This window comes from Protofrankia sp. BMG5.30 (assembly GCF_001983005.1).
Lineage (GTDB): Bacteria > Actinomycetota > Actinomycetes > Frankiales > Frankiaceae > Protofrankia > Protofrankia coriariae.
The window spans coordinates 1-115,343 of record NZ_MOME01000004.1; the positions used below are offsets into that span (position 1 = coordinate 1).

Below are 115,343 nucleotides of genomic sequence, written 5' to 3' on the forward strand. Positions count from 1 at the left end.
GTTTCTATGCCCTCATGATCGGGCTGGGGTTAGCGAGGTCGCGATATTCGTGCTCATGCTCGTCGTAGAAAGCGGTTTCTATGCCCTCATGATCGGGCCGGGGTTAGCGAGGGCACCCCCTCTGGGACCCCCGCTGAGCTGGGACGATGGTACCCGGTTGCGAGGACCTATCATAAACGATCTTTGTGAAGATCGACAAACAGTCGTCTCCATAGATCGACATGTGCTCTGAACTGCACAAACGAAGCCGTCGAGGATCATGGCAAAAATGGGGCCCGGCGAAACGATCTGTACCGGTCACGATCAAGCCGATCGGTTCCGCCATGCAGGCATCCAGATACGGAGGCAGAAGCCTCCACGAGCGCGACGCATCCGGCACGAACCACCTCCGAGCTCGCCGGCTACCGTACGCACCGTCGGCAGACGGGGGGAGAGCAACGGATGGGTGTGCTGTACGCGCGGGCGTTCACTTCGCAGGCTCTGCTGGACGCCTGGGCAGAGGTCCGCGACGCCGCTCTCGCCGACGGACAGCCCGACAGCGAGGTCGATGCGTTCGAGGCCAACGCCGCCCGTAACCTCGACGAACTCGGAACGGTACTCGCCGCCGGCGAATGGCAGGCATCCCCGGTACGAAGGGTGGACCTCCCGAAACCGTCCGGTGGCGTGCGGGTGCTGGGCGTGCCGCGGCTGGTGGACAGAATCGTCGAGCGGGCGCTGCTGCGTGTGCTGGATCCGGTGATCGACCCGCTGTTGCTGCCGTGGAGCTTCGCCTACCGCCGTGGGCTCGGCGCCCGGGACGCGCTCGCCGCGCTTGCGGAAGCCCGGGACAGCGGGATGACCTGGGTCGCCCGGTCGGATATCAGGGACTGCTTTCCCTCCATCCCCCAGTGGGAAGTGCTACGCCGGCTACGCGAGGTCGTCGACGACGAACGGATCATCCATCTGGTGGGTGTTCTCCTCGACCGCCCGGTGGCCGGCGGCAGGACCGATCCGAAAAACCGCGGGCTGGGCCTGCACCAGGGCAGCGCTCTTTCACCACTCCTGAGCAACCTGTATCTGAACGCCTTCGACCGGGCTATGCTGCGGGCCGGCTTCCGGGTCATCCGCTATTCTGACGACTTCGCGATCCCCACGACAGGTCGGGTGGCGGCGGAACAGGCGCTGGTATCGGCGTCCACCGAACTCGAGGATCTACGCCTGGAAATCAACTCGGGAAAATCACACGTCGTCTCGTTCGACGAGGGCGTCCGGTTTCTCGGTGAAGTGACGACCGCATCGACGATCAACAGTGGCGAAACCTTGTCACACCCGATGGAAACGGTTGTCTACGTGGACCGGCAGGGTTCACTGGTTCGCTCTCGTGGTGACAAGCTGGTCGTCACCGACGGCGAGGAGTCGCTGCTTCGGCTGAACCTGCGCCGGGTACGGCAGGTTGTCTGCTACGGCCGGGTGGGACTCACCACCGCCTTTCTGCACCAGGCCGCGGAACGCGGCATCGAGGTCGTGCTCCTCACCGAACAGGGCGTTCTGGGCGCCCGGTTGACAGCACCCACCGCCTCTGACCCGCAGATCCGCCGTGTCCAGTACAAAGCGGCGGACGACGAGCAGCGCGGCCGTACCCTCGCCGCGGCCTTTGTCGAGGGAAAGGTTGGCAACCTACGGGTGGCAGTGCTGCGTTCCGCCCGCCGGGAGGACGACGCGGAAGCTTTCGTGGCGGCCGAGCTGATGCGCGAGCTCGCCGGGCGACTACCCGAATGCGCCACCCTCGACGAAATTCTGGGCATCGAGGGGGCGGCATCCCGCGAGTATTTTCAGACACTGCGGCGCATGCTCGACCCGATCTGGGGTTTCGAGGGCCGTAACCGCCGCCCGCCGCCGGACCCGGTCAACGCGATGCTGTCCTACGGATACACGATTCTCACCCATGAGGCGATCGCCGCCGCCGAGGCCGCCGGGCTCGACCCCATGGTCGGCTTCCTGCATCAGCACCGCTGGGGACGCCCTGCCCTCGCTCTCGACCTGATGGAGGAGTTCCGCCCGATCACGGTGGACGTGGCCATGTGGCGGGCGATCAGCTCGGGGCAGATCCGCCCGGAGCAGTTCGAGAACGACCCGAACCAGGGCTGCCGGATGGCTGCCGACGCCCGCCACGCGTTCGTCACCGCCTACGAGAAACGAATGCTCACCCTCACCACCCACCAGCCCAGCGGACGGAGGGTCTCCTACCGGGTCGCCCTGTCGCTACAGGCCAAGGCCCTTGCCCGCGCCCTGCGCGATCCTGGGGAGCCGTACGTCCCACTACGATGGAAATAGTCGGCGTGGACAAATGACCAGCGTGGATATGGAGCTCCGATGATCGTGGTGGTCTGCTACGACATCGTCAGCGACCGACGCCGCGAAGACGTCGCGGTTTTCCTCTCCGGTTATGGTCCACGGGTGCAGTTGTCCGTGTTCGAATGCGAAGTCCGCTCCACCGACGAGCTGCGGACGCTGAAGGCGGGGCTGCGGGAGCGCATCGACACTCTCACCGACCAGATCCGGATCTACCCGACCACCGATGCGACCATCAGCGAACGCCACGTCATCGGTGCCCGCACCGTAGAGGAACGCTCCGACTTCTGGATCGTCCGCTAACCGCGCAACACGGCGGCTGAACCGCAGCCTCGGCAACGCCACCTGCCAGCGATCCGCCGACGATCACCTTCTCGTATATGGGGCACCTGCGGATGCCTTCCGCCGTGCCTACAGCGAGATCCGGGCGATGATGCCCTCATGATCGGGCTGGTGTTAGCGAGGGCACCCCCTTTGGGACTGCCGCCGAGCTGGAACGATGCTACCCGGTTGCGAGGACCTGCCACAAACGATCTCCATAAAGATCGACGAATAGTCATCGCTATAGATCGACATGTGTTCCGACCTGCGTAAACGAAGCTGTCGAGGATCATGGCAAAAACGGGGTCCGGCGAAACGCTCCGTACCGGTTGGGATCAGGCCGATCGGTACCGCCACGCAGTCAACCAGCCATGGGGGCAGGCCCCTCCACGAGCACGACACGGCCGGCGCGGCCTCTCACCGCAACGCGCCCGCGACCATCCGCGCAAAACACGATCGGCAGGACAGCGGGGCGGTGGCGTCAGGGTGTTTGTGTTTTCGTGAACGCGAGATACCCCAACGTATACGGCGAATCGTACGTACGTGATATGATCAGCGTACGTACGAGGAGGTGTGGCTGCGATGGCTGTCACCGCATCAGAACTGCGTCAGAACGTGTACCGGCTGCTCGACGAAGTGCTGGCCAGTGGGGTGCCGCTGGAGGTCGAGCGTGGCGGGCGGCGGCTGCGGATCGTGCCCGTCGACGCGTCCGACAAGCTGTCGCGCCTGTCCGCGCATCCTGGCACGATCATCGGCGATCCGGAAGATCTTGTCCATCTCGACTGGTCCGGTGAGTGGCGTCCGTGATCATGCTGGACACGCACGTCATGGTGTGGCTTTACGACGATCCCGAGCGGCTGGTGCCGCCCGCGGTGCGTGAGCGGCTCAACGCCGAGCCGCTCGCCCTGTCGCCATTCGTCAGGCTGGAGCTGCAGTACCTCCACGAGGTGGGGAGGATTTCCGTGCCGGCGTCGACCATTGTGGACGATCTTGTGTCGAAGCTGGAGATGCTGCTGACCGATCCACCGGCGGCGCAGATCTGCCAGGCCGCCATCGCGTTGGACTGGACCCGTGACCCGTTCGACCGGCTGATCTCGGCACAGGCCCTCACCTCCGCTGCCACCCTCGTGACCAAGGACCGCGTCATCCGCAGCCACCTCCCGTCGGCGTGGTGGCCGGTCTGAACGCCCTCCTCCGGCAACCTGYCGACACAGCCGGCCACCCCACCCGCCGATACCATCAGCGACCGCCCACGCGAATCATGATCGGTGCAATTTTGTCATTGTGCACGCTTTTCAGCCGCATGAGCGTACACAACGACAAACTCGCACCGATCTTCTCTGGTAGATGACGCCCATCAACGGATCRCCATCGTCCGCGCGGCTACGCATAGTCATATCACCGATATCCGGCCAACTACACATACGAATTCAGCGACGCTTCCGCCTTCTCACGATCGAGCCGAGGTTGGCGAGAAACAGGTGATGTACAGGACCGGCCCCGGTCGGGTTTCCATGCCCTCGCGATCGGGCTGGGAGCAGCGGGGCCAGGCCCACTACGACGTGGGCAACGAGTACTACGAGTTTCTATACCCACATGATCGGGCTGGGACCAGCGGGCGCGCTCCCTTCGGGCCCCCCGCTGAGCTGGGATGATGCTACTCGGTTACGAGGAGTGGACGCGGTCCGCCGTAGTGGTCACGGTCGGATCATCCCCACACGGCCTGGGCCACGCCCATGCCGAGGACGGCGGCGCCGACGGCGGCGAGCACGCTGCCCAGCACGTTCGCGGCGGCGAGCAGGCGGGCGCCGTCCTCGGCCAGCCGCAGCGTCTCGTAGGAGAACGTCGAATACGTGCTCAGCGCCCCGCACAGCCCGGTCCCGACCCCCAGCCCCACCCGCGACGACGCGGCCCCCGCCAGCACCGCCCCGCTGACCAGGCCGAGGACTGCGCTGGCGACCACGTTGACGGTGAACGTGCCCCAGGGGAACACCGTATCGTGACGGGCCTGCACCGCACGGTCGGTCAGATAGCGCAGCGGCGCGCCGACGGCAGCCCCGACGATCACCAGCAGCCAGTTCACCGGCCCGCCGCCCGGCCGACGTAGCGGATCACCTCGACCTCGTCGAGGATCACCAGCCCCTCGGTGACGAGCTCGTCGAGCTGTGGCAGGAACGCGCGTATCCGCGGCTCGTCGTCAACGATGATCACCGCCACTGGCAGGTCCTGGCTCATCGACAGCAGCCGGGTGGTGTGCACGACCGAGGAGGCGCCGAACCCCTCCACTCCGTGGAACACGCTCGCGCCGGCCAGCCCGGCGCGGTGCRCCCGGTGCACGATCTCGGTGGCCAGCGGCCGGTGGTGCCACAGGTCRCTTTCCCCCACGAACACCGTCAGCCGCAGGGCCCGGCCGGTCAGCCTCACCGCGTCCGCCTCCCCATCACTCGCCGTGTCGCCACGGCCGCCGCCCACACCGCGCCCAGCGCCAGCGTCACGGTCAGCGCCAGGTACGCCAGCGCCAGCCCGGCCCGGCCGGTGTCCAGCAGCCGTTCGGCGTCGACCGCGTAGGTGGAGAACGTGGTGAACCCGCCCAGCACGCCGGTGCCCAGGAACGGCCGCACCAGCGAGTGCACCGCCCGCGCTTCGGTGATCACCACCATGAGCAGCCCGATCGCCGCGCATCCCGCCGTGTTCACCGCCAGTGTGGTCCACGGGAAGGAACCGGGCGGGGTCGGCCAGAGCAGCGACGCCCCGTAACGGGCGCATGCCCCGATCGCCCCACCAACCGCGATCGCCGCCAGCAGCGGTACCGGCCAGCGGCGCAACTCCCGACGCTGCGCCAGAACATGCAGATCCACATCCGGATCGGTGGGCCGCACGGTCTCCTGCGAGCGGGTGCCGTCCACGCGTACCTCCCTACCTGCGCGTCACCCGGCGTCGGCCGGGCACGACTCGTCACAGGTAGGGACTGCTGGCGACACCAGGTGTCACGGTTCGGATACGGCGAGCCCCACCGCCGCGCGGCGACAACAGCCGCCACCGACAGCCAACATACCGGGTCCGACGCTCTCGCGGCCCATCCCCCGACGCACGATCGTCGACCCGACGATCAGTACCTGGGCGCCCTGACCATTGCCTCCCCCACGGCGGCCCGGTACCCCGGCAGCGGCCCTCTTCGCCCCTGACCTCGAACCATTTTCCAGATTCGCCCACGGCACCATCGATGGCTCACCGACAACGACACCCRGGCCGTCGCCCATATTCCACCAGAGAAATCCGCTCGATTTCCCCGCCAATCCGCCCAGTAAACCCGCATCCCCTGAGAAGACCGAGACGAAAGATGCATATTTACATTCGCCGTACCAGCTCTACAGCAGGGCAGGAAATTCCTATCTGTACTGATCGTGATCAGGCCGATCCGAGTGGTACGGATGGAGCATGGCGCCGGTGACGGCGGTACCGCGGGGGACGGCTGTTCTCGGCGGTGTGCCGGGTGGACGAGGTGCCGGCGGATGGCGGCGGCTACTCTGAGCGTCCGGATTCCGGGTCCACAGGGGGGATACGATGCCGGCATCGTTGATATTGAAGTTTCCAGCTCCACCGCGTACGCCGTCGCCGCGCCAGTTACTCGGCGCCGCGGCGCGGCTCTTCGAGACCGTCGACAGCGATCATCACGCGGAGAGCAAGCCGTTCGCGGTCGGGCCTGTCACGCCTTCGCCCGGCTCGGGCGCGCCGGCAGCAGGGGGTGCTGCCGCAGGCTCGGCGGGTTCTACGGGTCCCGCCAGCTCCACGGGCTCCACGTCGTCCACCGGTGCGGCGGGTGCCGCGGGTGCGGCGGGCTGTCCGGGGATGACGCTCTGGCGGCTGGGCTGGCTCAGGGATGGCGAGCTGCCCGAGGGCTGGCCGCCGCGGACGGTTCGTTTCGGGCCGTGCGAGCAGCAGGTCACCGGGTTCGACGTGGACCCGTGGCCGTTCGCGCGGCYGGCGTCGGCCGGGCCGGCGCGGCGCGTCCGGCTACGGATGATCACACCGCTGTTCTTCTCCCGTAGCGGCCGGGACCTGCCGCTGCCCGAACCGGTACTGATCGTGCGCTCGCTGTGGACCCGGTGGAACGCCTACGCTCCGGCTGCCCTGGAGATCGATGAAGGCATCGCGCGTGAGCTGGCCGACGCGGTGTTCCTGGACTCCGTCTCCGGGGCGAGCCGGCAGGTCCCGCTCACCGAACAGATCCGGCAGGTCGGGTTCGTGGGCAGCGCCGAGCTGCGCCTGCTGAAGACGGCGTCGGTGACCGTGGCGGACGTCTTCGGCGCGCTGAGCCGGTTCGCGGCCATCGCCGGGATCGGCGCACTGACCACCCACGGTTTCGGCGCCGTCGAGGTGGGACCGACCGTGTGACGCCAGGTGGTCTGGCCCGGCCCCGCCTCGGCGGAGCCGGGCCAGACCGGGTCGGGTCGGGTCGGAACGGGCCAGGCCAGGCCGGCTACGGATCCGGGCGGGTCACAGGTCGAGGCCGGTGAGGACGAGGACCCGTTCGACGGTGAGGTCCTCCATGGCCGCGTGTACGCCCTCCCGTCCCACGCCGGAGTCCTTGGCGCCGCCGTAGGGCATCTGGTCCGCCCGGTAGGACGGGACGTCCCCGACGATCACACCGCCGACATCGAGCTGGCGGTGGGCGCGGAAGGCCGTCGCCACGTCGTGGGTGAAGATCCCGGCCTGTAGGCCGTAGGGGCTGTCGTTGATCCGGGCCAGGCCGTCGTCGAGCCCGTCGACCGGTTCGATGACCAGCACCGGCCCGAACACCTCCTCTCGTACCACCTTCGCCTCGGGTGGCACGCCGCGCAGCACGGTCGGGGTGATGGACGTGCCGTCCCGCTTGCCGCCGGTGACAACCGTCGCGCCGGCGTCGACAGCCTCGGCGATCCAGCGTTCGACCCGTTCCGCGGCGGTCAGGTCGATCAACGGCCCGACCTCGGTCGCCTCGTCGGCGGGGTCGCCGGTGTGTAGCCGCTCGACCGCGGCCGTCACCTCGCTCAGCAACGTCTCGTACACGCTACGTTCGGCGTACACCCGTTGGACGGCGATGCAGGACTGGCCGGCCTGGTAGTTGGCGAACGTCGCGATCCGCTGCGCGGCCTGGCGCAGGTCCGCCGGCGACGACCAGTCGGCGGCGACGAGCACCGCCGCGTTGCCGCCGAGCTCGAGGACGACGTGCTTGCGGGGCACGGCGTCCCGGATCGACCAGCCGACCGCCGCGGAGCCGGTGAACGACACCACCGGCAGCCGCGGGTCCGCGACCAGGCCCGGCATGGCCTCGTTCGGCACGGTCAGCACCGACCACGACCCTTCGGGCAGGTCGGTCTCGGCGAGCAGTTCGGCGAGCAGCAGGGACGACAGCGGCGTCTTCGGCGCCGGCTTGACGATGATCGGCGCGCCGACGGCCAGCGCCGGCGCGACCTTGTGCGCGACCAGGTTCAGCGGGAAGTTGAACGGCGTGATCCCCAGCACCGGGCCGCGGGGGACGCGCCGGACCACGGCCAGCCGCCCCGCCCCCGCCGGGTCGGTGTCGAGCCGCTGCAGGTCCCCGGACCAGCGCCGGGCCTCCTCCGCGCCCCAGCGGAAGGTCGACGTCGCTCTGGCGACCTCGGCCCGCGCCCAGGTCAGCGGTTTGCCGCTCTCGGCGGTGATGAGCGCGGCGATCTCCTCACCGCGCTCGGCGATCCGGCCGCTGACGTGGGTGAGGGCGGCGGCCCGGCCGTGCGCCGAGACGGCCGCCAGCTCCCGCGCGGCCCGGGCGGCGGCGGCCACCGCCACGTCCACCTGGCCGGCGTCCGGCTGCGAGACCGTGGCGATCGGACGGCCGTCCCACGGGTGACGCACCTCGAATGCCGTCGAACCCGTCGCCGGCCGGCCCGCCACCCAGAACGGTTCGACCTTGCCCATGGATGCCACCACTCCACCTTCGTGCACAGGACGCTCGGAAGGGCGGCGCCACGCGGGACGGGACAACGTCGGGATACCGAACAACCGGCAACAACCGTCAACCAGCGGCGATGCCCGGACGACCGGACGACCGAGTGGACACGCGCGTACATGTACGCGCCGTGCCGACGCCGGGATCCCGGACGCCGGAGCCGAGCGCACAGTCACACCAGCCACACGGACCACGCCGGACGGCCGAGCACAACACCCGTTGTGACGTCCACTGATGCCACCCGGTCAGGCAATACCCGGCCCGGGCGAGATGAAGCACCCTCTCGGGCAGGGCAAAACATCCACGGCGACTCCAACGGCGGCTCCGCAGTGGCTCCGCGGCGGTCCCACGGTGACTTTCCACAGTGGCCTCTCACCGGCCTCTCACCGGGCTTCCCACTGTGGCCTCTCACAGTGGTTCCGCAGCGGCTTCACGGTGACGGACGAAGGCTGCGGGGCGAGGCGTCCGTGGTCCGCCCGCGACGGGTTTGACGAACGAAAGCCAAGGGAAGTGACCACGGCTATGAAAGCGTCGTCGAATGGTGCGTATCGCCTGGAGGTCCGCCGGGGAGCCCACCGGTGACGACCCCTCCTGCCTGTCCCCGGTGCCTGGGGGCACTGCGTCCACCTGATCTGTGGAACGACCAGTGGCGCTGCGAGGAGCACGGGGAGGTCGCACCGTACCGGGTCGCGACGTCGTCCCGCGAGCAGGCGCTGCTCTTCCTGGCGCGCGCGGCCACGGCGCCGGTCTGGGTGCCCTGGCCGATGCCGGTGCACTGGTTCGGCAGCGGGGTCGCCTGGGCCGGTGACGAGCGCACCGGGCCGCGGGCCACCGCGTTCGCCGCCGGCGGGCCGTCCCCGCTCGGTGGGCCGGCCGAGCTGGTCCTCGTCGCCGAGGAGCCCGGGACGGGTCTCGGGGCGCGGCTGGCGGGGCTGTCCGGCACCGATCCGGAGCGCATCGGCGGCAAGCCCGAGGAGAAGATCGAGGCGGCCGGGCATCCGACCGCCCTGTGGCCGGTGCTCTGCCCACCCGACCGGGCGGTGTTCGTCGGGGAGGCCCACGGGGTGTGGCTGTGGGTCGCGCTCTGGCCGTCCGACGCGGCCACGCTCCTGCTCGAGCACCTCGTCCTGTGGGATCTGCGCAGCACCGAGATGCTCGCCACCTGCCTGCTGTTCGGCGCTGACAGCACCCATCTGTAGCCTCTCAGCCCGCACCGTAGCCGCCATCCCCGCCCCAGGGGCCTCATCGTGACAGGCCAGCGGTACGGCCCCGCCACCTCCGGGCCATACCGCTGGCCTGTCACAGTTCGCCACCGACGAAGAAAACGCCACCTCAATCCTGCGAGCCAGGCGTTCCCCACCGCACGGCCGATCAACTGACCAGTCACCATCACGTCAACCAGGCTGCGTAAGATCGTTGATGCCGACACGTGTAAGGGATTTCGCACCGCGACACGGCGTGTGTCGTAGGCTCCGGCCGGAACAGACCACTGAATCCCTGGCGGTTGACGGCGGTGGTGGCCAGCCAACCATCAAAGATCACTGAACCGTCTTTTCCGGGGCTCGTAGGCTCATCGACGGCCGGGCCGTGCCCGGCAGCGGATGATCCTGCCGGCGAACGTGCGTGCGCGAGGCCGGGAAACAGGGCCAGGAACGAGAAGGGCTGGCGGGGATGACAGAACCTGGGACGGCGGCCGCCCCGCCGGTGGCGGAGGTGGACCGGCGGCGGCTGCTGCTCATCGTCAACCCGCACGCCGGTGGCGGACGGGCCGCACGGGCGCTGCCGGACGTGTCCGCCGCGCTGCGGCGCTGGGCGGCGGACGTGCGCGTCGAGCGGACCCGCGACATCGACCATGCCGCCGATCTCGCCGAGCAGGCCGTGGCCGACGGCCGGGTGGCGGTCGCCCTCGGCGGGGACGGTCTCGCCGGCCGGGTCGCCGAGACCGTGGCCCGGTTGGGTGGGCTGCTCGCCGTGCTGCCCGGGGGGCGCGGCAACGACTTCCTGCGCACCGTCGGCGTCAGCCGGGATCCGGTGATCGCCGCCACCGCCCTGGCCAGCGGCGTCGAGCGTCGCATCGACCTGGCCGAGGCCAACGGGCGGGCCTACCTCGGCATCGCCAGCGTCGGCTTCGACTCGGACGTTCAGGTGATCGCCAATCGGGCCCGGTTCGTCCGTGGCCAGCAGGTCTACACCTACGGCGCGTTACGGGCGGCGGCGGCGTGGAAGCCGGCCCGGTTCACCGTGGAGATCGACGACGGTGCCCCGCGCGAGCTCGTCGGCTGGACGGTGGCGGTGGCGAACTCCGCCTGCTACGGCGGCGGGATGCGCCTGGCGCCCGAGGCGGAGCTCGACGACGGGCTGCTTGACGTCGTGCTGCTGGCGCACTGCGGCAAGATCACCTTCCTGTCGACGTTCCCGAAGGTGTTCTCCGGGCGGCATGTGGACTCCGCGCACGTCGAGGTGCTGCGGGCACGCAGTGTCCGGGTGGACGCCGACCGGCCGTTCCAGCTCTACGCCGACGGCGACCCGGTCGCGGACCTGCCCGCCCGGATCGTCCTGCGGCCGGGCCTGCTCCGCTTCCTCGCGCCGCCGGCCTGACCCGCTCCGGCTCGGCCCCGCCCGCGGCCAGTCCGGGCGCGGCCCCCGTGCCAGGGGCGGCGGCGCTCAGGCCAGTTGGGCGCCGGGACGGCTGTCCTCGACCACCCAGGTGGCGTCGGTGGTGACCGGCGCGTCCCGGCGCTCGATCGTCTCGGCCACCCGCATCTCGGCCCGCCACTCCCCGGGGGTGACGCGCACGCGGGTGTAGCCGCGCCGGTCCCCGCGGAAGTAGCGCACATGCGGGTTGAGCAGCCGGTTGTTCATCCGGACGAGGTCGTCGCTGACCATGAGGAACCCCGAGCTGACGGACGTGCAGACGAACTCGGTGCCGATCACGGGCGTCTCCGGCCGGTTGAAGTCGACCCGCAGGTCGTTCACCCATGCGGAGTGGATGTCGCCGGAGAGCACCACGGGGTTGCGCGCCCGGCTGTCGCGGACGGCGGACAGCAGCCTGGTGCGATACGGTACGTAGCCGTCGTTCTGGTCGAGATTGGTGAGGACGTCACCGAGACCGGGTGCGATCCGCGCGTGCAGCTGCGCCATCATCGTCTGCTGGGCGATCACGTTCCACCGGGTGGACGACGCCCGCAGGCCGTCGATGAGCCAGGCCTCCTGCTCGGCGCCGCTCATCGTCCCGGCGGTGTTGTTCTCCCCGAGCGACGCGTCACCGATGTCCTGGGACACCCGGCCGGGCTGCGGGGTGCGGTACTGCCGGGTGTCCATCATGTTGAGGGTGAGCAGGTCACCGAAGGTGAACCGACGGTAGATCCTCAGGTCCGGTGAGTCGGGGACGTAGCCGACCCGGATTGGCATGTGCTCGTAGTACGCCTGGTAGGCGGCGGCCCGCTGCCGGGCGAACGCGGCCGGGTCCTGGTGCTTGTCCCCGGTGTCGCCGGACTCGTCGGTGAGGCCCGCGTAGCCGTTCTCGGTCTCGTGGTCGTCCCAGACGACCACCCAGGGCGCGGCGGTGTGCGCGGCCTGCAGAGCGGGATCGGATTTGTACTGTGTGTAACGATTCCGGTAGTCGTCGAGGGTCCGGAGCTGGTTGAGACCGGGGGTGGCCGGGGCGGTGTGACGGCGGTCCGGGAACCGGCTGTTCGGGTCGTACTCGTAGATGTAGTCACCGACGTGGACGACAAGATCAAGATTGTCGGTGRCGATCGCGTTGTACGCCGGCCAGTAGCCGTTCTGGAAGTCCTGGCAGCTCGCCAGCGCGAAACTCAGGCTCGACACCGCAGCCGAGGCGGCCGGCGCGGTGCGGGTCCGGCCGACCGGGCTCAGCACGGTGCCGGCGCGGAACCGGTAGAAGTACGCCCGGCCCGGCTGCAGGCCACGGACGTCGACATGCACCGAGTGCGCCAGCCCCGGCGTGGCGGCCTGCGTCCCGGCCGCGACGACGTCGGCGAACTTCTCGTCCGTGGCGACCTGCCAGTCGACCGGGATGTCGCCGCTGGGCAGCGGCGTGCCACCCGAGGGCGGCGCCACCAGCCGCGTCCACAGGATCACCCCGTCGGGCAGCGGATCGCCGCTGGCCACACCGAGGGAGAACACCCCGTCACCGACGCCGGGGATCGGGGTCGCCGGCCGCAGGGTCGCCCGCCCGGTCGGGCGCGGCGGTGCGGGCGTACCGCCTCCGGACGGCCCGCCGTCCGAGCAGCCCACGGCCGCCAGCAGCAGCGCCCCGCCCGCGAGAAAACCTCGCCGGGACGCGACGCCGGCCAGGCTCCGCCGGTGCAGGCCGGCGTCCGTACCGTCCGAGCCGCCAGCCACGGGGCCGGTATCCGCGGCGCTCCCGCCCGCCGGAGTACCGCTGCCCGCCGGAGTGCCCCTGCCTGCCGAAGTCCTGTTCACAACATCCCGCCCAGAATCCCGCCCGGAGCATCCAGGAGCCACGAGGCCCGCCGTTGTCACGGGGCCGACCGTCACAGTACCGGGACGTTAGCGGCGACCCGGTCACAGCGGAAAGTGATCCAGGGAAAACCACAGGCGAACGCTGTGGGTCACCAAGGCGGACGCCGGCAAAGCGGATACGGATACGGCAGGTGGGCACCGTCGATCGGATGCCGAACGGATATTGTGAGCGGGTGGCCGGGCGGAAACCGGTGTTCCGCGCCCGCCCCCACATATGTGATTCCACATATGTGATCCCGCGCATGTGCTCCTGCTCCGGGCATGCCCCGCGGGCGGGAAAGGCCCGTGGGAGGGGCAGGCCCGCGGACGGGAAGGGAGGGCGGGCTGAACACGCATCCGGCGATCCCGGCGGACGCAGCCGACCTGCACACCCATTCGACGGCGTCGGACGGCCTGCTGCCGCCCGCCGACGTTGTCCGCCTCGCGGCCGCGTCAGGCCTGGCCGCCATCGCGCTCACCGATCATGACACCACCGCGGGCCTGGCCGAGGCCGCGGCGGCGCTGCCCGCCGGCCTCACCCTGCTGCCGGGGGCGGAGATCTCCTGCCGGGTGCGGGTCGGCCGCGACCGCTGGGTGAGCCTGCACCTGCTCGCCTACCTGTTCGACCCGGTCGAGCCGGTGTTCGCCGAGGTCCGGGCCCGGCTGCGCGCCGAACGGGTCACCCGCGCCCAGCGCATGGTGGAGAAGCTGGCCGCCGACGGCCATCCGGTGGCCTGGGAGCGGGTCCGTGCCCTGGCCGACGGCGTGGTCGGACGCCCACACGTGGCCGAGGCGCTTGTCGAGGCCGGTCTGGTGGGCAGCGTCCAGGATGCCTTCACCCCCGCCTGGATCGGCGCCGGCGGCCGCTACTGGGTGGACAAGGACGAACCGGACGTGGCCGAGGCGATCCGTCTCGTCCGCGACGCCGGCGGGGTCAGCGTGCTGGCGCACGCGTTCGCCAGCCGGCGGGGCGCGACCATCGGCCCGGACGTGATCGCGCGGCTGGCCCGCGACGGCCTCGGCGGCCTGGAGGTGGACCATCCCGACCACACCCCGGACGCGCGCGCCCGGCTACGCCAGCTGGCCACGGACCTGGATCTGATCGTCACCGGCGCGAGCGACTTCCACGGCGCAAGCAAACCCCAGTCGCTCGGCGCGGAGACGACCACCCGGCGGGCGCTGGACGCGCTGGTCGCCGCGGGCCGCGGCACCGAACCGCTGACCGGCCAGGACCAGCCAGCGACCGGCCCGGCGCCGAACCGCTAACCGGCTACGCGCCCTGGCCGCAGCCGCCGCCCGGTGGCTGCCGCGCGGGTGGGTAATGGTCGAGCCGGCCCAGCAGGTCTGCGAGTGTGTCCAGTTCGTCAGGGCTGAAATGGCTGGTCACGTGTTTGGACACCCCGGCGAGATGGGTCCGGGACGYGACCCGCAGCCGCTGGCGGCCTTCCGGGGTGAGGGTGGCCAGCGTCCCCCGCGCGTCCGACGGACACGAGCGGCGCTCGACCAGGCTCTCACGTTCCAGCCGGTCGACCAACCGGGTCAGTCCGCTGCGTGACAGCAGCACCGCCTCCGCGAGCTCGTTCATCCGCAGCGCGCCTTCCGGCGCCTYGGAAAGCTGCACCAGCACGTCGTAGGAGGCCAGCGGCAAATGGTGCTCGGCTTCGAGGTCGCTTTCCAGCTTGCGGGTAACGTAGGAATGAGCTCGCAGGAACTGACGCCATGCGCGCATCGATCGCGGGTCGACCAGCGGTTCCTGTTCCACTCTTTGCTCGTCCACCGTCACGTGGATCAGAGTACGTCGGCGGTATGGGAGCGGGCTCGGACTCGCCAGGGATGTCAGATGATCGACAATTTGACCGACCCTGACGGGTTGACAGCCAGCACATCACCTCTCGACAGCCGTGCACGGCCCGCGGAAGATCATGGACGGCCCGGCTGGGCCAGGGCGCTGGTCGGCGCACCGCCGGCAGCCGCTCGTCCTGTCCCCGCCCCGCCCGCACCGGAAGCGGCCGGGTTCGGACCTTGTCGGACGCGTCCGGGCTGGACCTACGGCTATGGTGGACGTGCAGGCGTGTAGGCAGGAGCCGCACGCACCATCACACAGACCGGTCGAGGTTCTCTTGTCTGCTTCCCGGCCTAGCGCGGACGCGATCCAGGCAGCTCTCGCAACGGTGCTCGACCCTGAGATCGGGCGTCCGATCACCGAACTGGACATGGTCGAGTCGGTACGCGTCACCGATGACAACACCGTGGAAGTCGTGGTGTTGCTGACGGTCGCGGGTTGCCCGATGCGTGAGGAGATCGTCGCTCGGGTCGAGCGGGCGGTCACCGCGGTACCGGGCGTGTGGGGTACGCGGGTCCGTCTTGAGGTGATGACGGCCGAGCAGCGCACCGCCCTGCACACGAAGCTGCGCGGGGGGACCGCCACCCGGGCGATCCCGTTCGCCCAGCCCGGCTCGCTGACCCGGGTGTACGGGGTGGCCAGCGGCAAGGGCGGCGTCGGCAAGTCGTCGGTGACGGTCAACCTGGCCGCGTCGATGGCTCGCTCCGGGCTGTCGGTCGGCGTCCTCGACGCCGACATCTACGGGCACTCGATCCCCCGGATGCTGGGCGTGAACCGTCCGCCCACCCAGGTCGAAAAGATGATCATGCCGCCGCAGGCACATGGCGTCAAGGTCATTTCCACCGGCATGTTCACACGAGGAAATCAGCCTGTTACTTGGCGTGGCCCAATGCTGCACCGCGCGCTGGAGCAGTTCCTCTCGGACGTGTTCTGGGGCGACCTCGACGTCCTACTGCTCGACCTGCCCCCGGGCACCGGTGACATCGCGATCTCGCTGGCTCAGCTCGTGCCGTCCTCCGAACTTCTTGTGGTCACCACTCCACAGCTTGCCGCGACCGAGGTCGCGGAGCGGGCCGGCACCGTGGCGGTCCAGACCCGGCAGAACGTCGTCGGCGTGATCGAGAACATGGCCTGGCTGCCCTGCCCGCACTGTGACGGGCGGGTGGACGTCTTCGGCTCCGGCGGCGGCATGGCCGTGGCCGAGCGTCTCAGCCGGGTCCTCGGGCACGAGGTGCCCCTGCTCGCCCAGGTGCCGATCGACGTCCGGCTGCGGGAAGGCGGGGACAACGGCGTTCCGCTGGCGATCTCCGATCCGGACTCCGAAGCGGGGAAGATCCTCCGGGGGGTGGCCGAACGCCTGTCGTCCCGCTCCCGCGGACTGGCCGGCCGTTCCCTCGGCCTCACCCCGACCCGGCAGCGCTGACCCACCCGAGTCCGGCCAAGATCTAGTGGATCCAGCAGATCTTCATCGGTGATCTGCAAGGTGCGGCCGTGGTTCGCGGCGGAAACGCTGGAACGCGGCTGTCTTCTGAACGGGCCTCTTGGGCCGCCGGTCAAACGCCCTGCTGGACGGGTCGGGAGCTCAGGTCGCGTCGGTATCGAACGGCGCGGCCGGCGGCTGGCCGGCCGCGGTGCCGCCACCGGTCGCGGGGGCGTCACCGCCCGCCCCGGAGGACACCTCCAGGCCCGACCGGCCCGGGCTGCCGGAGGTGGTCTTCGTCAGGGAGGTGGAGGACGCGGAGCCGGACGACGATGTGGTCAACGACGGCTTGGTCAACGACGGCTTCGCCAGGGACGTTTCGTTCGACGACGCCTTGGTCAGCGACAGGGTGGGCTTCACCTGGATGGCGGCGTCCTCATAGGAGCCTGAGTCGTAGGAAAGCCGTGGACGAGGCGGCTCCGCCGCCCCGGGAAGAGCATCGGAGTCGTCGTCGAAGAGCATCTTGTCGAAGGACGTCCGCTTGGACAGGTACGGCGGRAGCAACGGATCGTCGTCCTCGAGCAGATGCTTGCGGACGAAGGTCTTGGGGTGCAGAGTCCGCAGATCGAGGTCGGCGAACTCCGGGCCGAGCTCGGAGCGCAGCTCATCGCGCATCCCGGTGGCGGCCTGGCGGATCTGGCGCAGCAGCCGGCCCGCGTCACGGGCGACCTTGGGCAACCGCTCCGGGCCGAACACGAAGAGGCCGATCACCATCAGGACAGCGATCTCGCCCCATCCGACGCCGTTGAACACAGCCTCACACTACCCTGCCATCACGATCAACGAAACACGCTTCCCAACACCCACCGGCCAACCACTGCCCAGAACGTGCCCGATCGAGCTTCAGCCKGACGGGCAACACCTGGACGACCGCCCACCATGTCGCCGTCGTCACAATGCCACCATTGCCACAACGCCGTCATCGCTACAGCCATCGTTACAACAGCTCCAGGGCTGAAGTTTCAAGGCAGAAGTTCCGGGGCCGTTCCCGAAGCTCCGAGCATCGGCCATGTTTCACCCACCATACCCGCACCAACCATCAACTACCGGACACGGGTATCTGGCCACGACCGGTCAGGGCCGCACGGTCAGCCGGACTGCTCCTGCAGGGTCACCTGGGCGGCCTGCGCCCGGCCGTCCCGCTCGAACGTCACAGTGATCCGTTCGCCGACCCGGTGCGCCCGGCTCGCCGTGATCAGATCGTTGATGTTGCCGACGGCGATGTCTCCGATCCTGGTGATGAGATCGCCGGGACGCAGCCCGGCCAGCGCCGCCGGCCCCCCTGCCTCGACGCCACGGACCAGGGCGCCGGAAGACGCCCCGGCCGCGGCGGCGTTCGCCGTAACCGTGACCGCGGACACCCCGATGTGCGGATGGGTGGCCCGCCCGGTCCGGATGATCTCATCGGCCACCGACTTCGCGTAGTCGATCGGGATGGCGAAACCAACACCGATGTTCCCGGACATGCCGCGCTCACCGTAACCACCGGGCACGGTCGCGATCGCGGTGTTGATCCCGATGACCTGGCCGTTCCCGTCCAGCAACGGGCCGCCCGAGTTGCCGGGGTTGATGGCCGCGTCGGTCTGGATCGCGCCGATGAGCAGCGACTCCCCGCCGGATTCCACCGGTACGGTCGGGTCACGGTCCAGTGCGCTGACGATGCCCGTGGTCACGGTCCCGGCCAGCCCCAGGGGCGCGCCGATGGCGATCAGGGGCGCGCCGACCACGAGCGATCCGGAACGTCCCAGCGTCGCCGCGGGTAGCGGGTCGGCCGTCCGGATCCGGATGACGGCGAGGTCGGTCCGGGGATCACGACCGACGATCTCCACCGGAATCGGCTGCAGGTTCTGGTAGCGGGTCACCGAGACGCGCGCTCTCGCGGTGACATTGGCCAGCACGTGGTTGTTGGTCAGGATGTAGCCGTCCGGCCTGATGATCACACCGGAACCGGTCGCGGTCGCGGCCTGGGTGACCACGCTGATCGTGACCACGGACGGCAGCACCCGCGCGGCAATGACGGAGACGGGGACGCTGCGTTCACCCGGGGCTGACGTGCCGCCTGCCGTGTCCGGCGAGGCGGACGCGGACGATGCCGTCTGGCCGTGGTCGCTACCGGACGCGCCGTAGGCGCCGATCACGCCGCCGACCACCCCACCGAGCAGCCCCGCGAGCAGCATCGCCGTCACCGGGAGCGACGAAAGGCGGCGGAATCTTACTGGCGCGACCCCCCGCGTCCTACCCGTCCGGCCCGGATACCCGACGTCGGCCAGCACAGCAGCAGCAGCGGTGTGATCACCCGCCCACACGCTGCCGCCGGCAGGACCGACAGCGGCTGCTGCATCGCCGCCCGCGGCGCCCTCGGCAGTCGTGACGTCGGCGGCCACCGGGCCGGCGCTGACGCTCGTACGCGCGGTAGCGCCCCACCACTGGGCACCGGCCGGCCGCCGGAATCCGGTCTGCGGCGCGGCAGCGCCGGGCCTCCCGGCACCGGCAACCGACATCGGCGCCGACGCCGGGCGGGCCCACCACGGATTGGTCGGCGGGTCGGACGGCCCACCAACAACGCCACCGAGTCGGCTCACATCACGTTGTGTACCTGAATATGTCATTCCGGTGATATGACCTGGCTCCGGCAATTCCTGCTTCGCCCCGCCCGACCCCAGGCCAGCGGACACGTTCGCGGTGGATCCCGCCTGCGGCGGATACCCCGTGACGGGTCCGGAGTGCGAGGGGATGGCGACATTCTCGCTGCCGCTACTCATGACCGCTTCGCCTCCCGACCGCCACTGGGGCCTGCCCTCCGGATCGTCGCCTGGCTCCGGACCCGCCGCGAGTCGCTCCTCGCGACGCGTTGGAAAGCCCGGCATAGCCACCGATATTCAGCAGACCGGCTCCGGAACGTGTTCGGAGACGAGCTGAGCGCCGTCAACCGCCGTGACACCCGCAGGCGGATGACCATAGCGCACCGCTCACGCGCCTACCACCGTACGGCCTGCGGCACGGCTCCCGGACTGCCGGAGCAGCGTAGGTGACGTCCGTCATACGGACAGAGGTTCTTCCCAGCCACGGCGCCTTCGGCTGTCAGGGCGTGTCTGATGGATGTTGGTCGATGCGGGCGGTGATCCAGGCGGCCTCCCGCAAGGCGGAGACAGCGGGGTCCCCGTGCAGCGCGTAGCGGTGGATGGGGGCGTTTCATAGCGGAGCCATGGGCGACGACGACAACGCGGCGGGTGGTCGTCTGGGCGCCGTCCGCGCGATCGAACATCCGTCAGACACGCCCTAAGTGGCTTTCGCCGCGTGGGTGCCGGTTTCCGCCTACGGCTTKCTGGCGAGAGGGCGTCGCACGCTGACTGGCACGGACACCACGGCGGCCGCCGGCAACAGGCGGCTGACCCTGATCTCGGTGACGCCGGTGGCAAGGCTCGGCTGCACCACCGGCACCACAACCGGACGGGTCGACGACGCGGGCAGCCCGCCGGGGGCACGCGCCTCCCCGAACGCGGCTCCCGCGACGGCGAAGAGCAGCACGGCCGCCGAGCCCACCAGGGTGCGCCTGGCGCGGCTACGGCGGTGCGCCGCGCGTACACGCGGGTCCACCGGCCCGGACGGCGGACGCCGGCCACCGGTGACCGGCATGGTCACGCGCGGCGTCATCCGTGGGTGGGCCGGCCATCCGGCCGTCCTCCGGCCGTCCTTTGCCGACGTCCCCGACAGGGCCGCGGGCGAGACCGCGACGGCCTGCCCGATCGCGAACGTCCGCCTCCCGGTGGGCACATGTGTCTGTGGCGTCGACCACGTCGAGCCAGCGGCGCGGGCGTCTCCCCAGCGGTGGGAGTGATCAGAACGGAACGTTCCAAGGGGGTCGGCGGGCAGTTGTGCGACCGGGCAGCCGACGGGAACCGCCGGATCAGCCGGAAGCCCCGGACCGGCTGGCAGCGCCGGGCCAGCCGGATGCGCCCGGCCGTTGTCCGGGGCGAAGGGGGCACCCGTGTCCGTGACGAAGGGGGTGCTTGCCACGGAGGGAGTGCCCGCGGCGAACCGGGTGGGGATGGCGGCCACGGCCATCCGCAGCAGCCGGTCCGCCACACAACCCGGCAGCACAGGGCCGCCGAGCGCTGCCAACCGCGCCTTGAGACGACGCAGTTCGGCTACCTCCCACTGGCAGGCGGGACAGCGGGCGAGGTGYGCCAGGGCACGGTCCCGGTCGTCGTGGTCGAGTTGCTCGTCGACCAGCTGAGCGATCCGCTCACCAAGGTGGTGTCCGCTCACGCCTGCCGCTCCGGCGTGGACGTTGCACCGCCCACATTCGCCGTGGTCGGCTGTGCGTTCGGAGCCACCGTCCGGCGAGCGATCCGGTGCGATCGGTGTGACCGGCGCGCCCCGTCATCAGCCAGGGCGTGGGTATCGGCGGCGAGCGAGGCCTGCGGCCCGGTCAGTACCGTCGGGGAAACGGCCGCGTCCCCGGCCGGCTCATCGACCGCAGCCAGCAGCGCCACTTCTCCGGCCGTGGCCGAGGAGACCGCGGAGCGCGGCGCCCGGTCGGCGAGTGCCTGCCGCAGCATCGCGCGTCCCCGGGAGATCCGGCTGCGGACCGTGCCGAGCTTCACTCCCAGGGTCTGCGCGATCTCCTCGTAGGAGAGCTGTTCGATGTCGCAGAGAACGACCGCGGCCCGGAAGTCCGGCGGAAGCGCGGCAAGCGCGCCTTCGATGTCGGCGTCGAAGTGCGACTCCGCGTAGACAGCCTCAGGGCTCGCCTCGCGGCCGGCCAGCCGCTCGGGGTCGTCCGGCAACGCGTCGAAACGAATCTTCTGCTGGCGCCGCATCCGGTCCAGGAAGAGGTTCGTGGTGATCCGGTGGAGCCAGCCCTCGAAGGTGCCGGGTGTGTAGTCCGCCAACGACCGGAACACACGCACGAAGACGTCCTGGGTGAGGTCTTCGGCATCGTGGGCATTACCCGTAAGACGGTAAGCAAGACGGTACACCCTGTTACCGTGGTCCCGTACGACCTCTTCCCACGTGGGCGGCACCCACGCGGCCGGATCGCTACCGACCGCGCCAGCGACATCGGCCGCGACAGACCCGGTGGCCTCCTCGTCCGAGGCCGGACGCGGTGGAGCCGGCCGGCCAGACGTGAACGTGGCCAGGCGCGCGTCCTGTCCGTTCACAGCCGCCTCTCGATCGGTTCGAGACGAACGTACCCGACGCGCCGGCCATGGCGCGGCAAAACCCGCAGCGGACACCGGCTGTTCTCCCCTCGATCCATCCCCGACACGAGGCGCGTTGCCAAGACGAACGCGCCATCAGCACCCGGCGTTCCCGTAGGCTGCCTATGTCATGCCCGACACAGTCACCGGGGCCGTCGATTCGACCGCCGCATACACGGAGGGCTTCCTGCTGGAAGACCCTCCCCTGCGGGCTGCCCGAGCCCGCGCCGAGGAGGTCGGTATCGTCCCGGTCGCCCCGGGCACCGGTTCCATCCTGCGCTTCCTTGCCGCCTCTGTGGCAGCCCGCACAGTTGTCGAAATTGGGACAGGTACCGGCGTGTCCGGTACCTGGCTGCTGCGCGGGATGCGTCCGGACGGGACCCTGACCACCATCGACGTCGAAGCGGAGCACCTGCGGCTGGCCCGCCGTACGTACGCGGACGCCGGCATGGCGCCCAACCGCAGTCGGCTGATCACCGGACGCGCGCTCGACGTCCTGCCCAGGCTCACTGACAGCGCCTACGACCTGGTCTTCTGCGACGGGGACCAGCGTGAGGCCACCGACTACCTCAACCAGGCCCTCCGGCTGCTACGGGCGGGCGGCATCGTGGTCTTCACCGGCGCGCTCGCCGGCGGACGGGTTGCCGACCCCGACGCCCGCGACGCCGAGACCACCGCGGCCCGGGAGCTGGTCACCGCCGTCCGTGACGACAGCCGGCTGACCCCCATGCTCCTGACCACGGGCAACGGCGGCCTCCTGGTCGCCGTGGTCGCCAAGTCCTCACCGGTCGGTTAGACCGGGCCGGTCGTTCGGCCAGGCTGTTTCTGCCGCTCGCGCAGCCAGGCCGGCTTCAGGCCGGTTTTTCGTCCTTACGTGTTTTCCGCACCTTCGCGCGACCGGGCCGTTCCGGACGGATGCCGGTTTACCCGGCCAGTGATCCAGATGGCTTCCCGCGTGATGGGACATCCGTCGGACACGACCCGCGCCGGACCTGACCTATGCCGTATCGGCATAGGTCACCGGGCTGCCGGCAACGCCATGGCAGGGCTCAGGAGGCCAGCCAGGCCAGGAGAGTACGTACGCCCCAGCCCGTTCCGCCCTTGCTGATCTCACCGTCGTCGGAGTCGGACCGGGCGGTGCCGGCGATGTCCAGGTGTGCCCAGGGCAGGCCACCAGTGAACTCCCGCAGGAAGAGCGCGGCCGTGATCGACCCGCCGGAGACGTTCAGCGCGGTACCGGTGTTCGCCAGGTCGGCCACGGTGGACTCCAGCGCCGGCCGGTAGTCCTCGACCAGCGGGAGACGCCACACCCGTTCGCCCGCGTCCGCCGCCGCGGACGAGAGCTGATCGRCCAGGACCTCGTCCGAGGCGAACAGGCCGGCCGTCCGGCGGCCCAGGGCGATCGCGATCGCGCCGGTGAGGGTCGCCAGGTCGACGATCGCGTCCGGTGCCAGGGTGGCTGCGTAGGCGAGCCCGTCGGCGAGCACCAGACGCCCCTCGGCATCGGTGTTGAGCACCTCGACGGTGGTACCGCCCCAGCAGGAGATGACGTCCCCAGGCCGCAGCGCACCCCCGTCGATCATGTTCTCGGCGAGGCAGAGCAGCGCGGTGACGCGTCCGGGAGCCCGCAGGGCAGGCAGCGTCACCACGGTCGCGAGGATGGCCGCCGCGCCGGACATGTCGGTCTTCATGGCGGTCATGGACGTCGCGGGCTTCAGCGACAGGCCACCGGAGTCGAAGGTGATCCCCTTGCCCACCAGCACCACGTGCCGGGCGTCCACCGGCGTCCGCTGCCCGGCCGTCGCGGGGCCGTCGGTCGAGGAGCCATCGGTCGAGGGGGCGTTGTACGTCAGCCGCACCAGCCGCGGTGAGCGCGTCGAGCCCGCGCCCACCGCGACCAGCCCACCGAAGCCCTCGTCAGCCAGCTCGTCGGGGCCAAGTACCTCGACGTCGAGGCCRGCGGCCCGGGCGAGCTCGACCGCGCGGTCGGCGAACCAGGCCGGTGACTTCAGCAGGCTCGGCGTATTGATCAGATCACGGGCGAGGTGGACGGCACGAGCGGTCGCGTCGGCGGCGGCGAGCGACGCTCGCAGATCGGCGTCCCGCGGATCCGCGACGATGAGGGTCACCTCACGCAGGATCTTCGACGGCTCGTCGGCGACGTCGGACCCGGCACCAGCGGCAGCCTCGGTGCCGGCAGCGACCGGCTCGACAGTGGCAGGCTCGACAGTGGCAGGCCTGGCAGCGGCTGGCTCGACGGTGGCGCTGCCGGCGCCGAGGCCATCGACGTGCCCCGCTGTGCCGCGCGGGGCGTTCGCCTCACCCACCGCGGCGGTCGGGCGCCCGGAAGCGGCAAGCGGTCGGTAGGAGGCCAACGCCAGACCCTCGGCAAAGGCCCGCGCGGCGGCGGCGTCGACACCGGCGTGGGCGTCCGCGAGCACGGCGGCCCGGTCGGCCGGCCCGGCCCGGCGAGCCAGCGCGGCACCAGCGGCCCGCCACGCCGCCGCGTCCCGTCTGCCGGCTCCCACCAGCAGCAACTTACGTGGGCCGGCAGCACGCCCCAACGGGATAGCGATCACCTCGGCCTGGTCGCCACTGGCGCGTTCCCCGGCAAGCAGAAGATCAAGATCTATGCCGAGCGACTCGCCGACCGCGCGTCCGGCCGGGGTGACGACCGCGAACGCACCCGCGTCCTCCCGCGGGAGGGTCAGCAAAGCCAGGACCGGCGCACCGGCGTCCAGCGGGGCACCGGCCCACGGCCTCACAATCGGTGGGCGGGCAGCAGCCCAACCGCTGTCCACAACGTCAGACACGCTGGCTGCGCATGCTTAGCCGGCCGCCGACTTCAACGCGTCCCCAAGATCTTTCGCTTCGTCAGGCAACAGCTCCACCACGAGACGGCCACCCCCTTCGAGCGGGACGCGCATGATTATGCTGCGCCCCTCTTTGGTGACCTCGAGCGGACCGTCACCCGTCCGCGGCTTCATGGCCGCCATCGGTGCACCTCTTCCTGCCGTCGGACCTGCTACCACCAGCGATTATCCCGGAGAACAGGCCGGGAACCGAAACACGTCACCCCGCAGCGCCACAACAGACACAGGCTGACAGGTCCGCAAACCACCAAAGACACCCCCGGACCGCCAACACGAACACGATTCAAACCAACACCCACGATAAGGACACCGCGGACGACGGGAAAGCCACCACAGTGTCGCCCGCACGCCACCCACGGCGGTGCGACACGACAGCAGCCCCACRAACAGCCCCACGAACAGCCCCACGCCTCACGCCGCATCCAGGGCCTGGCAAGCGGGCGACCCGGCGCGGGCAGGGAGCCAGTAACCCTCCAGCGTACGGCCGCTGGTGGGCGTCAGCCCGATGGCGGCGCGGGCAGGGAACTGTGCGGGCTGTCCGGGGTGTTCGACGGACGCCGTGTGCCGGCGGTGTCGGTCGGYTGGTGGGTGTCCGCGGTGTCCGGGCCCTCGGCCTGGCCTCTCCAGCCGCCCTGGCCCGTGCCCCGGGCGGACCAGGGGTAGCGATCGAGTCGGGCGAAGGAGGCCAGCCGGACCATCTCCTCGTCCCGTCGCGCGAGTTCGGCGTCGCGCCAGGCGAGCTCGTCGGCAAGGCGCGCGAGCACAGCGTCCACGTCAGCCATTCGGTATCCCCGCAACGCCATCTCGAACCGGATACCGGCCACATCGTCCGCGGACACCGTCGGTGACGGCAGGCGCTGGTCAGCCGCGTCGCGCGGAGCAGGCGACAATCGGTCGAACCTGCCCACCGCCAGGGCCGCGACGGCGAAGACGATGGCGGCGACAACCACGATCTCGACAGCGAGCAACACCCAACGATCGTTACACGGTCGGCAGAGTTCCGCCGCATGTGCCACCCCGTCCGCATGCGTACACGGTTGCCAGGCTGCTCGGAGAGGTCCGTGATGCGCGCCGGCCCCTGCTCACAGCCGTGCGGCGGCCAGGCCGTGGCGTTGGCCCAACGACCGGGGCGCGGGCTCCCGCCCACGGTCGCGTGGCGGTCCGTGGGCGGGTGACCGGTTAAGCTGGACTGGATGTCCACCGACGTCGAAACCGCCGCTGCTCCCGGAGCACCGAACGCTTCCGGAGCACCGGCCGGCCCCCTCCCGGTGCTCCCCGCGGGCTGTGGCGGTGACCTGCGGCTCGGTTCGTTGACGTTCCACCCGGCCGACCTGGTGATCATGGCGATCGTCAACCGGACACCGGACTCCTTCTTCGACCGGGGCGCCACCTACGGCGAGCGCGAGGCGYTGGCCGCCGTCGACCGCGCGGTCGCGGAAGGCGCCCGGATCGTCGACATAGGCGGGGTCAAGGCCGGCCCTGGTGAGCATGTCGACGCGGCCGAGGAGCTGCGCCGGGTCGGCGGGTTCGTCGCGCTGGTCCGCGCCAGGCACCCCGACATCGTGATCAGCGTTGACACCTGGCGCGCCGAGGTCGGCCGGATCGTGGCGGCCGAGGGCGCCGACCTGCTCAACGACGCGTGGGGCGGCGTCGATCCCCAGCTCGCCGAGGTCGCCGCCGAACACGGGCTGGGCCTGGTCTGCACCCACTCCGGGCACCAGCCGCCGCGTACCCGCCCGCACCGGGTCACCTACGACGACGTGGTCGCCGACATCGTCGCCACGACGACCGGGCTCGCCGAACGCGCCAGAGCGCTCGGTGTGCGACCCGAGGCCATCATCGTCGACCCCGGGCACGACTTCGGCAAGAACAGCCGCCACTCTCTGGAGGCGACCCGCCGGCTGCCCGAACTGGTCGCCACCGGATGGCCGGTGCTCGTTGCGCTGTCGAACAAGGACTTCATCGGCGAGGTCCTCGACAGCCCTGTGACGGAGCGGCTGGAAGGCACCCTGGCCGCGACCGCGGTGAGCGCGTGGCTCGGCGCCAGGATCTTCCGGGCCCACCAGGTGGCACCGACCCGGAAGATCCTGGAGACGGTGGCGGCGATCCGCGGCACCCGCGATCTCGCCGTCTCGCGCCGGGCTCTCGCGTAGCGCCGGGCCGAACGYGACGCGGTCCGCCGTCCGTCCGTGTCCTCGCGTTACGGCAGGCCCGTTCCGGGGCCATCCCGGATGCCCGTCACGAGGACCGGACTGTCCGATTCCCGACACACCTCCTCGGACGTTACGATGCCGCCGCTTCGCCACCTATTCTTGGCCTGATTATTACGGAATGGTTGTGGATGTGAATCCCGTATGTCACCACGAGCCGGATCCGCTCTGATTACCGGGTGCCGGGATGCCGCCAGCCCGCGGCCACGCGCAGCCCGGAGTCGGGCTCGACTTCGGGCCGGCGCCAGGTACGGCGCGGAGTTCCAGCATCCGGCACGAAGGCAACGAGTGGCGGACGGTCGTTCTCCGGCGCCGTCGGGTCATGGCATATTCCAGACCACGCGCCCACGTCCACCACTTGTTGTCGGATGTCATTTCAACGGACACCTCGCGGGCCCCGGCCCTGGGGTAGGATTCACTTCTGCCACCGGACGTCAAGATCTTTTCATACATGTCGAGGGGGCTGACCAGTGTCCTTCGAGTTCGACAGCCTGTTCAACTTCCGGGATCTTGGTGGACTGGCGCTGGACGACGATCAGGCTACCCGGCACGGGCTCGTGTTCAGGTCGGACGCGCTGCACGGCCTGTCGACGAGTGATCGCGGCTACCTCCTGGACGAAGCGGGAATCGGTGTAATCATCGACCTGCGAACAGCCGAGGAGGCCGACGGCGACGGACTCCAGGACCAGCGCATCTTCCCGGAACTCGAGACATACCATCTCTCCGTGATGCCGGAGGGCCGGATCGGCCGCGAGCCGTTTCCCGACGGTCGCGATCCCGTGGCACTCGCCGAGGGCTACTACAAGAACCTCGTTGAAGGCGCACCCACCATCGGGAAGGTTTTCGGCATCATCGCCGACTCCCTGGACAGGAACATCCCCGTCCTTTTTCACTGTGCCGCCGGCCGGGACCGGACCGGTCTCATAGCGGCCATTCTCCTGAGCCTGGTCGGGGTCAGGAACGACGAGATCGCACGGGACTTCCTGCGCAGCAATCACCATGCGCACCACATCGCCGCCCGGCTGGAGCAGAATCCACTGTACGGCGCGTCGAGCACGACCGGGCTCGGCCCGGCGCTGCTACAGGCCCAGACCATGGACATATTCCTCGACCTGCTGCGGTCACGAAACGGCGGTGCCCTGACCTGGGCGACTTCGACCGGCATACCCACGCCGATCATCGACGCGCTGCGCGTCGGCCTCGCCCCGGGTATTACGGGCATGACCGGCTGATTCGTACGGCCGATCCTTCGTACAACCGATTCGCGTCATGACGCTGACGCGAATCGGCCATCGGATGTCCGGACCGGGCTTCGAGACGCGCCGGCGCGCTCACGGCCGGCCGGGGCCGGCGGCCGGCCCGGTCAGGTAGCGGCGTAGCACGTCCTCGGCAGTGTCGATCAGCTCCAGTTCGACGCGTTCGTCCCGGGTGTGAGCCAGATTGGGATCACCCGGGCCATAGTTGAGCGCCGGGATGCCGAGGGCCGCGAACCGGGCCACGTCCGTCCAGCCGTACTTGGCGACGGGCGTGCGCCCCACCGCCCGGACGAACGCGGCCGCGGCCGGCGCGGTCAGCCCGGGCAGYGCACCGGCCGCGCTGTCGGTCAGCTCCACAGGGAACCCGTCCAGGGTCTCCCGAACGTGGTCGAGCGCCTGGGCAACGTCACGGTCCGGAGCGAACCTGTAGTTGACCAGAACCTCGCACACGTCCGGAACGATGTTGCCGGCCACGCCGCCGGTGATCCGCACGGCGTTGAGGCCCTCCCGGTAGACACAGCCGTCGATCGTCACCGTCCGCGGCTGGTAGCTGGCGAGCCGTTCCAGCAGCGGCGCGGCCCGGTGGATCGCGTTCTCCCCGAGCCATGACCGGGCCGAGTGCGCCCGGCGTCCCGGCACCGTGACGGCCACCCGCAGGGTGCCCTGGCAGCCGGCCTCGATCTCGCCCGACGTCGGCTCCAGGAGCAGCGCAAGGTCGGCGTCCAGCCAGTCCCGATGGTTCGCGGCCAGGCGGCGCAGGCCGTTGCGGACGGCGTCGACCTCTTCGTTGTCGTAGAAGACCCAGGTCACGTCGTGCGCGGGAACGAAGCCCACGGACGGCGTGGACGCGGCGGTACCGACAGACCCCACGGAGCCCGCGAGGACRGCCGCCAGCCGCAGCATCACAGCCACCCCGGCTTTCATGTCCGAGGTCCCGCATCCGTACAGGTGCCCGTCCGCCAGCCGGCTGGGCAGGTTGTCCGCGATCGGAACGGTGTCCAGATGCCCGGCGAGCAGCACCCGGGTCTGCCGGCCCAGCTCGGTCCGGGCCACGACCGCGTCGCCGTCACGGTCCACCCGCAGCCCGCCGAGGCCGGTCAGGGCCTCCTCGACCGCGTCCGCGAGCGTACTCTCGGCCCCGCTCGGCGAGGGGATGTCGACGACAGCGCGGGTCAGCTCCGTCGCTGACAGGCTCAGATCAAGGCGCATGCCCGGGCCCACGTCGCTTCGTCTCCCCGGCTCAGGGGGCGACACCGTGCTCCCGCAGGACGTCGTTGAGCGCGAGCTTGTCGTGGATCTCCCCTTCGGCGAGTGTCCGCAGCACAAGGACGCACGGCAGCGCGTAGTCCCCGCCGGGGAACGACTTCACCCGGCTGGACCCGACCGCGACCGCCCGCTCGGGGATCTCGCCCCGGGGGTACTCCTCGCCGGTGTTCGCGTCGAAGACATGGGTGGACGCGGTCAGGATCGCGCCCGCGCCGAGCTTCGCGCCGCGACGCACCCGCGCACCCTCCACGACCATGCACCGGCTGCCGATGAACGCGTCGTCCTCGATCACCACCGGCTTCGCGTTCGGCGGCTCCAGCACCCCGCCGATGCCGACGCCGCCGGACAGGTGCACCCGACGGCCGATCTGCGCGCAGGAGCCGACCGTCGCCCAGGTGTCGACCAGGGTGCCGGCTCCGACGTATCCGCCGATGTTGGTGTAGCTCGGCATGAGCACCGCGCCCGGTTCGACATACGCGCCCCAGCGGACGATCGCGCCCGGTACCACCCGTACCCCGTCGAAGGACGTCTTCAACGGCACACGATCGTGGTAACGGAAGTCGCCGGCGGCGGACTCGGCCATCGGCAGTACCCGGAAGGCGAGCAGGATGGCGCGTTTGGCCCGCTCGTCCACGACGACCTCACCGGTGTCGGTGACGTGGGCGACCCTCGCCTTCCCCGTGTCCAACAGATTGACCGCTTCGACCACGACGTCATACACGGGACGGCCGTCCGGTGCCTCGGACGCGTCGGGATTCTCCCACAACGTGTCGATGGCGGGGTCGATGGCGGTGTCAGAAACCGTAACCGAGGTGCTCACGGTCACGACCTTAACGAGGCGGCCAGCGGCTGCCCAACCGGTTGACTCCCCGGCTGGCTCCTCCGGCCCCTCCCAGGCCGGCCTGGGAGCACGGTCGGCCCATCCGACGGAGATCCCCACATCGCGGCCCGGAGACACACCAGAAGCTCCTCGGAAGATGACCAGAAGACCGCCAGCAGACCGCTGACACGACGYCGGCGTCCACCGGCCACCCGCTTGCCATCTGCTGCTATGGTCACCGCGATCACAATTCGGGACGTCCCCGACGAGACTCGTGACGAACTCGCCGCCCGGGCCGCGCTCAGCGGCCGTTCCCTGCAGGAGTACCTGCGGTCCCAGCTGTACGAGCCGTTCGCCACCCGGGTGTGGGAACTACGGGAGAACATCACCGCGTACGACGGATGGTGCGTGGCACTCGCCGAGTCACTGGGCGCCAGGCTCGCCACCCCGGACCTCCGGCCGGCCAGGACCATTGGCCCCCGCTGCGCCTTCACAACCCCGTGAACCACCCACCACGACCAGYCCAGAAGGCCCAGCGCCGCGTCCCGGCCCCACAAACCATCCCAAAAGACACAGAAGGATGTGAATCCACCGCTGTCATCACAGCACCGGATTCACATCCATACTCAGCTACCGGCCGGCCCGGGCCGGATTAGCAACCCCCGCCCTCGCTGCATACCGAAGACATAACACAGTCCGTTACACCCCCTCGCGGATCGTCAACAGGCGATCCGCGAGCCACCCACCACGACCAACCAAAGAGGCAGGGGTCCCCAAATTGTGCCAAAGGCACAATTTGGGGGTTACCGGATGTCCGGTGGTTCTGCTGTGACCTGGACGCCGTGCCCGCCGTTGCCGTCGTAACCGGCATCGTTGTAGGCAGCCCTGTCGTAGGCGGCCTTGTCGTAGGCAGGATTGTCATGGCCGGAGGTGCTGTAGCCGGGGGCGTCGTAAGTGGGCCAGGTCGCGACGGGAAGCGCTCCCGTGCCGGTGGAGCGGGGCTGCGGGCCCCGTACCGGCTGGCCCGCGGGCGGACGAGGTGCGGACGGCTGATGGGCCGCCGACGGAGGCGCCGAGGAAGGAGCCGTCACCGGGTGTGCCCCGGTCGTACGGGCGTCGGGGTGGTATCCCCCCACGGACGGCGCGGGAGCCTGCGGCGGCGGCAGCACTGCCATCCGCTCCGGAACGGTGGCGATCTGCGCGTCCGGCCCGGTCAGGGCGATCCGCACGTGCCGGCGGCCGACCTCACCGTAGAACACCCCGGGGGCGACGAGCACACCCACCGTGGCCAGCGCGTCCACGGTGGCCCACGCGTCCTCGCCGCGGGTCGCCCACAGGTAGAGCCCGGCCTCGCTGTGCTCGATCGTGAAGCCGGCGACCGCCAGTGCCGCCGCGAGCACGGCCCGGCGGTTGGCGTATCGCGCCCGCTGCTCGGCAACGTGCATGTCGTCGGCCAGGGCGGCCGTCATCGCGGCCTGGACCGGCGTGGGCAGCATCGCGCCCGCGTGCCGGCGGACCTCCAGCAGGCCCGCCACCAGCCGGGGATCTCCGGTGACGAATCCGGCCCGGTAGCCGGCGAGGTTCGACCGTTTCGACAGCGAGTGGACGGCAAGCAGCCCCTCGTGCGAGCCGCCGCAGACGTCCGGATGCAGCACCGAGACGGGACGGGCCTCCCAGCCCAGCTCGATGTAGCACTCGTCGCTGGCGACGACGATGCCGTGCTCCCGGGCCCAGCCGACGACGGCGCGCATCTCGTCCACGGTCAGTACCCGCCCGGACGGGTTGGCCGGGGTGTTCAGCCACACCAGCCCCACGCCGTCCGCCGGGCCCAGGACAGGTTCGCAGCGGGCCAGCAGGGCGCCGACCTCGTACGTCGGATAGGCCGGGGTCGGGATCCAGACCCGGTCTCCCGGGCCGAGCCCGAGCTGGCCGGGCAGCTGCGCGACCAGTTCCTTCGTCCCGATCACCGGCAGCACGGCGGACGGGTCTACGATCACGCCCAGCCGGCGCGCCAGCCAGCCGGCGGCGGCATCCCGCAGCTCGGGCGTGCCCGCGGTCGTCGGATAGCCCGGCGCGTTGGCCGCCGCGGCCAGGGCATGCTGAACGACCAGCGGTGTCGCGTCCACTGGTGTGCCGACGGAGAGGTCGACCAGCCCGTACGGATGGGCACGGGCCTTCTCCGCGAACGGGGTCAGCGCGTCCCAGGGGAAGTCAGGCAGCCGCACACGGCGGTGACGGGCCTGCCGAAGCCCGGTGGCCGCGGCAGGCCCCACGGGCCCGGTCAGGACTCGGCCTGCGGCGCCAACGTGGCGACGCTGGGCGGGTCGAAGTCGAGCGCCCCCACCTTCGACGCCCCGCCCGGCGAGCCGAGCTCCTCGAAGAACAGGGCGTTCGAGTCCGCGAAGCCCTTCCACTGGTCAGGCACGTCGTCCTCGTAGTAAATGGCCTCCACCGGGCAGACGGGCTCGCACGCTCCGCAGTCGACGCACTCGTCAGGCTGGATGTAAAGCATCCGTCCGCCCTCGTAGATGCAGTCGACCGGGCACTCCTCAATGCAGGCCTTGTCCTTCACATCGACGCAAGGCTCCGCGATGACGTAGGTCACCGGTTGTTCCTCCTCGGCTCACGGGCGACTGATTCCTTAGTATCSACCTGAACGGTTCCGTGTCGACACCAAGGGCGTTCGCTTGTCGTGTATGTCGTCCGTATCACTCCTGCTGACGCCGGCGCCAGGGTATCGATCCGCCAACGGGTCGCCGGGCCCCTGCCACTGACCGACGTCGTGGGGGAGCTGCTGTCCTGGACCGATCACTGCCTGACGATACGCACCAGGGACGGTTCTATCGTGAGAGTCGCCGAAACAGATCTGGTCGCCGGGCGGCGGGTCCCGCCACAGCCGGTACGCCGGTCCAGCTCGGAGCAGGCCGCGGGGCAGACGGAGGCGAACCCGCAATGACCGTACGGACACGACGCCAGTTTGCCGAAGCCGTCCGACAGGAGCCCGTCGATCTCGGCCTGGCCTGCCTGCTGATCGCGGCCGAGGCCGAGCCGGGCCTCGACCCGGTGCGGGAGCTCGCCCAACTGGATGCGCTGGCCGCGCAGACCGGCCGTCTCGCCGATGTCACCGTGCGGGATCCCGACAGCGTCGGCGGTCCTGGCGGCCCGGCCGGCGGCACGGCTGGTGGTGTGGCCGGCGGCGCTGGTGGCGCGGCCGGCACGGCGGAAGGGCCGACCGCCGGCCAGACACTCGCCGGCCTGGACGTGCGCACCGCCGCCGAGATCCTGCGGCAGTCGCTCGGCGTACAGGGCAGATTCCACGGTGATCCCACGGACTACGACAGCCTGTACGCCTCCTTGCTGAGCTCGGTGCTCCGCCGCCGGCGCGGTCTGCCGATCATGCTGTCCGTGGTCTGGGTGGAGGTCGCCCGCCGCCTCGGCATCCCGGCCTATCCCGTCGGGCTGCCCGGGCACGTCATCGTCGGTATCGGTTCGCCCAGCCGGAACGTCCTGGTCGACCCGTTCTGTGGCGGCCGGCTGATCACGGTGCACGAGGCCGCGGAACGGGTCCGCTCCACCGGGGTGCCGTTCACCCGCGCGTACCTCGCGCCGATGAGCCCGGTGGATCTGCTGATGCGGGTGCTGGGCAACATTCGGGTCTGGGCTGCCCGGACGGAGGCCACCACGACGCGGCTGTGGGCCGTCGAACTGTCCCTGCTGCTGCCCCATCACCCGGTGCACCTGCGCCGGGAGCGCGGGGAACTGCTCGTCCGTCTCGGCGACTTCCTGGGCGGCGCCGAGGATCTCACGGCGTTCGCCGACGCGGTCGGGCCGTTGGAGCCGGCCGCCGCGGCGGCCGCCCGCGAGGCCGCGCACGCCGCCCGGGCGCGCCTGAACTAGCCCGCTCCGAACCCAGCCCTGAAACTGCTCGGGGCTGGCTCGGCCAGCCCCGCGGCGAGTCGGAAGGGCAGAAAGGCCGGAAAGCCGGGAAGACCGGCCGTGTCCGAACCGGCCAGGCCCGGCCCGCGGCGGTCACTGGTTGCGCGGACCGGGCAGCGGCACGGCGGACAGGCCGCGCGGCGGCAGCCCGATCATCGCCACGACCACCGGCGCGAGTGCGCCGAGAACCATGAACAGGTATCCAGCGGCCTTGGCCTGCAGCAACAGGTCCCCCTCGGGGCGCGCGGCAGCCAGCCACAGCACGATCGGCACCCAGCCGGCCAGCGGGATCACGGCGCCGAGCCGGGTACCGGTCAGCCAGCGCGCCAGCACCGCCAGGCCAGTGTTTCCGATCATGGCGACGGCGACGCCGACCGACAGCAGCACCCCACCGGGACGCGGGCCCGCGGGGACGAGGAACACCCCGTAGAGGCCGAGCGCGAGCCCTCCGAAGGCACCGAACGTGTAGGCCGACCCCAGGAATAAGCGGGACATTTCAAGATCTTCACCGGCCATGTACCCCCCGCCCGCACGGCCGCCCTGGCCATGTCCCACTCCACTCGCCCGGCCGGCTCGGCGCTCAGTCACGGACATCGAGATCCACCCCCGCGAACAGGTCGGTCTCCCGCCCGTACGGCCCGGCACCCGGCCCTCGCCTGCCCCTGGTGAGGACATAGTGMTCGGTACCCCATGCGCGATGGCCGATACCGTCCGCCAGCGCGAAGAAGAAACCATCCGTTGTCATCTGGGTGGCGTGCGCCCGCATCGCCGCGACCTTCGCCTCATAGTAGGGATTCGCCTCGATCTCGGTGGTGACGGCCTCGTCCGGCACCGTGGTCGGCACGTCCTCGGCCGACTCCACTCCCGGGAGCAGTTCCTGGCCGGTGCCCGACGACCGGAAGTAGTCGATCCCGGCCTGGAGCACCGACCGCGACAGGGCTGTCTCATACAGTTTCAGCGGCTGCCACGGTGAGCCGGCCTCGGGCGCGAAGTCCGGGTCGGCCGCCGCGTCGAACGCACGCACGGTGATCTGATGGGCGCGGATGTGGTCGGGATGCCCGTAGCCGCCGTTCGCGTCGTAGCTGACGAGCACCTGCGGACGGACCTCCCGGACGATACCGACGAGCGCGGCGGTGACGACGTCGAGGTCGGCCCGCCACAGGCAGCGTGGGTCGTCGTTGCCCGGGGTCCCCATCATGCCGCTGTCCCGCCAGCGGCCAGCCCCGCCGAGGAAGCGCTGGTCGCTGACACCGAGCGCCGCGCAGGCCGCGGCCAGCTCCCCCATCCGGTATCCGCCGAGCTGGTCGCCGAGATCCGACCGCAGGTTGACCAGCTCCGGGACGAGCACCTCGCCCATCTCCCCCAGCGTGCAGGTGACCAGGGTGACCGTGGTGTCCGGCGCCGCCGCGTAGGACGCCATGGTCACACCCGTCCCGATCACCTCGTCATCGGGATGCGCGTGCACGAACATGACCCGCCGCGCGGGCGGCCCGGCCGGACGGCGGGCGGACACCGTGTCTCCGGGGACGCGACTGGCTACGTCCCCGGGAGCGTCCCCAGGGGCGTCCCCCGGGGCATTCGCACCGATGGCATTCACATCGACGACCGTACGAGATCGACGACCGCGGACGGGGCAGGGTGTGTCCGGCTCGATCAGTCGGTGCCGCCAGCCGGTGCCGCCAACCGGTGCCGTCAGCCGCTGCCCACCGCCACCTGGCTGCTCCCGTCGGGCTGCCCGGTCGGGCTCGGGACGCTCCATGGCAGCCGGAAACCGCCCTCGCACAGGCCGTAGCCGAGCGTGCCGTCGGCCAGGCGGTACTCCATCATCTGCTCACAGATCACGAACGAGTCCTGGGGCAGCAACCAGCTGAACAGCGGCCGGGCGGTGAAACCGGACGTCCGCCCCTTCTCGTCGGTGAACGCCCAGTCCATTCGCGAGACCTGGAAGGGGCCGGGCGCGTACTCGTTGTGGTCGTCGATACGGGTGACGCGCAGCCACTCCCGGCCGTCGTGGAACATCCGCATGTAGGCGTCGGCGCCCCCGGTCGACACGCCGTGGACACCGGCGAACGCYGTGCCGTCGTCAAAGACCGGCCAGGCGAGACGGTAGTGCCGGACACCGTCCCAGTTACGGACACCAGCGGCGACGTCACGAAACCCGGTGCCGGTGACCTCGGTCCGCCTGCCCCGGACGGTGACCTGCCCGGCGACCGTGCAGGGGCCCTCCAGATGGACCTGGGCCATCTCCCGGGCGAACGAGCCCTCCGTGTCCCGGGTCAGGGCGATGCAGTCGGCAAGCGGGTAGGTCGTGTCCCACCGCAGATCGAGGCTGAAATCGCCTTCGGCGAACGTCACCCGGGTGCTCGACAGCGGGGACAGCGACCGCATGCGCACACCGGCCAGGGCGATGCCCTTCTCCGGACGGTCGTCGGTGTAGGGCAGGGTGAGGTTCGTGCGGACGAAGACCGGCAGGCCGTCCCGGAAGACGATCAGCCAGTTGTTGGCGTGCCGCTGGTTCTCCAGCAGACCCATCCGGACGAAGCAGCCGACACGGGTCCGCGGGTCGTAGAAGTTCAGGTAGTAGCTCTGGTTCCACAGAGGCTGGTTGTCGTCCGAGACAACACCCTCGAAGCGGGCGAGATCGGCGCTCATGACGTTTCCTTCGGCTCGTACTCCGTCCGCGGAACGGCCATCGACAGGACCTGGACAGGACCCGGACAGGACGCGGACAGGAGGCACGGACGGGACGGCTGGGCCGGTCGGGGCCACGGACCGGCCCAGCGGGCATGGCCGGGACGCCGGGACGCGCGAGGCCGGCGCCGGGTGGCCAGGTGGGGGGCTCTACCCGGTGGCAGCGGCCGTCCCGAGGAGGCTGTCGAGGGACGGCAGGCTCGACGGGTCCTGCTCGAATCCCTGGGGCAGGACCCACGCCCGCTCCCGGAGGAGCTGATCGCGGGACATGGTCAGCACCGCGTGCCATACCGCGTCGCGGCAGGACGCGGCGGCGTCGTCGGCAAAGACGGTGTCGACGACGGCGCCCGCGACGGCCCGCAGCTGGCGGACGGTGTCCACCAGTTCGGCGGGGTCGGCCTTCGCGCGCTCCAGGACGTCTCTGCCGGCCCGCGCGTCCGCGGCGAGGCGGATGATCAGATCCGACGTCCGTGGCCCCCCGCTCGCCACCCCCGCGAGCTGTTCGGCGAAGTCGGTCAGCCGCTGTAGCTCGTCGCGGTCGAACTGGAACTGCAGGGGTAACCGCTCGGCCATCAGCAGGAGGGTGYCGACCACCACCCGGGCCTGTTCCTGGGCCATCTGGTTGGCCGGGTCGACGGCGGGCAGGACAACCTCCGTCATTGCCCTGATAATCGTCCGGAGCTGGGTGTCAGGGCGCACCATCATTGTCAGAAACCTTTCTCGAGAAGCACGCGGATCTCGTCCAGCAACAGACTCCCAATCCCGATCAGCCAGGCTACGAGAACGTCCTGGTGCGTTTTCCCGCCGCGGGCGATCCGATATCCCGTCCCGAGCGTCAGGGCAGCGAGGAAGAACGCGTTGTATATCTTGTAGAAATGCAGCCGGCGGGGGTCGACGGTGAGCCCCGACGCCTTCTCGTACGCTTCGTAGAGCTCGTCGGGCGGCAGCAGGCCGCTGGCCAGGAAGGTGACGCCGTCCTCCGCGAGGTGACCGAAGACGGGGGTGGCCAGGTAGGCGAGGTCCTGGTGGCGGTCGCCGAGCCGGCCGAGTTCCCAGTCCAGCAACGCCGTGATGCGGGCGTCGGCCTCGGTGAACAGGTAGTTCCCCGCCCGGTAGTCGCCGTGGATGACGCAGATGCGGTCGGCCGGCGGCATGTTCTGGCGCATCCAGTGGGCGGCGAGGTTCATCAGGGGCACCTCCTCGCCGCAGTCCTCCTCCCAGACGCGGGCCCACCAGTTCAGGCCCCATTCCACGCTCTGCGTCCCGACCTGCGGGACGTCAAATGCGCTGAGCTGCGCGCCGCTGAAGTCGAACGTGTGGACGGCGGCGAGATGCTCGACGAACTGCGAGGCCAGCGGGCCTCGCAACGCGGGCCCGAAGTTGATGCCGAGCCCGCTGACACCGCTGGTCGCCGTCGAGGGCTTGGTCGCCCCCGGCACGAAACCGTAGATCAATGCCGGATAGGGCAGGTGGCTGCCGTCCGCGTCGACCCAGTACGCCGGGGGCACCGGYACGACCCCCCGCATGGCCCTGATCAGCTGGAACTCCCGTAATCGGCTGGTCTCGACGATCGACTCGGCCGGTTCCATCCGCAGGACCATCGGCGTCCGGGTGCGGCCGACACCCGGTTCGACCCAGTCGAGGGTGAAGGCCATCTGTACCTTCGACGCGCCGCCGGTCAGCCAGCGGGTGTCGAGGACGGTGAAGGGCTCGTCGAGTTCGTCGCGCAGCAGCGCCTCCACACCGGCCCGCAGCGTGGCCAGGGACTGCGGCGCATAACCCGGGCCGGCGCGTCGCCCGAGCCGACGGGTGAGAATCGCGTCGACCTCCCTCTCGGTGGTGTAGCGGCCACGTAGATGTTCGATCCAGGCTGGCTGGGGCGCATTTTTGTCATGGCCCCGGGGCGGGATTTTTTCAGCGGTCAGCATGCGGGCCCCCGCATCGTCGGGTATGTGTTCCCGCGCGGCGGGAAAGGTTTTCACCTGCTTCGGCCGCGCCGGTTTTCCTGTTGACAGGAATTGTGGCGGAGCACGATCGGCACGCCAATATCCGGCACTGGCAAGGCTGTGGGACGGGCGTCACCCGGACCGCCAGCGACGACCGGCGGCATCCCGCGGTGCGGGGGTGGGCTGTCCCGAACGGAGCAGAGGAGCCGGCAGAAAGGACAAGCTCGATGTGACGTACACCACTTCTCACTGAAGAAACTGTTACGCTCGGCCGATGCCCGGGAAGCGCGACACGGAGCCCGCGTTAGACGTTCCGAAACCGGCCGAGTACGCATCCGCCACGGAAGCGATCCAGCGCTGCGCGCACGAACTGCTGCTGCGCTCCGCCGAGATCGCCGTCGAGATCACCGAACAGGTCCTCGCCGGCCAGCCGACCCTGGTACCGAACCGGACGCCGGCGGCCATCGACGCGGTGCGCGAGAGCACCGACCAGAACGTCGGGGCGATCTTCTCCACGCTGGCCTTCGGCATCCCGGCCACGGCGATCGAGCCGCCCCTGGGCGCCCGCAACCTGCTGCGCCACTCGATCCTCGGCGGCGGGGACGTCACCGACCTGYTGCGCGCCTACCACTACGGCCACGGGCTGCTCTGGCAGAAGTGGAGCGCCCACGTCGGCGAACGGGTGGTCGACCTCGACCTGCTGCGCGAGGTCCTGTCGCTGTCCTCCCAGCACATCTTCACGTTCGTCGACCACTCCTGCGCGCACCTGGTCGACGAGTACCACGCCGAGTTCGGCGGGCACGTCCCGCGTGTCTTCCAGCGCCGCGCGCCCAGCGACCTCATCTGTGAACTCGTCGCTGACGACCCGGTGGACGAGATCGCGGTGAGCTCACTGCTCCGCTACGACGTGCGGGCCCATCACGTGGCAATGGTGCTCGCGCCGACCGGCGCCGGTGGCGACGTCCGGCGCGCGCTGGACGACCTGGGCGCCGCGGCCGCGTCAGCGGTACTCACGCTGCCGGTGGGCGACGGCACGTGGTGGGCCTGGTTCGCCTGGCCAGCCCGGCCGGACGAGGACACCCTGGCCAGGATCGCGGCTACTCCACTGGTCGGAACGCTCGGCGGCATGGGATCCGTGGGACGGGGCCGGGCCGGGTTCCGCCGGTCCCACTATCAGGCCCGCGATGCCGAGCGCGTCGCACGGCTGAGCGGGCAGGCCGGCGCCGGCGTGGTCCGGCACCGTGACGTCGAACTCGCCGCGCTGCTGTGCGCCGACCCCGGCCGCGCCCAGCGGCTCGCGGACGAACGTCTCGGCGCCCTCGGCCGCCGCAACGAGGACTGCCGGCGGCTGCGCGAAACGCTGCTGACGTTCCTCTCCCAGGGGTGCAGCAGAACACGCGCCGCCCGGCTGCTGCACGTGCACCACAAGACGGTCAGCTACCGGCTCGCACAGGCCGAGGAACTGCTGGGCAGACCGCTGTCCGAGGACATCCTCGAGCTCGGCGCGGCCCTCCTCATCGAACACACCCTCCACGGCGGATGACGCCTCACAACGGATGACGCCCTATAGCGGGACGCTTTACAGCGGATGAGATCTCAGGAGGGATGAGGACTTGCGGCGGACGAGGCCGTCGGGGTCAGCCGGCGCGGCGGCGGGAGCGGAGCTTCTCCCGCTCGGCCGCGGTCAGCGCGACCTTGCGCAGCCGGACCGGGCCGGGGGTGACCTCGACGCACTCGTCCTCGCGGCAGWACTCCAGCGCCTGTTCCAGGGAGAGCTGCCGGTGCGGGGTCAGCCGCACCAGTTCGTCCCCGGTGGACGAACGCATGTTGGTCAGCTTCTTCTCCTTGGTGGGGTTGACGTCCATGTCGTCCGCGCGGGAGTTCTCCCCGACGATCATGCCCTCGTAGACGTCGGTGGTCGGCCCGATGAACAGGGTGCCGCGCTCCCCCAGGTTGTACAGGGCGTAGGCGGTCGCCACGCCGGCGCGGTCGGCCACCATCGACCCCGTCGCCCGGGTGCGCAGCTCGCCGAACCACGGCTCGTAGGAGTCGAAGACGTGGTGCATGAGCCCGGTGCCGCGGGTCTCGGTCAGGAACTCGGTGCGGAAGCCGATCAGCCCCCGGGCCGGCACCCGGTATTCCATCCGGATCCAGCCGGTGCCGTGGTTGACCATCTGCTCGAGGCGCCCCTTGCGGACGGCCAGCAGCTGGGTGAGCGTCCCGAGGTACTCTTCGGGGGCGTCGATGGTCAGCCGCTCGACCGGTTCGTGCCGCCTGCCGTCGATCTCCCTGGTGACGACCTGYGGCTTGCCGACGGTCAGCTCGAAGCCCTCCCGGCGCATCAGCTCCACCAGGATCGCCAGCGCCAGCTCGCCGCGGCCCTGGACCTCCCAGGTGTCGGGCCGCTGCGTCGGCAGCACCCGGATGGAGACGTTGCCGACCAGTTCGGCGTCCAGCCGGTTGCGCAGCAGCCGCGCGGTCAGCTTCGTCCCGGACCGGCCGGCGAGCGGGGAGGTGTTGATACCGATCGTCATGCTGATCGACGGCTCGTCCACGGTGATGACGGGCAGCGGCCGGGGGTCGTCCGGGTCGGCCAGCGTCTCACCGATCATGATGTCGGGGATGCCCGCGACGGCGATGATGTCGCCGGGCCCCGCCTGCTCGCCCGGCACCCGCTCCAGCGCCTTCGTGACGAGCAGTTCGGTGATCTTCACCCGGTCGATGCGGCCGTCGGCGCGGCACAGCGCGGTGGTCTGCCCGCGCCGCAGCGTCCCGTTGTGGACGCGGCACAGCGCCAGCCGCCCGAGGTACGGCGACGCGTCAAGGTTGGTGACCAGCGCCTGCAGGGGTGCTTCGGGGTCGTAGACCGGCGCCGGGATGGTGGTCAGCAGCACGTCGAACAGCGGCTTGAGGTCGGGCGAGTCGGGGTTGCCGCCGTCGGCGGGGCGGTTGAGCGACGCCCGGCCGGCCTTGGCGTTGCAGTAGACGATCGGGAAGTCGATCTGGGTCTCGTCCGCGTCCAGGTCGAGGAAGAGCTCGTAGGTGGCGTCGACGACCTCCGCGATCCGGGCGTCGGAGCGGTCCACCTTGTTGATGACCAGGATGACCGGCTGCCGGGCCTCCAGCGCCTTGCGCAGGACGAACCGGGTCTGCGGCAGCGGCCCCTCGCTCGCGTCGACGAGCAGCACGACCCCGTCCACCATGGACAGGCCGCGTTCGACCTCGCCGCCGAAGTCCGCGTGGCCCGGCGTGTCCACGATGTTGATCGTGACGTCGCCGTACTGGACCGCAGTGTTCTTGGCGAGAATCGTGATGCCCTTCTCGCGCTCGAGGTCCATCGAGTCCATCACCCGGTCGGTGGCCTCGGAGTGCTCGCCGAAGGCACCGGACTGCCGCAGCATCGCGTCGACGAGCGTCGTCTTGCCGTGGTCGACATGGGCGATGATCGCAACGTTACGCAGATCGGCACGGACAGACACGGTGACGGGCTCCGATGGTGACGTGGGGCGGCCGCCCCTGGCTGGACATGGTGCTCTGGACAGTTGACGCTGAACGATGATTACGCCGGACAGTGGTGATGCCAGACATGAGGCCGCGCCGCCACGATGAACGGACGCGCCGCCCAGCCCGGCGGGACACGCCGCCTCGACGGGACACGCCGCGCGCCGGGCAGGATCGCCAGGAAGACGGTCGTGTCCGAACTCGGCCCGCGAGTGTCCACCATCATGGTACGGACACCGGCGACCTGACGGCTGACGACAACAGAAGGTGTAATCATCGATACTATCCGTTGACTCTGGCGGCCCGCTACCGGTCCGCTGCCTGATCAGACAGGCGTCCCGGCCAGACGTCGGATCGGTCAGACGCCAGATCAGACGCCGGGGCCAGATCAGACGCCGTGGCCGGGTCAGACGCCGGACCGGGTATCCGGCGGCGCCGTGCCCAGGTAGCGACGAAGATCTTCGATGAGCGGCGCGTCCGGGGCCAGCCAGGGGACGTCGTCGAGCTCGTCCCGTGCCAGCCAGCGATGCGCCGAATGGGTGATCAGCCTGGGCTCGCCCGCGATGATCCGCCCGAAACGCACCCGCAACACCCAGCCGTCCGCCGGCAGGGGCACCTCGCCGAGGACCGAGCCGACCTCGACGTCGACCCCGAGCTCCTCCCGGCACTCACGGACGAGAGCGGCGACCTCGTCCTCGCCGGGCTCGACCTTGCCGCCGGGGAACTCCCAGCCGCCGGCGAGCGCGGACGGACCTCGCCTACAGCATGCCAGCACCCGCTCTCGAATATCAACAAGCGCCGCTGCCACCACCACGCGCGGGATGCCGGACGACTCCATAACGAACGACACTGTAACGAGCGGGGCCTCCCCGCTGCGAAGAKGACGCACAGCGAACGCACAGCAAAGGCGGCCACCACCCGACGGCCGCCCGGCCGGACCAGACGGAGGTTCCTCCATGCCCACCAAGCTGGACGCACACCGCGTGGCCGACGCCCTCAGCACACTGCCGGGGTGGAGCGGCGACACATCGACGATCGTCCGCAGGGTCACCATGGACGAGGAGACCGCCAACGAGGCGGTCGAAAAGATCTCGATCGTCGCGAACGAGATGAATCACCACCCCGTCGTCGACCGAGCGCCTGGAGTGACGATCTTCACAGTCTGGACGCACTCGCAAGGGGKTGTCACCGATCTCGACATCGCCCTGGCATCCCGGATCTCCGACATCCTGCGCCAACACGGCATCGCGGACCCGTCCGACACTGGCACATAATCCGTTCAGCACCCGCAACCCACTCAACACCACACCCGACCGGCGCCCGTTGTCGGCGCCCGATCCACACCGTCCGGCCCCGCCGCTCAGCCCCGCCGCCAGCCGCCCCCGCGACTGGCGCRGCGGCGCCGCACGGAGCCGACCCCTCGCCACCGACGCCCGCCCCATCCTTACCCCCATCGACAAGATTTACATTGGGAAGTCACCCTCCGTCTTATATTGATCACATAGAGTGCATATTGGGTTGTCGGACGGAGAGCTGTCGGGGGAGCACGGGTGGCGGGTCGATCGGATGGCGAGCCAGCGGCCTTCCTGAGTTACGCCCATGACGACGACGAGCACGACAGCGGCCTGATCACGGCATTCCGGCGGCGGCTGGAGGGTGAGCTGCGCGCGCAGACCGGGCGCCGCGAGCTACAGATCTTCCAGGACCGGGACGACATCACCTGGGGCCATGCCTGGGAAGAGCGGATCAACCGCTCCCTGGACGCGGTCACGTTCTTCATACCGATCGTGACCCCGGCGTTCGTGGCCAGCCCGCAGTGCCGGCGGGAGATGACCCGCTTCCTCGACCGGGAACGCCGGCTGCGCCGGACCGACCTGATCCTACCGGTGTACTGGATCAGCGTGCCGGAGCTGGAAACACCGGGACGGGCCGCCGGCGACGAACTGCTCGCCGCGCTGACTGCCCGGCAGTACACCGACTGGCGGGAACGCCGCTTCGGGGACCTGTCGAGCCCGAGCAGCCGCCGGGCGACAGCCGCGCTGGCACGCCGGATCCGCGACGCGCTCGCCGTGGACGCGCCGGCCCCCGGGACGAGCTTCCCCGGCACGCCCGGCGGCGGCGCGGCGGGCCGGCGGGCTGGCCGGCCGGTGCGGGTGCACGTGGTCGACGCGCTGGGCCGGGGCGACTTCACCACGGTGGACGCGGCGATCCGCGCTGCCCGGCCCGGCGACCGCGTCGTGGTCCGCCCCGGGCTCTACCCCGGGCCGCTCATCCTCGACAAACCGCTGGAGATCGTCGGGGACGGCCCGGTCGAGGAGATCACCATCGTGGCCGGTACGGGCAGCGTGGTGCTGTTCAGCGCGGCGAACGGCTCGGTGCGCGGGCTGACGCTGCGGGCGACCGGGCAGCCGGGCGAGGATGCGGTGGTCGACATCCGCACCGGTCGGCTCGTCCTGGACGGCTGTGACATCAGCGGGAGCGCGTCCGCCGGCRTGGCCGTCCACAACGACGCCGACCCCCACGTCCACCGCTGCCGTGTCCACTACCTCTCCGGCCGCGGTGTCCACGTCTACGACAAGGGCGCCGGGCTGTTCGAGGACAACGACATCACCGACAACGTCCGGTCCAACATCGTCGTGGCGTCGGGTGGTAATCCGAGAGTGCGTGGCAACCGCATCACCAGCTCCCAGCGAAGCGGCGTCTTCGTCCACGACAACGGTGCCGGCCTTTTCGAGAACAACGACATCACCGGCAACGCCAGGTCCAACATCGCCGTAAGGTCGGGCGGGAACCCGAGGGTCCGTGGCAACCGCATCACCAGCTCCCGGCGAAGCGGCGTCTTCGTCCACGACAACGGCGCGGGGCTGTTCGAGAACAACGACATCACCGGCAACATCTGGCCCAACGTCACCGTGGCGTCGGGCGGGAACCCGACTGTCCGCGGCAACCACATCACCAACTCCCAGAACGCCGGCGTGCACGTCTACGACAACGGCGCCGGGCTCTTCGAGAACAACGACATCACCGGCAACGCCAGGTCCAACGTCGCGGTGGAGTCCGGTGGGAACCCGACGGTCCGTCGCAACCGCATCACCAACTCCCAGGAGCACGGCGTGTTCGTCTACGACAACGGTGCCGGGCTCTTCGAGGACAACGACATCACCGGTAACCGGAAATCCGCCTGGGACGTCTGGGGCGCCGACCGAAAACGTCTGGTCCGCCGCTGACCGGCGAAACCCGTAGGTGGTTTCCGTCACTCCCATGCCTGTTTCCACCTACAGCCGTCGCGCCCGTAGGTGGAAACAGGCGTCATACTGACGCTTTTCACCTACACCTCCGCCCGCGGGCGGCAGGACAGCCGGCGCTCAGCCCCAGCCGGCGCTCAGCCCCAGCCACCCCAACCCGCTCCGGGCGGATGCTGCCGCGGAAAGGACAGTCTCCGCCCTGCGGAGCACTCGCCGGCCAGGCCAAGGCGTTTGTCGATCCGGGCGGCGCCCTCTGCCCCGCGGAACACCCGCCCGAGGCGGCCAGCGTGCCTGACGCCTTGCGGACGGTCCCTCCGCCGGGACCATCCGGCAGCCGGACGGAGGCGGGGCGGGGCTACACGTTGAAACGGAATTCGACGACGTCGCCGTCGGCCATGACGTAGTCCTTGCCCTCGACACGGACGCGGCCGGCGGCGCGGGCGGCGGCCATCGAGCCCGCCGCCGTCAGGTCGCCGAAGGAGACCACCTCGGCCTTGATGAACCCGCGCTGGAAGTCGGTGTGGATGACGCCCGCGGCCTCGGGGGCGGTCGCGCCAACCTTGATCGTCCAGGCCCGGGCCTCCTTCGGCCCGGCCGTCAGGTAGGTCTGCAGGCCCAGCGTGTGGAAGCCGATCCGGGCCAGTTGCGCCAGGCCGCTCTCGGACTGCCCGAGGGAGGCCAGCAGCTCGGCGGCGTCCTCGTCGGGGAGCTCGGTGAGCTCGGCCTCGACCTTCGCGCACAGCACCACCGCGTCGGCGGGGGCGACCAGGGCGGCGAGCTCCTTGAGCCGGCCGGTGTCGGCGAGGGCGTCCTCGTCCACGTTGAACACGTACAGGAACGGTTTGGCCGTCAGCAGGAACAGCTCCCGCAGCGCCGCCCTGTCCACACCCGGCTCGGACGAGAGGGTGCGACCGGCGTCGAGCACCTCGCGGGCGTGCTTCATGGCGGCGAGCAGGCCCTGCCTGCCCTTGTCGACCCGGGCTTCCTTCTCCAGTCTGGGCAGGCGCGCGTCGATTGTCTGCAGGTCTGCGAGGACGAGCTCGGTGTTGACGGTGGCGATGTCGTCGGCGGGGTCGACCCGGCCGTCCACGTGGACGACGTCCGGGTCGGAGAAGACCCGGACGACCTGGCAGACCGCGTCCGACTCGCGGATGTTGGCCAGGAACCTGTTCCCGAGCCCCTGCCCCTCGGAGGCGCCGCGGACCAGGCCCGCGATGTCGACGAAGCTCACCGTCGCCGGCACCGTGCGGGCGCTGCGGAAGACCTCGGCGAGCCGGTCGAGGCGGGGGTCGGGGACCCCGACGACGCCGACGTTCGGCTCGATGGTGGCGAACGGGTAGTTCGCGGCCAGCACGTCGTTGCGGGTCAGCGCGTTGAACAAGGTCGACTTGCCGACGTTGGGTAGTCCGACGATCCCGATCGACAAGCCCATGGGGTCGCAGTCTACGGTGCCGACCGCGTCGCCTGTCGGCCGCCGACCGCCGGTGGCCGTCGGCCGTTGACCACCCCGGCGGACAGGGCCGGGCGGACAGGGCCGCGTCCGCCGGGCCGGGACCGGCCGCCCGTCCCGCGACGTCCGGCGGCGGGTGGCTTTCCGGCCGTCGGTGGCGGCACGGCTGCTCGTCCGGCAGCGTCCGGAGGCTCCCCGGCCGACCCGCTCGGACCGCTGCCTGTCCGAGGCTCCCGCTTCCGTCCGTGCCATTGTGTGCCGCCGTCTTCCCTCCCGTGCCACTGAAGGACAACATCGAAGAGATGTAACTGCTGGTGGCATGGCGGGAGGGTGAGGCGCATGAAGCTCGTCCTGGGTGAGACCGGCAGAGGCGGGACCCACAAGACCTACAGCGCCAATGATGGCGGCAGGGCCCACGAGGGCGACGAGGCTGTCGGAAGCGGCGGGGCCGGTAGGGCCGTCGCGCGGGCGTTGACCGTCCTCGCGCTCGCGGCGGCGTGCGCGGCCTGCGCCGGCGCGGACGGCACGGGTCCAGGGGCCACCGGGGTGAGCCCGTCCTCCCCGCCGAGGGCCGGTGGCGCGGCGTCGACGGACACACCGGTGCCCGGTGCCACCGGCCCCGGTACCGGGGGCACCGGCGTGGGCGTCGTCCCGGGCCGGTGCGCCGCCGCGGACCTGCAGCTGTCGACCGCCCCACCCCCCGGTGGCAGCGGCATGGGCCATCAGGGCCTGGTGATCGTGTTCACGAACAGGACGCGCGACGCCTGCGCCCTCACCGGCTATCCGGGGGTGGCCGCCCGGGACGCCACGGGCCAGGACACCGCGGACGCCGCCCGCAGCACCGTCGGTTCCATCTTCCCGGTGACCGAGCAGCGGCGTGTCGTGCTGGAGCCGAACGGCAGCGCCTCCGCCGGCGTCGAGTGGACGGTCGTCCCGTCCGGGAACCAGACGACCTGTCCGTCCTATGCCGGTCTGCGGGTGACACCGCCGGGTGACACCGACAGCCTTGAGCTGCCACAGTCGGTCACGTTCTGTGGCAACTTCCGGGTGCATCCGGTCGTCCCCGGTGCCGCGGCGGGCACCTGAGTGGGCCACCGTGATCGCGGTGGCCACGACGGTCGCGGTCGGCGCAGCCGGCTGGGGGGCGCCATCCGGGGCCGTTGACGGCCGCTGGCGAGCCGGTCGCCGCCGGGACGCTCGGGGCCGGCCGGCGGTTCCTCCGGAAAAGTGTCGGACGTCCGTGATTGCCTGTGCACCATGGACGCCACGACCGTGCTGTTCTTTCTCGTCGGGCTGCTGCTGGGGGCCGGGGGCGGCTTCGCGGCCGGCCGCCGGGCCGGCGACATCCGGCTCGACGCGCTCGTGGCCGAGCACAGCCGGACGGCCCGCGAGCTGGAGGCGCTGCGCCGGGCCGAGCACGCCGCACTGGAGCGGGCCGCGCTGGCCGAGGTCGACCTCGCGGGGATACGCAGCGCGCTCGACCACGAGCGGCGGTCCGCGGCCGAACGGGTGAGCCTGGTCGAGCGCAGCCAGCAGCGTCTCGGCGAGGCGTTCCAGGCGTTGTCCGCACAGGCACTGGAGGGCGCGAGCCGGCAGTTTCTCGAGCTCGCCTCGGCCCGGCTGCAGGAGGTCGGCGCCCACGCCACCGGCGACCTGGAGCAGCGGCGGGCTGCGGTCGAGCACCTCGTCGGCCCCCTGCGCGAGACGCTGGGCCGGATGGAGCAGCGCCTCGCGGAGCTGGAGGCCTCGCGGGTGGAGGCGTACGCGGGCCTCGTCGAGCAGGTCCGCGGTGTCCAACGGGCCTCCGAGGGCCTGCGGGCCGAGACCGCGGCGCTGGTCACGGCGCTGCGCAAGCCGCAGGCCCGCGGCGCCTGGGGGGAGATGCAGCTGCGCCGGGTGGTCGAGGTCGCCGGGATGGTCGCCCGGTGCGACTTCACCGAACAACCGGTCACCAGCACCGAGGACGGCGTGCGCCGGCCGGACATGGTCGTCCATCTCGCGGGCGGCAGGAACATCATCGTGGACGCCAAAGTGCCGCTGCTGGCCTTTCTTGAGGCCACCGAGGCCCGCGACGAACGGCTCCGGGACGAACGGCTGGCCGCGCACGCCCGGCATCTGCGAGCACACGTGGACGCGCTCGGCGCCAAGGCGTACTGGCGGCACCTGGCCACCAGCCCGGAGTTCGTCGTGTTGTTCGTGCCGGCCGAGGCGTTCCTCGCRCCGGCGCTGGAGAAGGACCCGACGCTGYTGGAGCACGCCGCCGCGAAAAAGGTCGTCATCGCGACCCCGACCACTCTGATCGCGATGCTGCGCACGGTCGCCCACGCGTGGACCCAGGAGGCGCTCACCAGCCGGACCAGGGAGATCTTCGAACTGGGCAGGGATCTTTACGCCCGCCTCGGCACCCTCGGTGAGCATGTCGACCGGCTCGGCCGTTCACTCAGCCGGACGGTGACCGATTTCAACACGGCGGTGGGATCCCTGGAGAGCCGCGTACTGGTGCCGGCGCGCAGGCTCGCCGCCATGGAGGTGGTGGAAAACGTCCTGGCGACACCGTCGCCGGTGGAAACCGGCGTACGGGCCCTGTCCGCGACCGAACTTGCGGGCAGGGCGGGTGGTGYGCCCGGATGATGCCACCGAGGAGTACCGAAGGTCGCCGAAAGTTTTAGCGATAGCACTGAAAGTGATACGCCCGGCTGTCCCGCGCGATAACGACACTCGCCGGTGACACCTGGGGCAACGCCGGGCGGTACCTTGCCCAAGTGAACTCGCCACCTCGTCGTTCGTCGACCGGTCCGTCCGGCCGCGCCAGAGGTGTCGGCCCACCAGACGCTCGGCGCGGGCGTGCCCAGGGCCGACGCGGCGGCGAGGCACCCACCGTGGTGATGGGCAGCCGACGCGGTCTGACCGTGCTCGGCGCGGCTCTCCTGCTCATCCTGGCCGGGACGGTTGGCGCGGCCATCGACGTGGCGCTGTCCGGCTCCCCGGGAGCCGCCTTCGGCGTCCTGTTCGTCGCCGGCTGCATCCTCGCCGCCGCCCGGGTGCATTCCGACGACCTCCTTGGGATCGTCATCGCGCCACCGCTGGTCTATGCGCTGATCGCCGTTGGTGTCGGATTCACCCGATCGTCGGGCGACGGCGGCGGTGGGCTGAAGAGCAAGGCGATCAATATCGGATCCGACCTGATTCTGCGAGCTCCCGTCCTTCTGCTGGGTTTCGCGGCCGTTGTCCTCATCGCCGCGGTCCGCGCGCGACGCGCGCGAGTTACCCGGCGCGTACACGAACGAAACCTCAGGCCACCTGGGAATCGCAGCCGGCCGACCGGCTAGCGACCGGCTAGACGGCTCGCCGGAACGGTACCGGACAGATATCCGGTACCGTTTTCAGTGTGCTCGTAGATGCACACCGCGGACTGTGGGAACGCCGGTGCCACCAGGCAGCGCTCGGCGCGGGCGGCGGTCCGCGCGGTCGAAGATCCGCCAGAGGCTGCCTGGCCCAATGGTGGGCAACCTGCCGCTGTGGTCATTCTCGTGCCGACCACCGGCATTACCGCCCCGGGTCGGACTGCGGACGCTGCCCGTGCCCTGCCTTCTCCCGCGCCCACCCACGTTCTTAGCCGGGCCGGACCCGACGGATGTCGGCCGTCGGGGCGCGGCCCGCCCGATACGAAGATCCACCGACTCCGACCCAGTTGGACCTCCCGACCCCCGGACTGCCAGGGCATAAAAATATCATAATAATTGTCCTGCTGACAGAAATAGCTGGAGCACGTTATCTGGAACACGTTATTCAGATGGCGGGCCGACATAGACTGCAAAGGATCCCGCGGGTGACGGTGAAATTCGTCACAAGAATCCAGCAGCGAACTGGAATGTAAGATCAGGACAACGCATTGTCGTCATCCGGACACCAGGCATACGGGCGCGAGGGGAATTTGTGTAGACATCCGAGGGCGGCGACAACCGGGGCGACCCGGGCCCTTGCCCAGCGCCTTGCCCCATCAGAACTCCGTGCCAACATCTCGCTACTCTTAGTTATTTAAACTACGCCGAGCAATATCGTTGTCACAATTTCAGTAGATCGTGATTCGCTTCCAGAACTTCCGTCACGCAAAAATGAACAACTTGTAAACAACATGCAAACAATATTTTTGTGTACCGTCCGACCGAGACTCCCTCCATGGGCAATGCTAAATTCTTGACCGCGAACTCTCGTCAATCAATTGGATCATCGTCAATAAATTGGATCATGAGTGCCTCGGCGATCACCGTGACCAACAGCGGCGGCCATACAGTCCTTGCGGCTCCCGCCCGCTCGCGGAACACTGATCCGCGGCACCTTTGGCCGACCAGAAGATCACGAACGTCCAACGGCAGGAGATGACGCAATAGACTCGTGATGACGGCTGTCGATCCTGCGCCCGGGGGGGACATGCGACGACAGTCATAGCAGGCCGTCAGGAAGCGCCGGATCAAACTACTGAAACGGCGATCACCGCAGGGAAAAAGCCGACAGCGAACTGGGGGCACCACATCGGCTCGGGTCTACCTGGCCCACGGTGCATCCCGACATCCAGTTACTGGGGGGAACAGGTGTCCGGACGCTCGGACCTATCGACGACTATCAAGATTCCGACTGTCAGCGTCATCATTCCGACGCTCAACGAGGCGCGCAATCTTCCGCATGTCTTCAAGAACCTGCCCGCCGACGCCGAAATCGTCCTCGTCGACGGCCGATCGACCGACGACACGGTCGCGGTCGCGCAGTCGCTGCGTCCTGACATCATAATTGTCAACCAGACCCGTCGCGGTAAGGGAAACGCGCTCGCGTGCGGTTTCGCCGCGGCCAGCGGCGACATCATCGTCATGCTCGACGCCGACGGCTCGGCCGACCCCGCGGAGATCGGCGAGTTCGTCCGGGCCCTCACCGCCGGCGCGGACTTCGCAAAGGGATCCCGTTTCATCAACGGTGGCGGCAGCAGCGACATCACCCGTATGCGGCGGGCCGGCAACTCTTTCCTCAGCGGCCTCGTCAACATTTTCCTGGACTGCCGGTACTCGGACCTCTGCTACGGCTACAACGCGTTCTGGCGGCACTGCCTGCCCGCCCTCAGCCTGGAGCCGGGCGACCATTCCGACGCCTATGAATGGGGAGACGGCTTCGAGGTCGAGACCGTTATCAACATGCGGGTGGCCCGCGCCGAGCTGCGTGTTGTGGAAGTCCCGAGCTTCGAGCACCCCCGTATTCACGGAGTCAGCAACCTCAACGCCTTTTCCGACGGCCTGCGGGTCCTGCGCACCATTCTGGTCGAATCCCGCGGCTCGCGCGGCCGGCGGCGGAGGCTGGTACCGCGCTGGTCCACGGCGACCGCGGTCGGCCCGAACCTGACCGTCCTGCGGCCCCAGCAGGCACGCGGTGAGACCCCGGAAGGCGTCCGCCTGGAGGTTTCCGAAGCTGACGCGGGTGTGGGCGCTATGGGCACCGTGGGTGTGGTCGGCTCCGAGGTGGAATGCGCGTGACGGCATCCACCGGCATCACCCCGGGCGGAGCCGACGACTCACATCCAGCCTCCGGCCCCTCCCAGGCGGCGGCCGGCACGGCAGCCGCCGGTGCGACGGCTGCCGTGCCGGCCCCGGTGATCCCCGCACAGGCCCATCCCGTCGGGATCGTCACGGCGCGACCCGCCGCAACGGCGCGGCCCGCGGACGGTGAAGCGCAGATCAGCGCGCCCCCGGCGGCACTGGCCGCGTCCGTGGTGATCTGCGCGTACACCCTCGAGCGCTGGGACGACCTGGTCGCCGCCATCGCGAGCGTCCGCCACCAGCGGACGGCAGCGCACGAGATCATCCTGGTCGTCGATCACAACGACGCCCTGCTCGCCCGCGCCCGGGCCACCTTCGACGGGGTGACGGTGCTCGCGAACACCGGCGCCCGGGGTCTGTCCGCGGCCCGTAACACCGGCGTGCGGGCCGCTCGCGGTGACATCGTGGTGTTCCTCGACGACGACGCCCACGGCGCACCCGACTGGCTCGAGCACCTGCTGGCCCCGTACGTGGAGCCGACCGTGCAGGGTGTGGGCGGTGCCGCCGTGCCGACCTGGCCGGCTCCGGGCCGGCCGGCGTGGTTCCCCCCCGAGTTCGACTGGGTGGTCGGCTGCAGCTACGAGGGCCTGCCCACCTCCGCCCAGCCGGTCCGCAATCCCATCGGCGCGGCGATGTCCTTCCGCCGGAGCGTCTTCGACCGGGTCGGCGGCTTCAGCGACGGCATCGGCCGGATCGGGTCCACCCCGCTGGGGTGCGAGGAGACCGAGCTCGGCATCCGGCTGCGGCAGGCCGACCCACAGGCGACCATCCTCTACGAGCCGCGCGCGCTGGTGCACCACCGCGTCACGCCGGCACGGGCTTCCTTCACGTACTTCCGCAAACGCTGCTATGCCGAGGGACGGTCGAAGGCGATCATCTCGGGGCAGGTCGGCAGCGCGGACGCCCTGGCCACGGAACGCACCTACGTGTACCGGACGCTCCCCCGCGCCGTCTGGCGCGACATGCGCACCCCCGGTCGGCGCCGCGGCGCCGCGAGCATCGTCTCGGGGCTCGTGCTCACGGCCGCCGGATATCTGCACGGCCGCCTGCTGCAACCGGTCGCCGCCCGCCGCGACAGGGCCGACGACAGGGGCGGCCAGGCACGCCCGGCCGGAGGACCCACCTCGTGAAGATCCTTCTACTTGCCCAGTTCTTCCCGCCGATCGTCGGCGGTGAGGAACGACACGTCCACAATCTCGGCCGGCGTCTGGCCGACCGTCACGAAGTCACCGTGGTCACCTTCGGTGACAAAACGGGGACGGCAACCCGGGACGGGATGCGTGTCCGGACCGTCCGGCCGATCACCGCGTCGCTGCCCTTCCTGTACGGGGRGGGCGACCGGCTCTACGCGCCGCCGCTGCCGGACCCGGCGGTGGCCCGGGCGCTGCGGCGCGTCATCGTCGAGGAGCGCCCCGACGTCATCCACGCGCACAACTGGATCGTCAACAGCCTCACGCCGCTGCGCCTGACGACCCGCGCGCCGATGGTGCTCACCCTGCACGACTACAGCCATGTCTGCGCCACCAAGCGCTTCATGTACCTCGGCCAGCAGGTGTGCGCCGGCCCGTCGCCACGACGGTGCGTCCGCTGCGCCCACGACCACTACGGCGGGCCGGTCGGCCTCGCCACGGTCGCCGGCAACCAGGGCGGCCGTGCCCTGCGCCGGCTCGCCCTGAACCGGATCATCGCGGTGAGCTCGGCGGTCGCCCGACACAGCGACCTTGCCGCCGGCGGCATACCCTTCGAGGTCATCCCGAACTTCATCCCGGACGAACTGCTGGAAACCAGATCGCACACCGTCCCCGGCGGTATGACCGCGGGCGGCTACCTGCTGTACGTCGGTGATCTCAGCCGGGACAAGGGCGTCGGGATCCTGCTGGACGCCTACGCCCGGCTGGCCGCCGACCGCCCGCCGCTGCTGATGGTCGGCCGCCGCACGCCCCACCTGCCGGACCGCCTGCCGGCCGGGGTCGTCGTGGCCGAACCATGGGACCACGAAAAGATCATGCAGGCGTTCGCCGGAGCCGCGTTCGCCGTCGTCCCGTCCATCTGGCCGGATCCCTGCCCCACCGTGGTGCTGGAGGCGATGGCCGCCGGTGTCCCGGTCGTCACGACCGGGATGGGCGGCATCGCGGACATGGTCCGGGACGGGGAGGACGGCGTCGTCGTCCCGCCATCGGAGCCGGCAGCCCTGGCCGCGGCGATGAACCTGCTGCTCGCCGACCCGTCCCTGCGGCAACGGCTCGGCCGGCACGCCCGCGACCGTGCCGCGAGCTTCACCGCCGGCGAGGTGGTACCGCGCATAGAGGCCGTTTACCGAGACCTGGTCCATGCCCACTGAATCCCGGCCCACCGAAACCCGGATCATCAGGGCCCGGCCCGGCAGATCCCGGCCCGCCAGATCCCGGACACCCAGCGCGGACAGCACGGCCAACGACGACACGACCCGCGTCAGCACGGTCGACAACGCCGTGCCGACGGGCGGAGGCGGGCCGCGGGAACGTGCCGACACCACTGTCATCACGGAGTTCGTGCCCGGGCACACCGTCGGATCCGTCGCCCACGCGAGACACGGCGTCTACGACAATGACCGGGTGGAGGAGAGCACACAGCCACCGGCCGCGCATGCCACCGGCTCCGACACGACCGTGGTCACGCGCGACCCGGTGGCGGATCTCCTCGAACCGGTCACCGGGCCGGCCGCCGAGCCGGTCGGCGGCACCGGCACGAACCGCGGGCCGTTACTCGACTGGCGCTCGTGGTGGTCGTGGCGGCCGCGGCGGAAGGCGCCGGCGTCCCGGGACGACCCGGCCGGCACACGGTCGGCCGATGTCCCCGTCGTCGACGGGCATCCGGTCGCGCGGCCCGTCACCGCGGGCCTGGCCAGTCATGATCTGACCAGTCCCGACCGGTCCCGCGCCGTCGCGACCGTCATGGCCGCTGGGGTGCTGCTGGTCGCGGTGTCCTACGCGCTCGGCCGTCGTGGGCATCCGGACGTGGGCACCGCGTTGCTCTGGCCCGGGATGATCACGGTCTTCGTCGCCGGCGTGGCCCGCCTGCTGCGAACGGACACCTCCCGGCGGGAACGGCTGCGGGTGTCGGTGCTGCTCGGTGTCGGCCTCTACTTCTGTTTCGAGCTGACCCAGATCGCCGCCGTCCGCGAGTTCGACGAGCTGCTGCACCTGCGCACCCTGCTCGACCTGCAGGCGACCGGCGGTGTCTTCACCCCGCATCCGGGCCTGCCGGTCAGCCCCCGCTTCCCAGGGCTGGAGCTGCTGACCAACGCCGTCGTCCAACTGCTCGGCGTGCCGAACCAGGTGGCCGTGATCGGCGTCGTCCTGCTGGCCCGCGTCCTGCTGGTGTACGGCCTGTTCCTGCTGATCGAGCGCCTGAGCCGGTCCGCCTACGCGGCCGGCGTAGGGGTGGCGATCTACTCCTGCAGCCCGCAGTTCTTCTTCTTCAACGCGCAGTTCGCCTACCAGACCCTGGCCATCGCCCTGACCGTGCTGCTCCTGCTGGTCGTCGTCGACCGTGCCCGGTACGGGCGGGTCACCACGGGCGTGCTGGTCGTGATGACGTGGGTCGCGCTGGCGCTGACCCACCACATCACAAGCTGGATCGCCGTGGGGCTGCTCGCCGGATGGACGTTGTGCGCCTTCGCCCGCCGGGACCGCGCGGACGGCAGGGTGCTCGCCCGTGTCACCCTGGTCGGGCTGGTGGCGACCGTGGGCTGGGCGCTGGTCAACATCTCGATGCTCCGCGACTATCTGGGCCCCATCCTGTCGGAAAGCTTCCACCAGGCCGRCAGTGTCGCCAGCGGTGAGACCAAGAGCCGCAAGATGTTCACCGACTCGGCCGGCACGCCCACCCCGACCTGGCAGATCGTCGCGCTGCTCGGCACCACCCTGCTGTGGTCGGTGTCGATCGTCCCGCTCGGCCCGTTCAGGTTCCGGCCGCAGACCGACGGCCGGCAGGCGACGCTGTACCGGCTGCTGCGGCTGATGCACCTGGCGTTCCCACTGTCGATGGCGGGTACTGTCACACCGCGCACAGCCGAGCTGTCCGCCCGCCTGTCCACCTTCGTCTACCTCGGCATCGCCGCCGTGCTGGGCCTCACCGTCGCCAGCTACCTGGCGACCCGCCGCGCGACCAGGCAGGCGTTCCTGCGGCGGCTCACCGGCTCCTTCGCGATCTTCGTGTTCATCGGTGGGACGGTCCTGGGCTCGGGCGCGGACTGGTCACGGATGCCCGGGCCCTACCTGGTGATCGCCGACGGGCGTTCCATCGACCCGTACGTGGTCGCCGCCACCAGGTGGGCGAACACCGAGCTGCCGGCGGGCAGCCGGATCGCGGGCGACCGCGAGACCGGGACCTGGCTGATGAGCATCGGCCGCCAGTGGCTCGTCACCGGCCTGGCCAGCGGGGCGAGCGCCGGTCCGCTCTACTTCAGCACCACCCTCGGCGACTACGAACGCGCGGTCATCGCGGTCGGTCGCATCCAGTACGTCATCGTCGACACCCGGCTCGCCGACGGCCTCCCGCACGAGACGTTCTACACGGAGAACGGCGAGRCACCCATGGGTACCCGGCTGACAGCGGCGATGCTGGCGAAGTTCGACACCCAGCGGGGCTCGGTGAAGGTCTACGACAACGGGCCGGTGAAGATATACGACGTCACCGCCCTCGGGGCAGCAGCGCCAGCGGCAGCCGCTGCAGCGTCTCCAGCCCCGCAGGCAACAGCCCCGCGGGCAACACCGGCGGCACCGCAGCCCGCGGGAGGTACCCGGTGAGCGCCGTGGCGGCCCTCGCACAGACCGTCCTCGGAATCGCGATCCTCGCGCTCGGCGTTACCGGCCTGCACGCGATTCTCGCCCGGAGCGCCAGAGCCGGGACCAGCCGCGGCAACGACAGCCCCGACGCGCACGGCTCCGGTGAGCGCGACCGTGCGGCGGACGGTTCTCGGGTGAGCTCCCCGCTCGTCTCCCGGTCGGATCCCCCGGCGAACATCGCCGTGCTGCTGCTGCTCACCGTCGCCGGGCTGATGGTCGGCTCGCTGGTGGTGGCCGCGGTCGGGCACGCCGGCAACCCGCTCGCCTACGACCTGCTGTTCGGTGCCGTGGCGGTGRCCCTCGCCGCCGTCGGCGGCCTGCGGCCGGCCACCGTCGTGGTCCGGCTCCGCGAGCGCCTGCCCTGGTATGTGGAGTGCTGGCGGCCGGCTGCCTGGACGGCCGGGGGCTGGCGGACGGGCCCTCGCCGGGCCGCGCTGCTGGTGTCCGTCCCGGTCCTGATCCTCGCCCTGGCGATCGGCCTGTCGTGGTGGTCGGACGAGACGACCACGAACGAGCCGGTGACAGCGCTCKGTGCCGTCCGGACCCAGTCGGGCCTGGCGGTCACCGTCACCCGGGCCGACAGCGACAGCGGCGATCTCGCACTGGAGGTGATCAACAGTGTGGGCCGGCACTGGCGGACGCCGCTGGCACCGGACAGGGACAAGGTCGACGTAGCCGTGGAGAACGCGGCGGTTCCCGCCCCGACCACGATCCACCTGCTCGCCGGCGAAAAAATCATACAGTCGATAACCATCCCGTGACTCAGAGCATTTACGATGGCGTCCCGCCCGCATTCCGGCCCAACCGGCCGTAACCCGCACAGYCGTAACCCGCTACCGACGTGTCGTGCCCTGACACCCGCGTTCGCCACCTCGAGGGAGCAGTAACCGTGCCCGGACGACTTCGCGTGCTCCAGGTCACCCCTCGGTTCTTCCCCGACATGGGAGGGATCGAGACGCATGTCTACGAGACGGCCCGACGGCTGAACGCCATGCCCGGCCTGCGGGTGGACGTCCTGACCACCGATCGTGACGGCAGCCGGCCCCCCGTCGAGGTGGTCGAGGGGATCCGGGTGCGGCGGGTGCCCGCCTGGCCACGGGAGCGCGACTACTACGTCGCTCCACGTATCCGCGCGGCGGTCGGCGGTGGCTACTATGACCTCGTGCACTGCCAGGGGGCGCACACCGCCGTCCCGGTCATCGCCATGACCGCCGCACTCGCGGCCGGCACGCCCTACCTGGTCAGCCCGCACACCGGCGGCCACTCGTCGGCCATCCGCCACCGGCTGCGGGGCGCCCAGTGGCGCGCTCTCGGCCCGCTGCTGCGCCGCGCCCGGCAGGTGGTGTGCGTCGCGGAGTTCGAGAAGGATATGTTCGCCCGGCTGGCACGGGTGGCCGTCGACCGGCTGCGGGTCGTCCCGAACGGCGTCGAGCCCGCCAGCACCACCACCGACATCCGGCCCGACGCCGACGCGCCGACCGTGGTCTCGGTAGRCCGGTTCGAGAAGTACAAGGGCCAGCACCACCTGATCGCCGCGCTGCCCACCCTGCTCGAGCGGGAACCGCGGGCCCGGCTGGTGCTGGTGGGACGTGGTCCCTACGAGGACGAACTGCGGACCCAGGCCGCCCGGCTGGGCGTGGCCGACCAGGTCAGCTTCACCTTCGTCCCGCCGGCCGAACGCCAGGCCATGACCGACCTGCTGGCCGGCGCACACGTGGTCGCCCTGCTCAGCGAGTACGAGGCCCACCCGGTTGCCGTGATGGAGGCGGTCGCGCTCGGACGTCCGGTCGTGGTCGCCCCCAGCACCGGTCTCGGYGAGCTGGCCGACCGCGGCCTGGCCGAACGGGTCGACGACCCGGCGGACCCGCGCACGGTCGCCGCGACCCTGCTCCGTCACCTGACCGCCCGGACCACCGCGGGAGCGGAGGTGACCGCGGAAGGGAACACCGGGAACGCACCGGCCGGGGCCAGCGGCCATGGCACGCCGTCCACGCACCTGCCCACCTGGGACGACTGCGCCGGCGCGCTCGCAGACGCCTACCGTGCCCACGCATGACGCGCCATCGTCCGCCAGTGGACACGACCCGCCCGGGACCACCCGCAGTGATGATCAGCACGGTGGACGGGACAGTCGCGCCAACACCGCCATGAACAGCGCTGACGGGAACCGCGCTGACAGGAATGCTGACAGGAACATCGTCGGCGTCAACAGCGGCGCCACCGCCGGCCCGCCCGCGAACGACATCACCGTGAGCGGCATCACCGTGGGCAGCACTGCCACGGCAGGCATCACGACCGACATCATGGCGACCGCGCCCGTGGCGAGGGCTGCCGAAAGCCCACCGCCGGAGGAGACCAGGCACGGTCACGCCGGTCTCGCGCAGTTGCTGGCGATCGCGATGTCCATGGTGGGGACGCAGATCGTGACATCCGTCCTCGGGGCGGTGTTCTGGTCCCTGGCCGCACGCACCTACGCCGTCCACGAGGTCGGGGTGGGGTCGGCGGCCATCGCGGCGATGACGGTCCTCGGTTCCGTCGGGATACTCGGCCTGGGCACACTGCTGATGGCCAAGCTCCCCACGGTCGAGCGGGAGTCGGACCGCCTCCGGCTGATGCGGGCATCCATCGCCGTTGTCGGGGTCACCTCCGGCCTGCTCGCGCTGGTGTGGACCGGGGTCACTCCGTTCCTGTCCGAGACGTTGCGCCCGGTCAGCTCAAGCGTGCCCGCCGCCGTGCTGTTCTGCGTCGGGGTCGTCCTGTTCGCGGTGACCTCCACCCTGGACTTCGCGCTGCTGTCGGCGGCGCGGGGGGCCGTACAGTTCGTCCGCAACGTCGTCACGTCGGTGGTCAAGCTCGGGCTGATCCCGGTGTTCGTGGTCATCGGCTGGACGTCCGGGCTGGATCTCTACCTGTCCTGGGTAGCCGGCATGGCCCTGTCCCTGCCGGTCTGCTACCGCTACTTCCGCCGGCCCGCGCCGGAGGAACGGTCACCGGACGGCGCTGGCGCCGCGGCCACCCCCCGCCAGCGGTTCGCCGGGCTCCGACAGCTGCGGGAGATGCGTAAGGAAGCCGGTGGGCACCACCTGCTCAACCTGGCACTGCAGTTGCCGACCCTGCTGCTGCCCATTCTCGCCGCGCTCGCCGCGACCGCCGCGGACACCGCCTATTTCACGACCGCGCGCCTTGCCGCGACCTTTTTCTTCATCATTCCGTTCGCGCTGGCCATCGCCGTGTTCGCACAGTCCGGGCAGAACGAGGAACAGGCGCTGGCGAAGATCCGCTCGACCCTGCCGCTGGGACTCGTGGCGGCCGTCGCCACCTTCCTGATCGCGGCGCCCTGCGCCAGTCTTGTCATGACCATCTTCGGTGGCGCCTACACCAGCGGGGTGGCCGTCAGCGCGTTCCGGATCATGATGCTCGCCGGGGTACCCCTGGTGATCAAAGATCACTATGTCTCGCTGCGGCGGGTGCAGGGACGGCTGGGATCCGCCTTGCGAGTGGTCGGCGCCGGAACCGCCATGGAGATTGTTTTCGCCCTCGTCGGTGGCCATCTCGGCGGGGTGAACGGCCTGTGCTGGGGCTGGCTGCTGGCGGTGGTGCTGGAAGCCGTGATCACCCTGCCACCGCTGGCGGTGGTCTGGCGCGAGCCCAGGGCCACGATCGCGGTGGCCGGCCCCCGGGCGAACACCACCGAACCGCTCACCGGCGTGTACCGRCGAATGGCCGCCAGCTTCTACCCGCTCGAGCTGCTCCGTCCGATCGACGAACGAGACCTCGCCCGCTACATCGACAACACGGACAGCACCAGCGGCGAGGCTCGCCGTACGCACGAGCGGACCATCTCCATCTGGCACCGGCCCAGCCGGTTGGAGCGCCTGCCGGACGAGAGCACCGTGCGTCTGCGGCCGTCCACCAGGCGTGCCCTGGCCAACCACCCGCCCCCCAGCACCGACCACCATCGGCCGTCACGGCAGAACCAGCCCGAATGACGGGAACAGCCTGATCGCAAACAGCTGTCCCGGGCGCTTTGAGCCGTGCTCCGGCTACGGCTTCGCGGCCGTGGACGCGGTAGCCGAGGGCGTTGGTGCGCTGGGAGACAGCGTATGCACTGGGAGGCACCGTAACGGACGTCAGCGATGCGGCGAGTGCCTCCGGGACGGGGTTCTCCCGCGGGGCGGGGTTCTCCCGCGGGGCGGGGTTTTCCCGCGGGGCAGTGGCCTCCTCCGGGGCGAGGTCGCGAACCCGGCGGGCGGGCGATCCAGCGTAAAGCCCGTGGGGCTTGCAGTCCCTGTTGACCAGCGAGCCGGCGGCAATCACACAATGATGGCCAATGGTCACGCCAGGCATCACGATCACCCTGCTGCCGAGCCAGCAGTCGTTCCCGATGACAACCGGCTTGGCCACCACCTCGCTGCTGACCTCACCATTGACCACGTCATGCGTGGAGGTCAGAATCGTGACCTGGGGTGATATCTTGAGTCGTTCACCGATCCGTACCGGTGCCGAATTCTCGATGAAACACATCGAGCCCATCCCTGATCCGCGGGCGAAGCCCGCGCGATGACCGACGACGGAGCCCAGCAGGATGTTCCTCGTCCTGGTCCGCACGCCACCGAGACGATAGAGCAGGAAGCGAAGCGGACGCGGGACGAGGAAAGACCCGCCTATGCCATTGACGATGGTTCCCCGCACGAGCATCCAGAACTCGAGTCTGAGCTGCTCCCAGAGCTTTTCACGACGCACAGCCGTCTCCTTCACGCGCACCGGTCGCGGCGCGGGTTCGCGGCGCGGTCTCACCCCATCCACCGTCCAAACAATCGCTCCGATAGTAGCGATTCAATCACTCAAAGTAATGAACGCTGGTCGGATGCCATCACCGTGCCGGCTGACCGACCGAATACAGCGGGATACGGCGGGATAGGATGTCAACGGCACCGGCGGCGCGGCGCGCGGCGCCATGTCCGTTTGCCGACCGTGTCCGTTTACCGGGCATGCTCGTTTGCCAACATGTTCGTTTGCCAGCATGTCCGTTTGTCTTCGGGACGAGTTGTCGGCGTCGGGATACCCGGCCCGCCGACGGAAACCTGTATCCGTTGTCGACCGGACACATAACGACACCAGTCATGTCGTTCTCCCGTCAAAACGGCACCGCCAGGTAGTTCGCGTCCCCCCGCTGAGCGGACGGCGGCGTTGCTGGCAGGACGGCGGACAACCACACCGGAGGTAAATCGGCGATGCCAGGCAGAACACGGTCCCAGCGCGTGGCCGGACGTGACCGAATGTGGATCGGCGCCCATTCCGTCTTCGTCACCGGGCCACTGGACCTACCCGACGTCGACACGGTCCGCGCGACCCTGCGGGAACTCGCCTGGATCGCTCCCGACCACCGGCTGTTCCGCCGGCCCGATCCTGGCTACCACCGGTGGCGCCCGGTGACGGGCCACGAACTCGACAGCCACTGTGAGCGGATGGTCACGGCACTCGATGACAGCGTCGACGACGGCGGGCCGGAACGGTTACTGATACGGCAGTACGACGCACACGTCGACGACATCCCCTTTCGGATCGCGGTCGGCCGTGACTCGCTGGCGATGTCGTTGTCCCATCCGCTCGGGGACGCCCGGCTCGGCCTCGACACCGGCGCCGAGCTGCTGTTGGCTGCCGCGGAAGGCCGTCCGCCACTGAGCCTGCACCGGCCGTCCACCCGGCTTCCCCTGGCCCGCGCCCTGGGCGAGTACTACGGCCGGAAACCCGGGCGGGTACTCGCGACGCTGCGGACCCCGCGCCCGGCCGCGCCCGGCCCGGACGCCRGGACACAGCACCGGCCATGGCAACCGAACTTCACCGTGGTTTCCGGGGTCCTCGCCAGGAGCACGCTCACTGACCTGCGTAAGTGGAAAGTCCGCAACGCGTCCGGGGTCACCCGGACGATGGTGGTTTTCGCCGCGGTCCGGGCAGCGGTGGAAGCGGCGGGCATGCGGCCGGCGGCCGGCGGTTTCTACACCGTCGTCGACAACCGGAAATTCCTTCCGACCGGCCGCCGGCTCGACGGCAACTTCACGATCGGAATCTACGTCGAGCCGACGGACGCCCATGATCCGGTGGCCGTGTCGGCCGCGCTGGAGTCCGCGACCGCGAACGGGCGTACGCTGGCCACGATGAGCCTGTTGACCGGCTTCGCCCAGGTCGGCCGCATCGCGGCTCTGAGCGATCGGGCGCCCTTCCCGGCACGTCCGTCCCTGGTCCTGAATCATCTCGGAYGGCTGCGCGGATTCGAGAAACTACCGTGGCGGGGCGACACCTCGGATACCTACTACCTGTCGGCGACAACCCAGCGCCAGCCGGACTATGTCACCTTCCAGTTCGCCGAGCTGCACGGACACGTGTACGTCACGGTGGCTTTCCACGCGAGCATCTTCGACCAGGATGTCGTACGTCGTGCCGTGGACCTGCTCTGCGCGGATCCGGTCGCGCTGCTCGACAGCGCCCGGTGAAACRCCCGGCACCCGGCTCACGGCCGTAGGCCACTCGGGGACGTACGGACGCGCATGAATGTCCGTGAAAAATTTCGGGCGTGCCCCGCGGATTCATCCGCGGGGCACGCCCGGAACAACCGACAGCCAACAACCGGCCGGATACGGCCTGGCTACTGGCCTGCTGGCCTGCTTACTGGACTACCGACTGACTGCTTACTGGCTACCGCTGGCCGCCCGCTCCCGGGCACGGATTTCCCGGCGGAGCTCGGGCGGCAGGGCAAACAGCAGATGCTCCTCCGCCGACGTCACCTGCTGGACGTCGTCAAAACCACGTTCGGCAAGCCACGCGACAACCTCCGTGACCAGTTCCTCGGGAACGGATGCCCCGCTGGTCACGCCGATCGTCTCGACCCCTTCGAGCCAGGCGGGGTCGACCTGCTCGGCGTTGTCCACCAGATAGGCGGTGGGCACTCCGTGGTCGAGAGCGACCTCCACCAGACGTACCGAGTTCGACGAGTTCGGCGACCCGACGACCAGGATGAGCTCGACCTGGCTGGCGATCTCCTTGACCGCCACCTGCCGGTTCTGGGTGGCGTAGCAGATGTCGGCGCTCGGCGGCCCCTGCAGCAGCGGGAACCGCTCGCGCAGCGCCCGCACGGTGACCTCGGTCTCGTCGACCGACAGGGTGGTCTGGGACAGATAGGCGACTTTGGACTCGTCCCGAACCCGGACAGCCTCCGCGTCCTCCGCGCCGTCGACGAGGTGGATGCGGTCGGGCGCCTGGCCCGTGGTACCGATAACCTCCTCGTGGCCCTCGTGGCCGATGAGGAGGATGTCGAAGTCCTCCTTGGCGAACCGGCGCGCCTCACCGTGGACCTTGGTCACCAGCGGGCACGTGGCATCGATCGTTCGCAGCTCCCGGGACCTCGCCTCCTCGTGGACGGTCGGTGCGACGCCGTGGGCGGAGAACACCACGGTCGCCCCGGTAGGAACCTCGTAGGTCTCTTCCACGAAGATCGCGCCTTTTGCCTCCAGCGTCTTGACGACGTGGGCATTGTGCACGATCTGCTTACGGACGTAGACGGGAGCGCCGTACAGCTCCAGTGCCTTCTCGACCGTCTGTACCGCTCGGTCGACACCAGCGCAGTACCCGCGCGGATTGGCCAGCAGGATCCGCCCCATGTCCCGGAGTCTACGCGGCCCGGCAGCGCCCGGAAGGCCAAACGACAACCGTCACATACCGATGTCCGGGCGGACAGCTCTCGTGYTTTGTGCATCGGTCCGAAGGCCCGCACGGCCGCGCTGGTTACGGTTATCCGATGGCGCTCACCTCCACCCCGGAGCAGCCGTTGCCCGTCCGGACGGTCGCCCGGGCAATCGGCGACTGGATCAACCGGCTCGGCCGGGTCTGGGTGGAGGGCCAGCTCACCGAGATCGTGCGACGGCCGGGCCTGGCCACCGTGTTTCTCACCCTGCGTGATCCGGTAGCCGACGTGTCGCTGCGGCTGACCTGCCCGCGGGCGGTCTGCGACGCGGTGGGGGCCGCGCTCACCGACGGCGCCCGGGTGGTGGTCCAGGGCAAACCGTCGTTCCATCCCGCGCGGGGGACGCTCGCGCTCGCCGTCACCGAGATCCGCCCGATCGGTACCGGGGTCCTGCTCGCCCGACTCGAACAGCTGCGCGGCATGCTCGCGGCCGAGGGGCTGTTCGCGGCGTCCCGCAAGCGCCGGCCGCCCTTCCTGCCCCGGGCCGTCGGGCTGATCACCGGACGGGCCAGCGCCGCCGAACGGGATGTGGTCATGAACGCCCGCCGCCGCTGGCCCGCGGTGCGGATCGTCTCGCGTGAGGTCGCGGTGCAGGGGCCGCTGGCTGTCGGGCAGATCATCGACGCGCTGCGCGAGCTCGACGGCGTCCCCGAGGTGGACGTCATCGTGATCGCCCGCGGCGGCGGGTCGCTGGAGGATCTGCTGCCGTTCTCCGACGAGGCGCTGGTGCGGGCCGTGGCCGCGGCCACCACCCCGGTGGTCTCCGCGATCGGCCACGAGCAGGACGCGCCCCTGCTCGATTTCGTCGCGGACGTGCGGGCGTCCACTCCGACGGACGCGGCCAAGCGGGTCGTACCGGACGTGGCCGAACAGCTCGCGTTGGTGACGACGCTGCGTGGCCGAGCCCGGCGGTCCGTCGAGCAGCGCCTGGACCGGGAGGAACGGTGGCTGGCCGACCTGCGCGGCCGCCCGGCGCTGGCCGCGCCCGGGCATGAGCTCGACCGTCACGACGAGTACGTGCAGGCGCTGCGCTCCCGTGGCCGGCGCTGCGTGCTCCACCAACTCGAACGGGCCGACCAGGAGTTGGCCCATGCGTTGGCCCAGTTGCACGCGCTGTCACCAGCGGCCACCCTGGACCGGGGATACGCGCTGGTACGCAGAGTCGCCGACGGCTCCATCGTGCGTGATCCCGCCCAGGCCACCCCTGGCGACGCGCTGACCGTACGGGTCGCCGGCGGCTCCTTCCCCGCGACGGTTGACTCCCCGACAGCTGACGCGGGGACAGCTGGCGCACGGACACAGACCGGCACCACGACCTGACCTAAGAAGCCGTCCCGGCCCGGAAAGCCAGCATGATCCGGGACGCCGGCACGGGCCGGGAATCACGCGGGCCCGGGCCCGGGCCCCGAAAAGATGATCGAACCGCTTTCGGTCGACCAGGGCGGCGGGAATCAACGTCAGGCGGCGCCACCGCCGCGCATCCACCGGAGACATCGGGCCAGGCATCAGGCAAGACCTCAGGCAAGATCTCAGGCAAGACCTCAGGAAAACTCGGTAAACCAACCGGGGACGACGCAATACATCCGGCCAGCTTCGGACAGTAGTCATTGGATTATTCCTGGGATCATGACACGATCCTTCACCTCCGTGGTGCTATGATTTCCAGCGGAAGATTCCAAACGTCCGTCAGCGAGTCAGAGACAGTACGATCATGCTTTTTCTGTGCTGCCGACGGCCCGCATCCCCAGGTCCCTGGGAGGAAAACATTGGCGCGACCAGTGCCGGCGCGCTCGTGTTCAGCCGGCGAAACAGTTTCCCACTGGCCCCTCCAGAGCTCTTCGATACCACGCTCTCGGCGCGATCACTATCGCACCGGTGAATCAACGGAACAGCGCGGCGGAAGCAATCCCCGCTCATCGCGGCCCGGGACGGCCGGCCAGGAGAACAAAACCATCGCCTGGGGCCGGGCATGACCGATGGTTTTCCCGTCCTGCCCGTGCTGATGTTCCACAGCATCGGCGACGGTGCCAGCGCGGCATTTCGTCGATGGCAGGTCCCGCCGGCGTTGTTCGCCGAACAGCTGGCCTGTCTCAGTGCGGCCGGCTACCAGCTGCTGGGCCTTTCCGAAGCACTTTCCCGACCGGCCGGGAAACACGTCGCGATCACCTTCGACGACGCTTTCGCGGATTTCTCCGCCCATGCCGTCCCGGTGCTGCGGCAGGCGAACGCCGGGGTGACCCTCTACGCTCCCACCGCCTACGTGGGCGGCCGGGCGACGTGGCTGTCGGCGTACCCGGAGGGCGCTTCCCCCCTGCTCACCTGGTCCGACCTGCGGGACCTGCACGCCGCCGGCTACGAGATCGGCTCGCACGGCCATCGGCACACCGACCTCGACCTGCTGGCCGGCCCCGAGCTGCGCCACGACGTCGAGACCAGCCGTCGCCTGCTCGAGGACGAGCTCAGCTCTCCGGTCCAGAGTTTCTGCTATCCGTTCGGATATCACACACGCGCTGTCCGCGAGGCCGTGGCGGAGACCGGTTTCGCCTCTGCCTGCGAGGTGGGATACCGCATTCACCGCCGTGACGCGTCCCCGTTCTCGATCAGCCGGCTGATAGTCACCGGCTCGACGAGCCCGGAACAGACCCTCGCCCTGGTCCGCAGCGGCCAGCCCGGAGTTGTTCCGTATCTGCGCCGTGGTACCAGGGCCCCGTGGCGCGTTTTTCGGGCCGCCCGGCGTGGCCTGCGCACGCGGCAGGAACCAGCCGCCCAGGAACAACCATGACCGGGTCACCTCGGCCCCGCCCCACCGGCCARCCAACCAACTGGCCGGAAGACGGCGCGAGCCCGGTCCCGTTCATACCGCCCCAAGGCCCCGAACGTCCGTGGAGAAAACCGTGACCAGTGTCGGTATCGGTGTCGTGAACAGTGTCAGTGTCGTGGTGTGTAGCCATCTCGTGGCACGATGGCCGCAACTTACAAGAGCTCTCGACTCGCTCTGGAACCAGAAGCTGCGCCCGGACCAGGTTGTCGTGGTCGTGGACGGCGACGACGAGCTGCTCGCCCGCCTGCGTGAGCGAGCCGGCCCCGAACTCGTCCTCAGCACCGGGGGGCGTACCGGGCTGTCCAACGCACGTAATGTCGGTATCGCCGCGGTCAACAGCGAATTCGTGGCATTCCTGGACGATGACGCGGTCGCCGATCCGTCCTGGTTGTCATCCCTTGTACAGGTCGCGGACGCCGACCCCGACATCCTGGGAGTCGGCGGCTGGGTGACCCCCGACTGGGGCGGTGAGAAACCCGGTTGGTTCCCACCCGAGCTGCTCTGGACGGTCGGTTGCAGCCATCACGGATTACCCACCCAGCAGACGACCGTGCGTAATGTCTTCGGTGGCTGCGCCCTGTTCCGGCGAAGCGTGTTCACCACCACCGGGGGTTTCGACACCCGCCTGGGCCGGCAGACCAAAGGAGCATCGGGCTGCGAGGAAACAGAGCTGTGCATCCGCGCCGCCGCCCTGATCCCGGACGGCCGCTTCGTGCACGAACCGGCCGCGGTCATCCACCACCACGTGCCCGCCCAGCGGCAGCGTCCCTCGTATATCGTGCGCCGCTGTTGGGCGGAAGGCGCGTCAAAGGCCACGCTCCGGCGTTTGTGCGCGGGCTACCGCGCACCGGCACGCGGCCCGCTCGGCCCTGAACGCGACTTCGTTCTCAAGGTGCTGCCACGCGGGGTACGCAACGGTGTCGGGGCCTCTCTCCGCGGACGCCCGGCGGGCCTCGCGCGGGCCGGCATGATCGTTGTGGGAACCGGGACGACCATTCTGAGCTTTCTGCTCGCCGTGATCCGTACGGTCTTCTCGCCGGTGCGGGCGGCAGGCGGCGGCCCGGCCATCCCGGCCGCCAGTCCCGCGCCGCTGGGCACGCCGACCACCGGCACCGACACCGCCGAAGCCCCCGCTTCCGCAGATTCCCCGAACAGCACGGACTCCCCAGCCGCCACAGGCGCTTCCAGCGCGGACGCCCTGCCCCCGGCCGCGGAAGCCGCTCCGTCCAACATCCACACGCTCTCGGCCTGAGCCCGGCCTGAACGACCCGGACCGGTTGCCACCGCTCCTTGCCGGACAGCGCGAGCCACGCCGAACGGGTGGGTGGCGACACGGCCGCAACGGTCGCGCCACCTACCGGTAGCACCTGTATGCGCGGTGACGCTACCGACCGGCATCGAGTGCGCGGTGCTGGCGGACGGGGCATTCGCCTCGGGCCTCTGTGCTGACCCGCGTGGGCTTCCGGGACGTAGGCGAGCGGCGACGGCTCCGGCTGCGGCTGCGGCTGCGGCGACAGAGCTGGATGCGCTGGCGGACGCCCTCGCTCGGCTGCACGGGCATTTCGAGGTGGACGGCCATCGGCTCACCGGTGACCAGGCCGGTGTCCGCGGGGAAGGAAGCATCATCCAGTCCCTGTTGAAGGGGCTGGACCTCGCGGGTGCGAATTTCGGGCCGTTGAGCTGCGCTGACCTCCGGTTCGAGGAGGTGGACCTCTCCAACTCCGCATGGAGCAAAATCTCCATGCGGAGGGTCGGGTTCTCCGGATACCGGCTGGTCAGCTGGTCGGTGCGGTTCGAGCGCGTCGAGGACGTCGCGTTTACGAACTGCCGACCTGACTACTGCTCGTGGACAGCGCAAAGGTCCTCGGGCGTGATTTTTTTGCGGGCTGCACCTTTCCGGGAAGCCGAGTTCGACAGAAGGCTGGACAGGTTCGTCTTCCGCGACTGCAGACTGGACGGCGCACGTTTCGATGCGACATCGGCCGGTCAGTGCGATCTCCGGGAAGCGGATATCGCGGGTGTCAACGGCCTGCTCACACTGCGCGGTGCGCGGATCTCTCTGCATCAGGCCGGTGAGGCCGGGATCATCCTGGCCGACGAGGTAGGGATCTCGGTCGAGTAGGTCGACCTCTTCCGCAGGGCGGATCCCGCCTCGGGCTGCGACATCGTGATGCCCTGGGCACGGAACGCATAGTCGGCGAGGCGGTCCCGACCGGATCCGCTGGCCGTCACGATCGCCGAAGCGCCCCGCGGAAGCAGGCGCCACGCCCGAGCCGACCAGCTCCCGTCGTCCCCGCCCGCGCCTCCCGCCCAGCACACCGTTTCCGCAATTCAGGGACAATTTCGGGAATGATAAACGATGATACGGACGATAACGTCTGTTCTATCCGCGTTCACGGAGTTCTAGCGCAAAGYCGCGCCGCGCATCCGCACGCGACARCCGCCCGCCGTGCACCGTCCGCACGACGGCGATCACCAAACGTTTCAACGGCCATCTCATCGTCGGGGGCAGGCGTGAGCTCACATTCAAGATTTTCATCAGTTCGTGTTTGACCACATGCGGAAAGCCATGAGCACAACGAATCGTGTTCGGCTATTCACAGCAACGCCGGACGCGTGGCCGGCCGCACCCCTGTCCGGCAGGCCACGCCCAGCGCCGGCACAGCCCGTACGCACAGGCGGAGTGCGCGCGCCACGACACGCGCGGCCATGACCCTGGGGCTGGCGTCACTGCTGGCCGCGGTGGCCGTCGGATGCGGCGGCTCCTCGTCCGACAACACGCCGACCACGCAGGTGGTGACCAGCGTGTCGGGCGAGCAGGCAACCATCCCACTGAAGATCGACCGGATCGCCGAGCAGTTTCCCGCACACACGGTCACCGACATCATGCTCGGCGTGGGTGACAAGCTCGTGGCGATCCCGCAGAACGTCAAAACGCTCCCGTTCCTGCACAAGGTCTTYCCCCAGGTGGACTCGCTCCCCGAACTCTTCCGCAACGGGGGCGCGGTGAACATGGAGGAACTGCTCAAGCTCAGACCCGACGTGGTGTCCACGATCAGCGGCGGCACCACGCTGGAACCCTTCCAGAAAGCCGGCATACCGGCCGTCAACATGAGCTTCGACGCCTTCCCCCAACTGGCTCCCTCGATCGAGCTCGCAGGCAAGGTCTACGGCGGCGTCGCGGCCACCCGCGCGCGGGAATACACCACCTACGTCAACGACAAACTGTCGATGGTCCAGTCACGGCTGGCGAACCTGCCCGAGGCGGACAAKCCCAGCGTCGTCCACATCGCCAGCTACCCACCGGTCGTCATCGACGGTGGGACATCCCTGATCGACGGATGGATAAAGATCGCCGGCGGTACCGACTCCGCCAGCGGCGTCAAGGGAACCCACGTCACGGTGTCCATCGAACAGCTCCTGCAGTGGAACCCCGACGTCCTCATCGTCGAGACACCCGGTGGTGATCAGGGGCTGGCCGCCGCCTCCGCGCAGTCCGTGGTGGACAACCTGGCGAAGGCTCCCGGCTGGTCCGATCTGAAGGCCGTCCAAACCAACCGGGTCTACCTCAACCCGCAGGGGCTCTACCCGTGGGACCGCTTCGGCCCCGAGGAGGCGCTGCAGATCCAGTGGGCGGCGAAGACCCTGCACCCGGACCTGTTCAAGGATGTCGACATCCGCGCCGAGTCCCGCGCTTTCTACCAGAAGTTCTTCGACTACACCGTGACCGACGCCGACCTCGACCAGATCCTCCAGGTCGGAACCAAGTGAGGAGCGCTCCCCCGGAGCCGGACCAGCGTGGTGAGTCTCCCCCGCTCCGGGAACCCGGCCCGGCCGCCGCCGCCCGTACGAGCCCGCGGCCGGGCCGGCTGCGAGGCCGGCTCCCAGCGCGGCTCCGAGGCTGGCGCCTGACCCGCCCGGACGGTCACCTGCGGATCGTTCTGCTCGTCGTCGGCCTGCTCGGGCTCGTCGCGATCTCGTTCGGGCTCGGCCGGTACACGCTGAGCCCGGTGACCGTCGTCCGCATCCTGGCCCATGAGATCGCCGGCGCCGGCCGGGGCGCCTCGGGGCAGGAGCGGGCCGTGGTCATGGACATCCGCCTCCCGCGAATCCTGGCCGCGCTGCTGGTCGGGGCGGCGCTGGCCGCCTCGGGCGCGGCCTACCAGACCATGTTCCGCGTTCTCGACGAGCCCACCGCCGCCCTCGACTACGGCAACGAGGTGCGTACCCTGCACGTCGTCGCGGAACTGGCCCGCGCCGGCCACTGTGTGATCATGACAACGCACCAGCCGTCGCACGCGCTGACCTACTCCAGCCGGGCGGTGCTCATGCGGGACGGCCGGGTCATCGCCGACGGCCATCCCGACGACGTGGTGACCGGCGAACGCCTCAGCGACCTCTACGGGGTGTCCGTCCATGTCACCGGGGTGACGCTGCCCGCCGGGCACGGCCGCCGGGAGGTGCGCACCTGCGTCCCCATCCCCGCCGCGCCGGCCGGACCGGAACCCGCCGGCTGAGAACGTCGCCACAGACACAGGCCGGTCTGGGACACAGACGGAAAAGAGACCAGCGGCACGGTCAGGAAGCGGCCTGGAGACGGTCGGCGGCCGCGGCGATCTCGGCGCGGAGGGCGTCCTTGAGCGGGGCGGGGGCGAACGAGTGCTCCACCGCGGCCGCGGCCAGGCCGACCACCTGGTCGCGGCGCAGCCCCAGGCTGCGCAACGCGTGCAGGTACTCGTCACGCAACGTGGTACCGAACATGGGTGGATCATCACTGTTGAGGCTGACCGGCAGCGCCAGCTCGATCAGCGTGGGCAACGGGTGGTCCGGATAGTCCGCGACGACCCCGGTGCGCAGGTTCGACGTCGGGCACACCTCCAACGGGATGTGATGCGCCCGCAGATGCTCGACGAGGGCCGGGTCGTCGAGGGCCCGGATGCCGTGGCCGATGCGCTCGGCGTGCAGATACTCGAGGGCGTCCCAGATGGTGCGCGCCCCGGTGGTCTCGCCGGCGTGGGGGACGCGGTGCAGCCCGGCGTCACGCGCGACGGTGAACGCCTCGGCGAACTGGGGGCGGGGCACACCGGCCTCCGGCCCGCCGAGACCGAGCGCGATCACGGACTCCCGGCGGTTCAGCGCGAACTCGACGGTGCCCTCGGACGCGGGGCGTAGGTTCATGTTCGGCAGGCCGGGAATATCGGTCACCCACCGCACCTGGATGCCGGTTTCCCGCTCGGCGTCCAGGCGGCCCCGCTCGATGCCGCCGAAAAGCTCGTCGGCGTCGATGCCGCGTCCGAGGTGCAGGAACGGCGTAAAGGTGATCTCGGCGTACCGGACTCCCTGGCCGGCGAGCCCCAGAGCGGTCTCCCTGGCGAGGACGGCGAAGTCGTCGGCGTCCCGCAGCACCCGGACGGCGGCCAGATAGACCTCGATGAAGTGGTCGAAGTCGCGGAACTCGTAGAACTTCRTCAGGCCCTCGATATCGGTGGGCAGATCGTCCACCCCGTGGCGGCGCGCGAGGGCGAGCAGGGTCCGCGGGCGCATGGATCCCTCAAGATGGACGTGCAGCTCCACCTTGGGCAGCGCGTCGACGAACTCCTCGTCGCTCAGCCCGTCCGCCACCTCCTGGCGGCCGGCATCGCTCACGCTCATCAGACATCACCCGCGCGGACGTCACCAGTTCGCATGTCGGGAGACGATCGCTCCAGGCCACCCGTCCCGTCAAGCAGGGCTGACGCCACCCACCGGCGCATATCCACCGGAACTCCACTGGAACGCCTACCGGGCCAGGCGACGCCGTCCGGCACAATACCGTTCCGTACCGTTCCGTAACCGGTCCGAGCCTGCTCCGAGCCTGTCCCAGGCCTGCTCCAAGCAGGGCCGGCCGAACCATGAGGAGGCTGAAGGTGCAGGGGTCGAGCGACACGCCAGAGCAGCAGCCGTCACCGGTGGGGCAGCAGCCGCTGACGTACGAACGGGCTCGCTCGGAGCTGGAGGACGTCGTCCGCCGGCTGGAGGCCGGTGGCATCACCCTGGAGGAGTCGCTGTCGCTGTGGGAACGCGGCGAAGAACTCGCGAAGGTGTGCCAGGCGTTCCTGGAGGGAGCCCGCGCCCGCCTCGACAGCGCTGTCGACGCCGCCAGTACCGGCCCGGCGGCGGATCCGGGCGTCCGCTGACGCACGGCCCGCTACTGGCGCACGGCCCGCTGGCGCGCGGCCTACGGCGCGGCGTGCGGGCGCAGCGACGCCGCGAGCACCCCCAGGTCGGCGGCGGACGCCCCGCCCTTGCCGCCGCCGTCGGAGACGATTAGCACGACGTCACCGACCTGGCGGGTCAGCGCCAGATGGCCGGCATCGTCCCGTCTTTCCTGCCAGGACGCTCCGGCGAACTCGACAGTCCCTGTCACGGGCCGGTCCCCCAGGACGCGTTTGACCGCGTCCCGGGCGTTGCTCTCGTTGAGCTGCGCGTACGTCCTGTCATCCGGGCGGTCGACGACGTACCCGATCGTCAGCTCGACCGTTCCCGGCGCGGTGTCCGACAGCCCCGAGGTGCGGACCGAGGTGGGCTTCCAGTGGTCGGGCAGACCCGTCGGCGCCAGGACGTCGAAGGGCGCCAACCGCGCGAACGCGGCCACCGGGGCGGCCGTGTCCACCGTGCGCACCGGGTCGCCGCCGCCTCTGGGCATGAACAGCGCGACCAGCAGCACCCCGGCCATCACCACCCCGAGGGACAGCGCCATGTCTCGGATCGTTTCCTGACCGCGTCGTCGTGCCATCGTTCCATCCTGCCGTCCCGGGGATGCGGCCCGACGGGGCAGTCGGCCCGCTCGGCCCCTTTTCGTCCGTGGCGATCCCGCATCGGTCATCGCCGGACGGTGGTCTCCGCGCCGGATCCCGTGCCCGGTAGGCCGCCCGTCATGGCGCCGGATCGCGGTGGATCGCGCTGTCGGCGTCCCGGGGCACACCCACGACGACCACACACCGCATTCAGGAAACATCATCGATAAAATAATTATCGGGCGCCTGTTGAAGCACGGCCCGGACGTAAGCCAACTAACAGCGCGTCTGCCGGCCAGGTCGAATGCCTGGCGCCAACCGTCGGTAAACAATAGATGGGCGTCCGGCACGCCCCCTCCGCGTGCCGGACGCCCATGTGTGAGGTTGGACGTATGTCTGCTGGTCAAGGTTGCACCAAGTAGGACGATCGAGATGTCACACACCTGACATTGGCGTTCCGCGGACTGCCGTCCCAAAAGCGGTGCGATCGTATTTCCACGCCCTGCCGTCCTGCCAGCCGTGGGTACCGGCGGGTATCCACCCGGGTACCGCGGCTGGCACCCCGCGCGGGGACCGGCGGCCTGGGCCCGCGCGACCGCACCGGGCTGTGACCGGGTGACATCCGCCCCGCGGCCGGCGGGGCGAAGGGCCGCCGGTGACCCGCCGGCTATCGGTGGGCGGATTCACTGATGTGCAACTAGTCTCACTTCCGTGGCAGTCGAAAGCGCGAACCTTCCTGATCCTCTCGTCGTCCAGGGGCAGGCACCCGACCGCAACCTCGCCCTCGAGCTCGTCAGAGTGACCGAGGCGGGGGCACTCGCGGCCGCCCGATGGGTCGGGCGTGGTGACAAGAACGGCGCCGACCAGGCCGCCGTGGACGCCATGCGACGGCTCGTCGGCACGGTGTCGATGCGGGGCGTCGTCGTCATCGGCGAGGGCGAGAAGGACGAGGCCCCCATGCTCTTCAACGGCGAGGAGGTCGGCTCGGGTGAAGGCCCCGAGTGCGACGTCGCCGTCGACCCGGTGGACGGCACCACGCTCACCGCCAAGGGCATGAACAACGCGATCTCCGTGATGGCGGTGTCCGAGCGCGGGTCCATGTACGACGCGAGCGCGTGCTTCTAYATGGAGAAGCTCGTCACCGGCCCCGAGGCCGCCGGCGTGGTGGACATCACGGCGCCGGTCGAGGACAACGTCCGGGCCGTCGCCAAGGCCAAGGGTGTGCATCCGCGGGACGTGACCGTCGTCGTCCTGGAACGCCCGCGCCACGTCCAGCTGATCGAGCAGATCCGCGCGGCCGGCGCCCGGGTGAAGCTCATCTCCGACGGGGACGTCGCCGGCGCGGTCATGGCTGCCTCCGCCGACACCGGCGTCGACCTRCTGCTCGGCATCGGCGGCACACCCGAAGGGATCATCAGCGCGTGCGCGGTGACCTGTATTGGCGGTGTCATCCAGGGACGGCTGTGGCCGCGGRACGACGCCGAGCGCACCAAGCTCGTCGACGCCGGCCACGACCTCAGACGCGTACTGACCACCCGCGAGCTCGTGGACAGCGACAACGTCTTCTTCGTCGCCACCGGTATCACCGACGGTGAGCTGCTGGCCGGTGTCCGGTACCGGCCGGGCGGCGCCAACACGTCGTCGCTGGTGATGCGCTCCCGCAGCGGGACGATCCGGCGGGTGGACAGCCAGCATCAACTGACCAAACTGCAGGCGTATTCGACGGTGCCGTTCTGAAGGTACCGTTCCGAACCATGTCGACGACATCGGCGCCGGTGCGGACCACGGCCGTCACCCCGCGCCGGGTCGCCCCACGCTGGGCTGCCCTACACCGGGCCGCACTACACCGGGTCACCGCGGCTGTCGCCCGCCTGGACCGGCCCGGTCCCCACGGCCGGGCGTCCGAAGCCACCACGCTGCGCGCCGCAGCCAACCGTTTCGTGACCCATCCGCGTCCACCGGTGCTGTTGGGTGTGGTCGCGAGCCTGGCGGCCATGCGGCTCGCCCGCGGGCGCTTCAGCCGGACGGACGCGGTGGTCGCGGTGTCCATGGCCGCCGCGCAGCCGTTCGTCGAGTGGGGGGTGCACCGCGGGATTCTGCACGCCCGGCCGGGCAGCCGGGCCGGCGCGGTCTGCTACCGGATCGCCGGCTGGGGGCACGAGCAGCACCACCGCGACCCGACGAACATGGACACGATGTTCATCCGGCCGCAGGAGGTGCTCGACGCCGGCGCGGCCGCGCTGGCCGTCGCCCTGGTCGGTCCTCCCCCCGCCGCCACCGCGGCCCTGTGMACGGGCCTGGGGCTRCTTGCCTACGACTGGAYGCACTTCCTCATCCACACCGGCTACCGTCCGCGCGGCAGGATGTACCGCAGGATCTGGCGTAACCACCGGTTGCACCACTTCCGCAACGAACGCTACTGGCTGGGTGTGACGTCCAACATCGGCGACGTGCTGCTGGGTACCAACCCGCCGCGGGACGCGGTCCCGGTCTCGCCGACCGCGGCCTACGCCCACCTCCCCGCCCAGTGATCTTCGGTGATGCCGGTCCGCCGGGTCGCTCACGCCCTGTGGACTTACTCACGCTCGGTACCGGCCGGTTGGCCCGAGAAACGGACGCTCCACCCGCCGGTCAACTGGCCGCGGCCGCCCGCCAGCGAGTGGGATCTTCCCTGATCCGGTCATCCGCCGCGGGTGGCCGTCAGGTGGGCCCGCGCTCCGGTGGTTGACCAACCGCCAGTCGCCGGATTCCGTTCCAACGCAGTCCGGCCACCGACGGATCATTTCCGACAGCTCTGTCCGCTCTGTCCGCGCCCGCACCGCGGGCCATGGATATGTCACCGCCATGTCGTCGAGGTTCGGCCCGCGTCACGGAAACATCGGAAACATCGTGCCCGGCCGTGGCTGTAACCGCCGAAAAACCGCGGTGGGCCGTTTACCGGCAGGTCTGACACCGTACTGGCGAACAGGACGTCAGGATGACGGTGGACATTCCGCGCCCAGGGTGTCCAGGCCGATGCCGATGTCGACATGGGTGCCGACGCGGGTGTCGGCTCGGGTGTCGTCGATGGCGCTGTCGGTGCCGTCGACGACCGGATCCCCCAGGCAGGCGGGAGAGCTCCCGGCCGGGCGGGGCGACGGCCGGCCGCCACTGGTGGTGCCCAACCGTGCCGGCCCCGTGGCCAGCGGGGATGGCGGAGGCAGCCTGGCCGGCGGAGACACCGCGGCCGGCGGAGCCGTTCGGGCTCGTGGGGACCCTGCCGGACCGTCCGCGCCCGCCCGCAGCCCGGCGAGGGCCATTCGCCGGGCGAGCGGCGCCGAACCGTCGGAAGGGCCGGCCGACGAGGTGGCCGGCGTGTGCCCCACCGGTGGCCGGCCCGGGCTGGCCGCGCCCGACACCCGCGGAAAAGCGCTCGGGGAACCGTCCGGTACCGGCAGCGCGGCGGATCCGCAGGAACTGACGGCGCACACGGTGGCCAGAGCCACTGAACACACCAGCGGAAAACACGGACCGAAACGCACGACCGCCGCCATCTCAGATATTCGTGCGGCCGACCACAGTCGTTACCGCGTAACTATTCATTCCTCCCGTCGGTGACACTAGCACCGACACCGTCGAACGCGGCAAATGCCGGGCCGCGTCCGACGGACAGCTTCCGGACAGTTTTCGGACAATGCAACCCGTATGAATCGGTTAATAATTTCTTCGCATCCGGCCGGCGGCGACGGCGTGTTCCACGCCGAATACCGGCGTCGGTCACGGTGGCGACGGCCGCGGTCAGGTCACCGGGAACCCGGAAGCCCCCGCCGGAGGGTACGTACCGCCCACCACCGGACGCCCGTCGCACGTTGCGCCTAACCTCCTGGACGGTAGATAGATAGATGTCGAGCAGGTGACGACCGGCGGGAGCGGGAGCATATGAGCGAGCAGGACTACCGCATCGAGCACGACTCCATGGGTGAGGTGCGCGTGCCGGCCACGGCCAGGTGGCGGGCACAGACCCAGCGTGCGGTCGAGAACTTCCCCGTGTCGGGCCAGCGGATCTCCCGGGCCCACATCGCAGCCCTGGCACGGATCAAGGCCGCGGCGGCAACCGTCAACGCCAAGCTCGGCGTCCTCGACGCGGAGATCGCCACCGCGATCTCCGAAGCCGCCCAGGAGGTCGCCGAGGGCGCCTGGGACGACCACTTCCCGATCGACGTGTTCCAGACCGGCAGCGGGACGTCGTCCAACATGAACACCAACGAGGTGCTGGCCACCCTTGCCACCGAGCGGCTGGGCCGGCCGGTGCACCCGAACGACCACGTCAACGCGTCCCAGTCGTCCAACGACGTGTTCCCGTCGTCGATCCACGTCGCGGCGACGCAGGCGATCGTCCGGGACCTGATCCCCGCCCTCGAGCACCTGGCCGCCGCCCTCGGGCGCAAGAGCGTCGAGTTCCGGGAGGTCGTGAAGTCGGGGCGCACCCACCTGATGGACGCCACGCCGGTGACCCTCGGCCAGGAGTTCGGCGGCTACGCGGCGGCGGTCAGCTACGGGGTGGAGCGGCTGCGGGCGGCCCTGCCCCGCATCGGTGAGCTCCCGCTGGGCGGGACCGCCGTCGGCACCGGTATCAACACCCCGCCCGGCTTCGCCGCCGCCGTCATCGAGCAGTTGGTGGCGGCCACCGGCCTGCCGCTGTCCGAGGCCCGCGACCACTTCGAGGCGCAGGCGTCCCGGGACGGCCTGGTCGAGGCCTCCGGGGTGCTGCGGGTGATCGCGCTGTCGCTGTACAAGATTTCCAACGACCTGCGCTGGGCGTCGTCGGGTCCGCGCGCCGGGCTCGGCGAGATCCACCTGCCCGACCTGCAGCCAGGGTCGTCGATCATGCCGGGCAAGGTCAACCCGGTGATCCCCGAGGCCGTCTGCCAGGTCGTCGCGCAGGTGGTCGGCAACGACGCGGCCGTGGCCTTCGGCGGCTCCGCGGGCAACTTCGAGCTGAACGTGATGCTGCCGGTGATCGCCCGCAACCTGCTGGAGTCGATCCACATCCTGTCCACCATCAGCCGGCTGTTCGCCGACCGCTGCGTGGACGGCATCGTCGCGGACGTCGAGCGCTGCCGGCGGTTCGCGGAGTCCTCGCCGTCCATCGTGACGCCGCTGAACCGCTACATCGGCTACGAGGAGGCAGCCAAGGTCGCCAAGCAGTCCCTGGCCGAGGAGAAGACGATCCGCGAGGTCGTCCTCGAGCGCGGCTACGTGGCTGCGGGCAGGCTCACCGAGGAGCAGCTGGACGCCGCGCTGGACGTCCTGTCGATGACCCACCCATAGACCGTGYCCGGCCCGGCCGGCAGTGTGATCATGCTCTTTCACGCTGCCGGCAGCCCGGATCCGCGGGGCACCGACGGGCCGAAGAAAGTATGATCATCTCTGCCGCGCGCCGCCGGGCCGCGATCACCGGGCAGTCCGGCGGTGTGGCCGCGGCCGTTGCCCGCCACCTGCGCCGAACAGACGGCGGGGAGCCGTGGAAGACCCCCCAGCAAGCCCCCACGACCCCCGCACCCGTGTTCAACGAGGCACCACGGTGGAGGTTACGGGGAGCTCGAAGATTTTTCCGCGGGCCGGACGGACGGGCCGTGCGGGCCGGACGGGCCAGCCGATGGGGCCACCCGGGCCGGGCCATGCGGGCCGGCCGGCCGGGCTGGCCGAGCCGTGCCGGTCGTTCGCGCTGGCCATGCCAGTTGTCCGGGCCGGTGTCGGACCGGGCCGGGCGCATACCGGCCGCATACCGGCCGCCAGGTGTGGCCGGCACGCGCGCACCGACGCGGCCGGCCCATCTGGAAGCGACGGCCCGGGAAGGTACGGAGGTCCCGGCAGAAGGGGCAGTAACAACCTGACGTTCCGGACACCTCGGGCCGCCGGGCCGGATATTCTCCCAACTAATCAATAGCGGGAATTTTCAGTTGAGGAGGTGACAAACGATGTACGACTACGACCTCCTCGTCATCGGGTCGGGCCCAGGCGGGCAGAAAGCGGCTATCGCCGCCGCCAAGCTGGGCCGCCGCGTCGCGATCGTCGATCGTCGTGACATGGTCGGCGGGGTCTGCATCAACACCGGCACGATCCCGTCGAAGACACTGCGCGAAGCCGTGCTCTACCTCACCGGTATGACCCAGCGGGAGATGTACGGACAGAGCTACCGGCTGAAGGACGACATAACGGTCGCGGACCTGTCCTCACGTACCCAGCACGTCATCGGACGTGAGATCGACGTCATTCGTAACCAGCTCAGCCGTAATCGGGTGGCCTTGCTCATCGGAACGGCAAGCTTTGTCGACCCGAACACCATCGCCATCATCGGCAGCGACCAGATCGACGAGCGCCGGGTCCGGGCGGAGAAAATCATCATCGCCACCGGCACCCGGCCGGCCCGACCGGACACGGTCGACTTCGACGGCCACACCGTGGTCGACAGCGACCAGATCCTGGCGCTGGACAAGATTCCCGGCTCGATGGTCGTCGTGGGCGCCGGTGTGATCGGCATCGAGTACGCGTCCATGTTCGCCGCGCTCGGCACCAAGGTGACCGTCGTGGAGCGTCGTGACCGGATGCTCGACTTCTGCGACGTGGAGATCGTCGAAGCTCTCAAGTATCATCTGCGAGACCTGGCTGTTACATTCAGGTTTCGCGAGTCGGTCGTGTCCGTCGAACGCCACAACAACGGCACCCTGACTCTGCTGGAAAGCGGCAAGAAGGTCCCCGCCGACACCGTGATGTACTCGGCCGGACGCCAGGGGCTCACCACCGCGCTCAACCTCTCCAACGCGGGACTGAGCGCCGACAACCGGGGGCGCATCAAGGTCGGCTCGGACTTCCGGACCGAGGTCGACCACATCTACGCCGTCGGCGACGTCATCGGCTTCCCGGCGCTGGCCGCGACATCCATGGAGCAGGGCCGGCTCGCCGCCTACGCGGCCTGCGGCGAGGCCGTCCACGTGATGCGCCACGAGCTGATGCCCATCGGCATCTACACCATCCCCGAGATCTCCTACGTCGGCAGCACCGAGGACGAGCTCACCGAACGGGCCGTGCCATTCGAGGTCGGCGTGGCCCGCTACCGCGAACTCGCCCGCGGCCAGATCGTCGGGGACTCCTACGGCATGCTGAAGCTGCTTGTGAGCTCGACCGACCGCAAGCTGCTCGGTGTCCACGTCTTCGGTACCGGGGCCACCGAACTCGTCCACATCGGCCAGACCGTGATGGGCTGCGACGGGACGATCGACTACCTGGTGGACGCCGTGTTCAACTACCCGACGCTCGCCGAGTCCTACAAGGTGGCGGCGCTGGACGCGATGAACAAGATGCGTGCCGTCGCCCGCTTCAGCAGCTGACGTCCAGGCTCAGGCGGGCTCAGGGCGGTCGGGGCAGGCACCCGGTCGGGGCAGGAACGGTCAGGGCAGCCGGAAGACGTCGACCAGGATCACGCCTGGGGCGGGCCGGCGGTGCGCCGCCGGGCTGTCATGGACGACCAGGATCGACGAAGGGTCGCCCGGGGCCAGGGCGATCCCCTCGGCGTGGTCGTCGCCCTCGCCGAACGGCAGGTCCAGCACACGGACGAGCGCCTCGTCGTCGACGACGACGCTCGTCGCCGCCCTGGCCGCGCCACGCCACCGGTAGACCCGGACCGGGCCGTCGAGGTCCATGGTCGGGCCGGCGAGCACGAGCAGGTCGTCCCCCTGGGCGAGCAGGTCGCGCACGCCCAGGCCGTCGAGGTTCAGGAAGTGCTTCCGGTAGGAGAGGCCGCCATCCAGCGGCCGCAGCCCGAGGTCCTGCCCGTCCCCCTCGGTGGGACGCAGTTCGACGACCACCGCCCAGCCGCGCAGCACCGGCCCGCGCAGGCCCAGATAGACCCGCTCACCGACGACGGCCAGCCCCTCGACGTCAAGCCCGTTGTCCTTGCTCGGAATCGTCAGGAACGGGCCGAGGTGCTTGTCGCCCTTCAGCACCGTGGTGACCCGGGTCTGCTTGCGCAGGCCCAGCGCGGCGGCGGTCAGCGGCCCGCCGGCGCCGTCCGGGGCGGCGGCGCTGCCCACCAGGGTGGGCAGCCCGTCCCGGGTGACGACCGGGATGCGGCCGAGCAGATGCCGGTTCGCGTTCTTACGGATCTTTGCCAGGGCGCGCAGCGCGTCCTCGGTCGCGTGGTGCGGTTTGACCCGCTTGCGCGTCAGGCTGTGCGAGCCGACGAACCACAGGTAGTCACCATGCCGGTCGAACCCCTCGATGTCGATCTCGGGGATGGCGCCGTCCGCGTCCGGCCCCGCCGGCAGCGGCAGGAAGTCACCGACCGGGAAGGAGACATGGTTGTCGTAGGTGTCCCCGGCGGCGCCCAGGGTTACCCGCTCGATCGTCGTCGTCTCGTCTCCGCCGAGCCACAGGTGCCGCCCTTCACTCTTGATCGTCGACAGTGACTCGACGATGTCGACCACGGGGTGCGGGCCGACGTCGTCGAAACGGACCGTAACGGTCTCCACCGTATCCACGCGACTGCTCCCCCTCGGCCCTGAGCCCCCGCTGACGTGACAGTCCCGTTTACCACAGCTCGCCTGTCACAGCCCCGCCTGCCACGACCCGTCCGACATATCCGGCCAGATCGGATCGTCACCGTGACCGGACGGCGCAGCCGGCGGACAGAGCCGTGGTCAGCAAACATCACCACAGCCCACAGACACGCTGTGTGTCGCAAAGCGGACACGGCCCCGAGGGCGGAATCGGGCCGAGCCGGTCGAGGGGGCGGGTAGGCGGGCTGGAGACGCGCCGGACGCGCCGGGCAGCCTCAGGGCTGTGGACCGTCGCCCCACAGCCCTCGCCGCGGAAGTACTCCCGCGGGACGAGCGCGGCGGAACGGCTTCAGGGGAATGGCTTCAGGGGACGCGGGCCGCCCACCGCCACCGACGTCGCGGCGGCGTCCCAGGCGATCCGGGACAGCCCCTCGACCGTGTCGATGCCGGCCCGCATCGACGGGTTGCTGCGGCTGTAGACCGCCATCACGTAGTCCCGCCCGCCCCCGTGGACATGTCCGATGCTGGCGATCACCCAGCCACCGTCACGGGGCAGCCAGCCGTTCTTCACCTCCACGGTGACGCCCGCGGGCACCCCGCCGGGCAGGCCCCACCGCTGGGCGGGCACCACACCGGCGAGCAGGCTCGCCGCGGTGGCCCGGGCCTGCTCGCTCAGCACACCGCCCGGATAGRCCAGCGTGCGCAGCACCGCGAGCTGGTCGGCGGCGCTGGTCAGGGTGAGCCCCCAGCGTCCGCCGCCGYCCGCCTTCGTCCTGGTCATCCCAAGCCGGCTGAACATGGTGTCCATCGACGCCGTGCCGCCGAGTGAGCGCCACAACCGGCTCGCGGYCCTGTTGTCGCTTACGTAGATCATCGCCTGGGCGTTGCGCAGTTCGCTCGTGCCCAGACGTCCGGACGGCCCGGCGCGTTCCAGAATGCCCAGCAGTATCGACAGTTTCACCGTGCTGGCCGTCTCGAAACCCGGCGCCGTCGGGTCGTCGACGGTGACGGTCCGACCGGTGACCGCGTCGTACACCGCCACACCGACCTGCCCGGGGCGTCCTTCGAGATATCCCTGGAACCGCTCGGACAGGTCGGACCCGGACAGCGACGGCGCCTTCGGCACGGCCTCGGGAACGAGCCGCGGCGGTGGGACGACGATACCGATGGACGGCAACCGGACAGCTGGCGGCTCCGCGGGAACGCCCGGCACGGGAACATCCGGCGCGGAAACATTCGACGTGGATCCGCCGGCACCGGCAAAACRCACGGATCCAACGACCGGAGCCAGCACGAGAGCATTGACCACGGCAGCGGCGACCAGTATTGCGCCGGCTCGTCTCGAGACCGGGACCCGGGCCGGCACATCGACGGATCCCAGCGGTCCTGAAAATCCCACCGCCGGCCGCCGGGTCGCGTTTTTCGCGACGTTGTGCAGCGGTGCGCGGTGCCGCATGGCGACGATTGCATGGTGCCGCATGGTCACAGCCGATATATACCCGTGGCAGGGCGTCGCCGCATCGCCACATTCCCTTTTCTCCGCGACCGCGCAGATCGGTGCCGGACGCCGAGAAGGCTCCCGTCAGGCAGCCTTTCCGTGGAAAACAGCCACCGGAAAATTCGCCGGCAAAAGACGCTGGAACCGGCCGCACGGGCCGCCGGCACCTCGGCAGTTCGGAAACAGTCTCATACCGRCCCTCGACATTATTGTCAGGCGACGGGGCGGGTTGGCGCTGTTGGCACTGCTCCCTGGCTTGTGGTCCTGGTCCCCGGCCCGATTCCCGGTTTGGCCCCCGACCGCCCCTGGCCGCGTCCTCCGCGCAATCAGGAGACACCCTGGAAGCAGCGGGGAAGCCAGGCGTGGAAGGAACGTGACCACACCGTTCCCGGGCGGGTTTGTCAGGCGAGGTGAGCCCGCTCCGTTCGGGCGTCGCGGGCGCAGCGGGCACGAAGCTTGTCACCTAGCGTGCCGGACAGATCCCGTACCGGGATCCAGCGATGGTCGACCGTCTCCGCGGAACACGGCCGCACCGTTTCGTCCGGGACATACAGAATGAAGCGAGCGTCGTAGTGCACATGCGAGGGTTCTTCCCGAACCGGATCGGCGGGCACGATCTGCGCGTCAATATCAATCGGATAAACAGTGTCCGGAATCACAGAATTCGCCGCTATTCCGGTTCTCTCGGCGAGCCCGCGCAGCGCCGCGCCCAACAAGGACCGGTCCGCCGCGTCGACATGCCCGCCGGGGAGCAGCCAGCCCGCCGAACCCCGATGACGAACATGCAGCACCCGCCAGTCCGCGGTAACCGCGACCGCGCCCCAGGTGACGTGCGCCGGCATCGTGGCTGCGTCCGTCACCGGGCCTGCCCCCTCTATCAGGGCCAGCACCAGCGGACTCAGGGTCTCGATCTCACCGGGATTGTCCTCGAGATAGTGGAGAACTACTCCGGCGACCGCATTGTTGCTCACTGCCACGGGACATGACAGTACCTCCAGAAGACGATTTCGGCCGCACGAGGGCCGGCCGGGCGCCGCCACTTCGAACGGGCCCACGGTGTACTCCGCGGCGCCCGAACGGTGCACTCAGCGGCCGGATCCCGTTCGTGGCACGCACTTTCCGCCCAGCGCGTCGGACGGTCACGACGCTGCCGGGCGGGCGAGCGAGCGGGCCACAGTCGCCAAACCGACAAATCGCCTCCGCTCACCTCCGCCCCGCCGCCCGCCGCCAACGGTTCCCGCGGCCGCGCTGACAGGCTGCCGACAGCCGCGGCGGCGCGTCGGCATGTGATGCCTATCGTGTGACGACCGGCACCAACCCACATCGACCGGCACCAACCGTTGGGGATCGTCTCCATGCGGGCGGGACGGACACCGGCGGGCGAGGCCGGCCGAACAGGACACGCGTCACACCCGGGGTGTGTGAAGGGGGAGATCAGATTGGGTGCTTCCGGAGGTTCCGGTGGCTACGTCGGCACCACACGGCATCGGATGGCGGTGGCAGCCATGGGCGGTGGCCTGGCGGTACTGCTGCTCGGAGCCTGTGGCGAAGCGACGGGCACGAGCGTGACAACCGGGTCGACCGGGCCGACCGGATCGGTGACTCTGCCGAGCGGGCTGCCGACATCGCTGCCCACGGGCCTGCCGACGGCCCTGCCGTCCATTTCGGCGTCACTGCCGGGCGGCGGGCAGGTGGCCACGGGCAGGGACGCGTTGAAGGCCGCGAACGTCCCCGAGGACTTCCCGATCCCACCGGGCGCCGAGGTGGAGGCCGGTACGTCCAGGAACAACGAGTCCGTGCTCACCCTGAGCGGTGTCTCCGACAACGCGGTGGCGACCTTCTACCGCCAGGCGCTGCCGGCCGCCGGCTACACGATTACCAGTGACAATCAGATAGCCGGTCTGGCGGCTTCGATCGCCTTCGAGGGCCACGGTCTGAGCGGGACCATCGGAACGGCCGGGATCGGAACGGCCAACGGCACGATACTGACCTTCCGGAAGCAGTAGGCAAAGAAGCAGCGGACAAAGCGACGGGCCCCTGCCGGCAGCAGTGAACAGGCCGGCGGAAACGGACCAGATCCGGCTTTTCAGGCTCACCGGCCCACCAGCCCGATTCCGGCCAGCCCGATGGTTGTGCAACGCCGACTCCCGGTACGGCCGGTGACCCGCCACCGCCCGTACCGTCGCGATCGCCGGACGGCCATCGGGCACCCGCCAGCATTACCCCGGGCGGCCCGGACCTCACTTCGCACCCGAACCGTGTTCCGTACCCGGATGCTATTTCGTGCTCATCAGCGCGTCCAGCATCCCGTGCAGATGGGCCACCGCCCATTCAATGTCGAAGTACTTGTACCGGCCGGCCCGTGACTCGGCCGTGAGAACGCCACAAAGGTGCACTCTGCTGAAGTCCCCGTACGGGAACCTGTACCGTTTCCTGTCGTCCTCGTCGTCGTCCTCGGAGATTCCCAGATACCATTTCTGATACTCGTTGAAGCCATGTTCGGAAATGAACTCGTTCTCCTGCCGCGTCGAGGGCTGGTGCACGCTCCAGTCGTCTCGTTCGTCGAGTACCACGGCACCGTTTTCGATCAGTTTTCTGGCATGCTCGTAGGAACGGCGGCTCAGTCTCACGGACATGATCTCCTCCAGAGCATTCTCGAGGACGAACCGGTGCACGGGGCTGGCCGCGTCAACGGCCCGTTCAGACGGCCGTACCCGGTCTGGCAGCATCGACACCGGTACGCCACCTGACGCCCCCAGGGGGCATCCCGGCCGGCTGAACCACCCCGGCCAGCACGCCACCCCCACAAATGATCATTCTTGCCGTCACCGGCGAGCACCCACTGACGCCCATCGGCCCGGCGCCGGGCCCGGACAGACCGCGGGCCCGTGGAGGCCTTCCTTCCGCCAGGCTTCCGCCAGGCCGCTGGACGGCTCAGGCCGTGGCCGGCGGCGTGGCTGCCGGACCCGGTTGCGGGCCCGCGGCCGCGGCCCTGGCGAGGCGGCGAGCAAGCCTGGCGGTGAAGAACTTCAGGACACCGGCGAGAAGCGCTCCCGTCCCCGGCACGAGCGGGACGAAGCTGCCCTGCCAGACGATCTCGGTACCGCCGTCCACCGGCGCCAGATCCACCGTCGCCAGATAGTCGCGTATCGGCAGCAGACCCGAACGAACCCGGTAGGCGTGCCGACGAGCCGGAAGATACTCAACGATCTCTTCACGGGAGATCAGGGGTGGCCGGCCAACCCGACGCACCGCTCCCACACCGCCCGGCGGGGGTGTGCCCTCCCGTTCCCACCACGATCGCGATATGAGCGGAGCCGCCCACCGCGACCAGCCCGCGCCGTCCGCCAGGAGCTCGAACACCGCTGACGGCGCGGCCGGGGAGAGCTGGGTCACCACGTACACCCGACGCCGGCCGCTCACGACGCCCGCCGCCCGGMCCGTTCGCGCCGGTCAGACCGGTCGACCTGGCCAGGCCACCTGGTTCGTACCACCGCAGCGACCCCGGAAACGATGGCCGGCTGCTCCCATATCCGACGGACGTCCACCACAGCCTCTTACCTTTCACCAAGAACGCGAACTCATCAAGAACATGAGTGTGGGCGCGGATGTGGCTGTCGACACGGCCACGCGGGGCCGAGCCGTGGCCTCGTTCGCGGTCGGCCGCGCCCTGCCCTCAGCCAGACGCATCCCGCCCCATGTGTATCCCCCATGTGTACACGGACGGCTTTTTCCCGCCCACTACAGATGATCAATGGCGGACTGCCACGTCTCACGATGGAGTGCGCGCTCCAGCGGCCGGCGGCGGGCCCAGCCATGTCTTTCCAGGTCGGGGGCCTGCTCGTGATGCGTGACCGGGCCGAGGCACAGCCACGCRACCGGCCGGATACCGTCGGGAATAYCCAGCATGTCCTGGACGGCCTGTTCACGGAAGAACGACACCCAGCCGCACCCGAGGCCCTCGGCGGTGGCCGCCAGCCACAGATTCTGGATCGCCAGACATACCGAGTACACCCCCGCGTCCGCAATAGCATGCCGTCCCAGGACGGCGGGCCCGCCGCGCTTCTCGTCATAGGTCACCACGATGGAAAGCGTGGACTCCAGGACACCGTCGATCTTGATCTGGGCGAACCGGGCGGCCCGCTCACCCGTCAGAGTCGCGGCGAAGACCGCGCGTTCCCGTCTGACATGCTCGTAGAAAGCGCGCCGGGTGCGCTGGTTTTCGATCACGATGAAGTCCCACGGCTGACTCAGCCCGACGCTGGGGGCGGCATGCGCCGCGGCGAGCACCCGCTCGAGGACGCCGTCCGGGATCGGTGCCCCGGTGAACTGGGCGCGGACGTCACGCCGCTGATGGATCACGCCGTACAGGTCCACTGGCATGGCAGGCTCCCGCTGTCCGCCACCCGCCCGTCGACGGATGGCACGGATGCGAGGCCGGTCTTCGGACTCTCGGATCAGCACCTGACCGCCCGCCTTCCCGGACCGCGCGGTCCAGTGGCTGCTCCCGGGCCGCGTCCAGCGGACCTCGATCGCGCGGGCGGCACCTGGACGACCACCATCCAGTCCGTCAGCACCCGATCCGTCGGACGTGGCCCGTGCGCGTGGGCGGCGGCTCCCCGATCACCGCGGCGGGCCCGTGCCGGACTCACACCGGCTTCCCGATTCTCCCCGGCCGCCTGGCCGCCCCGAGCGCACCCGACCGGTCATCCGGTYATGCGCCCGAGACCCCAGGCAACCTGGGGCACCTCGCGAACAATGCCACCACGATCATCCCACGGGACGGCCCCGGCCGAAGGCTTGGTGAAGAACGTGAGCAAGCAGCCATCGGCCCCCATGCTTCGGGGGGATCAGGCGTCCGTGAGCACCTTGGCCTCGCACACCTGACCGTCATCCCACCCCGGAATCCGGTCGCCAATAGCGTGAATCACCGCACGTAGGGACGATCGACTCCAGCGGATCGCCTCGTGGATCGCCTCGTCGTCGAACCGGTCCACCTCGACCACCATTGTGACGTCCACCCAGCCCTCGGTGAGGCTCGCGGCGATGTCCGGATCAATGATCCCGTGCAGATCCAGGAGAGCGTCCATCAGCCGATCCACCCGGGCCTCGAACCCGTCCAGGGGCCCGCGGTACACCGCACGCTGAGCGATCAGCACTCTCACTTCGACCACTCCCAGCACGTCGCCCTCTTGAGCTGACCGATGAGGTTCCGTCGGTAGTCCGGGTCCGACGGGGTCGGGTGAACGACCTTCATGTGCTTCTTGTCGCAGGGGCAGAACATCTTGTAGTAACGCTTGGCCCGATCCACGCGCCACCCCTGATCCTCGAACTGCTTGCTTCCCTGGACGCTCMCGCGGAGCCCAACGACGCYCTGACCCGCGCCGCCRCACGGCTTGATTCCGTCATCGAGCGACGGTGACCGCGAGCAGATTCGTCAGCGAGGCACTGGATGAGCTCCACGGAGCGGATCACTTCGACAGCGGTCAGCCCGAGCTCGACGAGTGGCTCCGTCGTCATGCTCTCACCACCGAGTCGCGTAGAACTGGGCGGACCTTTGTCTGGTCCGCCGATGGGCGGGTGGTCGCCTACTACACGATCGCGGCCCATCTCCTGATGCGTGACGACCTGCCGAGGTCGTTAGGCCGTGGAAACCCCGTGCAGATCCCGGCAGTCCTGTTGGCGAAGCTGGCGCTGGACAAGACGCTTCAGGGCCAGGGGCTCGGCGGCCTCCTGCTTGCCGACGCCGTCGGCCGGGTCGTCGAGGCAACCAGGACGGTCGCCGCGCGGTTCATCGTGGTCGACGCGATCGACGAACAGGCGGTCTCCTTCTGCATCAAGTACGGGTTCACCCAGGTGCCCGCCACCAACCGTCTCCTGAAACGGATGAGCGCCGCCGCGGCGCAGATCAGCCGCTGAATCCGGCTCCAGATCGCCGCCTACCGCTCCCGGCGGCACGGACTTCCGCCAGAGAGTGCGTCGGCGTCACCCRCATGCCCACGTCAGCGAGCAGGGCGGACGTCCGCCGGGCGCCCGCGGGGCGTCYCATCGGACGCTGGCGGGTAGCTCGACTGACCTGAGCCAGATGTTGCGGGGCCACCCCGGCCGGTCAGCCGGAAGTGCGCCGCGGGGCCTAAAAGTGCACCAAACGATCTCCGAACCGTCCCGTGGGCCGTCTCCACGGCCTGACCGCGCGGAGTAGGTTGGCCGCCTGAAGGCCACGCGGGCGTGAGAAGGGCCCGGGTGGGGGTAGGCCGCCCGACGCGACTCTGGATCCGCCGGTCCGGTGATGAAGACGGTCTTAACTCACGCTCCGATGTTCTTGTCAGTGCTCGCATGTGTGGGCATGCTTTGAAGGCCCTTCGATGTGACCATCGAAGGGCCTWGGCTGACCCAGGGGAGGTGGGAAGTGACGCAACCCAACGCTTGGCCATACCCCGAGCCGTACGAATGGGCGGACAAACCCGACTCCGCTACCCAGCAGGCGATCGACGAAGCACGCGAGGACCTTGCCGCAGGACGATCGGTCATCTGTACCAGTGATGCCGCGTTCGACGCGCTCCTCCACGAGCTGTCCATGGACCCACACTCGAAGGCAAGCTGACCCCTCGAAAGGGCGCTCACCCTTCGCCCTATTGTCGTGACCGTGCCCACCTTCGAGCCGGTTGCCCGCTTCCTCGCGGAGTTCCATCGACTCTCCCCCGCGCAGCGGGCCGCGTTCCTGCGTGCCGTCGCGCTGTTCCGTGAAGGGCTGACTTCGGGCTCCTTCCACCCGATGCGGGTCAAGGGCTTCAAGTCCGAGCCCGGGTGTTCGAGATGACGTGGGCACGTGATGGTCGGACGCTGTGGACGTACGGCGAGCCGATCCCCGGCAAGCCCGGCCCGCACGTCATCTGGCTGCGCATCGGCACCCACGACATCTTCGAGCGGTAGCTTCCCCACGTACGTCGTGGATCCGCGRCTACCGCAGGAACGGAGTGAGACAGACACCGCCGGATACCCTCGGACATCCAGTCGGCTGCCGGGGTCAGCCGGCGTCGGTCTGGGCTACGCCGACCGGGCAGGACAGGCCGGTGCCACCGAGGCCGCAGTAGCCGTTGGGGACCTTGTGCAGGTACTGCTGGTGGTAGTCCTCCGCGAAATAGAACGGCCCGGCGGGGGCGATCTCCGTGGTGATCGGGCCGAAGCTGGCGGTGTCGAGGACGGTCTGAAAGGCGTCCCGGCTGCGGTGTGCCGCGGCAAGCTGCTCGTCCGAGAAAGTGTAGATCGCCGAGCGGTACTGGGTGCCGACGTCGTTGCCCTGGCGCATACCCTGGGTCGGGTCGTGCGCCTCCCAGAAGACCTTCAGCAGGTTCTCGTAGCTCACCACGGCCGGGTCGAACACCACCTGGACGACCTCGGTGTGCCCGGTCAGGCCCGAGCAGGTCTCCTCGTACGTCGGGTTCGGTGTGATGCCGCCCGCGTACCCGACCGCGGTCGAGTACACCCCGGGGGTCTGCCAGAACTTCCGCTCCGCGCCCCAGAAGCAGCCGAGCCCGAACACGGCGGTCTCCAGCCCTGCCGGGAGGGGCCCCCGCAACGGCGTACCGAGGACGGCGTGCCGCTCGGGCACGGCGAAGGCGGGCACCAGACGACCGGGCAGCGCCTGCTCGGCCGTGGGCAGGGTGGACTTGTGGTGAGTGAAGAACATCTGCTGGAACCTCCGGGACTTGTCCGGTCCGCGGTGACGCGGAAGAAGCATGATGCACCACCGCGGTCCTTCGGCGACAGGGCCTGAGACGTCAACCCCGTCCATGCCCGGTACGTTCCCTGGCCGCGTACTCGTCCATCCCGAACCCGGCCCGGCCGGGCGAACCTGGCCCGGGCCGAGCCGGTGGACGTCCCGCGGGACCGGTAGAACACCTCCCGCGGGGACCGCGGGTCCTACAGAACGAGATCCTCCAGCATGGTGGTGACCAGCGCGGCGATCGGCGACCGCTCGGAGCGGGTGAGCGTGACGTGCGCGAACAGCGGATGGCCCTTCAGGGTCTCGATCACGGACGCGACCCCGTCGTGCCGACCCACCCGCAGGTTGTCACGCTGCGCGACGTCATGCGTCAACACGACCCGTGACCCCTGCCCCAGGCGCGACAGCACGGTCAGCAGCACGCCGCGTTCCAGCGACTGTGCCTCGTCCACGATGACGAACGCGTCGTGCAGCGACCGGCCGCGGATGTGTGTCAGCGGCAGTACCTCGAGCATGCCGCGGTCGGCGATCTCCTCGATGACCTCCTGGGAGACCAGGGCGCCGAGGGTGTCGAAGACGGCCTGTGCCCAGGGCGCCATCTTCTCGTTCTCGCTGCCGGGGAGGTAGCCGAGATCCTGGCCGCCGACGGCGTACAGCGGCCGGAACACCACGACCCGCCGGTGCAGCCGGCGTTCCATCACCGCTTCGAGGCCGGCGCACAACGCCAGCGCCGACTTGCCGGTACCGGCCCGCCCGCCCAGGGAGATGATCCCGACGTCGGGGTCGAGCAGCAGGTCGAGCGCGACCCGCTGTTCCGCGGACCGCCCGTGCAGGCCGAACGCCTCCCGATCGCCACGGACCAGCCGCACCTTCTTGTCCGCGGTCACCCGGCCCAGCGCGGAGGCGCTRCCGCCGGCCGCGGTGAGCACCAGCCCCGTGTGGCACGGCAGCCCGGCGGCGTCCGGGATCTCGACGGTCTCGCGGGCGTAGAGCCGGTCCAGGTCGTCCTGGGCGACGGCAAGCTCCGCCATGCCGCTCCAGCCGGAGTCCACCGGCGTCTGCGCCCGGTACTCCTCGGCGGCGAGCCCGACCGCGGATGCCTTCACCCGCAGCGGCAGGTCCTTGGTGACCAGGACGACGTCGTTGCCCTCCCCGGCGAGATTGAGCGCGACGGCAAGAATGCGCGAGTCATTGTCATCCACCCGGAACCCCGGTGGGAGTACCGACGGGTCGGTGTGATTGAGTTCGACCCGTAGCGTTCCACCGTCGTCCAACGGCAGTGGCTGATCCAGTCGACCGTGGCGGATTCGTAGGTCGTCGAGGAGGCGAAGGGCCTCGCGGGCGAACCAGCCCAGTTCGGGGTGGTTCCGCTTTCCTTCCAGTTCTCCTACGACTACCAGAGGAAGCACCACATTGTGCTCCGCGAACCGCAGCAGCGCGCCAGGATCAGACAGGAGCACGCTTGTGTCGACGACATGCGTTCGTGGCACACGCCCACCCGCTTATTCGGAGGAAGTCCGGGACCGGGCCCCTCGCAGGAGGCCGGGCACCGGCCTCCTGGCGTTGTCGCGAATGCGGCACCGAGGGGCCTCCCGAATGGCCCGGCCCAGTGCCGGACCACGACTTGAGCCATCTTGGTCCCGCCTAGTGGATCATCGTCGTGCGATGCCCACCCGGCGTACCCAGGGCCACACGTTAGCTCCCCCGCCACGAAAGCGCGACTATCTTCGCACAACACGCTCAGCAACGGTCACCGATCGTAAGGTGATGGCCAACGGGAAATCGCTTGTACTCCAGCCACAACCATGATCATTTTTTCTGGACCGTGCCGTAGAAGACAACTATGTGTCCTCGCGTTCGTATCCTGACGTTTCCCAGCGTTTACCTGGCTGGCACATCCCGATCGGAGAACGGAGCACGTCCCGGCCGGAGAACCGACGGCCGCGACACTGGCCGGCGACATTTCCAGAGGACCCGGGCAGAACCCCGACAGGACCTCCGGGCAGATCAACCGGGCAGAACGACCGGGCAGATCAGCGAAGCGGAGCGGTGGCAACGGGCGCGCCCGCTACGGGTAGCGCGCCCTCGACAAAACAGACGGCAGCAAACAGACGACGACAAACAGACGGCTGGCGCAGACAAACAGCGGCGGACGCGGACAGCCGGCGCTGTCCGGGATCGACGCCAGAACGCCGGACAGGCCGCGACGGCAGCGATCGGGCCGGCGTCCGTGGCGCATGCCGGACGCCGGCCCGATCTCCGCGGTCACACCCCCGCGGTCACAACCGTGGGACGGACCGTGATCAGCCTCCTCGTCAGCCCTTCAGTCGGTCGACCAGGGCCTCCTGCTCGGCCCACAGCTCGGCCGGAAGCGCGTCGCCGAAGGTCCGGTAGTGCTCGGGGATCAGCTCCGCCTCCTCCTTCCACAGCTCGATGTCGAGGGTGAGCAGCTCAGCGAGATCCTCGGCCGGGACGTCGAGCCCCTCGGTGGGCAGCGCCTCCGGGGTGGGCAGGACACCCAACGGGGTCTCCACCCCGTCGGCCTCGCCCTCGAGGCGGCCGACGATCCAGGCCAGCACCCGGCTGTTCTCCCCGAAGCCCGGCCACAGGAAGCGGCCCTGCGCGCTCTTGCGGAACCAGTTGACGTAGTAGATCCGCGGGAGCTTCGCCGGGTCGGCCTTGCGGCTGATCGACAGCCAGTGCGCGAAGTAGTCAGCCATGTTGTAGCCGCAGAAGGGCAGCATCGCGAACGGGTCACGCCGCAGCTTRCCGATCGCGCCGGCCTGCGCCGCGGTCGTCTCCGAGGCGACGATCGACCCGTAGAACACCCCACGCTGCCAGGTCGGCGCCTCGGTCACCAGCGGGACCGCGGTCGCCCGGCGCCCGCCGAAGAGGATCGCCGAGATCGGGACGCCCTTCGGGTCCTCCCACTCCGGCGCGATCGTCGGGCACTGGCCCGCCGGCACGGTGAAGCGGGCGTTGGGGTGCGCGGCCGGCTCGGGGGAATCCGGTGTCCAGTCCCGGCCCTTCCAGTCCAGCAGGTGGGCCGGCTTCTCCTTCGTCAGCCCCTCCCACCACACGTCGCCGTCGTCGGTGCGGGCGACGTTGGTGAAGACCGTGTTGCCCCATAGGGTCGCGATCGCGTTGGGGTTGGTCTCCTCACCCGTGCCGGGCGCCACTCCGAAGAAACCGGCCTCCGGGTTCACCGCGTAAAGCCGGCCGTCCTCCCCGAACCGCATCCAGGCGATGTCATCACCGATGGTCTCGGCTTTCCAGCCCGGCAGGGTGGGAATGAGCATCGCCAGGTTGGTCTTGCCGCAGGCCGACGGAAATGCCGCCGCTATGAAGTGGACCTTTCCGGTGGGCGAGGTGAGCTTGAGGATGAGCATGTGCTCGGCCAGCCAGCCCTCGTCCCGGGCCATCACCGAGGCGATACGCAGGGCATAGCACTTCTTGCCCAGCAGGGCGTTACCGCCGTAACCCGAGCCGTAGGACCAGATCTCCCGGGTCTCCGGGAAGTGCGTGATGTACTTGGTCGAGTTGCACGGCCACGGCACGTCCGCCTGACCGGGCTCGAGCGGAGCGCCCAGTGAATGCACGGCCGGGACGAAGAAGCCGTCGTCGCCCAGCTGCTCCAGGGCGGACGCGCCCATGCGGGTCATCGTCCGCATCGACACGGCGACATATGCCGAGTCGGTGAGCTGGACTCCGAGCGCCGAAATACGGGAGCCCAGCGGGCCCATGCAGAACGGTACGACATACAGCGTCCGTCCCCGCATGCTGCCCTCGAACAGGCCCCGCAGTTTCTCCTTCATTTCCTCCGGGTCGGCCCAGTTGTTGGTCGGCCCGGCGTCCTCGGGGTTCCGCGAGCAGATGAAGGTACGGTCCTCCACCCGGGCGACGTCGGTAGGATCGGAAGCGGCGTAGAAACTGCCGGGCCGCTTCTCGGGGTCCAGCGGGACGAACGTGCCTTTGTCGACAAGCAAGCGGGCCAGTTCCGCGTACTCCGCGTCAGAACCGTCACACCACCAAATCCGTTCCGGCCGGGTGAGTTCGGCGATCTCACGCACCCAGGCAATCAGCCCGGCATGCCTGGTCGGGGCAGCGTCAAGCCCCGAAATCTGCGCCGCGGTCGTCACAGCTCCCACCTCCGCTTGAGTCGAGCCCACCACGGCCCCGCCATAGCACCTATGCCCACGCCATGGAAGGTCCACTCGTGTTCGGGGCCACAGAACGCACGCGCCGTCACCCCGCAACACCGCGCCCGCGCCATCACCGTCCAGCACATAGTGGATCAGCCACAGCCATAGGCGATTCGAGGCCGTGTACAGGATCTTTTGACTCTACCTTGGGAGCTTCCAGCAGTCGCGCGGTCGAGCCATGGCAATCGGGCAAATCCACGCGCCGCGAAGCCGCCGCGAAGCCGATCAACGACGCCCACTGGTAACCATGACGGGCGCAAGATACGGTGACCGCGTGACCACGACCGCACCTGGCCGCGACTTCCGTCACCACCCGAGCGACCTGGTGCGACCGAGGATGCGCGGATGGTTGCACGCGGGCGCCTTCCCGGTCAGCCTGGCACTCGGCGTCATCGCCATTACGCTGGCCACGACGTTCCGTGCACGGATGGCGGTGGGCGTTTATGCGCTAAGCATCGCCATGCTGTTCGGCACGAGCGCGCTGTATCACCGGAGGATGTGGTCAACATCACGCGCGCGATCACTGATGAAACGACTCGATCATTCCATGATCTTCGTTTTCATCGCCGGAACTTACACACCGCTGGCCCTGCTCACGCTTCCACCGCGGACCGCCCGGACGATACTCATGGTGGTCTGGGGAGGCGCCGCGGTCGGTATCGGACTGCGGATGCTCTGGCTGCACTCACCGCGCTTCCTGATGGTGCCGCTGTACATCGCCCTCGGCTGGGTGGCGGTCTTCGTCATACCCGAACTGCTGCACACCGCCGGCGTCGCGGCGTTGGTTCTGATCCTCGCCGGTGGCGTTCTGTACAGCCTCGGGGCATTTGTCTACGCGTCCCGACGCCCCAACCCGGCTCCGCGGACGTTCGGCTACCACGAGGTCTTTCACGCGTTTACCATCGTAGCGGCGACATGTCACTATATCGCCGTCATTCTGGCAATCTACGCAACATAGGACCAGAATGGTCTGACCGAAAACCCGCTATCTCGCGGGGCCGCCGGCCGGGGCGGAATTCGGGTTCACAGTTCCGGCCCCTCCGCCCGGACCTGTTCGACTTTCTCCAGCGCCTCCCGCAGGCGGGCCAGCCATGGCTGCGCATTGTCACCGACAAGCCGGACGCACCAGGCCAGCGCGTCGCTTCGGCTGCGCGCGACCCCGGCGTCGACCAGCGTGTCGAGCACCTGGCGTTCCGGCTGCCGGAGCCTGGTCATCACCGGAACGGACAGGGTGGTGAACAACTCGGTCGTTCCGCCCGCGGTCGCGCCCCACGCCACCTTGCGCCCGTAGCGCCGCTCGGCCTCCTGGGCAATCGCGATCCGGACGTCCCTGGTCTGCTCACGGAACCGGCGGRTACGGCCCGACTCGGCGGCGGCGACCGCGGCGGGATCATCGGTCTCCAGCTCCGCGGCGGKGATCGTCCCCACCACCACGATCTCGTCCCGGTCGACGGTCACCGTCGCGGCACCGGTGAACCAGGTGTCGGGCAGCCTGCCCGCGAACCACGCCGGCGCGTCGTCCGCGGGCGGCACCGGCTCACGCTCACCCCAGCGGCCGAAGCCACGTCCACGCGCACCCGCCATGTCTGCCTCCTCGCGGTCCGCATCCGGTGCGGACTTCCAGACATCTCGCACCTCGATTGATTACATACTTACAACAGATACATGGCAATAGGTATCGCTCACGAACATCTCGAGAGCCGCGTCCGGCGGCGGGAAGCCCGGCTCACCCGCGAGACGCTCAGCTGGTCGCTGGCAGGACGAGCCGGACTCCCAGCTGGTCACGCACCGCCTCCACCGTGCTCACCGGACGTTCGCAGACGAAACCCCGGCACACGTAGACCCCCGCCGTGCCCCGCCCCCGCGCCAACGGCCCGGAAGTGACCACGACCGCGCCCGGTGAGGTGGTCAGCCGGGCCGTCCGCTCGAGGTCCGGACGGCCGACGACGGCGATCTCGGCGGGGCCGGCCAGCAGCGCCGTGCCGACCGCCCCCGCCCATCCGGCAAAGGACGCGTTCGCGGCAAGCAGTGGGGCGAGCACCTCCAGCACGTGCTCGGCGGCCCGGCGATGCTCGTCGGAGGCGGTCAGCGCCGCGTAGGTCAGCAGGGCGCCGGCAACCGCGGACTGGCCGGACGGCGTCGGTGAGTCCGAAGGGTCCCGCGGCCGGCGCAGCAGCCGCTCGGCGTCGTCGGCGGTGTCGTGGAAACCACCGTCGTCCGCGGCGAAGTGTGCCCGGACGACGGCCAGCAGGTCACCGGCCAGCGCCAGCCACTGTTCGTCCCCGGTGACCTGGTACAGGGCGAGGAGGCCCTCGGCCACGTCGCCGTAGTCCTCCAGCACCCCGGCGTTCGTCCCGACACGGCCGTGCCGGCTGGTGCGCCGCAGCCGGCCGTCCACCAGATGGACGTCGCGCAGCAGCGTCGCGGCGCTGGTGGCGGCGGTCACCCAGGCCGGTTCGGCCAGCAGCGCGCCGGCCTCGGCGAGCGCCGCGATCGCGAGCCCGTTCCAGGCGGCGACGATCTTGTCGTCCCGGGCGGGCTGCGGGCGGGCCGCCCGGGCCCGCGCAAGCCGCTCGCGCACCGACGCGAACCTTTCGGGATCGTCCGGGTCCGCCGGCAGCCGCAGGACGGAGCTGCCGTGCTCGAACGTGCCCGCGGCGGTCACGCCGAAGACGTCCGCGGCCCAGGCACCGTCCGCCGGGCCGAGGACGTCGACGAGCTCGGCCGGCGTCCACACGTAGGTGGCGCCCTCCGCACTGTGCCCGCCGGCACCGTGCCCGCCGGCGTTGTGCCCGGGCGATTCGTCCCCGCCGGATCCGGGCCCGGCGGGGACGACCGTGTCCGCGTCCAGCGCCGAGGCGAACCCGCCTTCCGTGGTCCCCAGGTCGCGCAGCAGGAAGGCGGCCGTCTCCCGGGCGACCCGCTCGGCCAGCGGCGACCCGGTCGCCCGCCACAGGTGCAGGTACACCCGTAGTAGCTGGGCGTTGTCGTAGAGCATCTTCTCGAAGTGCGGGACCGTCCAGGTGGCGTCCACGCTGTAACGGGCGAACCCGCCCGCGAGCTGGTCGTAGATCCCGCCGCGGGCCATCCGCTCACAGGTGGTGGTGACCATCCGCAGGCTGGCGGCGTCGCCCGTGCGGGCGTGGTGCCGCAGCAGCATCTCCAGCAGCGCGGACGGCGGGAACTTCGGCGCCGACCCGAAGCCGCCGTGCTCCGGGTCGAAGGACCGCGCGACCTTCGCCACGGCGGTGTCGAGCAGGTCGCCGGTGAGCCCGGCTGGCGGGCCGGCCGACCCCAGCGCCGCCGCGGCGATCCGGCGCGCGATGTCCGCGCCGGAGGCCGCCACCTCGTCACGTCGCGTCCGCCACGCGTGCGTGACCGCGGCAAGAAGCTGCCGGAACGAGCTCATCCCCGGTCGCGGCGCCGGCGGGAAGTAGGTCCCGGCGAAGAACGGCTCCCCGGCCGGGGTGAGGAACACCGTCATCGGCCARCCGCCATGGCCGGTGAGGGCGACCGTGACGTCCATGTAGACGGCGTCGACGTCGGGCCGCTCCTCCCGGTCGACCTTGACGTTGACGAAGTACTCGTTCATGATCGCTGCGGTGTCCGGATCCTCGAACGACTCGTGCGCCATCACGTGACACCAGTGGCAGGACGCGTAGCCCACGGACAGCAGGACAGGTACGTCCCTGGCCGTGGCCTCGGCGAAGGCCGCCGGCCCCCAGGGCCACCAGTCGACCGGGTTGTCGGCGTGCTGGAGGAGGTACGGCGAGGTCTGCTCGGCTAGACGGTTCGGCATGTACCCAGCATCCCGCCGCCGGGAAGCTCAGCGGGCCGTGGGCGCTTGGAACCTTTTATGGTGCCAGTCGACCGGATGGTGACCTGCAGGGCGACATCCGCGCCGCCCTACTTACATTCCGCGTCTTCTCACCCACAAACCGCGTCCTACTTACAGATCGCGCTGTCCCGGGCGCGGTTACGGCCAGGTCCAGGTCCCGGCCCAGGTCCAGGTCCCGGCCCGCTGCCGCGGACCTGGCCGCGGGTACGGCGGACGGCGTCCGCAAGCCGGGACGACCCGCTGGCCCGGGCCTGGCGGGCCGCGCCCCTGGCCATGGCCTACCTCTGCGTCCTGAGCGTCACCTCGGCCGTGCTCGCGGTCGTCCACCGGCTCGACCAGGACACCTACCAGCGCCTGTTGCGCAGCCGGTCCACCAACCTCGCGGGGCTGCGCAGCCGCCCGCTGTACGTGCTGGTGGCCAGCGCGTTCTGGCTCGAAAGGGGCACGTTCCCGCAGACGGCCGCCGCGGTGGCGGCGCTGCTCGCGCCGCTGGAACGGGTGGCCGGCCCCCGACCGGCACTCGGCGTGTTCGCCTCCGGGCATGTCGGAGCGAGCCTGCTCGTCGCCGGCGGGCTGCTGCTGGGCCAACGTGCCGGGCTTGTCGGCGGGCATGTCACCGAGGCCGTCGACGTCGGCGCCAGCTATGGCCTGATCGCCTGCGCCGCGGTGCTCGCCGCCACGGCGCGGGCGCACCGGCGGTGGCCGCTGGTCGGCGGCCTGCTGGCGCCGCTCGTCCTCGCCGCGGTCCGCACCCCCGACTTCACCGCCGCCGGCCACCTGATCGCGGCCGGCATCGGCCTGGCCTGCGTCCGGTACCTTCGGCTCTCGTACCCGCTGGCGGGCGCCATACCTTCCGGGCCTTCCGGCCCGGCCTGCCAGCCCCGGTTCACAGGCTCCGGATAGGCTCGAACCAACGATCGACACCATCCGCGTGTGCCTGCCATGAGCCAGCACAGCTGGTTCCGCTGTCGTGATCCGCGGATTCCCGCAGGGTCCGCGGGACGGGTCGGGTCGGGTTGACCTGAGGATGATGAGAGATGACCAGCAGTACCGAGCACAGCCGTGTCGAGCACAGCGGCACCAACGGCAACGCCGTGCGGGACACCGGCGCGCGGGACACCAGGGACGCTGCCGCCGGCCACACCGTCACCGGGCGTGACGACGACACCCGGCCGGTGGACGCTCAGCCGGTTACGGGCGGCGCGGCCGGAGCCGTGGACCTGCCGTTCCGTTACGACGCCCGGCTCGCCGGCGAGATCGAGCGCCGCTGGCAGCAGGCGTGGTCGCGGCGGGGCACGTTCCACTCCCCCAACCCGCGGGGCCCGCTGTCGGACGGTTTCGACGAGGTCGCCGGACGGCCGCCGTTCTTCGTCATGGACATGTTCCCCTACCCGTCCGGCAGCGGCCTGCACGTGGGGCATCCACTCGGGTACATCGGCACCGACGTGTTCGCCCGCTACCTGCGGATGACCGGCTACAACGTCCTGCACCCGTTCGGTTACGACGCCTTCGGCCTGCCGGCCGAGCAGTACGCCATCAACACCGGGCAGCACCCGCGGGTCACCACCGAAGMCAACATCGACAACATGCGGCGCCAGCTCGGCCGGCTGGGGCTGGGCCATGACACCCGCCGGGAGATCGCCACCACGGACGTGGCGTACTACCGGTGGACACAGTGGATCTTTCTCAAGATCTTCAACAGCTGGTACGACGACCAGGCCGACCGCGCCCGCCCGATCGACGAGCTGATCGCCGAGTTCACCGCCGGCACCCGGGCGCCCCGCGGCGATGCCAACCCACGCAACAGGCCCTGGTCACAGCTCAGCTCGACCGAGCGCCGACAGGTCGTGGACGGCTACCGGCTGGCCTTCATCTCCGAGCAGCTGGTCAACTGGTGCCCCGGGCTCGGCACGGTGCTCGCGAACGAGGAGGTCACCGCCGACGGGCGCAGCGACATCGGCAACTACCCGGTCTTCCGCCGCCCGCTGCGCCAGTGGGTGCTGCGGATCACCGCCTACGCCGAACGTCTGATCGCTGACCTGGACCTGGTCGACTGGCCGGACTCCATCAAGCAGATGCAGCGGAACTGGATCGGGCCCAGCGACGGCGCCACGGTCGAGTTCCCCGCGGTCGGGTCCGACGCCCGCGTCGAGGTGTTCACCACCCGCCCAGACACCCTGGCCGGCGCCACCTTCATGGTGCTCGCCCCGGAGCACCCCCTCGTCGACACRCTGACCGCGCGGGCCTGGCCGCCGGACACCCCTGTCGAATGGACGTTCACCAACCCGCCTCCCACCCCGGGCGCCGAGCCGCAGGATGCTCCTGGCACCGGCCCGGGGTGCGACAGCAGCGCCCCAGGAGCCGACGGCGGCGCCTCGGCGACGGACCAGGCGGTCTGGACGCCCCAGGCGGCCGTGGCCGCCTACCGGGAGTACGCCGCCCGCCTGGGCGACCGTCAGCGCGGCACCGACGAGGTCCCGCGCACCGGCGTGTTCACCGGCGCGTACGTCACCAACCCGGTCACCGGTGGCACCATCCCGGTCTTCCTCGCCGACTACGTCCTGATGGGGTACGGGACGGGCGCGATCATGGCTGTTCCCGCGCACGACCAGCGCGACTTCTCCTTCGCCCGGCAGTTCGGCCTGCCCGTCCCGGCCGTGCTCGCGCCGAGCGAGGACTGGCGCGCCGAGCACCGGGTGCCCGCGGGCGCGACCCCGGACACCTGGCCGGTCGCCTTCGCCGGGGAGGGAGAGTACCTGCCGACGTCGGGCGCGGCGCCGTCCCTGGCCGGGCTGTCGAAGCCGGACGCGATCAAGACGACGGTCCGCTGGCTGGAGGACGTCGGCGCGGGCCGCKCCGCCCGCTCCTACCGGCTGCGGGACTGGCTGTTCTCCCGGCAGCGCTACTGGGGTGAGCCGTTCCCGATCGTGTTCGACTCCGACGGCCTGCCGGTCGCGCTCCCGGACGACATGCTGCCGGTCACCCTGCCGGAGATGACCGACTTCCGGCCGGCGGCCGTGGCCGACGACGACGTCAGCGACCCGGTCCCCCCGCTGGCACGGGTCACCGACTGGGCCACCGTCACCCTCGACCTGGGCGACGGGCCGAAGACGTACCGGCGCGAGACCAACACCATGCCGCAGTGGGCCGGCTCCTGCTGGTACTACCTGCGCTACCTCGACCCGACGAACAGCGAGCGTTTCGTCGACGCCGAGGTCGAGCGCTACTGGATGCACACCCCCGGCGGCCCGCCCGGCGACGGCGGCGTGGGCCTCTACGTCGGCGGTGTCGAGCACGCCGTCCTGCACCTGCTGTACGCGCGGTTCTGGCACAAGGTCCTCTACGACCTGGGGCTGGTCTCGACGAAGGAGCCGTTCAAGCGGCTGTTCAACCAGGGCTACATCCAGGCGGACGCGTTCACCGACGCCCGCGGCATGTACGTGCCCGCCGCCGAGGTCGTCCGCACCGGCGACGGCGGGTTCACCCACGACGGCGAGCCGGTGAACCGGCGCTCCGGGAAGATGGGCAAGAGCCTGAAGAACAGCGTCAGCCCGGACGAGATGTACGACAGCTTCGGCGCGGACACCCTGCGGGTCTACGAGATGGCCATGGGCCCGCTGGACGCGGACCGGCCCTGGCACACCGACGACATCGTCGGCTCCCACCGCTTCCTGCAACGGCTGTGGCGCAACATCGTAGACGAGGCGACCGGCACGGCGGCCGTCTCCGACAGCGAACCGGACGCCGAGGCCACCCGGGCGCTGCACCGCACGATCCTCGCCGTCCGCGCGGACTACGCGGGCCTGCGCTTCAACACCGCGGTGGCCCGCCTGATCGAGCTGACCAACTTCGTCAGCAAGCGCTACGGCGGCTCGGGCGGGCTGCCCCGCGCGCTCGCCGAGGCGCTGGTCCTCATGGTCGCGCCGCTGGCCCCGCACATCGCCGAGGAGCTGTGGTCCCGGCTGGGCCACGACGGCTCGCTCGCCCTGCGTCCCTTCCCACAGGGGGACGCCTCGCTGGCGGCCGAGTCCACGGTGACGCTGCCGGTGCAGGTCAACGGCAAGGTGCGGTTCACCGTCGACGTCCCCGCGGACGCCGACGAACAGACCGTCCGCGATCTGGTGACCGGCCACGAGGAGTACGCGCGGCACACCACGGACCGGACGGTGAAGCGGCTGATCGTGGTCCCCGGCCGGATCGTCAACATCGCCCTCGGCTGACCCCCACCTCAGTCTTCCAAGGGCCTTCCCCCGGGCCGCCCACGGGGGGAGCAGGGCGGCCCGGGGAGGCTACGGCGTCAACTGGTTGTGGCGGTCGCGGCGGGCCGCCAGTCTCGCCGCCGGGTCCAGCCCCACGACGGCGCGCAGGCATCCGGCGGCGGTCTCGGCGAGACCGGCCACCCACCCACGGGCGTCCGCCGCCGTCCTCGGGCCGCCGTTCACACCGCCGTCCGGGACGGGGAGGACCAGGTCGACCGCGCCCAGCCGCTGGAGATCATGGGCGGTGATCCGCAGCCCGCGGGCCATGCCGGCGGCGTGACCGACGTCCCGATACATGATCACCGAGGCGCCCTCGGGCGGCAGCGGAGCGAGCCAGGCGTCCTCGGCGGCGATGACCGTGTCTGCCGGCAGCAGGGCGAGTGCCGCGCCGCCCGTGCCCTGCCCGAGCAGCACACTCACTGTCGGTACCGGTGTCGTCAACAGCGTCGCCAGGCAACGCGCGATCGCCGAGGCGATCCCGTGGCGTTCGGCGGCCTCCGACAGCTCGGCGCCCGGGGTGTCTATGACGGTGAGGACCGGTAGCCGCAGGTCCGCGGCCCGGCACACCGCGTCCCGGGCCGCATCGAGATCGGCCACACCGATGCGCCGATGCCGCTGGACCGACCTGTCCTGCCCGATAACGACGCAGGGTGTCCCCCGCAGCAGGGCGAGTGCGGTGACGATCGGCGTTCCGGACGTGTCCATCCCCTGGCTGACGCCTCGGCCCAGGTCGGACGCGCCGAGCAGTGTGACGTCGCTGGCCACCGCCAGGAACTCGCGCAGGCCGGGACGGTCGGGCGCGCGGGTGGCCAGCACCGACATCCACGGATCCCGTCCGCTCCCGGTCGGCTGGGAACCGGACAGCGTGATCCTGAACGGCTCGGAGCCAGCCGGCCCAGCCCCGGGCAGGTCGGACCTGGACAGGTTGGACCCGGACAGGTTGGACCCGGACAGTTCGACGTCGGCCAGGTCGGGCCCGGAGAAGTTGGCCCCGATGGCCGCCCCGGAGATCTCCGGGGCGGCCATCGGCTCCGCCGCGCCGCCGTGCTTCGGGGGAGGGACAGCGCCGCCGCCCGCGACGACGTTGAGCACCCGCTGGACGCTTTCCCGCAGTTCCTCGGGTGCGACGAGGGCGTCCACCAGGCCGGCCAGGCGCAGCGTCTCGGGGCTCTGCGCGTCCGGTCCGAGCGGCGTGCCGGTGAGCGCCTCGACGACCCGGGGCCCGAGGAAGCCGACCAGCGCCCCCGGCTCGGCGAACGTGACATGCCCGAGGGATGCCCAGGACGCGAGCACGCCCCCGGTCGTCGGATGGCGCAGGTAGACAAGGTAGGGCAGGCCCGCCGCCCGGTGCTCGGCGATGGCGCTGCTGATCGTCAGCATCTGGAGGAAGGCGGGGGTGCCCTCGTGGATGCGGGTACCGCCGCTGGCGGGCAGGGCCAGCAGGGCCTGCCGCTGCGCGGTGGCCCGCCTGATCGCGGCCGTGGCCCGGCGTGCCGCGGCCATCCCGACGCTGCCGCCGAGAAAGCCGTACTCGCTGGCCACGACCGCGACCCGGTGGCCGCCCACATGGCCCTCGCCGGTGCGGATCGCTTCGTCCGCGCCGCTGCGTTCGGTGGCCCGCGCCAGGTCCTGGCCGTAGGCGGCGCTCAGCACGGGCTGTTCGGGGACACGGTCCCAGCACCGCCACGTACCGGCGTCGAGGAGCCCGCCAAGAAGATCGTCAAGATGCGGACGCTTCACAGTGGACGCGGGTCCTCCTCTGGTAGTCATGCCGGAACCCTCCCGCCGTGGCCGTTTTCGAGCGTAACGCGGGACACTATGGTGCGCGATCGTTGATAAATCAGCAGCTCATGGCCGGTCATACCCACATCGGCCGCGGCAGTTGCGACCCGGGCCGACCCCGATACAAAGATCGCACGGATGAGCCGGCGGCCAGGTCGGCCATCCGGACCGTGGCTATGATCACGATCATTCCGGAATCCCGCTCACCGGGATCGGTCACCATGGGAGAATGGCCTATCCATCCATGCAGGTACGCCCCGGATTCGTCCTGCGTGAGTCCGACCTGACCTGGCGGTTCTCCCGGTCGGGCGGGCCAGGTGGGCAGAGCGTGAACACCTCCGACAGCAGGGTCGAGCTGTCCTTCGACGCCCGCCGCTCGCCGTCGCTGCCCGAGCCGCTGCGTGAGCGGACGCTTGAACGGCTGGCAGGCCGACTGGTTGACGGCGTTCTCACCATCACGGCCAGYGAACACCGGTCGCAGCTACGTAACCGGGAGGCCGCTCTGAGCAAGTTGATCACAACCCTGCGTAGGGCGAGCGGCCCCCCGCCGCCCGTGCGGCGCCCCACCAGCCCGTCGGCGCGCGCCGTCCAACGGCGCATAGCCGACAAGAAGCACCGGGCCGAGCTCAAGCGTCAGCGCAGGCTGGACTGAGACCGTAGGTAGAAAACGCTCTTCCGGCGACGGTTTTCACCTACGACGCGACGGTATTCCGCGACAGATACCCGATTCGTAGCCGGCTCGACTCCCTGCCCGGCCACCCGCGTCACGACCCGCGTCACAATGCGGTACAGAGCGCGATCATTCCACCGTCGAGAGCGTTTCAGGAGGCCGCTGGGCGGGGGATGCCTACTGGTCGCTCCGCGGGGAGTGCTGGGGCGGGATACCGCTGCCGGGGTCCTGGCTGTCGACCGGCTTGTCACGGTCGGTGGTGGGGGCGCCGAACCGTCCGCTGGCGACGTTCCCGCGCATCCGGGCCAGGCTGCGCGGCATCATCACGAAAAGAGCGACAGCGGCGAGGCCCAGCAGCAGGACGACCAGGAACCCGCTGGTACCAGCGCTGACCTCAAGCGCGAGGAACTGTCCAGCTGGAGGCACGCTTCACACCCTACGCCGAGCGCCCGCCGGACGGGCCCGGCAGGGCGGCGACAAACGCCGCCAGGCCCGGGCCAGGGGAGACAGCACCGGCCGGGCCTGGCGGGGTCAGACGCTGACCGCGAAAGCCGCGGTCATAGATCGAACTCGTTGGGGTCCAGCCCCACCGCGTAACAGGCGTCGCGGACGACCTGCTGCTCGGACTTGTCGAAGTGGCCGTCCGCGCCCCCGATGACGATCCCGATCTGGATCACCGCACGGGCCTCGGCCGGCTTCTTCTTCGTCTTGCCGATGTCCTGGATGACGCCGACCTTGGCGAAGTCGAAGTCCGTCTGCAGCTTGTTGCAGTAGTCGTTGAACTTCTGCTGGAGCTGCTCGGCGGGAAAGTTCTGGAGCACCTCGTTGGAGGCGATGAGCGAGGCGACCTTGCGGCGCTCCTCCGGGTCGATGCTCCCGTCGGCGGCGGCCACCAGGGCGCAGATGGCCATGCTGGCATCCCTGAAGGCACCGCTCTTCAGGTCGTTCTTCTTGGCGTTGAGCTGTTGCTGTATCGACGCGGTGCTGGTGCGCAGACGATCCCAGATCGCCATGATGTGATCCCCTCATCAGTCCCAAGACGCGCAAGGCGTGCAAGGCGTGCGTGGATTCGGATGCCCACGGTCACACCTCCCGCCAGCAGCAACGACCGGTGGCGGCCGGCCGTGCCCTGGCTGCGGATGATTTCATCGGTCACCAGCGGATGTGTCACAGGCGGCCGGGCCGGTGACAGCGACCCGGCCGCCTGGCTGTCCGGCTCAGCGGATGCCGTTGAACAGGTCGTCCTCGGGCAGCACGCCCACCTCGATCAGCGAACGGGCGAGCTGGTAGTCCTCGGTGGGCCAGGCCGCACGCTGGATCTCCAGCGGGACGCGGAACCAGGGCCCGTTCGGGTCGACCTGGGTGGCGTGCGCCAGCAGCGCGCGGTCGCGGATCTCGAAGAAGTCGCCGCAGGGGACCCTGGTGGTGATCCGCCCGGAGTCGGCGGAGCGGTCGACCCACTTCTCCAGCGCGCCGCTGTACGGGGACTCCCGCCCGCTCGCCCGCATCGCGTCGTGCAGGGCGAGCACCCGCTCCTTGTGGTGGGTCTGGTGGTAGTAGAGCTTGAGGGGCTGCCACGGTGCCACGCCGATGTCCTGGCCCACCTCCTGGTATCGCGCGCGGTCGCCCGCCGCCTCGAACGCCTCAATTGTGATCTTGTGGTTCATTATGTGATCGGGGTGTGGATAACCACCGTTCTCGTCATAAGTGACCACGACCTGTGGCTGGAACTCCCGCATCAGCCTGACCAGCGGCCTGGCCGCGTCGGCAATGGGCGTACGGGCGAAACAGCCCTCCGGCAGGGGTGGGAGCGGGTCGCCCTCGGGCAGCCCGGAATCGAGAAAACCCAGCCAGACCTGTCGGACGCCGAGGATCCGCCGGGCCTGTTCCATCTCGGCCCGGCGTAGCTCGACGAGACGTTCGTGGACGTCCGGACGGTCCAGAGCGGGGTTGAGAACGGTCCCGGCTTCACCACCGGTGCAGGTCACCACGAGGACGTCGACGCCCTCGCGGACATAGCGGGCCATGGTGGCGGCACCCTTGCTGGACTCGTCGTCGGGGTGGGCGTGTACAGCCATGAGTCGCAGGCCACCCTCGTTGATCGCCTTGGACATGCGACCATTGTTCCCGATGCCCTCCGCAACCGGTTCCGCTGCGCCACCACCCGGTTCCCCCACGGGAAAGTCGGGCGTGTTCGCCATGGTGCGACGCCTGCTGGACATTCCATGGCTTGGCGGTATCCGGGTCGCCCCCTGGTTCCTGCTGATGGGGCTCGTCATCATCGCGGCCGCCGCGATCGGCGCCGCATGGATCCAGAGCCATCCGGAACGGCTGAACTACGGGACCCGCGCCTATCGGATCACCCCGGCGCAGGCCGAGCTGACATTCGATGTGGAAAAGTCACCCAACGCCGTGGCAGAATGCACTGTCCGCGCACGTGCTCGGGACAACGAGGTCGTCGGCCGGCGTACCGACATCGTCGTCGGTCCGGCCCTGGACGGCCGACGGGTCACGACCACAACGGTCGTGCTCGCCACGTCCCGGGAAGCGAACGTGGTCGAGGTCGAGGACTGTCAGATCGCCCGCGCGGGCTGACAGCCGCTCGGGCTACTGGCGCGCGGCCAGCGGCGTGGCCGATTCCCGGCTCACCCCGCTCACCCCGCTCACCTCGCATGGCAAGCAGCGACGCTTGCTCGTCGCCGTCCCTGTCCGATCCCGACTGTTAGGCTGGGCGTTTGCCCCTGTCCCATCGCTTCGTAATCCGCCTTCGACCAACCGTGTATCCCGCAATTTCCCAGCACCCGACCGGGTGTCCCTGTCCAGGGCCCGTACGGGCCCGACGAGGCCGAATCGCGATACGACCGACCTGCGCCGCGGGCCGGTCGTATGTGTCGTATGGCCGTCGACGTACGAGCGTCCGGAGGATGAACGATCATGGTTCTTCCCGTGTCTCCGGGCCTCTTGAGGAATCTAGGAGCGTGACGCGTGTCGCAGCAGACGTGGCTGACCCAGGAGGCGTATGACCGGCTCCGCGAGGAGCTCGACCACCTCACCGGGACCGGTCGTGTCGAGATCGCCAACAAGATCGAAGCTGCCCGCGAGGAGGGCGACCTCAAGGAGAACGGCGGCTACCACGCGGCCAAGGAGGAACAGGGCAAGCTGGAGTCACGTATCCGGCAGCTCACCGACCTGCTGCGCGACGCCAGGGTCGGGCAGGCTCCGCAGTTCGACGGCGCGGCCGGCCCGGGCACCGTGGTCGAGGTGCGCTTTCCGGGGGACGACGAGACGGAGCGGTTCCTGATCGGTTCCCGGGAGGACCACAGCACCTCGCTGGAGGTGTACTCGGCCCAGTCACCGCTGGGTGGGGCCGTCAGCGGCCACCGGGCGGGTGACACCGTCACCTACACCCTGCCCAACGGGCGCTCGGCCACCGTCAAGATCGTCACRGTGGAGCCGTACTCCAACTGATCCGCCCCGGTCGGCCGACGGGAACCGGCCGGTTGACATTTCACGTCCGGTGTGCCTCCCAGTGGACACCCGGTATGCCGGACGTGGACACAATGCGACTTCCCTGCGCGACGGAGCGAGGGGACGTACCGTCGACTGGTGCTCGATCTGTCAGGGTCCCCGGCACAGTCCCCCGGACCGACATCACCGTCCCCAGGACCAACGACGCTGGGCCTCCTGCGCGGCTCAGGACACCGGTACCGATCCGTACGCACGGAACTGCGCGAGAACACCCTTGCCCGAATGGCCAGCGGTGAGATCCGGTTCCCCGGCATCGTCGGTTTCGACGACACCGTGCTCCCCCAGGTGGAACGGGCCCTGCTGGCCGGGCACGACATCGTCTTCCTCGGCGAGCGGGGGCAGGGCAAGACCCGTCTGATCCGCACCCTGGTCGGCCTGCTGGACGAGTGGACGCCGGTGATCGCCGGCTGTGAGATCAACGACCATCCCTACGCACCGGTGTGCACCCGGTGCCGGCTGCTGTTCGCCGGGCTCGGCGACGACACGCCGGTCGCCTGGAAGCACCGGTCGGAACGGTTCGGCGAGAAGCTCGCCACGCCGGACACGAGCGTCGGCGACCTGATCGGCGACGTCGACCCGGTGAAGGTCGCCCAGGGCCGCACCCTCGGCGACCCGGAGACTGTCCACTACGGCCTGATCCCGCGCACCAACCGGGGCATCTTCAGCGTCAACGAGCTGCCCGACCTCGCCGAGCGCATCCAGGTCTCCCTGCTCAACGTGCTCGAGGAGCGTGACATCCAGGTCCGCGGCTACATCCTGCGGCTGCCGCTGGACCTGTTCCTGATCGCGTCGGCGAACCCCGAGGACTACACCAACCGCGGCCGGATCATCACGCCGCTCAAGGACCGTTTCGGCGCCGAGGTCCGCACCCACTRCCCGCTACGGCTCGACGACGAGCTGGCGTTGATCCGGCAGGAGGCGGTGCTGGACTGGAAGGGCTCCCCGCTGGGCGCCCCCGCCGTCCCCGAGCACCTGCTGGAGGTGGTGGCCCGCTTCACCCGGCTGGTCCGCGACGCGCCCCAGGTCGACCGGCGCTCCGGTGTGTCGGCCCGGCTGTCGGTGGCCGCGGCGGAGACTGTGGCCGCCTCGGCCGTCCGTCGCGCGGCCCTGACCGGCGAGGACGTCCCCACCGCCCGGGTCGTCGACCTCACCGCGATCGTACCGGCGGTACGCGGGAAGATCGAGTTCGACCAGCTCGAGGAGGGACGGGAGGACGAGATCCTCGCGCACCTGCTGCGCCGGGCCGTCGCCGAGACCTTCCGCGCCCGGCTCGCCGGCACCGACCTGACCGGCCTGCAACGGCGGTTCGAGACGGAGGGGCCGGTCGAGACCGGTGACCTCGTCCCCGCCGCGGAGCTGCTGCGGCGGGTCGGCCCGGTCTCGGGGCTCGCCGCGATCCTGGCGAAGCTGGACGTCGACGGCGCCGAGGCGCCGGGGCTCGCCGCGGCCGGGCTGGAACTGGCCATGGAGGGCCTGCACCTCAACCGGCGGCTGGCCAAGGAGGAACTGCCGGGCCGCACGGTGTACGGCACATGAGCGCCCCGACCGGGTCGGGCGGCTTCCGCTACGGCCCGTGGGACGGCGGCCCCGACCCGCTCGCCTCCCCGTTCGACGCCGCCGGCGCGCTCGACGAGATGTCCACGCACATCCTGGACGGCCGGACCCCGCGCGAGGCACTGGACGCGCTGCTGCGGCGCGGGACCAACCAACGCCGCGGGCTTGAGGACCTGCGCCGGCAGGTGGAACGCCGCCGGCGCGAGGCTCGGGCGCGCGGCCGCCTCGACGGCACCCTGGAACAGGTCCGCGAGCTCCTCGACACCGCCGTCGGCCAGGAGCGCGCGGCGCTGTTCCCCGACCCGTCCGACGACGCCCGGCTGCGCGAGGCCGAGCTCGACGCGCTGCCAGCCGACCCGGCCCGGGCCGTGAACGCGCTGGCCGGCTACGAGTGGCGTTCGCCGCAGGCCCGCGAGACCTTCGAGAAGATCTCCGACCTGCTCCGCCGGGAGGTGCTCGACAGCCAGTTCCGCGGCATGAAACAGGCGTTGGAGAACGCCACGCCGCAGGACATCGCCCGGGTCACCGAAATGCTCGCCGCGCTCAACGACATGTTGGAAGCCGATGCCCGCGGTGAGCACACCGACGCCGCTTTCGAGCGGTTCATGCGCTCGTTCGGCGACTTCTTCCCGGAGAACCCGCAGACGCTGGACGAGCTGGTGGACTCGTTGGCGCGCCGCGCCGCCGCCGCCGCCCAACTGCTGGCGGGGCTGTCCCCCCAGCAACGCCAGGAGCTGGCCGATCTCATGGCGTCGGCGCTGGCGGATCTGGGCATGGCGGCCGAGCTCTCCCGGCTGCAACAGGCGCTGCGCGCCGCCCGGCCGGACCTCGGCTGGGGCCGGCGCGGCCGTTTCCGCGACACGATGACCGGTGACACGCCGCTCGGGCTGGGTGACGCGACGAGCGTCCTGGAGGAGCTGGCCGAGCTCGACGAGCTCGCCGCCGCGCTGTCCCAGGACTATCCCGGGGCGTCCCTCGAGGACGTCGACCCGGACGCGGTAGCCCGGGCGCTGGGCCGGGACGCCGTCGACGACCTGCGCACCCTCCAGCAGATCGAGAAGGAGCTGGAGCGCCAGGGCTTCCTGACCCGCAACGCCGGCAAGCTGGAGCTGACCCCGCGGGCGGTCCGCCGCATCGGCCAGAGCGCGCTGTCGCGCATCTTCCAGCGGATGGACACCCGCGGCCGCGGCGATCACGACTCCCGGGACGCCGGTGCAGCCGGAGAACCCACCGGGACGTCCCGACCGTGGCACTTCGGTGACACACAGCCGATCGATGTGGTACGCACCGTGCGCAACGCGGTGCTGCGGGCCGGCCCCGGCAACCCGGACGGGACGGTCGAGCTGGACGTCCGCGACTTCGAGGTGACCGAGACCGAACGCCGCTCCTCCGCGGCCGTCTGCCTGCTGGTGGACCTGTCCTACTCGATGGCGCTGCGGGGCACCTGGGGGGTGGCGAAGTCGACGGCGCTRGCGCTGCGCACCCTGATCGACACGAAGTTCCCGCAGGACACGATCCATCTGGTCGGGTTCTCCGACTATGCCCGGCTGCTGCGGCCGGTGGAGCTCGCGGGCCTGGACTCCGAGGTCGTCCAGGGCACGAACCTCCAGCACGCCCTGATGCTCGCGGGCCGGCTGCTGTCGCGGCACCCGGATTCCGAACCAGTCGTCCTGGTGATCACCGATGGGGAACCGACCGCGCACCTGATGCGCAACGGCACCCCTTCCTTCTCCTGGCCACCGGTCCCGGAGACTCTGGAGCTGACCCTGGCCGAGGTGGACCGCCTCACCCGCCGCGGGGCGACGATCAACGTCTTCATGCTCGACGACGAGCCACGGCTGGTCCAGTTCGTCGACGAGGTCGTCCGCCGCAACGGCGGCCGGATGCTCTCCCCGGATCCCGGGACGCTCGGCCGCTACGTCGTGCGCGACTACCTGCGGTCCCGCGGCGGACGACGCCGAGCCGCCAGCTAGCGCGTACCCACAGTCATCATCATACGCTCACAGCCACCGATTTATACGAAAAGTAATCATCTTATATCCACATCCACATCCATGCCCATACCCATACCTGTACCTGTACCTGTACCCACGCTCGCCGGCATCTCCGCGGCCGGCGGCGCACCCGGACGTCAGGGCTGACCGGCTGACGGCACGCAGGCTTCCTGACGGGCGTCCGGGCGAGCGGTTTCCGGATGGTCTTCGGGGCGTGCCCGGCCGGCCTCCTTCGCCCGGTACATCGCGAGATCCGCGTTGCGGACGACCGCGCCGGGCGGCGCGTCCTGCGACTCCGAAAGGGCGACACCGATCGTCGCGTCCACGGTGAGGGAACGCCCGCCGACCACGATCGGCCGCCGGATCGCCCCCAGCAGCTGGTCGGCGAGATCGCGTGCCCGGCCGCTGTCGGCGTCACCCAGGATGACAGCGAACTCGTCCCCGCCGAGACGGCAGACGGCGTCCCGCTCGGTGCCGGCTTCCCGCAGGCGGGCACCGATGATCCTCAGTACCTCGTCGCCGGCGTTGTGGCCGTAGGTGTCGTTGACCGACTTGAACCGGTCAAGATCAATGAACAGGACCGCGAACGCCGGTGTCGGACGCTGGGCGGCGATCTCGTCGAGCCGGCGGGCGAACACCGACCGGTTCGGCAGGCCGGTGAGGGCGTCGTGGGACGCCTGATAGCTCAGCTCGTCCTGGAGGACCCGGCGTTCGCCGATCTCGTGGCAGGTCAGCAGGATGCCGGTGGCCTCTGAGCGGTCCCGCAGGTCGATCGCCTCAATGTCGAACCAGCGGTGGCCGCTGCCCGCGGCCGACAGCCGGACGTCGCGTGCCACGGCCCTCCCCGCCCCTGCTCCGGGGCCCGTCCCGCCGCTGCCGGCCCCGGCAGCGGTCCCGCCGGTGGCCTGGCGCAGCAGCTCCGTCAGGACGCCCGCGTCGTCCGGGTGGGCGACGTCGGGCAGGCGCCGGCCGAGGTAGGAGCTGGCCGCGACGCCGAGCAGGAACGCGGCGGCGGAACTGACAAAGGTGATCTTCCCGTCCGCCCTGGTGGCGATCACGATGTCGTGGGCGTTGTGCAGCAGGGCCTGCAGCCGTCGTTGCTCATGGCGAATCGCCGCTTCACGCCGGCCGTTGAGGACGTTGAGCCCGACGAGCGCGGCGGCGACAACAGCCA

The 115,343-nt window shown here is 70.1% G+C and carries 99 protein-coding genes and 1 riboswitch (1 of these 100 running past the window's edge); of the genes, 51 read left to right on the forward strand and 48 right to left on the reverse strand.

Translation table 11 applies throughout. The features are described 5' to 3' along the window. Positions 1–441 precede the first annotated feature (441 nt). The 4 genes from cas1 (at position 442) to BL254_RS00740 (ending at position 3,836) form a co-directional block, all read left to right on the forward strand. A complete protein-coding gene (gene cas1 / locus BL254_RS24710; protein WP_052914180.1) occupies positions 442–2,313 on the forward strand; it encodes a CRISPR-associated endonuclease Cas1 in 1,872 nt (623 codons plus the stop codon). 39 nt (positions 2,314–2,352) lie between these two features. Next, positions 2,353–2,634: a CRISPR-associated endonuclease Cas2 gene (gene cas2 / locus BL254_RS00730; RefSeq protein ID WP_047221163.1), complete on the forward strand. Its 282-nt coding sequence runs from the start codon at positions 2,353–2,355 to the stop codon at positions 2,632–2,634. Positions 2,635–3,234: 600 nt separating this feature from the next. Then, positions 3,235–3,459, forward strand: coding sequence for a type II toxin-antitoxin system Phd/YefM family antitoxin (locus BL254_RS00735; RefSeq protein ID WP_047221164.1), 225 nt, complete (start codon positions 3,235–3,237; stop codon positions 3,457–3,459). Further along, positions 3,447–3,836, forward strand: coding sequence for a type II toxin-antitoxin system VapC family toxin (locus BL254_RS00740; RefSeq protein ID WP_047221165.1), 390 nt, complete (start codon positions 3,447–3,449; stop codon positions 3,834–3,836). The genes BL254_RS00735 and BL254_RS00740 overlap by 13 nt, the downstream gene beginning before the upstream one ends. Before the next feature lie 524 nt (positions 3,837–4,360). Here the strand turns inward: BL254_RS00740 and BL254_RS00745 are convergent. Genes BL254_RS00745 through crcB form a run of 3 tightly spaced genes read right to left on the reverse strand, consistent with a single transcriptional unit; the run spans position 4,361 to position 5,558 of the window. After that, complete coding sequence (locus BL254_RS00745) at positions 4,361–4,735, reverse strand: CrcB family protein (RefSeq protein WP_076842232.1); 375 nt, start codon at positions 4,733–4,735, stop codon at positions 4,361–4,363. Beyond that, the gene (locus BL254_RS00750; protein ID WP_076842233.1) at positions 4,732–5,076 is read right to left on the reverse strand and encodes a DUF190 domain-containing protein; all 345 of its coding nucleotides are present in this window, start codon (positions 5,074–5,076) and stop codon (positions 4,732–4,734) included. Before BL254_RS00750 ends, BL254_RS00745 begins: the two co-directional genes overlap by 4 nt. Next, a complete protein-coding gene (gene crcB, locus BL254_RS00755) occupies positions 5,073–5,558 on the reverse strand; it encodes a fluoride efflux transporter CrcB (protein WP_076842234.1) in 486 nt (161 codons plus the stop codon). The genes BL254_RS00750 and crcB overlap by 4 nt, the downstream gene beginning before the upstream one ends. A 943-nt stretch (positions 5,559–6,501) precedes the next feature. On the opposite strand from crcB, the gene cas6 reads away from it, so the two are divergent. Beyond that, the gene (gene cas6, locus BL254_RS00760) at positions 6,502–7,047 is read left to right on the forward strand and encodes a CRISPR system precrRNA processing endoribonuclease RAMP protein Cas6 (RefSeq protein WP_076842235.1); all 546 of its coding nucleotides are present in this window, start codon (positions 6,502–6,504) and stop codon (positions 7,045–7,047) included. A 102-nt stretch (positions 7,048–7,149) separates the two neighbouring features. Here cas6 and BL254_RS00765 read toward each other — a convergent pair whose 3' ends face one another. Then, positions 7,150–8,592, reverse strand: a complete 1,443-nt coding sequence (locus BL254_RS00765; RefSeq protein WP_076842236.1) for an aldehyde dehydrogenase family protein — start codon at positions 8,590–8,592, stop codon at positions 7,150–7,152. A gap of 609 nt (positions 8,593–9,201) precedes the next feature. On the opposite strand from BL254_RS00765, the gene BL254_RS00770 reads away from it, so the two are divergent. Beyond that, the gene (locus tag BL254_RS00770; RefSeq protein WP_076842237.1) at positions 9,202–9,822 is read left to right on the forward strand and encodes a DUF6758 family protein; all 621 of its coding nucleotides are present in this window, start codon (positions 9,202–9,204) and stop codon (positions 9,820–9,822) included. Between the two features lie 472 nt (positions 9,823–10,294). Beyond that, positions 10,295–11,221 carry a diacylglycerol kinase family protein gene (locus tag BL254_RS00775; protein ID WP_076842238.1) on the forward strand — a complete coding sequence of 309 codons (927 nt, stop codon included), beginning with the start codon at positions 10,295–10,297 and terminating at the stop codon, positions 11,219–11,221. Positions 11,222–11,287: 66 nt separating this feature from the next. Here the strand turns inward: BL254_RS00775 and BL254_RS00780 are convergent, their stop codons facing one another. Further along, on the reverse strand, positions 11,288–12,991 hold the full coding sequence (locus BL254_RS00780) for an alkaline phosphatase (RefSeq protein ID WP_076842239.1): 1,704 nt from the start codon (positions 12,989–12,991) through the stop codon (positions 11,288–11,290). 426 nt (positions 12,992–13,417) lie between these two features. Here BL254_RS00780 and BL254_RS00785 point away from each other — a divergent pair, with 426 nt between their 5' ends. Further along, complete coding sequence (locus BL254_RS00785; RefSeq protein ID WP_083730739.1) at positions 13,418–14,377, forward strand: PHP domain-containing protein; 960 nt, start codon at positions 13,418–13,420, stop codon at positions 14,375–14,377. Positions 14,378–14,381: 4 nt separating this feature from the next. Here the strand turns inward: BL254_RS00785 and BL254_RS00790 are convergent, their stop codons facing one another. Further along, the gene (locus BL254_RS00790; protein WP_254857706.1) at positions 14,382–14,840 is read right to left on the reverse strand and encodes a MarR family winged helix-turn-helix transcriptional regulator; all 459 of its coding nucleotides are present in this window, start codon (positions 14,838–14,840) and stop codon (positions 14,382–14,384) included. A 391-nt stretch (positions 14,841–15,231) separates the two neighbouring features. Between BL254_RS00790 and BL254_RS00795 the strand changes: the two genes are divergently transcribed. Beyond that, a complete protein-coding gene (locus BL254_RS00795) occupies positions 15,232–16,377 on the forward strand; it encodes an Mrp/NBP35 family ATP-binding protein (RefSeq protein WP_047221170.1) in 1,146 nt (381 codons plus the stop codon). A gap of 159 nt (positions 16,378–16,536) precedes the next feature. Here the strand turns inward: BL254_RS00795 and tatB are convergent, their stop codons facing one another. From tatB to sigE, 4 genes are all read right to left on the reverse strand, one after another. Beyond that, entirely contained in the window at positions 16,537–17,187 is a 651-nt protein-coding gene (gene tatB / locus BL254_RS00800; protein ID WP_076842241.1) for a Sec-independent protein translocase protein TatB, read from the reverse strand. 335 nt (positions 17,188–17,522) lie between these two features. Then, on the reverse strand, positions 17,523–18,611 hold the full coding sequence (locus tag BL254_RS00805; protein ID WP_235433196.1) for a S1C family serine protease: 1,089 nt from the start codon (positions 18,609–18,611) through the stop codon (positions 17,523–17,525). 1,138 nt (positions 18,612–19,749) lie between these two features. After that, positions 19,750–20,703 (reverse strand): anti-sigma factor, encoded by a 954-nt coding sequence (locus BL254_RS00810; RefSeq protein WP_076842242.1) that lies wholly within the window; start codon positions 20,701–20,703, stop codon positions 19,750–19,752. Further along, the gene (gene sigE / locus BL254_RS00815) at positions 20,700–21,599 is read right to left on the reverse strand and encodes an RNA polymerase sigma factor SigE (protein ID WP_371389725.1); all 900 of its coding nucleotides are present in this window, start codon (positions 21,597–21,599) and stop codon (positions 20,700–20,702) included. The genes BL254_RS00810 and sigE overlap by 4 nt, the downstream gene beginning before the upstream one ends. A gap of 169 nt (positions 21,600–21,768) precedes the next feature. On the opposite strand from sigE, the gene BL254_RS00820 reads away from it, so the two are divergent. Then, positions 21,769–22,434, forward strand: a complete 666-nt coding sequence (locus tag BL254_RS00820; protein ID WP_076842243.1) for an O-methyltransferase — start codon at positions 21,769–21,771, stop codon at positions 22,432–22,434. A 253-nt stretch (positions 22,435–22,687) separates the two neighbouring features. Here the strand turns inward: BL254_RS00820 and BL254_RS00825 are convergent, their stop codons facing one another. The 3 genes from BL254_RS00825 to BL254_RS00835 all read right to left on the reverse strand — a co-directional run bounded on the left by BL254_RS00825 (position 22,688) and on the right by BL254_RS00835 (position 25,482). Next, a complete protein-coding gene (locus tag BL254_RS00825; protein WP_254857671.1) occupies positions 22,688–24,451 on the reverse strand; it encodes a M17 family metallopeptidase in 1,764 nt (587 codons plus the stop codon). A 15-nt stretch (positions 24,452–24,466) separates the two neighbouring features. After that, on the reverse strand, positions 24,467–24,634 hold the full coding sequence (locus tag BL254_RS00830) for a DUF3117 domain-containing protein (RefSeq protein ID WP_013872340.1): 168 nt from the start codon (positions 24,632–24,634) through the stop codon (positions 24,467–24,469). A 374-nt stretch (positions 24,635–25,008) separates the two neighbouring features. Further along, entirely contained in the window at positions 25,009–25,482 is a 474-nt protein-coding gene (locus BL254_RS00835) for a DivIVA domain-containing protein (RefSeq protein ID WP_047221172.1), read from the reverse strand. Positions 25,483–25,704: 222 nt separating this feature from the next. Between BL254_RS00835 and folP the strand changes: the two genes are divergently transcribed. Together folP and BL254_RS00845 are read left to right on the forward strand one after the other, a co-directional pair. Continuing rightward, on the forward strand, positions 25,705–26,664 hold the full coding sequence (gene folP, locus BL254_RS00840) for a dihydropteroate synthase (RefSeq protein ID WP_047221173.1): 960 nt from the start codon (positions 25,705–25,707) through the stop codon (positions 26,662–26,664). A 527-nt stretch (positions 26,665–27,191) separates the two neighbouring features. Beyond that, positions 27,192–27,953 carry a tyrosine-protein phosphatase gene (locus BL254_RS00845; RefSeq protein WP_047221174.1) on the forward strand — a complete coding sequence of 254 codons (762 nt, stop codon included), beginning with the start codon at positions 27,192–27,194 and terminating at the stop codon, positions 27,951–27,953. A gap of 99 nt (positions 27,954–28,052) precedes the next feature. On the opposite strand, the gene dapE is transcribed toward BL254_RS00845, so the two are convergent. Further along, positions 28,053–29,186 carry a succinyl-diaminopimelate desuccinylase gene (dapE, locus tag BL254_RS00850; RefSeq protein WP_047221175.1) on the reverse strand — a complete coding sequence of 378 codons (1,134 nt, stop codon included), beginning with the start codon at positions 29,184–29,186 and terminating at the stop codon, positions 28,053–28,055. 31 nt (positions 29,187–29,217) lie between these two features. Continuing rightward, positions 29,218–30,063 carry a 2,3,4,5-tetrahydropyridine-2,6-dicarboxylate N-succinyltransferase gene (locus tag BL254_RS00855; protein ID WP_047221176.1) on the reverse strand — a complete coding sequence of 282 codons (846 nt, stop codon included), beginning with the start codon at positions 30,061–30,063 and terminating at the stop codon, positions 29,218–29,220. A 231-nt stretch (positions 30,064–30,294) separates the two neighbouring features. Here BL254_RS00855 and BL254_RS26705 point away from each other — a divergent pair, with 231 nt between their 5' ends. Beyond that, positions 30,295–30,567 (forward strand): FitA-like ribbon-helix-helix domain-containing protein, encoded by a 273-nt coding sequence (locus BL254_RS26705; RefSeq protein ID WP_047221177.1) that lies wholly within the window; start codon positions 30,295–30,297, stop codon positions 30,565–30,567. A 299-nt stretch (positions 30,568–30,866) separates the two neighbouring features. Here BL254_RS26705 and dapC read toward each other — a convergent pair whose 3' ends face one another. Further along, positions 30,867–32,288: a succinyldiaminopimelate transaminase gene (gene dapC / locus BL254_RS00865; RefSeq protein ID WP_047221269.1), complete on the reverse strand. Its 1,422-nt coding sequence runs from the start codon at positions 32,286–32,288 to the stop codon at positions 30,867–30,869. A 56-nt stretch (positions 32,289–32,344) separates the two neighbouring features. Further along, positions 32,345–32,668, reverse strand: coding sequence for a ferredoxin (fdxA, locus tag BL254_RS00870; protein WP_013872332.1), 324 nt, complete (start codon positions 32,666–32,668; stop codon positions 32,345–32,347). Positions 32,669–33,015: 347 nt separating this feature from the next. On the opposite strand from fdxA, the gene BL254_RS00880 reads away from it, so the two are divergent. Further along, the gene (locus BL254_RS00880; protein WP_076842246.1) at positions 33,016–33,960 is read left to right on the forward strand and encodes a transglutaminase-like domain-containing protein; all 945 of its coding nucleotides are present in this window, start codon (positions 33,016–33,018) and stop codon (positions 33,958–33,960) included. Between the two features lie 132 nt (positions 33,961–34,092). Here the strand turns inward: BL254_RS00880 and BL254_RS00885 are convergent, their stop codons facing one another. From BL254_RS00885 to BL254_RS00905, 5 genes are all read right to left on the reverse strand, one after another. Further along, positions 34,093–34,494 (reverse strand): DUF6113 family protein, encoded by a 402-nt coding sequence (locus BL254_RS00885; protein WP_338052656.1) that lies wholly within the window; start codon positions 34,492–34,494, stop codon positions 34,093–34,095. 85 nt (positions 34,495–34,579) lie between these two features. After that, positions 34,580–35,470, reverse strand: a complete 891-nt coding sequence (gene mshB, locus BL254_RS00890) for an N-acetyl-1-D-myo-inositol-2-amino-2-deoxy-alpha-D-glucopyranoside deacetylase (protein WP_076842326.1) — start codon at positions 35,468–35,470, stop codon at positions 34,580–34,582. A gap of 221 nt (positions 35,471–35,691) precedes the next feature. Next, a complete protein-coding gene (locus BL254_RS00895; RefSeq protein WP_076842247.1) occupies positions 35,692–36,651 on the reverse strand; it encodes a hypothetical protein in 960 nt (319 codons plus the stop codon). A 189-nt stretch (positions 36,652–36,840) separates the two neighbouring features. Beyond that, the gene (locus BL254_RS00900) at positions 36,841–37,350 is read right to left on the reverse strand and encodes a hypothetical protein (protein ID WP_139342113.1); all 510 of its coding nucleotides are present in this window, start codon (positions 37,348–37,350) and stop codon (positions 36,841–36,843) included. A gap of 47 nt (positions 37,351–37,397) precedes the next feature. Continuing rightward, positions 37,398–38,618, reverse strand: a complete 1,221-nt coding sequence (locus BL254_RS00905) for a phosphotransferase family protein (RefSeq protein WP_047221182.1) — start codon at positions 38,616–38,618, stop codon at positions 37,398–37,400. A gap of 292 nt (positions 38,619–38,910) precedes the next feature. Here BL254_RS00905 and BL254_RS00910 point away from each other — a divergent pair, with 292 nt between their 5' ends. Then, the gene (locus BL254_RS00910; RefSeq protein ID WP_076842249.1) at positions 38,911–40,179 is read left to right on the forward strand and encodes a CdaR family transcriptional regulator; all 1,269 of its coding nucleotides are present in this window, start codon (positions 38,911–38,913) and stop codon (positions 40,177–40,179) included. 94 nt (positions 40,180–40,273) lie between these two features. Here the strand turns inward: BL254_RS00910 and typA are convergent, their stop codons facing one another. Beyond that, positions 40,274–42,115 carry a translational GTPase TypA gene (typA, locus tag BL254_RS00915; protein ID WP_076842250.1) on the reverse strand — a complete coding sequence of 614 codons (1,842 nt, stop codon included), beginning with the start codon at positions 42,113–42,115 and terminating at the stop codon, positions 40,274–40,276. A 428-nt stretch (positions 42,116–42,543) separates the two neighbouring features. Next, positions 42,544–42,975, reverse strand: a complete 432-nt coding sequence (locus BL254_RS00920; protein ID WP_013872321.1) for a (deoxy)nucleoside triphosphate pyrophosphohydrolase — start codon at positions 42,973–42,975, stop codon at positions 42,544–42,546. A 118-nt stretch (positions 42,976–43,093) separates the two neighbouring features. Here BL254_RS00920 and BL254_RS00925 point away from each other — a divergent pair, with 118 nt between their 5' ends. Together BL254_RS00925 and BL254_RS00930 are read left to right on the forward strand one after the other, a co-directional pair. Continuing rightward, the gene (locus BL254_RS00925; RefSeq protein ID WP_076842251.1) at positions 43,094–43,411 is read left to right on the forward strand and encodes a 4a-hydroxytetrahydrobiopterin dehydratase; all 318 of its coding nucleotides are present in this window, start codon (positions 43,094–43,096) and stop codon (positions 43,409–43,411) included. 276 nt (positions 43,412–43,687) lie between these two features. Next, a complete protein-coding gene (locus BL254_RS00930; protein WP_076842252.1) occupies positions 43,688–45,364 on the forward strand; it encodes a right-handed parallel beta-helix repeat-containing protein in 1,677 nt (558 codons plus the stop codon). A gap of 373 nt (positions 45,365–45,737) precedes the next feature. Here the strand turns inward: BL254_RS00930 and ychF are convergent, their stop codons facing one another. Further along, entirely contained in the window at positions 45,738–46,814 is a 1,077-nt protein-coding gene (gene ychF / locus BL254_RS00935) for a redox-regulated ATPase YchF (RefSeq protein ID WP_076842253.1), read from the reverse strand. A 357-nt stretch (positions 46,815–47,171) separates the two neighbouring features. On the opposite strand from ychF, the gene BL254_RS00940 reads away from it, so the two are divergent. The 9 genes from BL254_RS00940 to BL254_RS00980 all read left to right on the forward strand — a co-directional run bounded on the left by BL254_RS00940 (position 47,172) and on the right by BL254_RS00980 (position 59,299). Further along, a complete protein-coding gene (locus BL254_RS00940) occupies positions 47,172–47,918 on the forward strand; it encodes a DUF4232 domain-containing protein (RefSeq protein WP_047221188.1) in 747 nt (248 codons plus the stop codon). Between the two features lie 171 nt (positions 47,919–48,089). Further along, positions 48,090–49,463 carry a DNA recombination protein RmuC gene (locus BL254_RS00945; RefSeq protein ID WP_083730741.1) on the forward strand — a complete coding sequence of 458 codons (1,374 nt, stop codon included), beginning with the start codon at positions 48,090–48,092 and terminating at the stop codon, positions 49,461–49,463. Between the two features lie 254 nt (positions 49,464–49,717). Next, complete coding sequence (locus tag BL254_RS00950) at positions 49,718–50,161, forward strand: DUF6542 domain-containing protein (RefSeq protein WP_235433215.1); 444 nt, start codon at positions 49,718–49,720, stop codon at positions 50,159–50,161. A 1,263-nt stretch (positions 50,162–51,424) separates the two neighbouring features. Then, positions 51,425–52,351: a glycosyltransferase family 2 protein gene (locus BL254_RS00955; RefSeq protein WP_047221190.1), complete on the forward strand. Its 927-nt coding sequence runs from the start codon at positions 51,425–51,427 to the stop codon at positions 52,349–52,351. Next, a complete protein-coding gene (locus BL254_RS00960; protein WP_083730742.1) occupies positions 52,342–53,544 on the forward strand; it encodes a glycosyltransferase family 2 protein in 1,203 nt (400 codons plus the stop codon). Before BL254_RS00955 ends, BL254_RS00960 begins: the two co-directional genes overlap by 10 nt. After that, complete coding sequence (locus tag BL254_RS00965) at positions 53,541–54,755, forward strand: glycosyltransferase family 4 protein (RefSeq protein WP_076842255.1); 1,215 nt, start codon at positions 53,541–53,543, stop codon at positions 54,753–54,755. Before BL254_RS00960 ends, BL254_RS00965 begins: the two co-directional genes overlap by 4 nt. After that, entirely contained in the window at positions 54,745–57,204 is a 2,460-nt protein-coding gene (locus tag BL254_RS00970) for a glycosyltransferase family 39 protein (RefSeq protein ID WP_076842256.1), read from the forward strand. The genes BL254_RS00965 and BL254_RS00970 overlap by 11 nt, the downstream gene beginning before the upstream one ends. Next, entirely contained in the window at positions 57,201–58,004 is an 804-nt protein-coding gene (locus BL254_RS00975) for a hypothetical protein (RefSeq protein ID WP_076842257.1), read from the forward strand. Before BL254_RS00970 ends, BL254_RS00975 begins: the two co-directional genes overlap by 4 nt. Positions 58,005–58,132: 128 nt before the next feature. Beyond that, the gene (locus tag BL254_RS00980) at positions 58,133–59,299 is read left to right on the forward strand and encodes a glycosyltransferase family 4 protein (RefSeq protein WP_083730743.1); all 1,167 of its coding nucleotides are present in this window, start codon (positions 58,133–58,135) and stop codon (positions 59,297–59,299) included. 1,643 nt (positions 59,300–60,942) lie between these two features. Here the strand turns inward: BL254_RS00980 and BL254_RS29185 are convergent. Then, positions 60,943–61,677, reverse strand: coding sequence for a DapH/DapD/GlmU-related protein (locus tag BL254_RS29185; protein WP_371389799.1), 735 nt, complete (start codon positions 61,675–61,677; stop codon positions 60,943–60,945). On the opposite strand from BL254_RS29185, the gene BL254_RS28040 reads away from it, so the two are divergent. Both BL254_RS28040 and BL254_RS00995 read left to right on the forward strand, forming a co-directional pair. Then, on the forward strand, positions 61,574–61,807 hold the full coding sequence (locus BL254_RS28040) for a hypothetical protein (protein WP_047221193.1): 234 nt from the start codon (positions 61,574–61,576) through the stop codon (positions 61,805–61,807). The two genes, BL254_RS29185 and BL254_RS28040, sit on opposite strands and share 104 nt — an antisense overlap. A gap of 697 nt (positions 61,808–62,504) precedes the next feature. Then, positions 62,505–63,737 carry a hypothetical protein gene (locus BL254_RS00995; RefSeq protein ID WP_139342115.1) on the forward strand — a complete coding sequence of 411 codons (1,233 nt, stop codon included), beginning with the start codon at positions 62,505–62,507 and terminating at the stop codon, positions 63,735–63,737. A 195-nt stretch (positions 63,738–63,932) separates the two neighbouring features. On the opposite strand, the gene BL254_RS01000 is transcribed toward BL254_RS00995, so the two are convergent. Continuing rightward, positions 63,933–64,901: a 4-hydroxy-3-methylbut-2-enyl diphosphate reductase gene (locus BL254_RS01000; RefSeq protein WP_047221196.1), complete on the reverse strand. Its 969-nt coding sequence runs from the start codon at positions 64,899–64,901 to the stop codon at positions 63,933–63,935. Positions 64,902–65,038: 137 nt separating this feature from the next. Here BL254_RS01000 and xseA point away from each other — a divergent pair, with 137 nt between their 5' ends. The 6 genes from xseA (at position 65,039) to BL254_RS28045 (ending at position 72,322) form a co-directional block, all read left to right on the forward strand. Further along, on the forward strand, positions 65,039–66,304 hold the full coding sequence (gene xseA, locus BL254_RS01005) for an exodeoxyribonuclease VII large subunit (protein ID WP_047221197.1): 1,266 nt from the start codon (positions 65,039–65,041) through the stop codon (positions 66,302–66,304). Between the two features lie 649 nt (positions 66,305–66,953). Beyond that, on the forward strand, positions 66,954–67,766 hold the full coding sequence (locus tag BL254_RS01010; RefSeq protein WP_047221198.1) for a polysaccharide deacetylase family protein: 813 nt from the start codon (positions 66,954–66,956) through the stop codon (positions 67,764–67,766). A gap of 112 nt (positions 67,767–67,878) precedes the next feature. Then, on the forward strand, positions 67,879–69,057 hold the full coding sequence (locus tag BL254_RS01015) for a glycosyltransferase family 2 protein (RefSeq protein WP_235433200.1): 1,179 nt from the start codon (positions 67,879–67,881) through the stop codon (positions 69,055–69,057). 126 nt (positions 69,058–69,183) lie between these two features. After that, complete coding sequence (locus BL254_RS01020) at positions 69,184–69,927, forward strand: pentapeptide repeat-containing protein (RefSeq protein ID WP_083730745.1); 744 nt, start codon at positions 69,184–69,186, stop codon at positions 69,925–69,927. Positions 69,928–70,514: 587 nt separating this feature from the next. Then, positions 70,515–71,576, forward strand: a complete 1,062-nt coding sequence (locus BL254_RS01025; protein ID WP_254857676.1) for an ABC transporter substrate-binding protein — start codon at positions 70,515–70,517, stop codon at positions 71,574–71,576. Continuing rightward, complete coding sequence (locus BL254_RS28045; protein ID WP_086055172.1) at positions 71,573–72,322, forward strand: iron chelate uptake ABC transporter family permease subunit; 750 nt, start codon at positions 71,573–71,575, stop codon at positions 72,320–72,322. The genes BL254_RS01025 and BL254_RS28045 overlap by 4 nt, the downstream gene beginning before the upstream one ends. 61 nt (positions 72,323–72,383) lie before the next feature. Here the strand turns inward: BL254_RS28045 and add are convergent, their stop codons facing one another. Continuing rightward, positions 72,384–73,457 (reverse strand): adenosine deaminase, encoded by a 1,074-nt coding sequence (gene add, locus BL254_RS01040; RefSeq protein WP_083730746.1) that lies wholly within the window; start codon positions 73,455–73,457, stop codon positions 72,384–72,386. A gap of 239 nt (positions 73,458–73,696) precedes the next feature. On the opposite strand from add, the gene BL254_RS01045 reads away from it, so the two are divergent. Further along, a complete protein-coding gene (locus tag BL254_RS01045) occupies positions 73,697–73,981 on the forward strand; it encodes an exodeoxyribonuclease VII small subunit (RefSeq protein WP_076842260.1) in 285 nt (94 codons plus the stop codon). 41 nt (positions 73,982–74,022) lie between these two features. Here BL254_RS01045 and BL254_RS01050 read toward each other — a convergent pair whose 3' ends face one another. Then, entirely contained in the window at positions 74,023–74,580 is a 558-nt protein-coding gene (locus BL254_RS01050; RefSeq protein WP_013872297.1) for a DUF4245 domain-containing protein, read from the reverse strand. Between the two features lie 712 nt (positions 74,581–75,292). Here BL254_RS01050 and glpX point away from each other — a divergent pair. Together glpX and BL254_RS01060 are read left to right on the forward strand one after the other, a co-directional pair. Beyond that, positions 75,293–76,318, forward strand: coding sequence for a class II fructose-bisphosphatase (gene glpX, locus BL254_RS01055; RefSeq protein WP_076842261.1), 1,026 nt, complete (start codon positions 75,293–75,295; stop codon positions 76,316–76,318). A gap of 17 nt (positions 76,319–76,335) precedes the next feature. Continuing rightward, positions 76,336–77,112: a sterol desaturase family protein gene (locus BL254_RS01060; protein ID WP_076842262.1), complete on the forward strand. Its 777-nt coding sequence runs from the start codon at positions 76,336–76,338 to the stop codon at positions 77,110–77,112. Between the two features lie 441 nt (positions 77,113–77,553). Here BL254_RS01060 and BL254_RS01065 read toward each other — a convergent pair whose 3' ends face one another. After that, the gene (locus tag BL254_RS01065) at positions 77,554–78,066 is read right to left on the reverse strand and encodes a hypothetical protein (protein WP_139342116.1); all 513 of its coding nucleotides are present in this window, start codon (positions 78,064–78,066) and stop codon (positions 77,554–77,556) included. Positions 78,067–78,499: 433 nt separating this feature from the next. On the opposite strand from BL254_RS01065, the gene BL254_RS01070 reads away from it, so the two are divergent. Together BL254_RS01070 and sthA are read left to right on the forward strand one after the other, a co-directional pair. Continuing rightward, entirely contained in the window at positions 78,500–79,891 is a 1,392-nt protein-coding gene (locus BL254_RS01070) for a class II fumarate hydratase (RefSeq protein WP_047221202.1), read from the forward strand. Between the two features lie 650 nt (positions 79,892–80,541). Next, entirely contained in the window at positions 80,542–81,951 is a 1,410-nt protein-coding gene (gene sthA / locus BL254_RS01075; RefSeq protein WP_047221203.1) for a Si-specific NAD(P)(+) transhydrogenase, read from the forward strand. A 60-nt stretch (positions 81,952–82,011) separates the two neighbouring features. Here the strand turns inward: sthA and BL254_RS01080 are convergent, their stop codons facing one another. The 3 genes from BL254_RS01080 to BL254_RS01090 all read right to left on the reverse strand — a co-directional run bounded on the left by BL254_RS01080 (position 82,012) and on the right by BL254_RS01090 (position 85,593). Further along, on the reverse strand, positions 82,012–83,100 hold the full coding sequence (locus BL254_RS01080) for a DUF3616 domain-containing protein (RefSeq protein WP_083730747.1): 1,089 nt from the start codon (positions 83,098–83,100) through the stop codon (positions 82,012–82,014). Between the two features lie 367 nt (positions 83,101–83,467). Continuing rightward, entirely contained in the window at positions 83,468–84,331 is an 864-nt protein-coding gene (locus tag BL254_RS01085) for a serine hydrolase (protein ID WP_139342117.1), read from the reverse strand. 686 nt (positions 84,332–85,017) lie between these two features. Beyond that, complete coding sequence (locus BL254_RS01090; protein WP_047221205.1) at positions 85,018–85,593, reverse strand: NUDIX hydrolase; 576 nt, start codon at positions 85,591–85,593, stop codon at positions 85,018–85,020. A gap of 528 nt (positions 85,594–86,121) precedes the next feature. Between BL254_RS01090 and BL254_RS01095 the strand changes: the two genes are divergently transcribed. Continuing rightward, positions 86,122–86,622, forward strand: a complete 501-nt coding sequence (locus tag BL254_RS01095; protein WP_139342118.1) for a hypothetical protein — start codon at positions 86,122–86,124, stop codon at positions 86,620–86,622. A 270-nt stretch (positions 86,623–86,892) separates the two neighbouring features. Here BL254_RS01095 and BL254_RS01100 read toward each other — a convergent pair whose 3' ends face one another. The 5 genes from BL254_RS01100 to BL254_RS26710 all read right to left on the reverse strand — a co-directional run bounded on the left by BL254_RS01100 (position 86,893) and on the right by BL254_RS26710 (position 89,927). Then, the gene (locus BL254_RS01100) at positions 86,893–87,345 is read right to left on the reverse strand and encodes a hypothetical protein (protein WP_371389801.1); all 453 of its coding nucleotides are present in this window, start codon (positions 87,343–87,345) and stop codon (positions 86,893–86,895) included. Positions 87,346–87,550: 205 nt separating this feature from the next. Continuing rightward, positions 87,551–88,039: an SRPBCC family protein gene (locus BL254_RS01105; RefSeq protein ID WP_047221206.1), complete on the reverse strand. Its 489-nt coding sequence runs from the start codon at positions 88,037–88,039 to the stop codon at positions 87,551–87,553. A 318-nt stretch (positions 88,040–88,357) separates the two neighbouring features. Continuing rightward, positions 88,358–88,993 carry a 5,6-dimethylbenzimidazole synthase gene (gene bluB / locus BL254_RS01110; RefSeq protein WP_076842263.1) on the reverse strand — a complete coding sequence of 212 codons (636 nt, stop codon included), beginning with the start codon at positions 88,991–88,993 and terminating at the stop codon, positions 88,358–88,360. Between the two features lie 61 nt (positions 88,994–89,054). Continuing rightward, positions 89,055–89,283, reverse strand: a riboswitch (cobalamin riboswitch). A 183-nt stretch (positions 89,284–89,466) separates the two neighbouring features. Next, entirely contained in the window at positions 89,467–89,781 is a 315-nt protein-coding gene (locus tag BL254_RS01115) for a hypothetical protein (protein ID WP_139342119.1), read from the reverse strand. Further along, positions 89,778–89,927: a hypothetical protein gene (locus tag BL254_RS26710; RefSeq protein WP_175648254.1), complete on the reverse strand. Its 150-nt coding sequence runs from the start codon at positions 89,925–89,927 to the stop codon at positions 89,778–89,780. The genes BL254_RS01115 and BL254_RS26710 overlap by 4 nt, the downstream gene beginning before the upstream one ends. Positions 89,928–90,034: 107 nt before the next feature. On the opposite strand from BL254_RS26710, the gene BL254_RS01120 reads away from it, so the two are divergent. From BL254_RS01120 to BL254_RS28050, 3 genes are all read left to right on the forward strand, one after another. Further along, on the forward strand, positions 90,035–90,535 hold the full coding sequence (locus BL254_RS01120; protein ID WP_047221209.1) for a GNAT family N-acetyltransferase: 501 nt from the start codon (positions 90,035–90,037) through the stop codon (positions 90,533–90,535). 490 nt (positions 90,536–91,025) lie between these two features. After that, entirely contained in the window at positions 91,026–91,220 is a 195-nt protein-coding gene (locus BL254_RS01125; RefSeq protein WP_047221210.1) for a hypothetical protein, read from the forward strand. A 42-nt stretch (positions 91,221–91,262) separates the two neighbouring features. After that, positions 91,263–91,436, forward strand: a complete 174-nt coding sequence (locus tag BL254_RS28050; protein ID WP_254857680.1) for a hypothetical protein — start codon at positions 91,263–91,265, stop codon at positions 91,434–91,436. A gap of 207 nt (positions 91,437–91,643) precedes the next feature. Here the strand turns inward: BL254_RS28050 and msrA are convergent, their stop codons facing one another. The 3 genes from msrA to BL254_RS01145 all read right to left on the reverse strand — a co-directional run bounded on the left by msrA (position 91,644) and on the right by BL254_RS01145 (position 96,481). Next, positions 91,644–92,306 (reverse strand): peptide-methionine (S)-S-oxide reductase MsrA, encoded by a 663-nt coding sequence (gene msrA, locus BL254_RS01135; protein ID WP_047221286.1) that lies wholly within the window; start codon positions 92,304–92,306, stop codon positions 91,644–91,646. A gap of 233 nt (positions 92,307–92,539) precedes the next feature. Beyond that, the gene (locus BL254_RS01140; protein ID WP_013872281.1) at positions 92,540–93,832 is read right to left on the reverse strand and encodes a PhoH family protein; all 1,293 of its coding nucleotides are present in this window, start codon (positions 93,830–93,832) and stop codon (positions 92,540–92,542) included. 825 nt (positions 93,833–94,657) lie between these two features. Next, positions 94,658–96,481, reverse strand: a complete 1,824-nt coding sequence (locus tag BL254_RS01145; RefSeq protein ID WP_047221212.1) for a phosphoenolpyruvate carboxykinase (GTP) — start codon at positions 96,479–96,481, stop codon at positions 94,658–94,660. Positions 96,482–96,818: 337 nt separating this feature from the next. On the opposite strand from BL254_RS01145, the gene BL254_RS01150 reads away from it, so the two are divergent. After that, the gene (locus BL254_RS01150; protein WP_047221213.1) at positions 96,819–97,502 is read left to right on the forward strand and encodes a hemolysin III family protein; all 684 of its coding nucleotides are present in this window, start codon (positions 96,819–96,821) and stop codon (positions 97,500–97,502) included. A 65-nt stretch (positions 97,503–97,567) separates the two neighbouring features. Here the strand turns inward: BL254_RS01150 and BL254_RS01155 are convergent, their stop codons facing one another. Together BL254_RS01155 and BL254_RS01160 are read right to left on the reverse strand one after the other, a co-directional pair. After that, positions 97,568–98,128, reverse strand: a complete 561-nt coding sequence (locus BL254_RS01155) for a hypothetical protein (RefSeq protein ID WP_076842264.1) — start codon at positions 98,126–98,128, stop codon at positions 97,568–97,570. A 157-nt stretch (positions 98,129–98,285) separates the two neighbouring features. Further along, the gene (locus BL254_RS01160; protein ID WP_047221215.1) at positions 98,286–100,343 is read right to left on the reverse strand and encodes a thioredoxin domain-containing protein; all 2,058 of its coding nucleotides are present in this window, start codon (positions 100,341–100,343) and stop codon (positions 98,286–98,288) included. Between the two features lie 75 nt (positions 100,344–100,418). On the opposite strand from BL254_RS01160, the gene BL254_RS01165 reads away from it, so the two are divergent. Together BL254_RS01165 and BL254_RS01170 are read left to right on the forward strand one after the other, a co-directional pair. After that, entirely contained in the window at positions 100,419–101,285 is an 867-nt protein-coding gene (locus tag BL254_RS01165) for a rhomboid-like protein (protein ID WP_139342120.1), read from the forward strand. Between the two features lie 134 nt (positions 101,286–101,419). Beyond that, positions 101,420–104,602, forward strand: a complete 3,183-nt coding sequence (locus BL254_RS01170; RefSeq protein ID WP_254857682.1) for a leucine--tRNA ligase — start codon at positions 101,420–101,422, stop codon at positions 104,600–104,602. Between the two features lie 69 nt (positions 104,603–104,671). Here the strand turns inward: BL254_RS01170 and BL254_RS01175 are convergent, their stop codons facing one another. After that, positions 104,672–106,411, reverse strand: a complete 1,740-nt coding sequence (locus tag BL254_RS01175) for a carboxyl transferase domain-containing protein (protein ID WP_076842265.1) — start codon at positions 106,409–106,411, stop codon at positions 104,672–104,674. Between the two features lie 256 nt (positions 106,412–106,667). Between BL254_RS01175 and arfB the strand changes: the two genes are divergently transcribed. Then, on the forward strand, positions 106,668–107,075 hold the full coding sequence (gene arfB, locus BL254_RS01180; RefSeq protein WP_083730748.1) for an alternative ribosome rescue aminoacyl-tRNA hydrolase ArfB: 408 nt from the start codon (positions 106,668–106,670) through the stop codon (positions 107,073–107,075). A gap of 195 nt (positions 107,076–107,270) precedes the next feature. On the opposite strand, the gene BL254_RS01185 is transcribed toward arfB, so the two are convergent. The 3 genes from BL254_RS01185 to mca form a co-directional block, all read right to left on the reverse strand. Then, positions 107,271–107,519 (reverse strand): hypothetical protein, encoded by a 249-nt coding sequence (locus BL254_RS01185; RefSeq protein WP_013872272.1) that lies wholly within the window; start codon positions 107,517–107,519, stop codon positions 107,271–107,273. A gap of 131 nt (positions 107,520–107,650) precedes the next feature. Further along, positions 107,651–108,106 (reverse strand): tellurite resistance TerB family protein, encoded by a 456-nt coding sequence (locus tag BL254_RS01190; protein WP_047221218.1) that lies wholly within the window; start codon positions 108,104–108,106, stop codon positions 107,651–107,653. A 204-nt stretch (positions 108,107–108,310) separates the two neighbouring features. Beyond that, positions 108,311–109,207 carry a mycothiol conjugate amidase Mca gene (gene mca / locus BL254_RS01195; protein ID WP_047221219.1) on the reverse strand — a complete coding sequence of 299 codons (897 nt, stop codon included), beginning with the start codon at positions 109,205–109,207 and terminating at the stop codon, positions 108,311–108,313. A gap of 85 nt (positions 109,208–109,292) precedes the next feature. Here mca and BL254_RS01200 point away from each other — a divergent pair, with 85 nt between their 5' ends. The 4 genes from BL254_RS01200 (at position 109,293) to BL254_RS01215 (ending at position 114,148) form a co-directional block, all read left to right on the forward strand. Further along, the gene (locus BL254_RS01200) at positions 109,293–109,688 is read left to right on the forward strand and encodes a DUF4307 domain-containing protein (RefSeq protein WP_162233151.1); all 396 of its coding nucleotides are present in this window, start codon (positions 109,293–109,295) and stop codon (positions 109,686–109,688) included. A 390-nt stretch (positions 109,689–110,078) separates the two neighbouring features. Next, on the forward strand, positions 110,079–110,561 hold the full coding sequence (greA, locus tag BL254_RS01205; protein WP_047221221.1) for a transcription elongation factor GreA: 483 nt from the start codon (positions 110,079–110,081) through the stop codon (positions 110,559–110,561). Between the two features lie 282 nt (positions 110,562–110,843). Next, on the forward strand, positions 110,844–112,157 hold the full coding sequence (locus BL254_RS01210) for a magnesium chelatase (RefSeq protein WP_254857684.1): 1,314 nt from the start codon (positions 110,844–110,846) through the stop codon (positions 112,155–112,157). After that, a complete protein-coding gene (locus BL254_RS01215) occupies positions 112,154–114,148 on the forward strand; it encodes a VWA domain-containing protein (protein WP_076842267.1) in 1,995 nt (664 codons plus the stop codon). Before BL254_RS01210 ends, BL254_RS01215 begins: the two co-directional genes overlap by 4 nt. A gap of 158 nt (positions 114,149–114,306) precedes the next feature. On the opposite strand, the gene BL254_RS01220 is transcribed toward BL254_RS01215, so the two are convergent. Further along, positions 114,307–115,343, reverse strand: the 3' end of a protein-coding gene (locus tag BL254_RS01220; RefSeq protein WP_139342121.1) for a diguanylate cyclase domain-containing protein. It continues 2,749 nt past the right edge of the window; only the last 1,037 of its 3,786 coding nucleotides appear in the window; its start codon lies beyond the right edge, outside the window — the gene reads right to left on this strand; the stop codon is at positions 114,307–114,309.

Bases quoted from the DNA above. Each gene is read 5' to 3' on its own strand.
- BL254_RS00765 (WP_076842236.1), bottom strand. From the start codon at position 8,592: ATGGGCAAGGTCGAACCGTTCTGGGTGGCGGGCCGGCCGGCGACGGGT.
- BL254_RS00775 (WP_076842238.1), top strand. From the start codon at position 10,295: ATGACAGAACCTGGGACGGCGGCCGCCCCGCCGGTGGCGGAGGTGGAC.
- BL254_RS00735 (WP_047221164.1), top strand. From the start codon at position 3,235: ATGGCTGTCACCGCATCAGAACTGCGTCAGAACGTGTACCGGCTGCTC.
- BL254_RS01045 (WP_076842260.1), top strand. From the start codon at position 73,697: ATGAGGAGGCTGAAGGTGCAGGGGTCGAGCGACACGCCAGAGCAGCAG.
- cas2 (WP_047221163.1), top strand. From the start codon at position 2,353: ATGATCGTGGTGGTCTGCTACGACATCGTCAGCGACCGACGCCGCGAA.
- BL254_RS01050 (WP_013872297.1), bottom strand. From the start codon at position 74,580: ATGGCACGACGACGCGGTCAGGAAACGATCCGAGACATGGCGCTGTCC.
- BL254_RS28040 (WP_047221193.1), top strand. From the start codon at position 61,574: ATGGTCACGCCAGGCATCACGATCACCCTGCTGCCGAGCCAGCAGTCG.
- BL254_RS00885 (WP_338052656.1), bottom strand. From the start codon at position 34,494: ATGTCCCGCTTATTCCTGGGGTCGGCCTACACGTTCGGTGCCTTCGGA.
- BL254_RS01000 (WP_047221196.1), bottom strand. From the start codon at position 64,901: ATGGGGCGGATCCTGCTGGCCAATCCGCGCGGGTACTGCGCTGGTGTC.
- BL254_RS01100 (WP_371389801.1), bottom strand. From the start codon at position 87,345: ATGCTGCCAGACCGGGTACGGCCGTCTGAACGGGCCGTTGACGCGGCC.
- BL254_RS01190 (WP_047221218.1), bottom strand. From the start codon at position 108,106: ATGGCGATCTGGGATCGTCTGCGCACCAGCACCGCGTCGATACAGCAA.
- sthA (WP_047221203.1), top strand. From the start codon at position 80,542: ATGTACGACTACGACCTCCTCGTCATCGGGTCGGGCCCAGGCGGGCAG.
- BL254_RS26705 (WP_047221177.1), top strand. From the start codon at position 30,295: ATGGTCACCGCGATCACAATTCGGGACGTCCCCGACGAGACTCGTGAC.
- cas1 (WP_052914180.1), top strand. From the start codon at position 442: ATGGGTGTGCTGTACGCGCGGGCGTTCACTTCGCAGGCTCTGCTGGAC.
- BL254_RS00940 (WP_047221188.1), top strand. From the start codon at position 47,172: ATGAAGCTCGTCCTGGGTGAGACCGGCAGAGGCGGGACCCACAAGACC.
- BL254_RS01070 (WP_047221202.1), top strand. From the start codon at position 78,500: ATGAGCGAGCAGGACTACCGCATCGAGCACGACTCCATGGGTGAGGTG.
- BL254_RS01010 (WP_047221198.1), top strand. From the start codon at position 66,954: ATGACCGATGGTTTTCCCGTCCTGCCCGTGCTGATGTTCCACAGCATC.
- BL254_RS01200 (WP_162233151.1), top strand. From the start codon at position 109,293: ATGGTGCGACGCCTGCTGGACATTCCATGGCTTGGCGGTATCCGGGTC.
- BL254_RS01165 (WP_139342120.1), top strand. From the start codon at position 100,419: ATGGTGACCTGCAGGGCGACATCCGCGCCGCCCTACTTACATTCCGCG.
- msrA (WP_047221286.1), bottom strand. From the start codon at position 92,306: ATGTTCTTCACTCACCACAAGTCCACCCTGCCCACGGCCGAGCAGGCG.
- BL254_RS00880 (WP_076842246.1), top strand. From the start codon at position 33,016: ATGACCGTACGGACACGACGCCAGTTTGCCGAAGCCGTCCGACAGGAG.
- BL254_RS01095 (WP_139342118.1), top strand. From the start codon at position 86,122: ATGGGCGGTGGCCTGGCGGTACTGCTGCTCGGAGCCTGTGGCGAAGCG.
- BL254_RS00830 (WP_013872340.1), bottom strand. From the start codon at position 24,634: ATGGCGGCCATGAAGCCGCGGACGGGTGACGGTCCGCTCGAGGTCACC.
- BL254_RS01175 (WP_076842265.1), bottom strand. From the start codon at position 106,411: ATGACTACCAGAGGAGGACCCGCGTCCACTGTGAAGCGTCCGCATCTT.
- ychF (WP_076842253.1), bottom strand. From the start codon at position 46,814: ATGGGCTTGTCGATCGGGATCGTCGGACTACCCAACGTCGGCAAGTCG.
- BL254_RS00820 (WP_076842243.1), top strand. From the start codon at position 21,769: ATGCCCGACACAGTCACCGGGGCCGTCGATTCGACCGCCGCATACACG.
- BL254_RS00960 (WP_083730742.1), top strand. From the start codon at position 52,342: ATGCGCGTGACGGCATCCACCGGCATCACCCCGGGCGGAGCCGACGAC.
- BL254_RS00950 (WP_235433215.1), top strand. From the start codon at position 49,718: ATGGGCAGCCGACGCGGTCTGACCGTGCTCGGCGCGGCTCTCCTGCTC.
- xseA (WP_047221197.1), top strand. From the start codon at position 65,039: ATGGCGCTCACCTCCACCCCGGAGCAGCCGTTGCCCGTCCGGACGGTC.
- mca (WP_047221219.1), bottom strand. From the start codon at position 109,207: ATGTCCAAGGCGATCAACGAGGGTGGCCTGCGACTCATGGCTGTACAC.
- BL254_RS00805 (WP_235433196.1), bottom strand. From the start codon at position 18,611: ATGCTGCTCGCGGGGCTGCTCGGTGGGGTGGTCGGCGGCGTGATCGGC.
- BL254_RS00920 (WP_013872321.1), bottom strand. From the start codon at position 42,975: ATGGAGTCGTCCGGCATCCCGCGCGTGGTGGTGGCAGCGGCGCTTGTT.